The following is a 115343-nucleotide window of genomic DNA, read 5'->3' as shown; positions in this document are numbered from 1 at the left end:
GCGCATACCGTGGCGCCCGCCACCCGTAGGGCGTTGTGAGGGGCTGCTGGCGCCAGCAGGTGCTGTGGAATTTGCGGACTGGCTGTGCCAGTACCAGGCGGCGGCAAGTGCCACCACAATGATGCCGACGGCGATTGCCCAGCGGGATTTGTTACTGCCTGTCATCGTTATACGTTCTCATCCTGAAACTCTTTCGGGGAATGATACTAGTTTAGTCAGGTAACACAGCGGAAAAATGGAGGAAATATGGAAGACTGTCGGGAATTGTCTGAGTGTGGCGCCGCGGTTTTCACCCTCCCCCCGTGGGAGAGGGCACCAGACCGCACCCACGCTAGCTAAACACCACCTGCGCCCAGCGGGCCAGACCTGCCGTAACGGATCCAAAGTCATCGCCGCCGGCAATCGGGATCCCCGGCAGCTGTTCCGCCAGCGCTTTCTTGAGAAGCGGTGAACGGGCGCTACCGCCGGTCAGGTAAATCACGTCCGGTCTCTCTTTGCCGTTCGCCAGCGCCAGCTGTACCTGCTCCAGAATGCGCTGTAGCGGCTGGGCCAGCGCAACTTCCAGCCCCTCCTGCGTGATAGCCGTAGTCAGACAGTCACTGATAAATGGCAGCGAAACCGCATGCTCAGGACGATCGGAAAGGGCAATTTTACTCTCTTCGGCGGTGCGCACGACCCGGTAGCTCAGGCGCTGACGCCACACCTTATACAGTAGCGCGACCTTCTCTGCATCCTGCGCATCGCGCACCAGATCGTTGAGGAAACGGCCATTCGCGGTGCTGTAAAAATCACTCTGTGCCGGGACGTCGTTGATGGCAATCGCGTTCCACCACGGCAGGATCGGCAGGGCGATGCCTTTCTCGGTCTGTCCGCCCATGCCGAGCAGCGGCATCAGGCTCTTGAAGGCCAGGGCAATATCCAGATCGTTACCACCTACGCGGCAGCCGCTGTGCCCCAGCAGACTGTTTTCACGATCGCGACGGTGATGCCACTGCGGACCCATCAGCAGCAAAGAACAGTCCGTCGTACCGCCGCCGATGTCCACCACCAGCACCCGTTTCTCTTCCGTCAGCGTGGCTTCAAAATCCAGCCCCGCCGCAACCGGCTCGTACTGAAACACTACGTCACGGAAGCCTGCGCGGTGCGCTGCACGTTCGAGGATCCCCTGCGCCTGCTGGTTGGCTTCGTCGCCGCCCAGCCCCTGGAAGTTGATCGGACGGCCAATCACCGCCTGGGTGATGGCATCCGGCACCTGGGACTGCGCCTGATTGCGGATGTGCAGCATCATCGCGCAGACCAGGTCTTCAAACATTGCCACCTGCTGCGGCTTCAGGCCGCTGGCGCCGAGGAAGGATTTCGGCGATTTAACAAAGTAGACCTCTTCCGGGTCTTCAATGTACTGCCCGAGGGAAGAGAGGCCGAACTGCACGCTGGACGGGGTAACGTCGATATCTTCCTCGCGGTTAAAGCTGACCGCACGGCGCAGCAGCGCCTGGGTCTCCGCCGCGGTGGCCGGAACCTGATGGTGGCGGAACAGCCACTCGCTCACCGCTTCACGCGTGGGCGCACAGAGCATTGACGGCAGCAGCGTACTGCCGTTTTCCATTTCAAGGAGCTGCGGTTGTCCATGTTGCATTATCGCAACCGAGCAGTTTGCGGTGCCGTAGTCGAATCCAATAAACACAATAAATCCCCATGCCGGTGAGAAGGGGCGAGACTTTAGCGAAATGTCTGCCAGGCGACAACAGGAATATGAAAGCAAGGCGCAACGCAATCTTTCGGTTTATGCTGAGGTAAATACAAAAGGAGAGACGATGTATACCCTGAACTGGCAACCGCCCTACGACTGGACGTGGATGTTTGGCTTTCTTGCCGCGCGTGCGGTCACGGGGGTTGAGACCGTTACGGAGGATTACTACGAGCGCAGTTTTGCCTGTGCCGGGCATCGGGGCATTTTTCGCATCACACCAAACAGCGCAACCCATACGCTGGCGGTGTCGCTCAGCCCTGGCCTGATCCCCGTGGCGGATATCTGCCTGGACCGCATCGCCCGCCTGTTTGACCTTGATTGCGATCCGCTGCACATTGCGCAGACTTTGGGCGAGCTCGCCGCGGCGCGGCCGGGGTTACGTTTGCCAGGCGCGATGGATACGTACGAACAGGGCGTACGCGCCATTCTCGGACAGCTGGTAAGCGTGGCGATGGCGGCTAAACTGGCGTCACGGGTGGTGGCGCTGTGCGGTGAACCCATCCAGGACGCGCCGGGCTACCTCTGCTTTCCTCCGCCAGAGGTACTGGCCGCGGCGGATCCGCTGGCGTTGAAAGCCCTCGGGATGCCGCTCAAGCGTGCGGAGTCGTTGATTCACCTGGCGCAGTCGGTAGTGGATGGTGAATTCCCGCTGTTCCCGCCTGCGAACGTTGAGGCCGGAATGAAGGCGCTACAGCAGCGCCCCGGCATAGGGCGCTGGACCGCCAATTACCTGGCCCTGCGCGGCTGGCAGGCGAAGGATGTTTTTCTGCCGGATGATTATCTGATTAAGCAGCGCTTTGCCGGTATGACGCCCGCGCAAATCCGTCGCTATGCGGAGCGCTGGCAGCCGTGGCGCTCCTATGCGTTATTGCATATCTGGTACACCGACGGCTGGTCGCCGTCAGTTGATGGCGAAATAGCTGGTATTGAGCAGTAGATCCAGCGGCTGCGCTTCCCCAATGGTATCGCCGTAAATAAAGTCAACGCCGATGCCCGACAGCGTATCCATCATGATCGACTGATGGCATGGGCCGGCAATGGTTTTAATACCCAGACGCTGGGCGTGGCCCTGAATGATGGTCACCATCATCTCGTCCATCAAATTGCCGTGGACGTTGGTCACCACGTCTGCATCCAGCAGCAGATAATCAGCTGTGTTGGCGCTGAGCTGGCTGAAGACGTTCATATCGCGTCCGACGCGGGTCAACACCACGCGACAGCCGGCATGACGAAGCTTTTGCAGACCCTGCTGCACGTTTTCATCGTTATTACTCAACACATCGACGGCGATCGCCAGATGCAGCAGACGTGCCGGCAGTGGACCTTTGGTAATGAGATCGAGCAGTTCATCCACCAGCGTGACGCTGGCTAAACCCGCTTCTGAGAGCGGCAGCGCGACGCCCATCCCTTTCGCCGCCACCTGTCTGGCATAGGAGCGGAAAAACTCGCTGAAAATACGCCGGTCAAGGGCGTGCAGCAGCTCCGCTTCCGCCAGCCCGGCGCGGAAGGCATGCTCTTCCAGCACTTCCCCCTGGCTGGTCCACAGCCGCAGAGAAATCAGCCAGAAGCTACTGCTCTCGGGGATCCGCGGTGAGGCGACGCTGCGGGCAATCATCAGCAGATGATTATCTTTAATCATGTGCCACTGTTCATCCAGTGACATCATGCTGCGCGTGCTGTGGATCCGCTCCTGCTGGGGTTCATAGACGGTTACCACGCCGCGCCCGCTGTTTTTCGAAGCGTAACAGGCGATATCGGCCTGAGACATCACTTCCGCAGCCTGATAATTGGTGTCGTCAATCAGCGTGATACCTGCGCTGGCGCCAATGCGGTGCAGGCGTCCTTCCCAGGAAAAATGATAGTTATTGATGGCGTCGATCAGCCTGCCCGCAATATAGCGTGCGCTTTCGACGTTGCAGTCCGGCAGCAGCAGGCCAAACTCGTCGCCACCCAGACGCGCCAGCACGTCGCTGGAGCGCAGCATGGTCAGCATTAAAGAAGAAAGCTCGCGCAGGAGAGCATCACCCGCCGCGTGGCCTGCCGTATCGTTGACCGCCTTAAAACGATCAAGATCGATAAAGACCAGCGCGTGACGCTGATGGGTCTCCTGTACCGTCTGCAACAGACGCTTCAGATGATTTTCAAAGCTGACGCGGTTCGCCAGATGAGTTAGGGCGTCATGGGAGGCGCTGTAGCTTAGCTGGCGCAGCATTTTGCGCGATTCGGTCACGTCCTGTATTACCAGCACCGAGCCGATGGTGTGCCCTTCCAGGGTACTGAGCGAGGTAATGCTGTAATGAATGTCGAAACTGCCGCCATTCCGGCAGTTGAGCACCACATCCTGTTCAATATCGGTACGGGACATATCGCCGCTGTGGATGTTTTCCATTAACGGACCGTTCTCGCCGAAGGTAATGTGCAGCACCTTCAGGACGGGCTGACCCAGCGCTTCGCTTTGCGACCAGCCGCTCATCTTCTCGGCGACCGGATTCATAAAGGTGATGTTCATGTCGATATCGGTACACAACACCGCTTCGCCGATGGAGTCGAGGGTGATATGCAGACGCTCTTTTTCCTGGAACAGCGCCTCGTTCAGCTGCTTCACCTCGGTCATGTCCATGTTGATCCCTAACAGCCGTTCCACTTCGCCCTGTTTGTTCAGCACCCGGTTCGCTAACGAACGAATGTGGCGAATGCCATCCTTGACGCGAATGCGAAATTCCAGCTTGAAAGGCACCCTGGCCTGGAGTGACTCTTGCAGCACCTGTTCGGCATGCGTGCGATCTTCAGGCACGATGGCGTCATGCCAGAGTTGCCAGGTGGGTTTAATGTGCGGGGGGATCTCGTACAGTTCAAACATCCGTTTATCCCAGCTGATTACGTTCGGCTCGAGATCCCACTCCCAAATCCCAATGCCGCCGGCTTCGTTTGCGAGGGTGATACGTTCCATCAGGCGCTTATTGACCCACTCGGTATGTTTCAGATCGTTGATGTCTTCAATCTGCGCAATAAAGTAGAGCGGTGTACCGTCGGCATGACGGACCACGGAGACGGCCAGCAGCGCCCAGACCACCTCGCCGCTGCGGGTGTAGTAGCGTTTTTCGAGGCTGTAGTTGTTGATCTCCCCATGCATGAGCTGTTCCATCTGTTCCAGGTCGGTATTTAAATCCTCCGGCCAGGTTAACTGCTGGAACGTGAGTGACTGAAGCTCGGACTGGCTGTAACCGAGGAAATTGCACAGCGCCTTGTTGGCCTGAAGCCACTGGCCCTCAGTGCCCACCAGCGCCATACCTATCGCGGAATATTCCATCGCATTACGAAAACGTTCTTCGCTTTCCGTGATGTGTTTACGCTCGGCCCGGAAGGCATACATCACCATCGTCATAATGTTGGCGGGTAACAGCATCATCAGGAAGGGGAGCCACGGCGCGTTAAAGGTGACGATCATGCTGGAGGGCGTCATGGAGGCCGGGTTTCGCGCCATCATCAGGGACACCATCATGATGGTGGATAAAAATACCAGGAACGCCTCCATACGCGGCAGGCGTACCGCGCTCCACATCAGCAGAACGATGATGCAGGTGAATGGCCACGGCAGCCAGGCGATTGCCGTCCAGCTCAGGACCAGCGTAATAACTAGCGTCACCAGCGATTCCAGCAACAGTTTTGGGTTGCGGTGTCGCAGCAGGTAGTGCGGTTTAAACAACAGGCCTAACGGCACCAGCGCCAGTGCGCCAATGGATTCTGAAAGTACCCAAAAAATAAAATTACGCAGCGGCTCTGCGCTCGGCACCAGAAAATGAACCAGAACGCCCCCCACCAGCGGCGGCACCAGGGCACTCCCGATGGCAAGCCGGATCCAGTCGTTGAGGTTTTGCAGCGGGTTATACCAGGGAAGCAACTTGCGCAACAACACAGCCCCAATACCGGCCTCAATAATATTGATTGTGGTGTAGGTCAGGCTGATCGCGTCCCATGAGAAAAGCAGCCACGAGGCAAAAATATTGCCAAAGGAGCAGGCAAGCGCAATGCCGGGCCACATTTTTCCCGCGTGGCGGTAAAACGCCACCATCATTATTGAGGTTGGGAACCACAGTGGCGCGAGCAGCGTACCGAAGCGAGTCAGCTCAAGGGAAAATAGGGTGAAGATGAACGTGACCAGACCCAGACAGACAAGCCGCAGTAAAGGATGTGGGGTAGTAACCAAAACCCGCTGGTATTGTTTATTCATTACCGCTCTATCCAGGAACGCCATGTTGTCAGGAACCAGGTCCGGACGCGTAAATTCATAATTTGGTTTATGCTAGTACAAACATTTTACAATTCATATGCTGAGTGCTCAGATTTTGACTTCATAGACTTATAAAATAGTTACTCTGCGAAGAAAGGCGATGAAATGGCGAAAAACCGCGCGTAAAAATTTCGCTAAAGGCGTGAAACGGCGCTTTTCAGCCCGCCTCGCATAACCTGCGCATTCGACTGGTATCACGTCTCCGAAATCCCTATAATTGCCGCGTTTGACGCTCCGGCGTCGTCCTTCCTTACATCCAGGTTAATCAGGTCGCTAAATTTATGACTGATAAGTCTCATCAGTGCGTCATCATAGGCATTGCCGGCGCATCGGCTTCAGGTAAAAGTCTTATTGCCAGTACGCTTTATCGCGAACTGCGTGAACAAGTGGGTGATGAGCATATCGGTGTTATTCCCGAAGATAGCTATTACAAAGATCAATCCCATCTTTCGATGGAAGAGCGCGTAAAAACCAACTACGACCACCCCAGTGCGATGGATCACAGCCTGCTGTTCCAGCATCTGGAAGCGCTGAAGCGCGGCGAGGCGATTGAACTGCCCGTCTACAGCTATGTGGAACATACCCGCACCCAGGAAACGATCCGCATCGAGCCTAAGAAGGTGATCATCCTTGAAGGGATTTTGCTGCTCACCGACGCTCGTCTGCGCGAATCAATGAACTTCTCGATTTTCGTCGATACCCCGCTGGATATCTGCCTGATGCGTCGTATCAAACGCGACGTTAACGAACGCGGCCGCTCCATGGATTCCGTGATGGCGCAATATCAGAAAACCGTGCGTCCGATGTTCCTGCAATTTATTGAACCTTCAAAACAATACGCCGATATTATCGTGCCGCGCGGCGGTAAAAACCGTATTGCCATTGATATCTTAAAAGCGAAAATCAGTCAGTTTTTTGAATAAGCCGTGTGAATTGTGTACCGTTCAGAGATAACCTGGTTTTGCCCTGACGCTGTAAGGCTTCAGGGCGCGATGCACGAAAGGAGAAAGTGCCATGCGTCTTTGTGACCGCGATATAGAAGCCTGGCTGGATGAAGGCCGCCTGTCTATCACCCCGCGTCCACCGGTTGAGCGTATTAACGGCGTGACCGTCGATGTGCGTCTGGGGAACAAATTCCGCACCTTCAGCGGCCACACGGCACCGTTTATCGACCTCAGCGGACCGAAAGACGAAGTCAGCGCAGCGCTGGATCGCGTCATGAGCGACGAAATCGTCATCGAAGAAGGAGAGGCGTTTTATCTCCATCCTGGCGAACTGGCGCTGGCGGTGACCTTTGAATCCGTCACGCTGCCTGCGGATCTGGTCGGCTGGCTTGACGGACGCTCTTCCCTGGCGCGTCTGGGTCTTATGGTGCACGTCACCGCGCACCGTATCGATCCGGGCTGGTCTGGCCGTATTGTGCTGGAGTTCTTCAACGCCGGTAAACTGCCGCTGGCGCTTCGACCGGGAATGATGATTGGTGCGTTGAGCTTCGAGCCGCTGACCGGCCCGGCAGACCGTCCTTATAACCGCCGTCAGGACGCAAAATATCGCGACCAGCAGGGTGCGGTTGCCAGTCGTATCGATAAAGACTGATCTGTGAGTTCACTGAGGAAGCCATGAGAAGAGTTCTGACAACGCTGATGATTTTGCTGGTGGTGCTGGTGGCTGGCCTTTCAGCGTTGGTGCTGCTGGTTAACCCGAATGACTTCCGGGCCTATATGGTGCGGCAGGTGGAAGCGCGCAGCGGGTATGAACTCAAGCTGGACGGGCCGCTGCGCTGGCACGTCTGGCCTCAGCTTAGCATTCTCTCCGGACGTATGTCGCTCACCGCGCCGGGCGCCGTGCAGCCGCTGGTCACGGCGGATAACATGCGTCTTGATGTCGCGCTCATCCCGCTGTTATCCCATCAACTTCAGGTAGAACAGGTGATGCTGAAAGGGGCGGTGATTCAGCTTACCCCCCAAACCGAAGCCGTTCGTCAGGCGGATGCTCCGGTCGCACCGCGTGAAAACACCTTGCCTGACGTCCCCTCTGATACCGGCTGGTCGTTCGACATCGGTAATCTGAAAGTTGCTGACAGCGTGCTGGTTTTCCAGCATGAGGACGACGAACAGATCACCGTACGCAATATCAACCTCAGGATGGAGCAGGACGCCAACCATCACGCCACCATGGAGTTCTCGGGGCGGATCAACCGCAATCAGCGCGATCTCAACCTGTCGATGAATGCGAACGTGAATGCGTCGGATTACCCGCACCAGCTGACGGCGGACGTTCAGCAACTCAACTGGCAGCTGACCGGCGCGGATTTACCCACAAAAGGAATAGCCGGGCAGGGGACCATGCAGGCGGTGTGGCATGAAGAGCGCAAACAGCTCGAACTGAACGCGCTCAACCTCCAGGCCAACGACAGTTCCCTGAAGGGACAGGCAAGCGTCACGCTCGATGAGAAACCCAAGTGGGTGCTGGATCTGCAATTCGACAAGCTGAACCTCGAGAACCTGCTGCCGCCCCAACCGGTGAACGCGACCGATGAGGGAGCCACGCAGGTGGGGCAAAGCCAGGTCACGCAGTCGCGTCCGGTGATCTCCTCAAATCTCGATCAGCCTGACTACAACGGCCTGCGCGGATTTACCGCCGACATTCTGCTGAAAGCGAACAGCGTGCGCTGGCGTGGAATTGATTTTACTGACGTCAGCAGCCAGATGTTCAACCACAATGGCCTGCTGGTCATCTCCGAACTCAGCGGAAAAATGGGAGCAGGGAACCTCTCCCTGCCGGGCACGCTGGATGTACGTAAAGACGTTGCCAGCGCCGCGTTCCAGCCGCGTCTGGAAAACGTTGAGATTGGTACCATCCTGAAAGCCTTTAATTACCCTATTGCCCTCACGGGGCAGCTGTCGCTGGCCGGGGATTTTTCCGGCAAGAAGATTGATGCGGACGCTTTCCGCCGTAGCTGGCAGGGGCAGGCGCACGTTGAGCTCAAAGATTCGCGCATGGAAGGGCTGAACTTCCAGCAGCTGGTACAGCAGGCGGTAGAGCGCAGCAGCAGCGTGAAAGCGAATGAAAACTACGACAGCGCAACCCGTCTGGACAGCTTTACCAGCGAGCTTGCCCTCGACAACGGTCAGCTCTCGCTTGACGATATGCAGGGAACTTCATCTCTGCTGGCGCTGACGGGAAACGGCGCGCTGGATCTGGTGAAAGAGACGGCTGATACCCGCTTCAACGTCCGGGTGAAGGCCGGCTGGGAAGGCGAAGGCCAGCTTGTGGAGTTCCTGAAAGAGACGCCGATACCGCTGCGCGTCTACGGAAAATGGCAGGCGCTGAATTACAGTTTGCAGGTCGATCAGATCCTGCGTAAGCATCTTCAGGATGAAGCGAAACGTCGGCTGAATGACTGGGCGGACCGCAATAAAGAGTCTCAGTCAGGTAAGGATGTGAAAAAGCTGCTCGATAAGCTGTGATGCCTGTTGTGCCGGGTGGCACGTGCGGCCTGATGCCCTCTCCCACGGGGAGAGGGAGCAAACACTAAAAACGGCAACGAGGTTGCCGTTTTGCTTTTACCTAAACCTCAAAGTCCATCTCATCTTCACCGCGCAGCGGGATCAGCTGCACCTTCTGCACGCGATGGCTCTCAACCTGCAAGGTTTTGATCAGGTAATCCCCCACCTGAACCTCTTCGCCCGGCTGCGGAATGCGTTGCAGATATTCCATCAGCAAACCGGCGATGGTGTGGTATTCGCGCTTCTCGTCCAGCGGCAGCGGAACGAACTGTACCAGATCTTCCAGCGGCATATGGCCGTTAGCGGTCCAGCTGCCGTCGGCGTTTTTCTGAATATCGTGACGCGCATCGATCTCATCCACCTCATTAGGCAGATTGCCGGCGATGGTTTCCATGACGTCGCTAAGCGTCACCAGCCCTTCCACAGAACCAAACTCATCAACGACAAACGCGAAGTGGGTACGCGCGTTGCGGAACTGCTCCAGGGCGGAGAGCAGCGGCAGCGCTTCCGGGAAGACCAGCGGCTGGCGTACCAGCGCGCGCAGGTTGAGCGGCTCGCCGTGAAGCTGCTGTTGCAGCAGGTCAATCACGTGTACCACGCCCAGCAGCTCTTCTTCCTCTTCACCGCCGGTGACGACCACACGGGTGTGCTGGTTTTTATCCAGCAGGGCACGGATCTGCTCTTCCGGCGCCGTCAGGTCAATATGCTCAATGTCGTGGCGGGAGGTCATGATGCTGCTTACTGAACGCTGATTGAGGTTAAGCACGCGTTCTATCATCCGGCGTTCCTGCGGGTTGAAGATCTGCCCGTCGCTGTGGTCGGCAAGCATCGCAGCGGACTCGGCATCCAGCTCGGCATCCTCTTTTTTGCCGCTCAGCAGGCGCATCACGGTATCTGCGGTGCGTTGGCGCAATGTCTGGTTCGCGGAGAGAAACCGGCGACGGTTGAAAATGGCCAGCTGGTTGAGGAACTCAATAAGCACCGAGAAACCAATGGCGGCGTACAAATAGCCTTTCGGGATATGGAAGCCGAAACCATCCGCCACCAGGCTAAAGCCAATCATTAGCAGGAAGCTCAGACAGAGGATGACAATAGTCGGATGACTGTTCACGAAGCGCGTCAGGGCTTTACTGGCGAGCACCATCAGGGTGATGGCGATGATCACGGCGGCCATCATCACCGCCAGATGGTCAACCATCCCGACGGCAGTAATTACGGAGTCGAGAGAAAAGACGGCATCCAGCACCACTATCTGCGCGACCACCGGCCAGAATTTTGCACCGCGTCGCTGGGTGGGGTTTTCACTGTCTTTTCCCTCCAGTCGCTCATTAAGCTCAACCGTCGCTTTGAACAGCAGGAACAATCCGCCGAAAAGCATGATCAGGTCGCGAGCGCTAAAGCTCAGCCCCTGGATGCTGAATATGGGTTTGGTCAGCGTAACCAGCCACGAAATCGAGGCCAGTAACAACAGACGCATCACCATGGCGAGCAGAAGACCCGTCACGCGGGCGCGGTCGCGTTGCGAAGGGGGTAATTTATCGGCAAGGATGGCGATAAACACCAGGTTATCAATGCCGAGTACTAATTCGATGACGACCAGCGTCACCAGCCCGGCCCAGATTGATGGATCGGCAATCCATTCCATAGTAAATGCAATACCTTCTGTTATATGACTAATGTCACACTTCGATCATGGATAAAGCCGACAAAAATTGCAATGCCGGAGTGAGATTTCTCTTAATGCTACACTCACCAAAAAAAACCTTTTCCGGGCGGTGTAAATAAGTTAATTGCGAAGTTTTAATTACATAAAACGATATTTAGGATATATCGCAATAAGTGCTGTGGCGATCTATTTTGTCAATATAAAGAAAATCCGAAAACATTAAAACTTTGCTCTTAATATTAATCTTAAAAACGAATATTAGGACGGTTGTCTCCTTGCCTGCTATTAGGTTAGCTGCAACAATTCTTCCAGCAACAAATGTTAAATCTCCATGTTGCTATTTTTGTTTCGGTCTTAGGCGAAGGCTATACATTATCAGTCCGCTTTTTGAGGTGATTGATATATTTCGTTAAAGGCCTTATCAAAGAGGGTGTCTAACCATAAGGTATTGTTTAGTCAGTGGATTGGTAACTGAAAGCCAAGGGCGGTAGCGTGCCTGAAAGCGTGTGAATCAGCCTCAATTATTCTGTCAATAGCCAATGGATGAATAAGCTTTTTTTAGGACTGATGCCAGTTATATTGCTAAATGATTAACTGCATTCTGATTGTCACCACGACCCGCGCTTATTTTAATTGCACAGGATAATTACTCTGCCAAAGTGATAAATAATCAATGATGAAATCCAAAATGAAATTGATGCCATTATTGGTGTCTGTGACCTTGATGAGTGGTTGCACGGTCTTTCCCGGCAGCAATATGTCAACAATGGGCAAGGATGTGATTAAACAGCAGGATGCTGATTTTGATCTCGACAAAATGGTGAATGTTTATCCATTAACCCCACGTCTGGTAGAACAATTACGCCCACGTCCAAATGTTGCACAGCCAAATATGTCTCTGGACCAGGAAATTGCTTCTTACCAGTATCGCGTGGGTCCGGGTGACGTCATTAACGTGACCGTCTGGGATCACCCGGAGCTGACCACACCTGCGGGCCAGTACCGCAGCTCAAGCGACACCGGTAACTGGGTACAGTCCGATGGCACCATGTTCTATCCCTACATTGGCAAAGTGCACGTCGCGGGTAAAACCCTTGCTGAGATCCGTAGTGATATTACCGGCCGCCTGGCGCAGTACATTGCTGACCCGCAGGTTGACGTTAATATCGCCGCGTTCCGATCCCAGAAAGCCTATATCTCTGGCCAGGTCAATAAATCCGGCCAGCAGGCGATCACTAACGTCCCGCTCACCGTTCTCGATGCGATCAATGCCGCAGGCGGCTTAACCGACGGCGCTGACTGGCGCAACGTGGTGCTGACCCACAACGGCAAAGAGCAGCGCATTTCGCTTCAGGCGCTGATGCAAAACGGTGACCTGACCCAGAACCGCCTCCTCTATCCGGGAGACATTCTGTACGTGCCGCGCAACGACGATCTGAAAGTGTTCGTGATGGGTGAAGTGAAGAAACAGAGCACCCTCAAGATGGACTTCAGCGGTATGACCCTGACCGAAGCGCTGGGCAATGCGGAAGGCATCGATCTGACCGCCTCCAACGCCAGCGGCATCTTCGTGATCCGTCCTATCAAAGGCGAGAACGCGAAGGGCAAGATTGCCAATATCTACCAGCTGGATATGTCCGATGCGACATCGCTGGTCATGGCAACGTCGTTCCGTCTCCAGCCGTACGATGTGGTCTATGTCACCACCGCGCCGGTTGCCCGCTGGAACCGTCTGATCAACCAGTTGCTGCCTACCATCAGTGGCGTTCGCTACATGACGGATACGGCGAGCGACGTTCATAACTGGTAAGCCGCGATGTTTAACAAAATTCTGGTGGTGTGCGTGGGGAACATTTGCCGTTCCCCCACGGCTGAAAGGCTGTTGAAAAATTACCAGCCTGCGTTAACGGTCGACTCCGCAGGGCTGGGCGCGCTGGTCGGAAAGGGTGCCGACGAACGTGCCGCAAGCGTTGCCCTTGAGCATAACCTCTCACTCGACGGGCACGTTGCCCGTCAGGTCTCTGGCCGGATGTGCCGGGAATACGACCTGATCCTCGCGATGGAAAAACGCCACATTCACGCGCTGTGCGATATCGCACCGGAGATGCGCGGCAAGGTGATGCTGTTTGGTCACTGGGATGGCGAGCGCGAAATTCCCGATCCGTATCGCAAGAGCCGCGAGGCCTTTGAGGCGGTTTACACCTTACTAGACCAGTCTGCCCGTCAGTGGGCGCAGGCACTGAAAGCTCAGCAGGGATAACAATGACAGAAAAAACAAGGCCTTCTGCTGCCCCGACGTCGGGCAGTGATGAAATCGATATCGGTCGCCTGGTCGGGACCGTTATTGAAGCGAAATGGTGGGTGCTGGGTATTACCGCCATTTTTGCCGTGGCGGCGATCGTCTATACGCTGTTCGCAACGCCTATTTACAGCGCCGACGCGCTGGTGCAAATCGAACAAAATACCGGTAACTCGCTGGTTCAGGATATCGGCTCGGCGCTGGCCAACAAGCCGCCGGCATCGGAAGCCGAAATTCAGCTGATCCAGTCGCGCCTGGTACTGGGCAAAACGGTTCACGATCTGGGGCTGGATATTGCGGTCACCAAAAATACCTTCCCGGTGTTTGGCGCAGGCTGGGATCGCCTGATGGGGCGCAGTAACGATACGGTAAAAGTGACCGACTTCGTGATCCCAAAAGGGGCAGGGGACCAAACCTTTACCCTGACCGTGCTGGGGCCAAAACAGTATCAGCTGACCAGCGACGCGGGCTTCAGCGCGCGCGGCGAAGTAGGGCAGATGCTGACCAAAGAGGGCGTCAGCATCAAGGTCAGCGCAATTCAGGCGCATGAGGGCGGGGAGTTTACGGTCACCAAATTCTCGACGCTCGGGATGATCAACAACCTGCAAAACAACCTGACCGTCACCGAAAACGGCAAGGATACCGGCGTTCTGAGCATGACTTTCACCGGTGAAGACAAGGATCAAATCCGCGACATCCTTAATAGCATCACCCGCAACTATCTGGAGCAGAACGTTGAGCGTAAGTCAGCGGAAGCCGCAAAAAGTCTGGCGTTTCTCAGTAAACAGCTGCCGGAGGTGCGCGCCCGTCTGGATGATGCAGAGAATAAGCTGAACGCGTACCGTCAGGACAAGGATTCCGTCGATCTGCCGCTGGAGGCGAAATCGGTTCTCGACTCCATGGTCAATATTGATGCGCAGCTGAACGAGCTGACCTTCAAAGAGGCGGAGATTTCCAAGCTCTATACCAAACGTCATCCGGCGTACCGCACGCTGCTGGAAAAACGTCGTACCCTGGAAGAAGAGAAGGCGAAGCTGAACGATCGCGTGACCGCAATGCCGAAGACGCAGCAGGAAATTGTACGCCTGACGCGTGATGTGGAATCCGGCCAGCAGGTTTACATGCAGCTGCTGAACAAACAGCAGGAGCTGAAAATCACCGAAGCCAGCACCGTCGGCGACGTGCGTATCGTTGACCCGGCGATTACCCAGCCTGGCGTGCTGAAGCCGAAGAAAGCGCTGATTATCCTCGGCAGCATTATTCTCGGCCTGATGCTCTCTATCGTCGGCGTGCTGCTGCGCTCGCTGTTCAACCGCGGTATCGAAAGCCCGCAGGTGCTGGAAGAGAACGGGATCAGCGTGTACGCAAGCATCCCGCTCTCCGAGTGGCAGAAGTCCCGTGACAGCGTCAAAACCGTTAAGGGCGTCAAGCGTTACAAGCAGAGCCAGCTGCTGGCCGTGGGTAACCCGACTGACCTGGCGATTGAAGCGGTGCGCAGCCTGCGTACCAGCCTCCACTTCGCCATGATGCAGGCCAAAAACAACGTCCTGATGATGACCGGCGTTAGCCCGTCAATCGGTAAAACCTTCGTCTGCGCCAACCTGGCGGCGGTGGTGAGCCAGACTAACAAGCGCGTGCTGCTGATCGACTGCGATATGCGTAAGGGCTATACCCACGAGCTGCTGGGCACCAATAACGTTAACGGCCTGTCGGAAATTCTGCTCGGTAAAGGAGAAATCAGCGAGAGCGCCAAGCCGACCTCGATTCCGAAGTTTGACCTGATCCCGCGTGGTCAGGTGCCGCCGAACCCGTCTGAACTGCTGATGAGCGAGCGTTTCACGCAGCTGATTGAGTGGGCAAGCAAAAACTACGACCTGGTGCTGATAGATACCCCGCCAATCCTGGCAGTCACCGACGCCGCCGTGGTAGGGCGTCACGCGGGCACCACGCTGATGGTCGCACGCTATGCGGTGAACACCCTGAAGGAAGTGGAGACCAGCCTGAGCCGCTTTGAGCAGAACGGTATTGAGGTGAAGGGAGTGATCCTGAACTCCATCTTCCGCCGCGCAACCGGGTATCAGGATTACGGCTACTACGAGTACGAATACAAGTCTGACAGTAAATAATAATCCCCCTCATCCTAACCCTCTCCCCAGAGGGGAGAGAGGGCTGCATGGTGCAGCTTTTCTCCCTCTCCCTCCGGGAGAGGGTCGGAGTGAGGGATAAGGGGAAGACCATGAGCACACAACGCCCTTTGATTTCTATCTATATGCCGACATGGAATCGTCAGCAGCTGGCGATCCGCGCGATTAAATCGGTCCTGCGTCAGGATTACGATAACTGGGAACTGATTATCGTGGATGACTGTTCCTCCTCTTATGAACAACTGCAAAAGTTTGTCGAAGACCTGAACGATCCGCGCGTGGTGTACACGCATAACGCCATCAATTCCGGGGCGTGTGCGGTGCGCAACCAGGCGATTATGCAGGCGAAAGGACAGTATCTGACTGGTATCGACGACGATGATGAATGGACGCCAAACCGCCTGTCGATCTTCCTGTCGCACAAGGCGCAGCTGGTGACCCACGCGTTTCTCTATGCCAACGACTACGTCTGTCAGGGCGAGGTTTACTCGCAGCCCGCGAGCCTGCCGCTGTATCCGAAATCACCCTATTCCCGCCGCCTGTTCTACAAGCGCAACATCATCGGTAATCAGGTGTTTACCTGGGCCTGGCGCTTTAAGGAGTGCCTGTTCGATACCGAACTGAAAGCCGCGCAGGATTACGACATCTTTCTGCGGATGGTGGTGGAGTATGGCGAGCCGTGGAAAGTGGAAGAGGCCACGCAGATCCTGCACATCAACCACGGGGAGATGCAAATCACCTCCTCGCCGAAGAAGTTTTCGGGCTACTTCCATTTTTACCGCAAGCACAAGGACAAGTTTGACCGTGCCAGCCGGAAGTATCAGCTCTTTACCCTCTATCAGATCCGCAATAAGCGCATGAACTGGCGCACGCTGCTGACGCTGCTGTCGGTGCGTAACGGCAAGCGTCTGGCTGACGGGCTTCGGGGGAAATAATGTTTCTGGAAGATTGCCGCGCTAACAGCTGGAGCCTGCGCCCGTGCTGCATGGTTCTGGCCTACCGCATTGCGCATTTTTGCTCCGTATGGCGCAAAAAAAATGTGCTGAACAATATCTGGGCCGCGCCGGTGCTGGTGCTGTATCGCATCATCACCGAATGCTTTTTTGGCTATGAAATTCAGGCCGCTGCCACCATCGGCCGCCGCTTTACCATTCATCACGGCTATGCGGTGGTCATCAACAAGTTCGTGGTCGCGGGTGATGATTTCACCATTCGCCACGGGGTGACGATCGGCAACCGCGGGCCGGACAGCCTGGCCTGCCCGGTGATTGGCAATAACGTCGAACTCGGCGCCAACGTGGTGATGATCGGAGAGATTACCGTGGGCAATAACGTGACGATTGGCGCAGGCAGCGTGGTGCTGGACAGCATTCCGGACAACGCGCTGGTGGTGGGTGAGAAAGCCCGCGTGAAGGTGATTAAATGAACATTCTGCAATTTAACGTGCGTCTCGCAGAGGGCGGGGCGGCAGGCGTAGCGCTGGATCTGCATCAGCGCGCGCTGCAAAAAGGATTACAGTCGCGCTTTGTTTACGGTTACGGTAAAGGCGGCAAGAAAAGCGTCAGCCATGATAACTATCCGCAGGTGCTGAAGCAGACGCCACGTCTGACCTCCATCGCCAATATTGCGCTGTTCCGCCTGTTTAACCGCGATCTGTTCGGCAACCTGAATAATCTCTACCGCACCGTTACCCGCACCAGCGGCCCGGTTGTGCTGCACTTCCACGTGCTGCACAGCTACTGGCTGAATCTGGAAGAGGTGGTGGCGTTTTGTGGCAAGGTGAAGGCGCACAAGCCGGACACCCGCTTCGTCTGGACGCTCCACGACCACTGGAGCGTGACCGGACGCTGCGCCTTTACCGACGGCTGCGAAGGCTGGAAAGATAGCTGCCAGAAATGCCCGACGTTAAGCAACTACCCGCCGGTGAAGGTCGATCGCGCGCATCAGCTGGTTGAGGGTAAGCGTCAGCTGTTCCGCGATATGCTCTCGCTCGGCTGCACCTTTATCTCTCCAAGCCAGCACGTGGCGGACGCCTTCAATAGCCTGTATGGAGCAGGACGCTGCAAAATCATTAATAACGGTATCGATGTGGCGACGGAAGCGATCCTGGCTGAACTGACGCCCGAAGCCGTTACCGCCGGCAAGCCGAAAATTGCGGTTGTTGCCCATGACCTGCGCTACGACGGCAAAACTAACCAACAGCTGGTGCGCGCCATGATGGCGCTCGGCGACAGGATTGAACTGCATACTTTCGGCAAATTCTCGCCGTTCGACGGTACTAACGTGGTGAACCACGGGTTTGAAACCGACAAGCGCAAACTGATGAGCGCGCTTAACGGTATGGACGCGCTGGTGTTCAGCTCCCGCGTGGACAACTACCCGCTGATCCTGTGCGAAGCGCTCTCCATCGGCGTGCCGGTGATTGCCACCCACAGCGACGCCGCGCGTGAGGTGCTGGAGAAATCGGGCGGTAAAACCTTCAGTGAAAACGAGGTACTGCCGCTGGTGCAGTTGTCGAAGGCCGATATCGCGCAGGCTGTTTTTGGCACGGACCTGGAATCGTTCCGCAACCGCAGCCGCAGGGCGTACAGTGGACAACAGATGCTGGAGGAGTATGTCTCGTTCTATCAGAATCTGTAGTTATCTGCTGCTGCCGCTGATCTACCTGCTGGTCAACGTCAAGATTGCCCAGCTCGGTGAAAGCTTCCCGATCACTATCGTCACCTTCCTGCCGGTTCTGCTGTTGCTTTACGTGGACAAGCTTAACCTCAAAAAGCTGATGATTGCGCTGGGCGTCGGGTTTGGTCTGACGGCGTTTAACTACATCTTTGGTCAGTCGCTGGATGCCAGCAAATATGTCACCTCCACCATGCTGTTTGTGTATATTGTTATCATTATTGGCATGGTGTGGAGTATTCGCTTTAAAACGATTTCACCGCACAATTATCGGAAAATCCTCAGGTTCTTTTATATTGTCGTCGGGCTAATTGTTATGCTTGCGGCAATGGAGATGGCGCAAATTATTCTCACAGGCGGCAGTAGTCTGATGGAAATAATTTCGAAATATCTTATATACAGTAACAGCTATGTTCTGAACTTTATTAAGTTTGGTGGCAAACGTACCACCGCGCTCTATTTTGAACCGGCGTTTTTTGCTCTGGCATTAATCTCAATTTGGCTCAGCATCAAACAGTTCGGTATCAAAACCCCCAAGACCGATGCTATGATTCTTGCAGGAATCGTTCTGTCAGGGTCATTCTCCGGGGTCATGACGTTTATTCTTTTTTACCTGCTGGAGTGGGCGTTCCAGTACCTGAACAAAGAGGCGATTAAGAAAAAACTGCCGCTGGCGATAATTTCTCTGACGGTATTTTTAGTGGGCGTAATATTTGCGTTTCCGTACATCTCAGAACGTCTGGGTGATTTGGGAACGGAAGGCTCGTCGTCCTATTATCGCATCATTGGTCCACTGGTGATGGTGGGGTATTCCTTAACCCATATTGATGGTGTAGTAAGATTCGGCTCACTTTACGAATATGTTGCATCATTCGGAATCTTTAACGGTGCGGATGTCGGTAAAACCATAGACAATGGTCTGTATCTGTTAATTATTTATTTTTCCTGGTTCGCCGTACTGTTGACGCTGTGGTATCTGTTTAAAGTTTTCAAAATGATGATTAACGCGTTTGGTGATAACCAGAACTTTCGCGTGCAGCTTTATCTGTTTACACCGGTGTCGCTGTTTTTTACCGGGTCAATATTTAGCCCGGAATATGCATTCTTAATTGTTTGTCCGTTTATTTTGCGTAAAGCGCTTAATATTACGAATTCATGACGAGGTGGTCTTATGTTTCTTAGCGTCATTACTGTCGCTTTTCGTAACTACGAAGGGGTGGTAAAAACCTGGCGCTCGCTGCGCAACCTGGCGCGCGATCCGAGCCTCACCTTTGAGTGGATCGTGGTCGATGGCGGCTCGAACGACGGCACGGCGGAGTTCCTGGAAAAACTCAACGGTGAGTTCAACTTACGTTACATCAGCGAGAAAGATAACGGCATTTACGATGCCATGAATAAAGGCATCACCCTGGCGCAGGGGCGTTACGCCATCTTCCTCAACTCCGGCGACGTGTTTCATGAAGATGTGGCGCTGTTTGCCCGCCAGCTGGCGCGGCAGAAAGAAGATGCCATGTTTATTGGTGATGCGCTGCTTGATTTCGGCGAGGGGAAAAAAGTGCTGCGCGGCGCGAAACCTGGCTGGTATATCTACCACAGCCTGCCGGCCAGCCATCAGGCTATTTTCTTCCCAATGAGCGGCCTGAAAAAACAGCCTTACGATTTACGCTATAAAGTGTCATCAGATTATGCCCTGGCCGCCAGCCTGTACAAATCTGGCTACCCGTTCCGTCGAATTAAAGGACTGGTATCTGAATTTTCAATGGGTGGCGTGTCAACCTCGAATAATCTGGAACTGTGCCAGGATGCCAAAAACGTGCAGCGTAAAATATTACGCGTGCCGGGGTTCTGGGCGGAATTATCTTATTTCTTACGTCTGAAAACGACGGGTAAAGCGAAAGCCTTATATAACAAAGCCTGAGATATAAGGAAACGTAATGCAGGAATTAAATGGATTCTCCGTGCCGAAAGGTTTTCGGGGCGGGAACGGTATTAAAGTTCAACTGTGGTGGGCTGTACAGGCAACGTTATTTGCCTGGTCGCCGCAAATACTGTACCGCTGGCGCGCATTTTTACTGCGTCTGTTTGGCGCAAAAATAGGAAAAAACGTAGTCATTCGTCCTTCGGTAAAAATTACTTATCCCTGGAAATTAACGCTTGGGGATTACGCCTGGGTTGGGGATGACGCAGTGTTATATACCCTTGGCGAGATTACGATTGGCGCAAATTCGGTGGTTTCACAGAAGTGTTATTTGTGCACCGGCAGCCACGATTTTATGAGTCAGCATTTTGATATTACCGCTACGCCTGTTGTGATCGGCGAAAAATGCTGGCTGGCAACAGACGTCTTTGTTGCACCTGGTGTTTCTGTTGGCGATGGCACGGTAGTCGGTGCCCGCAGCAGCGTTTTTAAATCGCTACCGGCAAATACAGTTTGCCGTGGCAACCCCGCAGTGGTGATACGCGAACGCGTTGAAACTGAAAAACTTTGATAAGTACAGAGGAATATAAACATGTCTAAAGTCGCTCTCATCACCGGCGTTACCGGACAAGATGGTTCTTACCTGGCAGAATTGCTGCTGGAAAAAGGGTATGAAGTTCACGGTATTAAGCGTCGTGCCTCTTCATTCAATACCGAGCGTGTCGATCACATTTATCAGGATCCGCATGCGGCAAACCCGAAATTCCATCTGCATTACGGCGACCTGACCGATACCTCCAACCTGACCCGCATTCTGCAAGAAGTGCAGCCGGATGAAGTGTACAACCTGGGGGCGATGAGCCACGTTGCGGTTTCTTTCGAGTCACCTGAATACACCGCTGATGTGGATGCGATGGGTACGCTGCGTCTGCTGGAAGCGATTCGCTTCCTTGGTCTTGAGAAGAAAACCCGCTTCTACCAGGCATCTACCTCTGAGCTGTACGGTCTGGTGCAGGAAATTCCGCAGAAAGAGACCACGCCGTTCTACCCGCGTTCTCCGTACGCGGTAGCGAAACTGTACGCTTACTGGATCACCGTGAACTACCGTGAATCCTACGGCATGTACGCCTGTAACGGCATTCTGTTTAACCACGAATCCCCGCGTCGCGGCGAAACCTTCGTGACCCGCAAAATCACCCGCGCGATCGCCAACATCGCTCAGGGCCTGGAGTCTTGCCTGCACCTCGGCAACATGGATTCCCTGCGTGACTGGGGCCATGCGAAAGACTACGTGAAAATGCAGTGGATGATGTTGCAGCAGGAGCAGCCAGAAGACTTCGTGATTGCGACCGGCGTGCAGTACTCCGTACGTCAGTTCGTTGAGATGGCTGCGGCACAGCTGGGCATCAAGCTGCGCTTCGAAGGCACCGGCGTGGAAGAGAAGGGTATCGTTGTTTCCGTGACCGGCCACGACGCACCGGGCGTGAAGCCAGGCGACGTGATTGTCCAGGTTGATCCGCGTTACTTCCGCCCTGCTGAAGTGGAAACCCTGCTGGGCGACCCAACCAAAGCGCACGAGAAACTGGGCTGGAAACCAGAAACCACCCTGCAAGAAATGGTATCCGAGATGGTGGCCAAGGATCTTGAAGCAGCGAAAAAACACTCCCTGCTCAAGTCCCATGGCTACGAGGTTGCCATCGCGCTGGAGTCCTGAGAATGACAAAACAACGTATTTTTGTCGCCGGTCATCGCGGAATGGTGGGTTCCGCGATTGTTCGCCAGCTTGAGCAGCGCGGCGACGTAGAAGTGATTGTTCGCACCCGCGACGAGCTGAACCTGCTTGACAGCAAAGCGGTGCAGGACTTCTTTGCCAGCGAACGTATCGACCAGGTGTATCTGGCGGCGGCGAAGGTGGGCGGCATTGTCGCGAACAACACCTACCCGGCGGATTTCATCTACGAGAACATGATGATTGAGAGCAACATCATTCACGCGGCGCACCTGCACAACGTGAACAAGCTGCTGTTCCTCGGTTCATCCTGTATCTACCCAAAAATGGCGAAGCAGCCGATCGCCGAGAGCGAACTGTTGCAGGGCACGCTTGAAGCCACTAATGAGCCTTATGCGATTGCCAAAATTGCCGGGATCAAGCTGTGTGAATCCTACAACCGTCAGTATAACCGTGACTATCGCTCGGTCATGCCGACCAACCTGTACGGACCGCACGACAACTTCCACCCGAGCAATTCGCACGTGATCCCGGCGCTGCTGCGTCGTTTCCATGAGGCGACTGCCGAAAACGCCCCGGACGTGGTGGTGTGGGGCAGCGGGACGCCAATGCGCGAGTTCCTGCACGTGGACGACATGGCGGCTGCCAGCATTCACGTCATGGAGCTGGATCGCGAGGTGTGGCAGGAAAACACCGAGCCGATGCTGTCGCACATTAACGTCGGGACCGGCGTGGACTGCACCATCCGCGAACTGGCGCAGACCATCGCGCAGGTGGTGGGCTACAAAGGACGCGTGGTGTTTGACGCCACCAAGCCGGACGGCACGCCGCGCAAGCTGCTGGACGTGACCCGTCTGCATCAGCTGGGCTGGTATCACGAGGTCTCACTGGAGCAGGGGCTGGCCAGCACCTACCAGTGGTTCCTGGAAAACCAGCACCGCTTCCGGGGGTAATGATGTTTTTAAGTCAGGAAGATTTTGCCACGGTGGTGCGTTCCACTCCGCTCATCTCAATTGATTTGATCGTGGAGAACGAACGCGGCGAGTTCTTGCTGGGGAAACGAACCAACCGTCCTGCACAGGGCTTCTGGTTCGTGCCCGGCGGGCGCGTGCAGAAGGATGAGACGCTGACCGATGCGTTTGAGCGTCTCACTCTGGCGGAACTGGGCCTGCAACTGCCGATGGCAGCGGGCCAGTTTTACGGGGTCTGGCAGCACTTCTATGACGATAACTTTTCGGGCACCGGGTTCACCACGCACTACATCGTGCTGGGGTTCCGCCTGAAGGTGAGTGAGGCAGACCTGCGTCTGCCTGATGCTCAGCATGACGATTACCGCTGGTTAACGCCAGAGGCGCTGCTGGCAAGCGACAACGTCCATGACAACAGTCGGGCGTACTTCCTTGCGGAACGTCAGGCCGAGGTGCCAGGCCTATGAAAATCCTCGTCTACGGAATTAACTACTCGCCGGAGCTTACCGGAATCGGGAAATATACCGGCGAGATGGTCGAGTGGATGGCGAGCCAGGGACACGACGTGCGGGTGATTACCGCCCCGCCGTATTACCCGGAGTGGAAGGTAGGCGAACGCTATTCCAGCTGGCGCTACCGCCGCGAAGAGGGCGCCGCGACCGTCTGGCGTTGTCCGCTCTACGTGCCGAAACAGCCTTCGACGCTGAAACGTTTAATTCATCTGGGCAGCTTTGCTCTGAGCAGTTTTTTCCCGCTGATGGCGCAGCGTCGCTGGAAGCCGGATCGCATCATCGGCGTGGTGCCGACCCTGTTCTGTACGCCGGGCATGCGCCTGCTGGGAAAACTCTCAGGCGCGCGCACCCTGCTGCACATTCAGGATTATGAAGTGGACGCCATGCTTGGGCTGGGGATGGCCGGGAAAGGCAAAGGCGGCAAAGTAGCGAAGCTCGCCAGCGCCTTTGAGCGCAGCGGCCTGCACAACGTGGATTACGTCTCGACCATCTCGCGCTCGATGATGAACAAGGCTCAGGAGAAGGGCGTCCCGGCGGAGAAGGTGATCTTCTTTCCGAACTGGTCTGAAGTGGCGCGTTTCCGCGAAGTGACAGAACACGATGCGCAGGCGTTACGCGCGCAGCTCGGTTTGCCTGCTGATCAAAAAATCATTCTTTACTCAGGCAACATCGGCGAAAAACAGGGGCTGGAGAGCGTGATAGACGCCGCGCTTCAGCTGAGCGAACACCCGTGGATGTTCGTGATTGTCGGGCAGGGCGGCGGTAAAGCGCGGCTGGAGAAAATGGCCAGCGAGCGCGGACTGACCAACATCCGCTTCTTCCCGCTTCAGTCTTATGACGCGCTGCCCGCGCTGCTGAAAATGGCGGATTGTCATCTGGTGGTGCAAAAACGCGGCGCGGCGGATGCGGTGCTGCCGTCCAAGCTGACCAACATTCTTGCAGTGGGCGGAAACGCGGTGATTACGGCAGAAGCCACAACAGAATTAGGCCAGCTGTGCAACAGCTATCCGGGCATTGCCGTTTGCGTAGAGCCAGAATCGGTTCCTGCGCTGGTAACCGGAATTGAGCAGGCACTCGCCATGCCAAAAGAGAACACGGTGGCACGTGAATATGCCGAACGCACGCTCGAGAAAGAGAACGTGCTGAGCCAATTTATTGCAGATATACGGGGATAAATCATGAGTCAAACCACTTTGTATCCGGTCGTAATGGCGGGTGGATCCGGGAGCCGGTTGTGGCCACTGTCCCGCGTGCTTTATCCAAAACAATTTCTGTGCCTGAAAGGCGACCTCACCATGCTGCAAACGACGGTTAACCGTCTGCACGGCGTAGAGTGCGAAAGCCCGGTGGTGATCTGTAACGAACAGCACCGCTTTATCGTTGCCGAACAGCTGCGCCAGCTAAACAAGCTGACCGAAAATATCATTCTGGAGCCTGCCGGACGCAACACCGCGCCTGCAATCGCCCTGGCGGCACTGGCGGCAAAGCGCAGCAGCCCGGACTGCGATCCGCTGATGCTGGTGCTGGCGGCTGACCACGTTATCCAGCAGGAAGAGGCCTTCCGCGACGCGGTTCGCGCCGCGATTCCTTACGCTGAGAGCGGCAAGCTGGTGACCTTCGGCATCGTGCCGGATCTCCCTGAAACCGGCTATGGCTACATCCGCCGCGGTAGCGTCACGCCTGGTGACGGCGACAGCGTGGCCTTTGACGTGGCGCAGTTTGTCGAAAAACCGAATCTGGAAACCGCGCAGGCCTACGTGGCCAGTGGGGAATACTACTGGAACAGCGGTATGTTCCTGTTCCGCGCCGGTCGCTACCTGGAAGAGCTGGAAAAATACCGTCCGGATATCTTAAGCGCCTGCGAAAAAGCGATGGCGGTGGTCGATCCGGATCTCGATTTTATCCGCGTGGATGAAGAGGCCTTCCTCGCCTGTCCGGAAGAGTCTATTGACTATGCGGTAATGGAGCGTACGGCAGATGCGGTAGTGGTACCGATGGATGCGGGCTGGAGCGACGTCGGCTCCTGGTCGTCACTGTGGGAGATCAGCGCGCATACCCCGGAGGGTAACGTCCATCACGGTGATGTCATCAGCCACAAAACGGAAAACAGCTACGTCTACGCCGAATCGGGCCTCGTCACCACGGTAGGGGTGAAAGATCTGGTGGTCGTGCAGACCAAAGACGCGGTGCTGATTGCCGACCGTAACGCCGTGCAGGACGTTAAAAAAGTGGTTGAGCAGATCAAGGCCGATGGCCGCCACGAACACCATATTCACCGTGAAGTCTACCGCCCGTGGGGCAAATATGACTCCATCGACGCCGGCGAGCGTTACCAGGTGAAACGCATCACCGTGAAGCCTGGAGAAGGGCTGTCTGTGCAGATGCACCATCACCGCGCCGAACACTGGGTGGTGGTGGCGGGAACCGCAAAAGTGACCATCGACGGCGACGTGAAGCTGCTCGGTGAAAATGAGTCCATTTATATTCCGCTGGGCGCCACGCACTGTCTGGAAAACCCGGGGAAAATTCCGCTCGACTTAATTGAGGTGCGTTCCGGCTCCTATCTGGAAGAGGACGACATCATCCGCTTCCAGGATCGCTACGGGCGCGTGTAGCACTCCGCATCCTGCCCGGTGGCGCTGCGCTTACCGGGCCTACGAATGACAAAAATAAATTTGGCCATTACATGGTCAGGGCCAACTGTTGCCTGAAAAAGGGGTCATCATGGAAAAATTAACCTGTTTTAAAGCCTACGATATTCGCGGCAAGCTGGGCGAAGAGCTGAACGAAGACATTGCGTGGCGCATCGGCCGCGCGTACGGCGAATACCTGAAACCACAAACTATCGTGCTGGGCGGCGACGTGCGTCTGACAAGCGAATCCCTGAAGCTGGCGCTGGCGAAAGGGCTACAGGACGCGGGCGTCGACGTCCTGGACATTGGCCTTTCCGGTACCGAAGAGATCTATTTTGCCACCTTCCACCTGGGCGTGGACGGCGGTATCGAAGTGACGGCCAGCCATAACCCGATGGACTACAACGGCATGAAGCTGGTGCGCAAGGGTGCGCGTCCTATCAGCGGCGATACCGGCCTGCGCGACGTGCAGCGTCTGGCCGAGGCCAACGACTTCCCGCCGGTGAATGAAGCCAGACGCGGCAGCTATAAGCAGATTAACCTGCAAAAAGAGTACATCGACCACCTGCTGGGCTACATCAACGTGGCAAACCTCAAACCGCTGAAGCTGGTGATCAACTCCGGCAACGGCGCGGCAGGCCCGGTTGTCGATGCACTTGAAGCCCGCTTTAAGGCGCTGAACGTGCCGGTGACCTTCGTCAAAGTGCACAACACGCCTGACGGCAACTTCCCGAACGGTATCCCTAACCCGCTGCTGCCGGAGTGCCGCGACGACACCCGCAACGCGGTGATTGAGCACGGTGCCGATATGGGTATCGCCTTTGACGGCGATTTTGACCGCTGCTTCCTGTTCGACGAGAAGGGGCAGTTTATCGAAGGCTACTACATCGTTGGCCTGCTGGCGGAAGCGTTCCTCGAGAAAAACCCGGGGGCGAAAATCATTCACGATCCGCGTCTTTCCTGGAACACCGTTGACGTGGTGAAGGCCGCGGGCGGCGAGCCGGTGATGTCCAAAACCGGCCACGCGTTTATCAAAGAGCGTATGCGCGAGGAAGACGCCATCTACGGCGGCGAGATGAGCGCCCACCACTATTTCCGTGATTTTGCCTACTGCGACAGCGGGATGATCCCGTGGCTGCTGGTGACCGAGCTGCTGTGCCTGAAAGGGCAGAGCCTGGGCGAACTGGTGCGTGACCGCATGTCGGCGTTCCCGGCGAGCGGCGAGATCAACAGCAAACTGGCGCAGCCTGCCGATGCTATCGCCCGCGTCGAACAGCACTTTGCCATTCACGCGCTGGAGATTGACCGTACGGACGGTATCAGCATGGCGTTCCCGCAGTGGCGCTTCAACCTGCGCTCCTCCAACACCGAGCCGGTGGTGCGCCTGAACGTGGAGTCCCGCGCCGATACCGCGCTGATGGAAGCCCGAACGAAGGATATTCTGGCGCTGTTGAATCAGTAAAAACTGCCCCTCACCCCAGCCCTCTCCCCAAAGGGGAGAGGGTGTTCAAGTTCCCTCTCCCCTTTGGGGAGAGGGGTAGGGTGAGGGGGAAAGGTTTAGAACTAAAGGAACAACGATGACAAATCTAAAAAAGCGCGAACGAGCGAGAACGAATGCATCGTTAATCTCAATGGTGCAGCGTTTTTCTGATATCACCCTCATGGTCGGCGGGCTGTGGGCGGTGTGTTGGGTCAGCGGGCAGTCGTTCTTATACATGCACTTGCTGATGGCGTTGATTGCGCTGGTGGTGTTTCAGATGATCGGGGGCATGACGGATTTCTATCGTTCATGGCGCGGCGTCAAAATGACCACCGAACTGATGCTGCTGCTCCAGAACTGGACCTTAAGCCTGATTTTCAGCGCAGGCCTGGTGGCGTTCAGCCATGATTTTGATAACCGTCTTGTGACCTATCTCTGCTGGTATCTGTTGACCAGCATTGGCATGGTGATCTGCCGCTCGCTGATCCGCTTTGGCGCGGGCTGGCTGCGTAACCGCGGGTATAACCGTCGCTTCGTTGCCGTGGCGGGCGATCTGCCGGTGGGACAGGTGTTGCTCGACAGCTTCCGCAAAGAGCCGTGGTTAGGTTTTGAAGTGGTCGGGATTTATCACGACGCGAAGCCCGGCGGCGTGCCGTCCGACTGGGCAGGTAACTACGAACAGCTTATTGACGATGCGAAAGCCGGCAAAATTCATAACGTCTATATCGCCATGCAGATGAAAGATGAATCCCGCATCAAGAAACTGATGCGCGAGCTGGCGGATACCACCTGCTCGGTGATCCTCATCCCGGATGTCTTCACCTTCAATATTCTCCACTCCCGTATTGAAGAGGTGAACGGGGTACCGGTTGTGCCGCTGTACGACACGCCGCTGTCGGGGATTAACCGCGTGCTGAAGCGCGTGGAAGATATCGTGCTTTCGTCTCTGATCCTGCTGCTCATCTCCCCGGTGCTGTGCTGCATTGCGCTGGCGGTGAAGCTCAGCTCTCCGGGTCCGATCATCTTCCGTCAGACCCGCTACGGCATGGACGGTAAGCCGATCATGGTGTGGAAATTCCGCTCCATGAAGGTGATGGAGAACGACAAGGTGGTGACCCAGGCGACGCAGAACGATCCGCGCGTTACCCGCGTGGGCAACTTCCTGCGCAGAACCTCGCTCGATGAGCTGCCGCAGTTCATCAACGTGTTCACCGGGGGGATGTCCATTGTCGGGCCTCGCCCTCACGCCGTGGCCCATAACGAGCAGTACCGTACCCTGATTGAAGGCTACATGCTGCGCCATAAGGTGAAGCCAGGCATCACAGGCTGGGCGCAGATCAACGGCTGGCGCGGCGAGACCGACACGCTGGAAAAAATGGAAAAACGTATCGAGTTCGATCTGGAGTACATCCGCGAGTGGAGCCTCTGGTTCGATATTAAGATTGTTTTTCTGACCATTTTCAAAGGCTTCGTGAACAAAGCGGCGTACTAAGATGAGCTTACGAGAAAAAACCATCAGCGGCGCGAAATGGTCAGCCATGGCCACCATCGTCATCATTGGCCTCGGCCTGGTGCAGATGACGGTGCTGGCGCGCATTATCGATAATCACCAGTTTGGTCTGCTGACCGTCTCGCTGGTGATCATCGCCCTCGCCGATACGCTGTCTGACTTTGGTATCGCCAACTCCATTATCCAGCGCAAAGAGATCGGCCATCTGGAGTTGACCACGCTCTACTGGCTGAACGTCGGGCTGGGTATCTTCGTCTTTGTGCTGGTGTTCATGCTGAGCGATGTGATTGCCGGCGTGCTGCATAACCCGGACCTGGCGCCGCTGATGCGCACCCTGTCGTTCGCTTTCGTGGTGATCCCGCACGGGCAGCAGTTCCGCGCGCTGATGCAAAAAGAGCTGGAGTTCAACAAGATCGGCATGATTGAAACCAGCGCCGTGCTGGCGGGTTTTACCTTCACCGTGGTCAGCGCCCATTTCTGGCCGCTGGCGATGACCGCCATCCTCGGCTACCTCGTTAACTCTGCCGTGCGCACGCTGCTGTTTGGCTTCTTTGGCCGCAAGATTTATCGCCCGGGTCTGCATTTCTCGCTGGCGTCTGTTTCATCCAACCTGCGCTTCGGCGCGTGGCTGACGGCAGACAGCATTATCAACTACGTGAATACTAACCTCTCCACGCTGGTGCTGGCGCGCATTCTGGGCGCGAGCGTCGCGGGCGGTTATAACCTGGCGTACAACGTCGCGGTTGTCCCGCCGATGAAGCTCAACCCAATCATTACCCGCGTGCTGTTTCCGGCGTTTGCCAAGATTCAGGACGATACCGAAAAGCTGCGCGTCAACTTCTATAAGCTGCTGTCCGTGGTGGGGATTATCAACTTCCCGGTGCTGCTGGGGCTGATGGTGGTCGCCAGCAACTTCGTGCCGCTGGTGTTTGGCGAGAAATGGAACAGCATCATCCCGATCCTGCAACTGCTGTGCGTCGTGGGGCTGCTGCGCTCGGTGGGGAACCCGATTGGTTCTCTGCTGATGGCGAAGGCGCTCGTGGATATCAGCTTCAAGTTCAACGTGTTTAAAACCTTCCTGTTTATTCCGGCAATTATTGTGGGCGGCCACACGGCGGGCGCCATTGGCGTGACGCTCGGCTTCCTGCTGGTGCAGATTGTCAATACCGTGCTGAGCTACTTCGTGATGATCAAACCGGTGCTGGGCTCCAGCTACCGTCAGTACATCCTCAGCCTGTGGCTACCGTTCTATCTCTCCTTACCGACGCTTGCGGTGAGCTACGGCCTGGGCGTGGTGCTCAACGGGCATCTGCCGCTGGCGGCGCTGCTTGCGGTGCAGGTCGCGGCAGGCGCGCTGGCGTTCGGGGTGATGATTGTGCTGTCACGCAATGCGCTGGTGGTCGAGATGAAGCGCCAGTTTTGCCGTAACGAAAAAATGAAAACGCTGCTTCGCGCAGGCTAATTTTACGAGGCCATTATGAAATTACTTATTCTTGGCAACCATACCTGCGGCAACCGTGGCGACAGCGCCATCCTGCGCGGTTTACTGGATGCAATTAACACCCTTAAGCCTGAGACTGAAGTGGATGTGATGAGCCGTTATCCGGTCAGCTCATCCTGGTTACTGAACCGCCCGGTGATGGGCGATCCGCTCTACAGCCAGATGAAACAGCACAACAACGCAGCGGGCGTGATGGGGCGCGTGAAGAAAGTGCTGCGTCGCCGCTACCAGCATCAGGTGCTGCTTTCTCGCGTGACCGACACCGGCAAGCTGCGCAACATCGCCATCGCGCAGGGCTTTACCGATTTTGTGCGTCTGCTGTCCGGCTATGACGCGATTATCCAGGTGGGCGGTTCGTTCTTCGTCGATCTCTACGGCGTGCCGCAGTTTGAGCATGCACTCTGCACCTTCATGGCGAAAAAACCGCTGTTTATGATTGGCCACAGCGTCGGGCCATTCCAGGATCCGCAGTTTAACCAGCTGGCGAACTATGTCTTCGGCCACTGCGACGCGCTGATCCTGCGTGAATCGGTCAGCCTCGACATGATGAAGCGCAGTGAAATCGACACCACCAAAGTGGAGCACGGTGTGGACACCGCCTGGCTGGTGGATCATCAGGATGACAGTTTCCAGGCCAGCTACGCGGTACAGCACTGGCTGGACGTGGCGGCAAAACAGAAAACCGTCGCCATTACCCTGCGTGAACTTGCGCCGTTCGATAAACGCCTCGGCACGACCCAGGCGGCGTACGAGAAAGCCTTTGCCGACGTGGTGAACCGCGTGCTGGACAGCGGTTACCAGGTGCTGGCGCTTTCCACCTGTACCGGTATCGACAGCTATAACAAAGATGACCGTATGGTGGCGCTCAACCTGCGTAACCTGGTCAACGACCCGTCCCGTTACCACGTGGTGATGGACGAGCTAAACGACCTGGAGATGGGCAAGCTGCTCTCCGCCTGCGACCTGACCGTGGGCACGCGTTTGCACTCGGCCATTATCTCGATGAACTTCGGCACGCCGGCCATTGCCATCAACTACGAACACAAATCCGCGGGCATTATGCAGCAGCTCGGTATGCCGGAAATGGCCGTCGATATTCGTCATCTGCTGGACGGATCGCTCGGTGCGATGGTGGGCGACACGCTCGGCCAGCTGCCTGCGATCAACGAACGTCTGGCGGTGGCGGTTAAAGCCGAACGCGAAAAAGGTATTGGCATGGTGAAATCCGTCCTCGACCGCGTCCGGGAGGGGAAATGAAGGTTGGTTTCTTCTTACTGAAATTTCCGCTGTCGTCTGAAACCTTTGTGCTGAACCAAATCACCGCGTTTATCGATATGGGGTATGACGTGGAGATTATCGCCCTGCAAAAGGGCGATACGCAAAACACCCATGCGGCGTATACCCAGTATGGACTGGAGGCAAAAACCCGCTGGTTGCAGGACGAACCCGCCGGACGGATGAACAAACTGCGCTATCGCGCCGGACAGACGCTGCGCGGCCTGCATCGCGCCTCGACGTGGCGGGCGCTGAATATGTCGCGCTATGGGGCGGAGGCCCGCAACCTGATCCTTTCCGCCATTTGCGGGCAAACGGCCCAGCCGTACCGGGCCGATGTCTTTATCGCCCACTTTGGCCCGGCGGGCGTCACTGCGGCAAAACTGCGCGAGCTGGGAGTGATTGACGGCAAAATCGCAACCATTTTCCATGGAATCGACATCTCCAGCCGGGAAGTGCTGAACCACTACACGCCGGAATATCAGCAGCTGTTTCGCCGCGGCGACATGATGCTGCCGATAAGCGACCTGTGGGCCGGGCGCCTGAAAACCATGGGGTGCCCGAGCGAGAAAATCACCGTTTCACGCATGGGCGTGGACATGGAACGCTTCACCCAGCGACCGGTCAAGGTGCCGGGCAAGCCGCTGCAAATTATCTCTGTTGCCCGTCTGACCGAAAAGAAAGGGCTGCACGTGGCCATCGAAGCCTGTCGCCAGCTGAAGGCGCGCGGCGTGGACTTCCACTACCGCATCCTGGGTATCGGGCCGTGGGAGCGTCGCCTGCGCACGCTGATTGAACAGTATCAGCTGGAAGACGAGGTCGAGATGCCGGGCTTCAAGCCGAGCCACGAAGTAAAAGCCATGCTCGATGACGCGGATGTGTTCCTGCTGCCTTCCGTAACCGGCGCCGACGGCGATATGGAAGGCATTCCCGTGGCGCTGATGGAGGCGATGGCGGTCGGCATTCCGGTGGTTTCGACCCTGCACAGCGGGATCCCGGAGCTGATCACCTCTGAGCATTCCGGCTGGCTGGTCCCTGAAAACAATGCGCTGGCGCTGGCGGACCGTCTGGCCGCGTTCAGCGATATCGATCGGCAGACGCTGATCCCTGTGCTGCAAAATGCGCGGCAAAAAGTCGAAGCAGAATTCAATCAGCAGGTGATTAATCGCCGGTTAGCGAGCCTGCTGCAAACGCTGTAACGCTGAGGTTGTATGCTGAAAAAGATTACCCGACGCCGATTTGTCTCTTCTTTATCCGTTCTGGCTGCCATGCCGCTGCTGTCGCCCCGCGCTGCGCGGGCGGCAACCGGGAAGACGGTTTCTGTCGATCGCTACAACAATAACGACTGGATCGCCGCCTTTAAGCAGGCGTTTACCGAGGGCGATACCGTGGTCGTTCCCGCCGGGTTCACCTGTGAAAACATCAATACCGGCATTTTCATTCCTGATGGCAAAACCCTGCTGATCCGCGGTGCGCTGAAGGGCAACGGGCGTGGACGATTTGTACTCCAGGAGGGTTGTAAGGTCATTGGGGAAGGTGAGGGGCGCACGCATAACATTACGCTGGACGTGCGAGGCTCCGACTGTGTCATTAAAGGGCTGGCGATGAGCGGCTTCGGCCCCGTTACTCAGATCTACATCGGCGGCAAGAAGCCGAGGGTAATGCGCAATCTGCTCATTGATAACATCAATGTGTCACAGGCCAACTATGCGATTCTGCGTCAGGGGTTTCATAATCAGGTGGACGGCGCGCGCATTACCAACAGTCAATTCAGCCACTTGCAGGGTGACGCGATTGAGTGGAACGTGGCGATTAACGACCGCAATATCCTGATCTCTGACCATGTAATCGACAACATCAACTGCACCAATGGCAAGATTAACTGGGGCATAGGCATTGGGCTGGCCGGCAGTACGTACGACAATGATTACCCGGAACAGCAGACCGTTAAAAACTTCGTCGTGGCAAATATCACCGGCAGCAACTGTCGACAGTTGGTTCATGTCGAAAACGGTAAACACTTTGTGATTCGTAATATCAAGGCCAGCAATATTACCCCTGACTTCAGTAAAAAAGCCGGAATTGATAACGCGACGGTAGCTATTTATGGCTGTGATAATTTCGTCATTGATAATGTCGATATGGTGAACAGCGCCGGAATGCTAATCGGGTATGGGGTGATTAAGGGCGATTATCTGTCGATACCGCAGAACTTCAAACTTAATGATATTCGCCTGGATAACCGACAGCTTGCCTATAAGCTGCGCGGGATCCAGATTTCCTCCGGCAATGCCACGTCGTTCGTCGCCATTACCAACGTCAACATGCAGCAGGCAACGCTGGAGCTACACAACAAGCCGCAGCATCTTTTCTTGCGGAATATCAAGGTGATGCAAGAGTCTACAACGGGGCCCGCCCTGAAGATGAACTTTGACTTGCGCAAGGACGTGCGCGGGAAGTTTATGGCTAAAAACGAGACGCTGCTGTCGCTGGCGAACATTCATGCGGTAAATGAAAAGGGACAGAGTTCGGTGGATATTGATCGGGTCGATCAACACGTGGTGAATACGGAACGATTGAATTTTGCGCTGCCGCACAGGTAATCATACAGCCTATTTTGCGACTATTCCTGGAACAAAATCGCGATCTATTCAGATTACAACTACTGTAATTTGTGGTGGGGTGACCTAGGATTACTTCATATTTACGGCAAAACATGCTGGCGAAAACAGGTTTAAAAGCTATAATTCGTCAACCATTTTAAGGTGGAAGAAATAATGATTAATTTGAAAGCAGTCATACCGGTAGCGGGTTTGGGCATGCACATGTTGCCCGCCACAAAGGCCATTCCTAAAGAGATGCTGCCGATCGTTGACAAGCCGATGATTCAGTACATCGTCGACGAGATTGTTGCTGCGGGGATCAAAGAAATCGTTCTGGTGACGCACTCTTCGAAGAATGCCGTTGAGAACCACTTCGACACCTCTTATGAACTCGAAGCGTTGCTTGAGCAGCGCGTCAAGCGTCAGCTTCTGGCAGAAGTTCAGTCTATCTGTCCTCCTGGCGTGACCATCATGAACGTGCGTCAGGCGCAGCCGCTGGGCCTGGGCCACTCTATTCTGTGCGCGCGCCCGGTGGTGGGAGATAACCCGTTCATCGTCGTTCTGCCCGATATCATTATCGATACTGCTTCCGCCGATCCGCTGCGTTACAACCTGGCGGCAATGGTCGCGCGCTTCAACGAGACGGGGCGCAGCCAGGTGCTGGCGAAACGTATGAAGGGCGATCTTTCTGAGTACTCCGTTATCCAGACTAAAGAGCCACTGGAGACGGAAGGGCAGGTGAGCCGTATCGTTGAGTTTATCGAAAAACCCGATCAGCCGCAGACCCTGGACTCCGACCTGATGGCGGTAGGCCGCTATGTGCTGAATGCGGATATCTGGGCTGAACTGGAAAAAACCGAGCCGGGTGCCTGGGACCGTATCCAGCTGACCGATGCGATTGCTGAGCTGGCGAAGAAGCAATCGGTTGATGCGATGCTGATGACCGGCGACAGCTATGACTGCGGTAAGAAAATGGGGTATATGCAGGCGTTTGTGAACTATGGCCTGCGTAACCTGAAGGAAGGGGCGAAGTTCAGAAGCCGGATTGAGAAGTTGCTGGCTGAAGACAGTTAGTCCTTCCTTAGCCAGACAGACTTCATGCGCGGCAGCCATTATTTAAGTTATGTTTTTACATAACAAAAATAATGGCTGCCGCTTTTTATTATCAATTCCTATGATAACAAAGAGTTATCTGCTTCAAATCTGGGCTGATTTGTAACGATTTGTACTTGTTTCCGAGTCCATTTAGGACGACAATTAACGCCAGTTTTTGTCTGAAATCAGACAGTCAATCTTATATTCAACACTCGCTCAGTGCACTGGTAGCTGTCAAGCCAGGGGCGGTAGCGTGCAAAATTTCTGAACCCTGAATTAATACCTGGGTTCAGAACGCCAATATCTCGACATATCTACAAAACGGAATAGATAACGTGAAAATTCTTGTGACGGGTGGAGCCGGCTTTATCGGCTCAGCGGTTGTACGACATATTATTAAAAATACCCAGGACGAAGTCGTCAACGTGGATAAACTGACGTATGCCGGTAACCTGGAGTCCCTTAACGATGTCAGCGCTAGCGAACGTTATGTGTTTGAGCATGCAGATATTTGTGATAAAGGGGCTATGGACCGTATTTTTGCTGAGCATAAACCGGATGCGGTAATGCACCTGGCGGCTGAAAGTCACGTTGACCGTTCCATTACCGGCCCGGCCGCATTTATTGAAACCAACATTGTTGGGACCTATGTGCTTCTGGAAGCTGCCCGTGCTTACTGGTCAACCCTTGATGACGCAGCGAAAAAAGCGTTTCGCTTCCATCATATCTCCACCGATGAAGTGTACGGGGATCTGCCGCACCCGGATGAACATCCGGCATCCTCAGAGCTTCCGCTGTTCACTGAAACCACAGCCTACGCGCCAAGCAGCCCATACTCTGCCTCCAAAGCGTCCAGCGACCATCTGGTTCGCGCCTGGCTGCGCACCTACGGTTTCCCGACGATTGTCACCAATTGTTCAAACAACTACGGTCCGTATCATTTCCCGGAAAAGCTGATCCCGCTGGTGATCCTGAACGCGCTGGACGGAAAAGCGCTGCCGATTTACGGCAAAGGCGACCAGATCCGCGACTGGCTCTATGTTGAAGATCATGCCCGTGCGCTTTACACCGTTGTGACTCAGGGTAAACCGGGGGAAACTTACAACATCGGTGGTCATAACGAAAAGCAAAACCTGGACGTTGTGCACACTATTTGCGATCTGCTGGATGAGATCGTGCCTAAAGAAGGCTCTTACCGCGATCAGATAACGTATGTTGCCGATCGTCCAGGACATGACCGCCGCTATGCGATTGATGCGCATAAAATTGGGATTGAGCTGGGCTGGAAGCCTGAGGAGACATTCGAAAGTGGAATTCGTAAAACCGTGGAATGGTATCTGAGCAACCAGGACTGGGTTAATAACGTTAAAAGCGGTGCCTATAAAACCTGGATCGAACAGAACTACGGGGAACGTCAATAATGAACATTCTTCTGTTCGGTAAAACAGGGCAGGTGGGCTGGGAGCTTCAGCGCGCGCTGGCTCCACTTGGCAATCTGATTGCGCTTGATGTGCATTCTACAGATTACTGTGGCGATTTCAGCAACCCGGAAGGGATTGCTGAGACGGTGCGTAATATTAAACCTGATGTGATCGTCAACGCAGCCGCACATACCGCAGTGGATAAAGCAGAATCGGAACCAGAGTTTGCGAAGTTGCTGAATGCGACAAGCGTTGAGTCTATCGCGAAAGAAGCTGCAAAGATCGGCGCCTGGGTTGTTCACTACTCTACGGATTACGTCTTCCCGGGTGATGGCGAAACCCCCTGGAGTGAGACAGATGTAACGGCACCGCTGAATGTTTATGGTCAGACGAAACTGGATGGCGAAAAAGCATTGCAGGATAACTGCCCTCATCACCTGATTTTCCGCACAAGCTGGGTATATGCAGGCAAAGGCAACAATTTTGCAAAGACCATGCTGCGTCTGGCTAAAGAACGCAAAGAGCTTTCGGTCATTAACGATCAGGTGGGTGCCCCAACAGGCGCTGAGCTGTTAGCCGATTGTACTGCCCACGCCATACGCGTCGCGATGGTGAAACCAGATGTTGCCGGGCTTTACCATCTGGTTGCCTCTGAAACGACAACCTGGTACGACTATGCGGCATTAGTGTTTGAGGAAGCCAAAAAGGCAGGCATTGAGCTGGCAATTGAAAAGCTGAATGCTGTACCAACCACGGCCTATCCGACGCCTGCGCGTCGCCCACACAATTCACGCTTAAATACCATGAAGTTTCAGCAGAACTTCAATCTGGTCTTGCCTGCATGGCATGTTGGTGTGAAACGTATGCTTGCTGAGCTTTTCACGGCACAATCCATTTAATCCATTGAAAAAATGCCCGTTTACGGGCATTTCGTGTTTATAGAGAAATTATAATGGCTACACGTAAAGGTATTATCCTTGCCGGCGGATCCGGCACTCGTCTCTACCCGGTGACCATGGCGGTAAGCAAGCAACTGCTGCCAATTTACGACAAACCCATGATTTACTATCCGCTGTCTACGCTCATGCTGGCAGGGATTAAAGATATTCTGATAATCAGTACGCCGCAGGACACTCCACGCTTTGAGCAGTTGCTCGGTGACGGTAGCCAGTGGGGGTTAAACCTTCAGTATAAAGTCCAGCCAAGCCCGGACGGACTGGCACAGGCCTTTATCATTGGCGAAGAGTTTATTGGTGACGATAGCTGTGCGCTGGTGCTGGGCGATAATATTTTCTATGGCCATGACTTGCCGAAACAGCTGGAAGCCGCAGTAAAAAAAGGTAACGGTGCAACCGTATTCGCCTACCACGTCAATGACCCTGAACGTTATGGCGTGGTGGAGTTTGATAAGGATGGTACGGCAATCAGTCTGGAAGAGAAACCGCTTGAACCGAAAAGTAACTATGCCGTTACGGGACTCTATTTCTACGATAACGATGTAGTGGAAATGGCGAAGAACCTGAAGCCTTCCGCGCGCGGCGAGCTGGAAATTACCGACATCAACCGTATTTACCTGGAGCAGGGCCGTCTATCCGTTGCAATGATGGGGCGTGGCTATGCCTGGCTGGATACCGGTACACATCAGAGCCTGATCGAGGCGAGCAATTTTATTGCGACGATTGAAGAGCGTCAGGGGCTGAAAGTGTCCTGCCCGGAAGAGATTGCATATCGCAAAGGGTTTATTGATGCTGAGCAGGTGAAGAAACTGGCTGAACCATTGAAGAAAAATGCCTATGGCCAATACTTGCTGAAGATGATTAAAGGTTACTAAGACATGAACGTAATTAAAACTGATATTCCTGATGTGCTGATTTTTGAACCAAAAGTATTTGGTGACGATCGTGGTTTTTTCTTTGAAAGTTTCAGCCAGAAAGTATTTGAAGAGGCGGTAGGACGTAAAGTTGATTTTGTGCAGGACAATCATTCAAAATCCAGCAAAGGTGTTCTGCGTGGTCTGCATTATCAACTGGAACCGTATGCACAGGGCAAACTAGTGCGTTGTATCGCGGGTGAAGTTTTTGATGTTGCGGTTGATATTCGAAAATCTTCGCCAACGTTTGGGAAATGGGTTGGTGTGAATTTGTCTGCTGAAAATAAACGACAACTTTGGATCCCTGAAGGGTTTGCTCATGGGTTTTTAGTCTTGAGTGATGTTGCTGAGTTTGTTTATAAGACGACAAATTATTATCACCCTGAAAGTGACAGAGGGTTGATTTGGAATGATTTAGACATCCAAATTGACTGGCCTCTCGAGGATGCACCTTTGCTTTCTGCGAAAGATTTGCAACAGCCAACCTTCAAATCCCTCTGAACAAAGCAGAAACCCTACAGCTTTAATTTTTGTAGGGTTTAGCATTTTTATAAGCTCATGAGAAAATTTATCAGAGACGTCCCCCTTAAATCTATTTTTCATCTTTTTTTAGTTAGAGGTAGTATTTATCTCTTTCCATTTATCACATTGCCAGTAATAACACGCAGCCTTGGTGTGACGCAGTTCGGGATATTATCAATGTTTCTGGCTGCTCAACAATATTTAATAATGTTAGTGGAATATGGTTTCACATTGACAGGTGCAAGGGATATTTCCAGAGCTTTACATAAATTTGACGAAAACAAAATATTAAGCGAGATTATAAAGTGCCGCTTTTTAATCTTTCTGGTTTGCACTATCTTGGTGGCTTCTACGTATTTTATACTCCCTGAGTATGGATATTCATTTTGTTACCTCATATTATTAATGACAGTTTTAAGCTCTGTATGTAATCAAACTCACTTTTTTATTGGTAAGGAGAGGACAGGATTTATAGTTATCTCAACTTGCATAGCAAGAATTCTATCAATCTTAATTGTAGTGCTATTTGTAAGAAATAAAGATGATATATATATTGCTATGATCGCATATTCATTAAACATAGCTTTACCGAATATTCTATCTATTTTTTATTTGCAATCCGTATTGAAATATAATTCATTCTATAAAACCTCTTGGAAAGGATTATTATTTAGATTCAAAAGCGGTTTTGATATTTTCATATCAAATGTATTCACTAATGTGTACAGTTCATTAACGCTGATTTATCTGGGTTCTGTTCGCGGACCAACAGAAACAGGTTATTATTCTAGTGCCGAAAAATTAAAAGCCGCAGCGCAAGGGGTCCTTTCACCAATTGCGCAAGCATTTTTTCCAAGAATATCTAAAAAAGAAGGCCATGAGTTTTACCTGCTGTGGCGTAAGTCAACAATAATACTCGTTGGCTTTTCTATGTTGATTGTTACAGGATTGATATTATTTAGTCAGTTAATATACCGAATGTTTTTAGGACAGCAATATTTCGCAGGTTTACCTATTTATTATATTTTGTCATTTAGTATAATTTCTATATCTTTCGGAATAGCATATGCACAGAACTTATATTTGACTCAAGGTAAAACTAAACTCCTAAGAATGATATACTTTGTGGTTTCGATCCTCCACATAATACATATGCCATTATTTGTTCATTTCTTTGGAGCAATTGGCGCAGCACTCTCGGTGTTAATCACTGAAACCCTTGCTTCGTTGCTTATGTTTATTTTCAGAAAAAAATGCTTCTTATGGAGTCAAAATTGAAGATTTTCGCATTAATTGTGACCTATAATCCAGACTTAAATTCCTTTAGCAAAAACCTTGATGCTATTAATAATCAAGTAGAAAAGGTAATTATTGTCGATAATAGCAATGATGCTACATGCCAGGATAACCTTAAAGCCTATCTTAAAGAAAAAAATGACACTATACTCATTCAACCAAAAGAAAATCTAGGTATCGCTTATGCACAAAACATTGGTTTTGTGCAAGCTATTAAAAATAATGCTGACTATATTATAACATTTGATCAGGATTCATCTGTAGAGGATGGTTTGATTGCAGAACTTTATAGCGAGTACAAAAAAGTCGAGGCATTAAACGGTATTAAAATCGCTTGCATAGGCCCATCTGTTATCAATGAAAGAAATCATAAACGGTATGAAAAATATTTCCGAAATAGTACTAAGATAAATGATTCCATATATAGTGTTAAATCTATTATTTCTTCAGGTACACTGTATAATGTAAATGTATTTTCTGCAATAGGCTTAAATAAAGCAGAATGGTTTATTGATTCTATCGATATTGAATGGTGTTATAGAGCAAGATATCTGGGTTATCATGTGTTAATGACAACTAAGGTTGCTATGAAACATAATCTTGGCGCTAAAGATATGCATCTTCCATTAGGTAAATCTATTAACATAGGCTCTCCATTTAGATTGTATTATGTGTATCGCAATTGGGTTTTTTCACTTCGAGAGCCTCAATTTGAACTAGCCTATAAAATTAAATTATTGATCTTCATGCCTATAAAATTCATTATTTTCGCTAACGTTTCACCACGCAAATCAAGAATGATATATATGCTGCGTGGTTTAAAAGATGGCGTAATGAAAAAACATTCTTTTTTTAAATAAGTTTAATAAATGAAAATTTCGATTACTGCAAACACCAGTTGGTATATTTATAATTTTCGCAGAAATACTATTTTGGCACTAATAAATAGTGGGCACGAAATAATTGCGGTATCTTCTGATCTGGATTATAAAGAAAAATTAGAATCATTGGGCTGTAAATATGTTCAAATCAAAATGCAGAGATGGGGGAAAAACCCGTTCTTCGATTTGAAAACTATCTATGACTTCTATAAAGTCTTCAAAAAACAAAAGGTAGAATTAACATTAAATTTCACGCCGAAAAATAATATATATGCAAGTTATGCGGCAAGTTTTCTTAATATTAAGATAATTAATAACATAGCTGGTCTGGGTGTAGCGTTTATTGAAAATAATCTCTTTTCTCGGCTTGTTTCATTTTTATATAAAACAAGCCAAAAAAAAGCAGACTATATCTTCTTTCAAAATAATGACGATAAAAAGCTTTTTATCGATTTAGGTATCGTGCGCCCCGAAAATTGCGATCGGTTGCCTGGTTCAGGTGTTGATCTATCGCGCTTCGAATATTCTGCTATTAGTACATCTGATAAAATTAGATTTTTACTAGTAGCACGGTTAATTGCGGAAAAAGGTGTGCGTCTATATGCTGAAGCAGCAAAAGAATTAAAAAAACGTTATTCTAATCTGGAATTTTGTTTATTAGGGCCATTAGATACATGTAGTGCTTCCGCAATTAAATTTGATGAAATTGAAGCATGGCAAAATCAAGAGATAATTAATTATTTGGGTTTCACAGATCATGTTGAGAATGAATTAAAACGTTCTGATTGCATAGTACTTCCTTCATATTACAGAGAAGGTGTGCCTAAGTCTCTTTTAGAAGCAGCCGCGATTGGTAGGCCAATAATTACTACAGACAATGTTGGATGTAAAGAGGTCGTTGATGATGGCGTGAATGGTTTCCTGTGTGAACCAAAATCTATGACTAGCCTAATGTATGGTCTTGAAAAATTTATTTTATTATCGCCTAATGAAAAAGAAAAGATGAGCGAGAAAAGTAGAGAAAAAGTACAGAAAGAATTTGATGAAAAAATTGTTATTAATAAGTATTTGGATGTAATAAATAAATTATTGAAACAGCCTTAGTAAGATGAGTGTTGAGATAAGAATTGTTAGGTCGTCCTTGTGAACAAATTTGGATAATTATAAATACAATTAATTAAGATAGAGTGATTTTTTATGTTCTAAAAAACCTACGGTATCACTTATATTTGTTGTTGGGGCTGTATTATTAATACTGCAAAAAACTGATTTTTTAATGCAACAGTAATAAATTTCGATACTTTTCAGTCGTATTTTATAGGTCATTCATTCTCGCTGAGTTTGACGTAAGTGTTATATTTTTTTATTCTATAAATTATACAATGACTCTGGCTAATGCGAACTATTAATAACATTAAATACTCCTTGATGAGAGACGACGTATAGAATCTAAAACGTACGAATGTTTATGCTATAACCAACATAAAGTTACTCATCAGTTATTTATCTTATAGGTATATGGGCTTACCAAAACAGCATGGAGTCGAAAATATGCCCTGGATTTTTTTAATTACATTTAGTTTATTCTGTGTGGTTGTATGCGCGATTAATCAAAGTTATTCGAAAGTGATGTCTTTTGCTGTAACTTCAATGTTCACTGTTTTCTTTACTATCTATTACTTTAATGGTGTAGATTGGTTAAATTATTATTATGTTTTCGATTATTTCAAGAGCGCGTTTGATATTCGATATGATTTGCTTTTCAATATTTATTTATTTATCGCTGCAAATTCCATCGGTGTGTTTCAGATAGTAATATTTGTTTTCTATTCCTTTTGTTTCTTTTTGCTTTATAAATTGACAAAGAATAGCTGCGTTGCCATCAATGGACCTGCGTTTATTACTTGCGTTATCTTTTTAGGGGGGATGGCTTTAGTAGTAGACCAGATACGGCAATTTGTGGCGATTTGTATTTCTTTCTTTGCATTCAATTATCTACTTCAGGGTAATTCGAAAAAATTTTATAAATATATATTAATTGCTGCTCTGTTCCATTATTCAGCATTGTTTATTTTGTTGTTTAGATTGTTAGTTAACTTAAAGAAAAAAACAATCATTATTGCTGGCATGGTTGTTGTGGTCTTCTTTGTTTTTCTTGGGGGTATAATAATCTTCAATTTAGGATTTGTCTCTAATATTCCAATAATTGGTTTAGAACTTTATAGGAAAGTTGCTATATATGTTCGTGAGTTAGATACCTTTAAAGCAGAAATAGGGTTTGGTGTATGTGCTGATATTATTATTATTTTTTACTATTTAATACGTAGGGAAAGGTACAATGAGTTAGATAAACTTTGGGCCTTGGCATTTATGTCAGCGTGTTTTCATATAGCATTCTATTTTATGCCTGCGTTTTCACGATTTAACTATTTTTCAATCCTACCGTTATCTTACATATTCAGTCATGCGCTTACAAGCAGAAGAAATAAAATGGGAATCACACAGTTTGGGGCGATTGTAGGGGCTGTTTCGTTGACTATACTAATAGTGACGGTGAAAACCTTTACTGATCCAAAGAGGCCGTCATGGGATGAGTATTCAACAAGTGCGATTCTTTACAATTCACAGGAATTAGATCATCTGAGAAGCATTCGATGCGCAGCATTAAAAAATGAAATTGAGGATTTTTGCGCAACTTATTAAGAATGATTTCTCATTACAGATAATGAAAGCTAAAGCAATGCAAATTCACTGTTTTGTGCTATCCATGAGTTAGCTTCCTGGGTTAATATTTAAAATACATTTCAAGCCGCGCAACAGTCGCGGCGACCACACCTGACAGGAGTATGTAATGTCCAAGCAACAGATCGGCGTTGTCGGTATGGCAGTGATGGGGCGCAACCTGGCGCTCAACATCGAAAGCCGTGGTTATACCGTCTCCGTTTTCAACCGCTCCCGTGATAAGACCGAAGAAGTCATCGCTGAGAATCCAGGCAAGAAACTGGTTCCTTTCTATACGGTTAAAGAGTTCGTTGAGTCTCTGGAAACACCTCGTCGTATCCTGTTAATGGTGAAAGCGGGCGCAGGTACCGATGCAGCTATCGATTCACTGAAACCGTATCTGGATAAGGGTGACATCATTATCGATGGCGGCAACACCTTCTTCCAGGACACCATTCGTCGTAACCGTGAACTGTCTGCTGAAGGCTTCAACTTCATTGGTACCGGCGTATCCGGCGGTGAAGAGGGCGCCCTGAAAGGCCCATCCATCATGCCTGGTGGACAGAAAGAAGCGTACGAACTGGTCGCGCCTATCCTGACTAAAATCGCAGCCGTCGCTGAAGACGGTGAGCCATGCGTGACCTATATCGGTCCTGATGGCGCTGGTCATTACGTGAAAATGGTTCACAACGGCATTGAGTATGGCGACATGCAGCTGATTGCTGAAGCCTACTCTCTGCTGAAGGGCGGCCTGAACCTCTCCAACGAGGAGCTCGCAGAGACTTTTACCGAGTGGAATAAAGGCGAGCTGAACAGCTACCTGATCGACATCACCAAAGATATCTTCACCAAGAAAGATGAAGAGGGAAAATACCTGGTTGATGTGATTCTGGATGAAGCCGCGAACAAAGGCACCGGTAAATGGACCAGCCAGAGCTCTCTGGACCTGGGTGAGCCACTGTCCCTGATCACCGAATCTGTTTTTGCACGTTATATCTCTTCTCTGAAAGAGCAGCGTGTGGCGGCATCTAAAGTGTTGTCTGGTCCTCAGGCCAAACCCGCTGGTGATAAAGCCGAGTTCGTTGAGAAAGTCCGTCGCGCGCTGTATCTGGGTAAAATCGTCTCTTACGCGCAAGGCTTCTCCCAGCTGCGCGCGGCATCTGACGAGAACAACTGGGATCTGAACTACGGTGAGATCGCGAAGATCTTCCGTGCCGGCTGTATCATTCGCGCTCAGTTCCTGCAAAAAATCACCGATGCCTATGCTGAAAACGCGGGTATCGCAAACCTTCTGCTGGCACCTTACTTCAAACAAATTGCTGACGAATATCAGCAGGCGCTGCGTGATGTGGTTGCGTACGCAGTGCAGAATGGTATCCCGGTTCCGACCTTCTCCGCTGCGGTGGCATACTACGACAGCTATCGTGCTGCCGTTCTGCCAGCGAACCTGATTCAGGCACAGCGTGACTACTTCGGTGCGCATACCTATAAGCGTACGGATAAAGAAGGTGTGTTCCACACTGAATGGCTGGATTAATCTGATTTAACTCAGTCTGATAGCATGGCCCGGTGTGTCTCACCGGGCTTTTTTTATCGCTTTCAGGCCCATGTTGACTTAGTTTTTCCAGCCTGCCACTTTCATTGCCGCGTAAACCACTACCTTTATCCCTTTCTGAAGCAAGGCATTCGCCTTGACAGTCCCTCAACTTAAGAGGTAAAAACCTCAACAGTTGTTTATTGCGGTGGTGTGCTTACGCCTCCAGAAACTCAAATTTGAAGAAGTCAAACAAATGAAAATAACCATCTCCGGAACAGGCTATGTTGGTCTCTCAAACGGTATTCTGATTGCACAAAACCATGAAGTGGTTGCGCTGGATATCGTGCAGGCAAAAGTGGACATGCTTAACCAGAAGAAGTCTCCTATTGTCGATAAAGAGATTGAAGAATACCTCGCGACTAAACCGCTGAACTTCCGCGCTACCACGGACAAAGAAGACGCTTACCGCGATGCGGATTTCGTCATCATCGCCACGCCGACCGACTACGATCCTAAAACCAACTATTTTAATACCTCAACCGTTGAAGCGGTGATCAAAGACGTTACGGCAATTAACCCTAACGCAGTGATGATCATCAAGTCGACGATTCCAGTGGGCTTTACCAAATCGATTAAAGAAGAGTTGGGTATTGATAATGTCTTCTTCTCGCCGGAATTTCTCCGCGAGGGCAGGGCGTTATACGATAACCTGCACCCATCCCGTATCGTGATTGGCGAGCGTTCCGAGCGTGCGGAGCGTTTTGCTGCATTACTTCAGGAAGGCGCCATTAAAAAAGATGTTCCGGTACTGTTCACCGATTCCACAGAAGCTGAGGCCATTAAGCTTTTCGCTAACACCTATCTGGCGATGCGTGTGGCTTACTTCAACGAACTTGACAGCTATGCCGAGAGCTTAGGTCTGAACACCCGTCAGATCATCGAAGGCGTGTGTCTTGACCCGCGTATCGGTAACCATTACAACAACCCGTCCTTCGGTTACGGTGGCTACTGCCTGCCTAAAGATACCAAGCAGCTGCTGGCAAACTATCAGGCGGTGCCGAACAACCTGATTTCCGCCATTGTGGATGCCAACCGCACGCGTAAAGACTTCATCTCGGATTCCATTCTCGCGCGTCAGCCGAAAGTGGTGGGTGTGTATCGCCTGATCATGAAGAGCGGTTCCGATAACTTCCGCGCTTCTTCCATTCAGGGGATTATGAAGCGTATTAAGGCGAAAGGCGTGCAGGTGATCATTTATGAACCGGCCATGCAGGAAGACGAGTTCTTCCATTCACGTGTGATCCGCGATCTGGATGCGTTTAAGAAAGAAGCGGACGTGATTATCTCCAACCGCATGGCGGAAGAGCTGGCGGACGTGAAAGATAAAGTTTATACCCGCGATTTGTTCGGCAGCGACTGATTTAAATCGTGATATAAAAAAACCCGGCACTCTGCCGGGTTTTTTGTTTTTAAACGTTATAGAAGTTGCGGTACCAGTCGACGAAGTTTTTTACGCCCTCTTTGACTGAGGTCTGTGGTTTAAAACCAATGACGTCGTACAGCGCTTTGGTGTCCGCACTGGTCTCCAGCACATCCCCCGGCTGGATCGGCATCATATTTTTGACTGCTTCTTTGCCCAGCGCCTCTTCAAGCGCGGTAATGTAATCCATCAGTTCGACAGGTGAACTGTTGCCGATGTTATATACGCGATACGGGGCAGAGCTGGTTGCTGGCGAACCGGTTTCGACGGTCCAGTCGGCATCGGCCTGAGGAATGACGTCCTGTAGGCGAATAATCGCCTCCGCAATATCATCGATATAGGTGAAGTCGCGCTTCATCTTACCGTAGTTGTAGACGTCGATACTGTTGCCTTCAATCATAGCTTTGGTGAATTTAAACAGCGCCATGTCCGGGCGCCCCCACGGGCCATACACGGTAAAGAAGCGCAGACCAGTGGTCGGCAGGTTGTACAGATGCGAATAGGTATGCGACATCAGCTCGTTAGCTTTTTTGGTGGCGGCATACAGGGAGACCGGATGGTCCACGGAGTCGTCAGTAGAAAACGGCATTTTTCGGTTGAGGCCGTAAACGGAACTGGATGACGCATACAGAAGATGCTGAACCTTGTTGTGGCGACAGCCTTCCAGCACGTTCAGGTGACCTACCAGGTTAGCATCCGCGTAGGCATGGGGGTTTTCCAGCGAGTAGCGCACGCCCGCCTGGGCGGCAAGATGGATCACGCGGTCAAATTTCTCATTGGCGAAGAGCGCAGCCATGCCCTCGCGGTCCGCTAAGTCCAGCTTGTGGAAAGTAAAACTCTGGGATTTGAGCAGTTCGAGGCGGGCGAGCTTGAGGTTGGGGTCGTAGTAATCATTCAGATTATCAATCCCAACGACGTCATGCCCTGCGCCAAGCAGACGCTTGCTGACGTGAGAACCGATAAAGCCTGCCGCGCCCGTTACCAAAAATTTCATAATATCCCTCATCAACACTATGTACCTGTTATGCCCTTAGGCAGCAAAATACGGCTATGATAGCGCGTTGAGAGAGAGTTACCTAACCCATCTTTCCGATATAACTCATCGGATTCTTATAGAAAAATCGCCAACAAGAGATACACTATGTAAACATGATTATTTTGCCCTTTTTCATTTGTTAGGGATTGTATGACGCAAAACAACAATAACCCGGTCATTAGTAGCAATGACCAGGAACAAATTGATTTTCTCGATTTATTGCTGCAATTATGGAGTGGTAAGTGGGTAATAGGGGCGTTCACCGCTATATTTATCGTTCTTGCTACTGTGTACATTACCGTTGTTCAAGAAAAATGGACATCGTCTGCTATCATATCCCAACCTGATGCAGCACAAATTGCAACTTATTCTAATGCATTAGACATACTTTATCGCGGCTCAGGCCCCTCAATGACCGACATTCAGAATCGTGCCATTGGTCGTTTCAATTCATCCTTTTCTGCCCTGGCCCAAGCCCTGGAAAATCAGGAAGAACCCGAAAAACTCACTATCGAACCTACTGTTAAAGGGCAGACGTTGCCATTAACCGTAAGCTATCAAGGTGAATCGGCTGAAGCAGCGCAAAAGCAGTTGGCACAGTATATTCAGCAGGTCGATGAGCAGACGGCAAAAGAGCTGACGCTTGATTTGAGTGATAACCTCAAACAGCAGATAACAACCTTAAACGACTCTCTTCAAAACCAGGAGAAAGTTGCGCAGGAGCAAAAAGATCTGCGTATTAAGCAGATTACTGAGGCATTAAAAAACGCAGAAGCTGCGAAAATCAAAGGTCCGCAGATTCAACAAACACAGGATGTGACCCAAGAAACCATGTTCCTGCTGGGTAGTGAAGCCCTAAAATCGATGATTGAAAACGAAGCGTCTCGTCCGCTGGTTTTTACTAGTCTCTATTATCAGACCAAACAAAATTTACTGGATATTCAGAACCTTAACGTTAATCCAGACACGTTACACGTGTACCGTTACATCATGAAACCTAATCTGCCTATACGTCGTGACAGTCCCAAAAAGGCCATTACTCTCATCCTTGCCGTTCTCCTCGGCGGGATCATCGGTTCTGCTGTCGTTCTTGGCCGTAACGCGCTGAGAAACTACAAACCAAAAGCCTGATTTACATACAAAAAAAGACCGGGTCTCCCCGGTCTTTTTTTATTTATGCCGTTTGCGCAAATTCTCAATCACCGTCGTTAAATCCAGCTCCTGATCCTGAAGCAGCACCAGCAGGTGATACATCAAATCCGACGCTTCGTTCGTCAGTTCTTCCCGGTCATGTACGGTGGCCGCCAGCGCTGTTTCAACGCCTTCTTCACCCACTTTCTGCGCTATACGTTTGGTGCCGCTGGCGTAAAGCTTCGCCGTGTATGAGCTCTCGGGATCCGCTGATTTACGCTCTGCCAGCAGCTGTTCCAGCTGATAGAGGAACAGCCACTGGTGGCTCGCCTCGCCGAAGCAGCTGCTGGTGCCTTTGTGGCAGGTCGGTCCAATCGGGTTGACCAGCATCAGCAGGGTGTCGTTATCGCAGTCTGGCGTAATGCTGACCACATTCAGGAAGTGGCCCGAGGTTTCCCCTTTCGTCCACAGGCGCTGTTTGGTGCGCGAGAAAAACGTCACCTTGCCGCTGTCGAGCGTTTTTGCCAGTGCCTCCTGGTTCATGTACCCCAGCATCAGCACTTCGCCTGAAACGGCATGCTGTACAACCACCGGCAGTAATCCGTCAGTTTTTTCCCAGTCCAGCTGCGCCTGTTGTTGCTCTGTTAACATACCCTGATCTCCACGCCCTGGTCGGCCAGGTACGTTTTTAACTCACCAATATTGATAATCTGTTTGTGGAACACGGAAGCGGCCAGCGCGCCGTCAACGTTCGCATCGCGGAAGGCTTCAAGGAAGTGTTCCACGGTGCCCGCGCCGCCGGAGGCAATCAGCGGAACGTGACAGACCGCGCGCACTTTTTTCAGTTGCTCCAGGTCGTAACCGTTGCGTACGCCGTCCTGGTTCATCATGTTCAGCACGATTTCACCCGCGCCGCGTTTTTGCACTTCCTGTACCCAGTCCAGCGTCTCCCACTGGGTGACGCGCGTGCGGCTTTCATCGCCGGTGTACTGATTAACGTGATATTTGCCCGTCGCGGTATCAAACCAGGTGTCGATCCCCACGACAATGCACTGCACGCCAAAGCGATCCGCCAGACGTGTAATCAGCTCTGGATCGGCGAGCGCAGGGGAGTTAATCGAAATTTTGTCCGCACCGAAAGAGAGAATTTTCGCCGCATCGTCAGCAGATTTAATCCCGCCCGCCACGCAGAAGGGAATATCAATCACCTCAGCCACGCGCGCCACCCAGCTTTTGTCCACTACGCGGCCATCGCTGGAGGCGGTGATGTCGTAAAATACCAGTTCGTCTGCGCCTTCTTCGGCATAGCGCTTAGCCAGGGGAACGATGTCGCCAATGATCTCGTGGTTGCGGAACTGCACGCCTTTTACAACCTGACCATCACGCACGTCCAGGCAGGGAATTATCCGTTTTGCCAGCATTGAATCGCCTCCTTCACCGTAAATTTGCCTTCCAGCAGCGCGCGACCCACGATCACGCCGCGCACGCCGGTGCCGCGCAGAGCGGCAATATCCGCCAGGTCGCCGATACCGCCAGAGGACTGAAACGCCACCTGCGGATAACGCGCGCAAACCTCTTCATACAGCGAGACGTTAGATCCTGCGAGCGTACCATCGCGTGAAATATCCGTGCACAGCACATGCTTCAGCCCTACCGGGAGATACATCCCGACCAGCTCTTCCAGCGTTACGCCGGAGTTTTCCTGCCAGCCGCTGACCGCGACCTGCTTGTTACCCTGCTCGTCAATGCGCACATCCAGCGCCAGCACCAGCGCATCCGCACCGAAGCGGCGGAACCAGCCCTTGACACTCTCAGGATCTTTCACAGCGGTCGAACCGACTACCACGCGCGCCACGCCCGCGTCCAGTAAGGCGGCAACATCGGCTTCCGTACGCACGCCGCCGCCCACCTGCACGGGGACGTCCACGCCAGCCACCAGTGTTTTAAGCAGCGGGATCTGGCGCTTCGCCGGATCTTTCGCGCCGGTCAGATCGACCAGATGCAACACCTCAGCGCCCTCGGCGGCGTAAGCCTGTAACCGCGGCAGCGGGTCGTTGCCGTAGTCGCGCTGCTGCCCGTAATCGCCCTGGTGGAGACGAACAACCGTGCCGTCAATCAAATCTAAAGCGGGAATTATCATCACATCTCCAGGAAATTTTTCAGCAGCTGCGCGCCGGCGGCGCCGGAGCGTTCCGGGTGAAACTGCACGCCGTAAAAGTTATCTTTCTGCACGGCGGCGGTGAACGCCTCGCCGTAATTGCACTGGGCGATGGTGTAGGTATTCACGGGCATGGCGTAGCTGTGGACGAAATAGAAGTACGCGCCGTCTTCGATACCCTGGAACAACCTGTTGCCCGCCTTCGGATAAACGCGGTTCCAGCCCATGTGCGGCAGCGGCAGGCCGTGGTCGGTCATTTTCGGCACGTCTTCTTCAATAATGCCCAGCAGATCAACGCCGTTGCTCTCTTCGCTGCGGCGACCAAGCAGCTGCATGCCGAGGCAAATGCCCAGCACCGGTTGAGTACAGGCTTTGATGAGATCCACCAGCTCGCGCTCATGGATCTGATCCATCGCCGCCTGCGCGGTGCCAACGCCCGGCAGAAAGAGTTTATCCGCGCGCAGCACCACGTCCGGATCGCGGCTCACCACCGGCTCGTAGCCGTGGCGCATAATCGCCGACTGTACGGAGTTCAGGTTGGCGCATCCGGTGTCCAGAATCACCACGTTCATCACAACACTCCTTTCGACGAGGGCAGAGCGTCACCTTCCACGCGGATCGCCTGGCGCAGGGTACGGCCAAAGGCTTTGAACAGGCTCTCGACGCGATGGTGATCGTTTTTGCCTTTGGTTTTCAAATGCAGCGTCAGGCCCATGGTGTAAGAAAGCGAGCGGAAGAAGTGCTCTACCATCTCGGTGCTGAGATCCCCCACGCGCTGGTAGGTGAAGTCGGCTTTATATTCCAGGTGCGGACGCCCGGAGATATCCATCGCGCAGCGCGCCAGGCATTCGTCCATCGGCAGAACAAAGCCGAAGCGGTTGATGCCGCGCTTGTCGCCGAGCGCCAGCTTCAGGGCTTCGCCCAGCGCCAGGCCGGTATCTTCCACGGTGTGGTGATCGTCGATATACAGGTCGCCCTTAACGGTGATCTCCATGCGGAAGCCGCCATGGGTGGCGATTTGATCCAGCATGTGGTCGAAGAAACCGACGCCGGTGTGGATCTTGCTGCCGCCTTCGCGGTCGAGCCAGACCTTCACGTCGATCTGCGTCTCTTTGGTGTTACGTTCCACATGTGAGTAGCGGTCGCGTCTGGTGAGCTGCTCACCAATCATCGCCCAGTTTAGCGTGTCGCGGCTATAGCGCAGACCCGCAATGCCCATGTTATCCGCCAGCGTGATATCCGTGACGCGATCGCCAATGACGTAGCTGTTGGCTTTATCCATCGCCTCTTCCGCCAGATAACGTTCAACAAGCTTCACTTTTGGCTTGCGGCAGTCGCACTCGTCGGCAGGCATGTGCGGACAGATCAGCACCTCGTCAAAAGCGATGCCCTGCGAGGTCAGCACCTGCATCATCAGATTGTGCGGGCCGTCAAAGTCCGCCTGCGGGAAGCTGTCGGTGCCCAGACCGTCCTGGTTGGTGATCATCACCAGCGTATAGCCTGCTTTCTGAAGTTTCAGCAGCACCGGGATCACGTCGGGCTCAAACGCCAGCTTGTCGAAACGATCGACCTGAAAATCGCTGGGTGGCTCCGAGATGATGGTGCCGTCACGATCGATAAAGAGATACTTCTGACTCATACTTTCTCCGCTTTCAGGGCGTCAATCACGCGCTGGCTTTCTGCACGGGTGCCGACGGTAATCCGCAGGCAGCCGCTCAGGGTAGGTTGTTTATTCTGGTCTCGTAAGATAATGCCCTGATCCCACAACGATTTGAATATCGCACTTGAGGCGGTGAAGCGAACCAGGATGTAGTTGGTTTCCGAGTCGAACACCTGCTCGACGCACGGAATCGTTTTCAAGGCATCGACAAGATACTGACGCTCTTCCAGGATCTGCGCCACACGCTCGTGCATCGCGCTGATGCCCTGCGGGGCCAGCGCCTGTGCCGCAATATCGGCAACCGGGGTTGAGAGCGGATACGGGGCGATGACTTTCAGCAGCAGGTCGATAACCGCTTTGTTTGCCAGCGTAAACCCGCAGCGAAGGCCGGCGAGGGCGAAGGCTTTGGAAAGGGTACGCAGCACAACGAGATGCGGATACTCTTCAAGCCAGCCTGCCAGCGTCGCCTGGGGGCAGAACTCAATATAGGCTTCGTCGGCCACGACCAGCGCCTTGCCGCGCGTCATCTCCAGCAGGGCACGGATATCCTGCGGATTGATAATCTGCCCCGTGGGGTTATTCGGGCTACAGACAAACACCACCTTCACGCCGTCGAGGTTATCGGCGATGCCCTGCAAATCCAGCTGCCAGTTGTCGAGCGCCTGCACGTTGCGGCAGGCCACGCCGAAGGTTTCGGCGCTGACGCTGTACATCCCGTAGGTCGGCTGGCAGTACATTACCGCGTCTTTACCCGGCTCACAGAACGCGCGGATCAGCAGCTCGATCCCTTCATCCGCCCCACGGCTGACCAGCACCTGCTCAGGCTTCACGCCTGCATACTGCGCATAGTTCTCTATCACCGCTTTCGGCTGACACTCCGGGTAGCGGTTCAGCGTCTGCTGCGAGAGCTCAAAGGCCACCGCCGTGGGATATTCGTTGGCATTCAGCCAGACGTCGCCGTTCCCGCCCAGACGACGCGCAGACTGATAGGGCGTCAGGCGACGGACGTTTTCGCGGGCTAATTCTTCGATGTTCATGCTTGCTCCTTCAGGGCGGCAACGCGCAGCGTCACGGCATTTTTGTGGGCAGTCAGGCGCTCGGCGGCGGCCAGCGTCTCAATTGTCGACGCCAGCGAGGCAAATCCCTCGCGGGAGAGTTCCTGCACGGTCATGCGCTTCTGGAAATCCGCCAGCCCGAGGCTGGAGCAGGTTGAGGTATAGCCATACGTTGGCAGCACGTGGTTGGTGCCGGAGGCGTAATCCCCGGCGGATTCCGGTGACCAGTCGCCGAGGAATACCGAGCCTGCGCTGGTTATGCTGTCGACCAGATCGCGCGCGGTGCGGGTCTGAATGATCAGGTGCTCCGGCCCGTACTGATTCGAGATGGCGATGCACTGGTCAAGATCGCGGGCCACAATCAGGCGGCTGGCAGACAACGCCTGGCGCGCCGTTTCCGCACGCGGCAGATCAGCCAGCTGACGCTCAACGGCGTCGCCCACGCGTTTTGCCATGTCGGCATCCGGCGTCAGTAAAATCACCTGCGAGTCAGGGCCGTGCTCAGCCTGCGAGAGCAGGTCAGAGGCCACGAAATCCGGTGTTGCGCCGCTGTCAGCAATCACCAGCACTTCAGACGGACCGGCTGGCATATCAATCGCCGCACCGTCCAGACGCTGGCTGACCTGGCGCTTCGCTTCGGTCACGTACGCATTGCCCGGACCAAAGATTTTGTCGACCTTCGGAATGGATTCCGTGCCGAACGCCAGGGCTGAAATCGCCTGCGCACCGCCTACTTTATAGATCGCCTGCACGCCGCACAGCTTCGCCGCATACAGGATCTCATCGGCGATCGGTGGCGGAGAGCAGAGCACCACCTTTTGACAACCGGCAATCCGCGCCGGGGTGGCCAGCATCAGAACGGTCGAAAACAGCGGGGCAGAGCCGCCGGGAATATAGAGGCCGACGGACGCCACCGGGCGCGTCACCTGCTGGCAGCGTACGCCGGGCAGGGTTTCCACATCCACCGGCTGCAACTTCTGTGCGGTGTGGAAGGTATCTATATTTTTCACCGCGACGGCCATCGCCTGTTTGATCTCATCCCCAAGGCGGCTTTCCGCCCCGGCGATCTCCTGCGCGGTGACCTGTAACGCGTCGACCTCAGTTTTATCAAACTTCGCGCTGTACTCGCGCAGCGCGTCGTCTCCGCGGGCTTTGACGTTATCAAGGATCTCCGCCACGGTGCGGGTGATGCTCTCCGAGGCGGAAATTGCCGGGCGCATCAGCAGCTCGCGCCGTTGCGCGTCGCTACAGGTATTCCAGTCGATGATTGTGTTAAAGCTCATGGTCGTTACTCCATCATCTTCTCAATAGGCAGCACCAGAATCGAGCTTGCGCCCAGCGCCTTGAGTTTTTCCATCGTTTCCCAGAACAGGGTTTCGCTGCTGACCATGTGCATCGCCACGCGCTGCTGGTCGCCCGCCAGCGGCAGAATGGTTGGGCGCTCAGCGCCCGGCAGCAGGGCAATCACTTCCTCCAGACGCTCGGTTGGCGCATGCATCATGATGTATTTGGATTCACGCGCCTGAATCACGCCCTGAATGCGGGTCAGCAGTTTGTCGATGAGCTGCTGTTTGGCGTCGGCCATCTCACCGTCGCGCTGGATAAGACACGCTTTGGAGCGGTAGATCACCTCCACTTCGCGCAGGCCGTTCGCTTCCAGCGTGGCGCCGGTGGAGACGAGGTCACAGATGGCATCAGCCAGGCCCGCACGCGGCGCAACTTCAACGGAGCCGTTCAGCAGACAGGATTTAAACTGCACGCCTTTTTGATCGAGGTAACGCTTCAGCAGGTGAGGGTAAGAGGTGGCGATACGTTTGCCGTTCAGCGCGGCCGGGCCGTCCCAGGCTTCATCGACCGGCGTGGCCAGCGACAGGCGGCAGCCCCCGAAGTCCAGACGACGCAGGGTAAAGTAGCGCGGATCTTCGCCCTGCGCGCGGCGGGTTAATAACTCTTCTTCCAGGACGTTTTCGCCGATGATGCCGAGGTCAACGACGCCATCCATCACCAGGCCCGGGATATCGTCATCACGTACGCGCAAAATGTCGATCGGCATATTTTCTGCCAGGGCAATCAGGCGCTGGGTGTGCAGGTTGATTTTAATCCCGCAGCGGGCGAGCAGTTCGCGTGAGTCGTCGCTTAAACGGCCTGATTTTTGAATAGCTATGCGTAAACGTGAGTTATCTAACATTCTGTCTTCCTCGTTAACCTGTTTTAACCTGTCTGAATGCGGTCCAAAAAAAAGCCCCCGGAAGAGGATCTTCCGGGGGCTTTTTCATGCGTTCATGCACCACTGGAAGATCCAAACGTCTTCCAGCACACATCGCCTGAAAGACTAGTCAGGATGATGGTGATGATGGTGGTTGTTAAAAGGAACGCGTGTCATATAAATTCTCGTTGAATGCTTATGCATTTGATGTCTTTTAACCTAAACCAGTTGTACGCCATAAAGCAAGGGCTTTTTTTGATCATTAATTCATTTCATATTGATGGTATGAATTGTGCGTTCCACCAGGCTGGCGTAGCCTTATAACAGGCATCGTTAAGCGGAGAATGTACATGAAAAAGGTCGCGATTGTCGGGTTAGGGTGGTTAGGAATGCCACTGGCAATGTCATTAGCCGCGAAAGGCTGGCAGGTGACAGGGAGTAAGACCACCCGTGATGGGGTTGAAGCGGCTCGCATGTGCGGCATCGATAGCGTTGAGCTGCGTCTCGAACCCGAGCTTATCTGCGATACTGACGAGCTGGATGAACTGATGAATGTGGACGCGCTGGTCATTACCTTACCGGCGCGGCGCAGCGGCCCGGGTGAGTCTTTTTACTTGCAGGCGGTGCAGGAGATTGTCGACAGCGCCCTGGCGCACCACATTCCGCGTATCATTTTCACCAGCTCCACCTCCGTCTATGGCGAGATCGACGGTACGGCGAAAGAAAACACCGAGCGCCGTCCGTTGACCGCCAGCGGCCGGGTGCTGAAAGAGCTGGAAGACTGGCTGCACAATTTGCCTGGCACGCAGGTGGATATCTTACGCCTGGCCGGGCTGGTGGGGCCGGGGCGTCATCCGGGGCGCTTCTTTGCCGGTAAATCCGCGCCGGATGGCCAGCACGGGGTTAATCTTGTGCATCTTGAGGATGTTATCGGCGCAATAGAACTGCTTTTGCAGGCTCCGAAAGGGGGGCACATCTATAATATATGTGCGCCTTCGCATCCGCCGCGCAGTACCTTTTATCCGCTGATGGCGCGCCAGCTGGGGCTGGCGCCGCCGGTGTTCAGTGAGGCGCAGGGGGAGCGCAAAGGCAAAATTATTGATGGCAATCGTATTTGCCATGAACTGGGATTTGAATATCAATATCCCGATCCGCTGGTTATGCCCATGGAATAATTGCGCCGGCGGAGACAATCGCACACCGTAAGGGGGCGAAGATGAAACCGCTGCTGGATGTTCTTGTTATTCTGGATGCGCTGGAAAAAGAGGGGAGCTTTGCCGCCGCCTCGCCGAAGCTCTATAAAACCCCTTCGGCTCTGAGCTACACCGTACAAAAGCTCGAGAGCGATCTTAATATCCAAATCCTCGATCGCACCGGGCATCGCGCGCGTTTCACCCGTACAGGGCAGATGCTGCTGGAAAAAGGGCGTGACGTGCTGCATACGGTTCGCGAGCTGGAAAAACAGGCCGTCAAACTTCACCAGGGCTGGGAAAATGAGCTTGTGATTGGGGTTGATGACACTTTCCCTTTTTCCCTGCTTACTCCGCTTATTGAGGCGTTCTATCAGCGCCATAGCGTCACGCGGCTGGTTTTTATCAATGGCGTGCTGGGCGGTTCATGGGAGGCCCTGACGCAGGGCAGGGCGGATATCATCGTTGGGGCGCTGCATGAGCCTCCCCAGTTGAGTGAATTTGGTTTTGCGCGGCTGGGCGTACTGGAGCAGATTTTTGCCGTCGCACCTCACCACCCGCTGGCGAATGAATCGGAGCCTGTTACCCGACGCGTCATTAAAAACTATCGCGCCATTGTGGTTGGAGACAGCTCTCGCCCCGAATGCGGCATTTCATCGCAGCTGCTGGATGAGCAGGAGGCCATCACCGTTTTTGATTTTAAAACCAAGCTGGAGCTGCAAATAAGCGGCCTGGGGTGCGGTTACCTTCCCCGTTATTTAGCGCAGCGGTTTATTGACAGCGGAGCGTTGGTAGAAAAACAGGTTTTGGCGCAGAGCAGTAACGAATCGGTGTGGGTGGGCTGGAATGAACAGACCGCCGGGCTTGCCAGCGCCTGGTGGCGAGACGAAATTTTAGCAAATAGTGCTATCGCCACAGTTTACACTCAGGCAGATGATGGGAAATCAACCAGTTAGTAAAATTAATTTATGGGCAGGTTTCTCAATGTATTGCCTTTTGTATCTGGAATAGGGCAAAATGCCGCCGCTGCAAACAAATGAATAATCGACGATATAAAAGGCGTCGGTTATTTTTTTTTGCATGTACGAAACGAAACTAAAAACCAAGAGGCCGGGCTTCGTACCGGATAGATATTTACTAAAATCCGACAGTTGTTGTCGCTGAGGAAGAAAGAAATGGGGCAATTTTTCGCTTACGTGGCGGTTATTACCGTAAAGGAGAATAACTATGTCGCATAACGCAACTCCAAACACCTCTCGCGTGGAATTACGTAAAACGCTTACGTTGATTCCGGTTGTCATGATGGGCCTTGCCTATATGCAACCGATGACGCTGTTCGATACATTCGGTATCGTATCAGGCCTTACGGACGGTCACGTTGCAACGGCGTACGCCTTTGCGCTGGTCGCCATTCTCTTTACAGCGCTGAGCTACGGTAAACTGGTTCGCCGTTTCCCGTCCGCCGGCTCTGCGTACACCTATGCTCAGAAATCCATTAGCCCGGCGGTTGGCTTTATGGTGGGCTGGTCATCACTGCTGGACTACCTGTTCATGCCGATGATCAACATTCTGCTGGCAAAAATTTACTTCGAAGCGCTGGTGCCGTCCGTGCCGTCGTGGATCTTCGTTGTGGCGCTGGTGGCCTTTATGACCATCTCTAACCTGCGCAGCATCAAGACCGTGGCTAACTTCAATACCCTGATTGTTATCCTTCAGATGGGGATTGTTGCGGTTATCGTTGGGCTGATTATCTACGGCGTTTCCCATGGGGAAGGCGCAGGTACGCTGACCAGCACCCGTCCGTTCTGGTCTGAAGGGGCGCACGTTGTGCCGATGATCACCGGTGCGACTATCCTGTGCTTCTCGTTCCTGGGCTTCGACGGTATCTCTTCTCTGTCTGAAGAGACCAAAGACGCTGAGCGCGTGATCCCGAAAGCGATTTTCCTGACCGCGCTAATTGGTGGCCTGATCTTCATCGGCGCGTCATACTTCTTACAGCTGTATTTCCCGGATATCTCTCGCTTTAAAGATCCGGATGCATCACAGCCTGAAATTATGCTGTACGTGGCGGGTAAAACCTTCCAGTGGGGCGTGCTGATCTTCTCCAGCGTCACCGTACTGGCTTCCGGTATGGCAGCGCACGCGGGCGTTTCTCGTCTGATGTACGTGATGGGCCGTGACGGTGTGTTCCCAACCCGCTTCTTCGGTTACGTGCATCCTAAATGGCGTACTCCGGCGTGGAACGTGCTGCTGGTGGGTGCGATTGCCCTGCTGGCGATTAAATTCGACCTGGTAACGGCCACTGCGCTGATTAACTTTGGTGCGCTGGTGGCGTTCACCTTCGTTAACCTCTCCGTGATTTCGCAGTTCTGGATCCGTGAGAAGCGCAACAAGACGCTGAAGGACCACATCAACTATCTGGTGCTGCCAGTGTGTGGTGCCCTGACGGTGGGCGCCCTGTGGATCAACCTGGAAGAGAGCTCAATGGTTCTGGGTCTGATCTGGGGTGCAATCGGCCTGATTTACCTGGCCTGCGTGACCAGAAGCTTCCGTAACCCGGTTCCTCAGTACGAAGACGTCGCGTAAGACCGTGTCGGGTGGCGGCTACGCCTTACCCGACCTACGGACTTCTACACCGTAGGCCCGCGTAAGCGAATCGCCGCCCGGCAAAAAAAAGCCGGAGACATTGTCTCCGGCTTTTTTGTACCCGTTACTCACACAATTTCTTGCGCGTACTGGAACAGGGCTTTCAGCAGCGCCTGCTTCTCAGTATTCCCTTCATACTGACCGTAAAGCATCTCCAGCTCTTGTGCGTAGCTATTAAGAAACTCCGGTGTAAACACGTTGCGCCGATGCTGTAGCCAGCGCTCCTGCTCTGCTTCATCCAGCGTGCCGGGATAGTTACGCGCGCGATAATTAAACATCAGCTTCTCGATACGCTTATCCGCGAAGGTGATATCCAGCGCGGGCAGGTTACGCGGGTCGGTTTGCAGTACGATGTTCATCGCCGCGCGATCGGCATCGCTGAAGAAGCCGTTATAAAGCTGCGCATCCACATTCTCAGACGGCACGAACGGCTCTGCTTCGGCAAAAATGGCGACGACTTTCTCGCGCACCTGCGGGTTGTCGCGCAGCACTTTCAGATTATCGAGGCAGTGCTGACGGTTAATCCCCAGCCGGTCGGCGTCTTCCGGGCGCAGCGTGTTGGCCTGCGCCAGCACCGGGCACTTATTGATGTGCACCAGTTTTACCGGTACGGCTGGCAGGTCACCGAGCGCCTCTTTCGGCGTATAGAGCCGTTCACGTAAGGTGTCGCTGTCGAGCGCAAGCAGCGGCGAGATATCCCCGGCGAGATCGACCATGATGACGGCGTTACGGTTATCCGGATGCCAGGCAAGCGGCGCCACCCAGCTCGTGTTCCCGCGCCACGCACCGAACATCCCGGAAATATGCACCAGCGGTTTCATCTGCGGGACATCAATCAGCGTCATCAGCTTTTGCTTGCTGCGATGGCTCAACAGATACTCAAACAGGCGCGGCTGCGCGGTTTTTACAAGTTTCGCCATTGCGATGGTCGCGTAAACGTCTGCCATCGCGTCGTGGGCGTTGCTGTGCTCGATGCCGTTGGCCCGCGTCAGGTGCTCGAGCCTGAAGCTCGGCAGCCCGTCGTCGTTCTCCGGCCAGTTAATCCCCTCCGGGCGCAGCGCATAGCAGGCGCGCATGATGTCCAGCAAATCCCAGCGTGAATTACGGTTCTGCCAGCTCCAGGCATACGGATCGTAGAAGTTGCGGTAGAAGATATTACGCGTCACTTCATCGTCAAAACGGATGTTGTTGTAACCCACCACGCAGGTATTGGGCACCGTGAACAGGTCGTGGATGCGACGGGCAAATTCTGCTTCGCTAACGCCTTTATCCCGCGCTTCCTGAGGCGTGATGCCCGTCACCATCACCGCGCCCGGCTGCGGCAGGTAGTCATCGGCGGGCTTGCAGTAAAACACCTCGGGTTCGCCAATGACGTTAAATTCATCATCGGTTCGGATTGCCGCAAACTGCGCCGGTCGGTCCAGCGCCGGATGGGTGCCAAAGGTTTCGTAATCGTGGAACAAAAAAGTCGGGCGCGCGGCAGAGTCAGACACCAGTAATCTCATCCTGTTAAAAATTGACGTCTCTATGGTAAACGATTGGGGTGAGCAGTCCGAATAAAAAGCACCGTCAGGCAAGAAATTTGCGAGATTTGTTCCGAAAAAATCTGCGTGCTGTCACATTTTTTTGCAATTAAGGCAGGTAACGACATCAGAACTCCCGTAAAAAGGTCATCGATTTTTACTGACCTGAGGATATACCGTTGAAACGCCGTCTGTTTATTGCTGTTTCTTTACTCGCTTCGAGTATTTCATCCGCGCTGGCGGCCGAGCCGCTGGATTTTTCACCTCAGCCGCCTGCTATCCAGGCAGGCTCCTGGGTATTGATGGATTACACCACGGGTCAAATCTTAACGGCGGGCAACGAACATCAGCAGCGCAATCCGGCGAGCCTGACCAAGCTGATGACGGGGTACGTTGTCGATCGCGCCATCGATAGCCACCGCATCAGCCCCGATGACATTGTGACGGTCGGACGTGACGCCTGGGCAAAAGGCAATCCGGTCTTTGACGGTTCGTCGCTGATGTTTCTGAAAGAGGGCGATCGGGTTTCCGTGCGCGATCTCAGCCGCGGCCTGATTGTTGATTCCGGCAATGACGCCTGCGTGGCGCTGGCGGATCACGTGGCGGGCGGCCAGCCGCAGTTTGTCAGAATGATGAATGACTATGTTGAAAAGCTTAACCTGCGCGATACCCACTTCGAAACCGTACACGGGCTGGATGCACCGGGTCAGCACAGCTCCGCTTACGATCTCGCCGTGCTTTCCCGGGCCATCATCCACGGTGAGCCTGAGTTCTATCATATGTATAGCGAGAAAAGCCTGACCTGGAACGGCATCACCCAGCAGAACCGCAACGGCCTGCTGTGGGATAAGACCATGAACGTGGATGGCCTGAAAACGGGACACACCTCGGGCGCGGGCTTTAACCTGATTGCCTCCGCGGTGGACGGCCAGCGTCGACTGATTGCGGTGGTGATGGGGGCAGACAGCCCGAAAGGACGTGAAGATCAGGCGCGCAAGCTGCTTCACTGGGGACAGCAAAATTTCGATACGGTGCAAATCCTGCATAACGGTAAAAAAGTGGGCACCGAGCGCATCTGGTATGGCGATAAAGAGCAGATCGCGCTGGGCACGGATCGGGACTTCTGGCTGGCATTACCCAAAACGGAAGTGCCGAACATCAAGGCGAAATACGTGATGGATAAAAAAGAGCTGGAAGCGCCGATCGCCGCGCATCAGCGGGTAGGGGAGATCCAGCTGTACGATCGTGACAAGGTGGTGGCGCACTGGCCATTGGTTACTCTGGAAGGCGTTGAAAAGGGCGGTCTTTTCTCACGTCTCGGCGATTATCTGCATCATAAACTCTAACCTTTTCGGGCAGACTGGCAGTGTTGCGAGTCTGCTCACATAATAAAGTCTCCTGGTTTGCCGATACTCTCGATTCTGCTTTATAGTGTATATATATACAGTAATAAACGGAGGCAGCATGGACTACAGCATCAGGCAGCAGCAGAAACGTACAATCGCTGGTTTTCATCTCGTTGGACCCTGGGAAAAGACGGTCAAGCAGGGTTTTGAACAGCTGGTCATGTGGGTAGATGGGCGTCATATTCAGCCGCAGGAGTGGGTGGCCGTTTATTATGATAATCCGGATGACGTGCCGGCAGAAAAACTCCGCTGTGATACCGCCGTAACGGTGTCGGACGATTTCACTATCCCTGAGAACAGCGAAGGGGTGATGATGACCGAAATTGCTTCCGGAGAGTACGCTATTGCTGCCGCACGTGTGGAAAATCATGATTTTGCGACGCCCTGGAACCAGTTCTTCAACTCTCTTCTCCAGGACAATACCTATGAGATTGCGCCAAAACCCTGCTTCGAACGCTATCTGAACGATGGCAATGCTGACGGCTACTGGGATATTGAGATGTTTGTACCGGTAGAGCATAAAGTGGGATAATCCTGCGAAATGCAGGGTTTTTCAGCCGGGCGCGTTTCCCCCGGCTGAAAACACAGTACAATTGTGGTTTGCCGTAGAGCTGGAGACGGGTGTGCGCCCCGACAAGTCATTAACCCCTTTTGAAATTCGGTTATACAAACATTATCGCGTGGTGCATGGTTGCCGCATTGCGCTGGCGTTTGTGTTGACCTTCGTACTGGTTCGTTTGCTGGATATCCCGGAAGGGACGTGGCCGCTGATCACGCTGGTGGTGGTGATGGGGCCGATCTCATTCTGGGGGAACGTGGTCCCTCGCGCTTTCGAACGCATAGGCGGCACCGTTTTAGGCTCGGCGCTTGGGCTTATCGCGCTTAAGCTGGAGCTGATTTCATTCCCGATCATGTTGCTGTGGTGCGCGGTGGCGATGTTTCTTTGCGGCTGGCTGGCCCTTGGCAAGAAGCCGTATCAGGCGCTGCTGATTGGCATTACGCTCGCGGTTGTGGTCGGCGCACCGGCGGGCGATATGACCACCGCATTGTGGCGAAGCGGAGACGTGATCTTCGGCTCGTTGCTCGCCATGCTGTTCACCGGCATTTGGCCGCAGCGCGCCTTCCTGCACTGGCGCATTCAGATGGCAAACTACGTCACGGCATTTAACCGGGTCTACCAGGCCGGGTTTTCGCCGAATCTGATCGAACGTCCGCGGCTGGAAAAGCATCTGCAAAAAATCCTCAACGATGTGGTCAAAATGCGCGGATTGATTACCCCGGCAAGCAAAGAGACGCATATCCAGAAAGCCATTTTTGAAGCTATACAGACGGTCAGCCGGAATCTGGTCTGTATGCTTGAGCTGCAAATCAATGCCCACTGGGCCTCACGCCCCAGCCATCTTCTGATGCTCAACGCGCATACGCTGAAAGAGACGCAGCAGATGACGCAACAAACCCTGCTGACTATCGCCCATGCGCTCTATGAAGGCAACCCACAGCCGATACGGGCGAACAGCGAGCGGCTGAACGATATCGTCGCCGAGCTCAAGCAGCTGATAAATGAGCGTCAGGGCGACAACGTGGCGGAAACACCTATCCATGGTTATGTCTGGCTGAGTATGGAGCTGGCGCGACAGCTGGAGTTGTTATCGCAGCTGATTTGTCGGGCACTGCGCAAATAAAAAGCGTATGTGAAGCCTGCTGCTTCGATTCAGCAACAATTAGGGTTATGATGGTTTTAAACGATATACTCATTGTCATTCGCAGCCGCTGTCTGTTAAAACGGTTGCTTTAACGAATCCGAATCTCACATTATCAGGGGTGTAAAAATGGAAACTACCAAGCCTTCGTTCCAGGATGTTCTGGAGTTCGTCCGCCTGTTCCGCCGCAAAAACAAGCTACAGCGCGAAATCCAGGACGTAGAGAAGAAGATCCGTGACAACCAGAAACGTGTCCTGCTGCTGGACAACCTGAGCGACTACATAAAGCCAGGTATGAGCGTCGAGGCTATTCAGGGCATCATCGCCAGCATGAAGAGCGATTATGAAGATCGCGTTGATGATTACATCATCAAAAACGCTGAGCTGTCTAAAGAGCGTCGCGACATCTCCAAAAAGCTGAAAGTGATGGGCGAAATTAAAAACGTCGACGCTAAAGGCGAGTAATCGCAGCGAATTGTGAAAAAGGCTCTCTGGCGACAGAGAGCCTTTTTTATTTTACGGAGTGCGGTTTGATGCCCTCACCCCGGGCCTCCCCCGCGGGAGAGGGAGCGAACAGTAAAAACGGCAGCTACGTTGCCGTTTTACATTTATCTTGCGAAAAAAAGCAAAAAGCCTGCTTAAAAGCAGGCTTTTTAAATTTGGCTCCTCTGACTGGACTCGAACCAGTGACATACGGATTAACAGTCCGCCGTTCTACCGACTGAACTACAGAGGAATCGTTGTGGAGGCTTATCTTAGCGGCGAAAAAACTTTTGTCAAACCTGATCTTAGGCAAAAGTGATCGTTTGATGATTCTGTCGTCGTTTTGTTGTAAATTCAAACATAATTTTATGGAAAATACTTTGCAGGATACGCATTTCTGCCCCATCATTTGAAATGGAGTTTCAACTTTCTCGCTAAGGTCCATTTTGAACGTCACCGCACCCCTACGCCAGGCGATTATGCGCACGCCCTGGTATGCCAAACGTAAGAGTTATCGAGTTCTGTTCTGGCGTGAAATCACCCCCCTTGCTGTGCCTATTTTCCTGGAGAATACCTGCGTCCTGTTGATGGGCGTGCTGAGCACCTTTCTGGTTAGCTGGCTCGGTAAAGAAGCCATGGCCGGGGTAGGGCTGGCGGACAGTTTCAATATGGTTGTGATGTCGTTCTTTGCCGCTATCGATCTCGGTACGACGGTGGTGGTGGCGTTTAGCCTGGGCAAGCTTGATCCGAAGCGTGCCCGCGAAGCGGCCAGACAGTCGCTGATGATCATGACCCTCTTTTCGATCATCCTCGCGGCGGTTATCCATTATTACGGCAAAGAAATTATCGATTTTGTCGCGGGAGAAGCGACCAGCGAGGTGAAGGATCTGGCTCTCACCTACCTGGAAATGACGGTGTTGAGCTATCCTGCGGCTGCCATCGCGTTGATTGGTAGCGGTGCGCTTCGTGGAGCAGGGAATACCAAAATTCCGCTGCTGATCAACGGCGGCATGAACATCCTGAATATCATTATCAGCAGCGTTTTGATTTATGGCATCTTTTCCTGGGACGGTCTGGGCTTTGTCGGCGCGGGTTTAGGGCTGACTATTTCCCGCTATATTGGTGCGGCAGCGATAATCGGCGTACTGATGGCGGGAATTACGCCATCGCTGCGCCTGACGCTGAAAAGCTATTTCCGTCCGCTTAACTTCGCCATTATCTGGGAAGTGATGGGGATCGGGATTCCGGCCAGCATCGAATCCGTGTTGTTTAACGGTGGGAAACTGCTGACGCAGATGTTTGTCGCCGGGATGGGAACAGACGTCATCGCCGGCAACTTTATTGCCTTCTCCATCGCCTCGCTCATAAACCTGCCCGGAAACGCGCTGGGATCGGCGTCGACGATCATCACCGGCAGACGCCTCGGAAAGGGACAGATAGGGCAGGCGGAACGACAGCTTCGGCACGTCTTCTGGCTTTCAACCATTGGTCTGACGGCGATTGCGTGGGGAACTGCGCCTTTTGCCGGGCTGATGGCCTCGTTCTATACGCATGAAAATGACGTGAAAGAGGTCGTGAAGGTGCTGATTTGGCTCAACGCGGCGTTTATGCCCATTTGGGCCGCGTCCTGGGTACTTCCTGCCGGGCTGAAAGGGGCGCGCGATGCCCGGTTTGCGATGTGGGTCTCCATGCTCGGCATGTGGGGCTGTCGCGTCGTGGCGGGTTATACGCTGGGGGTAATGTTAGGTATGGGCGTTGTCGGCGTTTGGCTGGGGATGTTCCTTGACTGGGCCGTGCGCGGCGCGCTGTTCTACTGGCGTATGGTGAGCGGGCGCTGGCTGTGGAAATATCCGCGAAAAAAACCGGAGCAGAAGGTTTCGGAAACGGCAAATGCCTGACAAGTGTGCGAAGTGGAGAATAAATCGGCAAACGATTGAAAATCTGCATTCACCCTTTGACATCCACAGGGCGCATCGATAATATGCGCCCCGTTCACACGATTCCTCTGTAGTTCAGTCGGTAGAACGGCGGACTGTTAATCCGTATGTCACTGGTTCGAGTCCAGTCAGAGGAGCCAAATTTGAAAAGCCTGCTTTTAAAGCAGGCTTTTTGCTTTTCTGCGCCCGGTAAAATTGTTGGAAAGCGGCTTCGCCTTACCCCAGAGGCGGGAAGGCGAAGCCCTGCGATCAGCGGAACGGCGGCTCGTTGAAGGTGCGCAGCTTGCGGGAATGCAGCCTGTCTCCTTCCGCGCGCAGCAAATCGATGGCGCGAATACCGATTTGCAAATGTTCAGAAATTGCCCCTTCGTAAAAACGGTTCGCCTGGCCCGGCAGTTTGATCTCGCCGTGCAGCGGTTTGTCGGATACACACAGCAGCGTGCCGTAAGGGACGCGGAAGCGGTAGCCCTGCGCGGCAATCGTGGCGCTTTCCATATCGATTGCGACCGCACGGCTGAGATTGAAACGCAGGGCGGAGGCCGAATAGCGCAGCTCCCAGTTACGATCGTCGGTGGTGACGACCGTACCGGTACGCAGGCGCTGCTTCACCTCTTCACCCGGCATGCCGCTCACCTCTTTGGTGGCGTCGTACAGGGCGCGCTGCACTTCCGCGATACTCGGGATAGGGATATCCGGCGGCAGAACCGCGTCAAGGACATGGTCGTCGCGCAGATAAGCGTGGGCGAGGACGTAATCGCCAATCAACTGGCTTTCACGCAGGCCGCCGCAGTGGCCGATCATCAGCCAGACGTCCGGGCGGAGTACCGCCAGGTGGTCGCAGATGGTTTTCGCATTCGACGGGCCAACGCCGATGTTAATCAGCGTAATGCCCTGACCGTCGGCGGTGATCAGGTGCCAGGCCGGCATCTGGTGCTTTTTCCACGCCAGGTCGGAGATGGCCTCTTCCGGCGCTTCGGTTTCGGCGGTGATCCAAATCCCGCCCGCGCAGGAGAGGGCGATGTAAGGGCTGTCCGGGTCGAGGATTTGGCTACAGCCCCAGCGGACAAATTCGTCCACATAGCGGGTGTAATTGGTAAACAACACGAACGGCTGGAAATGTTCGGCAGGGGTGCCGGTGTAGTGACGCAGGCGTGCCAGCGAGAAATCGACACGGCGAGCATCAAAGTGCGACAGCGGTGAAAACTCTGCCGGGTGATAGATCCCGTCCGCCGTCTCATCGCCAATCTGCGACAGCTCGGTGGTCGGGAAGTGGCGGGTCAGCCCCGCGCTCATGGAGCGATCCAGCGTCAGCGCCGAGCCGTCTATCACGTACGGGTAAGGGATCTCGTGCAGGGACGGCTCAACGCTGATATGCGCGCCGTAATCCTGATACAGCAGGGTAAGCTGCTCTTCCAGATAGGGGCGGAAAAGCGCAGGTCGCGTGATGGTCGTGCTGTAACAGCCGGAGTGGGTGAAACGCGCATAGGCGCGGGTTTTCGGATTGCTGCTGGCGCTGCCGTCCCAGGTGACAGAGAGCGATGGATAAACAAAAAGGCCTTGGGTTCTGGCCTTTTCATCGGGGAGTTTCCCTGTTTCGATATAGTCACTGATGGCGCTGCGCAGCGCATTGACGGACTGTTCATACAGCGCGTCGAGTTTTTCCAGCGCCTGAGCCGGGGTCAGGCTGGAGCCCTTATTATTCATGTGTGTCTCCTTGTTCCACAGGTGTGCGGCTATACCCGATAGTATGTCACACGCCTGTGAAACAAAAGTGAGGAGATCAGCTGTGCGCGGTTTCCTTCATCATCAAGGCGGTGGCGGCAGAAAGCAGGCAGCCCGCCAGCAGATAAATCGCCACGCTGTGCCAGTTACCGCCGGAGAACGTCACCAGCGCGGCGGCGATAAACGGCGTAAACCCGCCGCCGACCACGCTCGCCACCTGATATCCCACGCCCGCGCCGCTGTAGCGGTAGCGTGCGCCAAACAGCTCGGTAAACATCGGCTGCTGCACGCAGACCACCATATCGTGAGCGATGTTCGCAAGCATGATCGCGAAGAAGACAATCCAGAAGACCGACTGTGCCTCCAGCGCCATAAAGAACGGCCAGGCGCTGAGCGTGCCGATGAGCGCCCCGGTGATATATACCCTACGACGGCCAAAGCGATCCGCCAGCCAGGCGAAGCAGGGGATGGTCAGGCAGCTGATCCCGCCCACCACCAGGCCAATATTCAGGAACAATTCCCGCGGCAGGCCGAGATTTTGCGTGGAGTAGTTCAGGGCAAAGGCGGTGACGATATACATCGTCAGCAGTTCGCACAGGCGCAGGGCGATGATTTTCAGAAAAGCGCCAGGGTGCTGCACCAGCGCTTCCATCACCGGCAGCCGTTTCTTTGCGACCGGTTTTTCGCGCTGCTGCTGCTCAAATTCAGCCGACTCTTCCATGCCGTTACGGATCCACAGGGCGACCACGACCAGCACAATGCTGAAGATAAACGGAATACGCCAGCCCCAGCTCAGGAATTGCTCGTTTGTGGTGAGCTGGCTTATTAGCGACACCAGGCCCGTGGAGAGCAGCAGACCCACGCCATAACCCACCTGCACGCCGCTGCTGTAAAACGCTTTCTTGTTCTTCGGCGCGCTTTCCACGGACAGCAATGCCGCGCCGCCCCATTCACCGCCGACGGCAAAGCCCTGAATGGCGCGTAGCGTCACCAGCAACACCGGGGCCCACCAGCCAATCGACTCAAAAGAGGGCAAAATGCCGATAAGCGCGGTGGCAATGCCCATCATCCAGACGGTAAGCATCAGCATACGTTTACGGCCAAGGCGGTCACCGAAGTGGCCGAAAATTATCCCGCCCAGCGGACGAAACAGAAAACCGACGCCGAAGGTAGCAAACGCAGCAAGCGTACCCATGGCGGGGCTGATCTGGGGAAAGAATTCACGGTTAAATACCAGCGCAGCGGTAATACCGTAGAGCAGAAAGTCATACCAGTCGACGACGGCGCCTGCAAAGCTACCCAAAGCAGCGCGGCGGGCGCGGTTAAGCGAAGGTGTCTCCTCGTTGCGGCGAGTGGAGATAAGGGTGGAGTCCATAGTTGTCCTGTCTGTACTGATTTTTAATTATTGGTATAAGAAAAGGTCACTCACATCGCGGCCGTCATATTGACGGAATGTATGAGACTACCGCGACAGGCGGGCTGAGAAAACGTTTTTATCTTTCCTGAAAGCGCAGAATAAATAAATTTCATCTTATCGTGCGACAACATAAATCAGCCTGTTTGGCTCCGGTTAGGGCTGAATGGTTTACAGTAATAACGATCGCTGCGTGACGTAAGCTGAGGGAATAACGATGCAACGCCTTTTTCCTGCACTGTGGGTAGTCCTGTTTTTAGTCGTCTCTCCGCTGCATGCGGAGCCGAAAGTCTATGGCGAACAGCGTATTCACCGCTGGTGGGATGCGGTAACGGACGATATTGCGCAAACCTGGGAACAGCCGGATCGTCACGATCTCTACCTGCCTTTTCTGAGCTGGCACGCCCGCTTTATGTATGACAAAGAGAAAACGGACAACTACAACGAAATGCCGTGGGGCGGGGGACTGGGCGTGTCTCGCTACAACGACGAGGGCAACTGGAGCGCGCTCTTCGCCATGATGTTTAAAGATTCCCACAACGAGTGGCAGCCCGCGATGGGCTACGGCTGGGAGAAGGGCTGGTATCTGGATAACGCGAAAGATTTCCGTCTGGGGCTGGGCGCCGCTGCGGGGATCACCGCGCGCGACGACTTTGCCAACTATGTCCCGCTGCCGTTTATCTTCCCGCTTTTCTCTGCCGGATATAAGCGCGTCACCGTCCAGTTCACCTATATCCCCGGAACCTACAACAACGGCAACGTGCTGTTTGCCTGGCTGCGCCTGGGCTTTTAGAGGGTGATCACTTTTTTGGCCACTGCGTTGGAGAGGATCAGCAGTGAAAACAGGACCGACGTAACAAAGGTAAGCACAATCAGAGCAAGTTTGGTGCTCAGGGACGTCACGGGAATAAGCGCGGTCAGCAGGTGAAACACCGAGTAGTGCATAATATAGACCCCGGTCATGGCCTTGCTAATGGCGGCCAGCACGGACTCTTTAAACTCCGCATTGCGGCGAAACCGTACGCCGTTTGCCGCAATGACCAGGGCAATAATCAGAATGTAGATTTGCGATCCGGTGAGAATAAAGGCGTTTCTGTCTGCTTTAAACAGGGTAAAAAAGAAGTGCCGCTCGTAAAACCACGTGAACAGATAGATAAACGGGATGGCAATCACCGCTGCCCTGACTACGTTTTTGCGGCCGATCCACGCCGCGATGTGCGGATCGCAAAAGAGCTGCCCCGTCAGATAAAACAGCAGCCACGTCCACAGGCGATACTGCGGCGACAATGAAAGAATGTGGGCATCAGGATAGAGGGCTGACAGCAAGTCGTACCCGTAGGAGAAAAGCAGCAGGGTGGCAATCACCCCGCAAAATAGCGTTCGCCGCTGGCTGAGCCACTCCACCACCGGATGAAAGGTGTAAATCACGATAAACGCGAACACGAACCACGGCTGGATCAGATATCCGCGCTGATAGGGCTCCCACAGGTAGTAAATGGTTACCCAGAACAGAAAGACGATCGCCAGGCTTTTGATCTTATCCAGCTGCCAGCGGGTGCCGTGGCGGGATTGCCCATCCAGATAGCCCGCCACCACAAAAAACAGCGGCGTGGCGATGGTCGAGATAAACGTTAAAAAGCCGAGGATCCAGTGATAGTCATAATCATACCGATCCCAGGTATTGTAGATGGTGAAAAAGGTGACCGCCGTCATACAGCCCAGCGTCTTAATGATGTTCAGCCCTGTCGCATTCATTGTTGTTCAGCTTTGTCCTTACGATGGAAACACGCATAAATTACGGGGAGTACCAGCAGCGTCAGGATTGTAGCAAACCCAAGTCCAAACATAATCACAACGGCCATGCTCTGGAAGAACACATCCAGCAGCAGGGGGGCGAGGCCGAGGACGGTCGTAAAGGCGGTGAGCAGGATGGGCCGCAGGCGCGACGTGGCGGCGTAAACGATCGCACTGTGCTGATCCTGCTGTTTTTTCTGCTGTTCTATCTCTTCAACCAGCACAATGCCGTTGCGGATCAGCATCCCGCTCAGGCTCAGCAGGCCAATCAACGCCATAAAGCCAAAGGGTATCCCGGTAATTAAAAAACCCGGCGTCACGCCGATCAGCGCCAGCGGCACGGTCAGCCAGATAGCGACGGCGTTTTTCACCGAACTGAACATCAGCACCGTGATCACAAACATCACCAGATACCCGAGCGGCAGCGTGGTAAACAGTCCCTGCTGCGCTTCGCTGGAGTTCTCCGCGTCTCCGCCCCACTCAATGCTGTAGCCGTGAGGCAGGGGCAGGGCATCTATTTGCGGCTTCACGCGGGCGAGAATATCGCCGGACGTTTGCTGGCTCAACGGGTCAGGGTCGGTCTGCACGGTCAGCACGCGCGAGCGGTCGCGACGCAGGATCAGCGGATCTTCCCACTCCAGCGCGAAGCCGCTGACGACGTTGCTCAGCGGGATATACTGCTGTCGGGTCTGGCTCCAGACCAGGACGTTATTCAGGTGATTGGCGTCCAGCCGCTCGCTTTCCGGCGGGCGCACCACCACGGGCAGCAGATCGCTGCCTTCACGGTACAGCCCCGCCCGGCTGCCGGAGAAATTCATCTCCAGTGCGTTATCCACGTCCTGCTTATCCACGCCAAGCTCGCGCCCCAGCGCGGTAACGTACTGCGGGCGAATCGCTTTACTGCGGTTTTGCCAGTCGTTCCTCACGCTGTCCGTTGCCGGATCGCGCGTAAGAATGTTGTCTACCTGGCTGGCGATCAGGCGCAGCCTGTCGGGATCGGGCCCTTTAATTCGTATTTCAATGGCGCTGTCGCCGGAGGGGCCAAACATTACCCGCTTCGTACTGGCGTTAACCTGCGGATAGTTCCGTGCGATGTACTCATCAACGTGGCGGGTCAGGGCGGGGATGTTACGCTGGTCGTCCATTCTCACCATGATTTGCGCATAGTTGCTGTACTGGCGCTGTCCGCTGTAGGTCAAAATAAATCGCATACTTCCCTGACCAATCGTCGAGACCGTCGTTTTCACGCCAGGCTGGCCGTTAATGGTTTTCTCGATATCACCGGTCATCTTCTCGGTCCATTTTATGTCGGTACCGTAAGGGAGCCAGAGGTCGACGAAGAAAATCGGCGTGCTGGAGGAGGGGAAGAAGTTCTGCCGCACCGAGCCAAAGCCCCAGATGGCGGCTACCAGCAGTGCGGCCATCACTACCAGCGTTGGCGCTTTACGCCGTAACAGCGCATTGAGCACACCCTGATAGATCCGATAGATGCGTTTGTTATAGGGATCCGTTTCGTCAGCCTTTGACGGTGCAGCGTCTCGTTTAAACAGCCACCACTTAATCAGCACGGGCGTAATGGTGAGGGCTGAGAACCAGCTCAGCATGAGCGAAATCAGCAGGACCTGAAACAGCGACTTACAGTATTCGCCGGTGGAATCCTGTGACAGCCCGACGGGCGCAAAGGCCAGGATAGCGATGACCGTCGCACCCAGCAGAGGCAGCGCAGAACGGCGAATAATGTCGCTAATGGCGTTCATCAGGGACGAGCCCTGCTGCCGGGCTATCATTACCCCTTCGACAATAACAATGGCATTGTCGACCAGCATGCTGAGAGCGATGATCAGCGCGCCCAGTGAAATGCGCTGTAGTTCAATACCCCAGAGATACATGATCAGCAGCGTGCCCAGCACGTTGAGCGCGAGGGAAAAGGCGATAATGATCCCGCTGCGTAAGCCCATAAAGATCAACAACACACCGATGACTATCGCCAGCGCCATCAGGAAGTTAATGATAAATCCGTTAACGGAATGCCCGACCTCCGCCGCCTGATCGTAAAACAGGTCGATATGGATGCCTGCCGGTTTCTCGGCTGACATCTGCTCAAGCTTCGCCTCCAGGGCATGTCCCACGTCGATCACGTTAACGCCGGGGATAAAGGAGACGCCCATGGTGACGGCTTTTCTGCCGTTGGCATGGTAGATGCTGGCAGGGGAGGCATCCAGCCCGCGTGACAGGGTGGCAATATCCCGTAAGCGGGTAGCCGCCCCAGCGCCGGGCGGGGTCACGATGAGATCGGCCAGATCGTCAATACTCGCGAATTCCCCGGTAGGATGCAGACGAATCGACTCGGTCCCGGAGGGGATCTCTCCCGCGCTGGAGACCACGTTCAGCCTGCTGAGCTGGGCAGAAAGCTGGTTCAGCGTTATCCCGCGCGCCGCCATTTTGCTCAGAGAAATGTCCACGTTAATCTGCTGGGTGAGGGCGCCGCCGATGGCAACTTTGCCCACGCCCGGCACGAGAACCAACTCCCGGCGCAGCTGCTCGGCATACCGCACCAGTTCCGGATTGCTGAATTCATCTCCGGAAATGGCAAAGAAAAAGCCGAACACATCGCCAAAATCGTCATTCACAAACGGGGTCACTACGCCGGGTGGAAACTGTCTGGCGGCATCTCCCACCCGGCGACGCAGTTCATCCCAGATTTGCGGCAGCGCATTTGAGTGGTAGCGCGAGGCTATATTGACGGTGATCTGCGACAGGCCGTTGGAGGAGATGGAGCTGACGTTATCCAGGTAAGGTAATTGCTGAAGCGCGTTTTCCAGCGGCAGGGTGACCTCTTCCTCAACCTGCTGCGCCGACGCGCCCGGATAATGGGCGATCACCACCGCGGTTTTGATGGTAAACGCCGGATCTTCAAGTCTGCCGATGTTCAACAGGGCAATAATGCCGCCTACTCCCAGCAGCAGAATAGTCAGCCAGACGCGAACCGGGTTGCTGATAAACTGACGAGAGATATCCATTACAGCCCCCGTTCACGCGTCCAGATACGTACCGGCTGGTTGGGTTGTAACTCCCCAACGCCTGCGGCCACCACGCGTTCACCGGCCTTAAGCCCGTCGACGATGATGACGCCCTCGGCGCTGACTTGCCCCACGCTGACCTTACGATCTTCAAGGTGAAACGTATCGCCTTTGCCCGTCACCACCCAGACGTGTGGCTCATTGCGCGGGCGGTTATCCGGGTTAAAGACCGCTTCAACCGGCACCACCAGCGCCTCACTGCCCACGCCAGCCGGAAGGTTGGTTAAATTGATGGTGACCGTTCCGCTGACGCCGCCCACGACGGGAAAATCATCCGGGCGGGGCATGGTTAAAATCACCTGCCAGGTCAATGTGTTGCTGTCGCTACTGCCTGAGTGCTCTTTGTACACAGCGGTAAACTCGCGACCGGGCAGGGCGTTGATCCTCACTACCGGTTTGTACTGCGCATTGCGAATATCGAAGGTGCTAAACAGGTTCTCTGGAAGGCTGAACACCACGTCCAGCAGATCGGTACGGGTCAATGTGACGACGGGCTGGCCGGCTGAGACGACCTGATGATTTCGCACATGTACGCTGGCCGCTTTCCCGCTAAAGGGGGCGACGAGCGTCATCTGGCTTAATTCTTCGCGCGCAATCTGTAGCGCGGCGTTTGCAGAATCGCGGTTTGCGCGCTGGACATCCATCTCGGCTTTTGACACGGCCTGACGTCCCGCCAGGGTCTGGAAGCGGTCGAATTGCCTTTGCGCCAGGGTCGCCGCCGTTTGCCTGTCGTTCAGGCGCTGCCGGGCTTCACGGGCGTTAAGGCTGGCGAGCTGTTGGCCCTGTTTGACAGCAGCGCCCTGGCGAATATCAAGGGTCTCAATTTGCCCGGCTCGTTTGAACGCGAGATCCGTAGCATCGCCGGATTCGATACGAGCGGGAAATACGCGCTGCTGTGCGTTGCCGGCCTTGACCACCTCTGCGACTTTGACCATTTTCGGCAGGGGCGCGGCGCGGTCGGGTTTCGGATCGCACGCCGTCAGCAGCAATAAAACAGCAGGCAGTAGAGAGAGGTAGCGCTTCACAGTATTCCCCTGATAATAATTGTTTTAGTTATTTCGTCATCAATGCTGGGGTGGCGCTATTCTGCCAGGGCCGAGACGACCACATAGGTAAATAAACCGATTGCCGTGCTGGCGATAATGGCGAGCGCAATAAATAAACCAAGACGAATCAGGCTTAAACCGTACATGCATTCCTCCATGAGGTTGAAGGTGACGCGGGCTAAAGAGAATAAACGTGTTGCATGCCTGACTATGAGCATAGTCGGTGAATAAATAAATGTTAAATAACCATTATTAGTGGCCTGACATACTCAGGCGAAACAAGCGTTAAGACAGCGTATCCCCTTTGAATAACATCCTGATATTCCTGTGCTACGTTTAATAACATCCATTCCTTTTTTCCGTAAAAGGCATTCACGCCCGTCCCCATGGGGTTGATGCGATCTCTCCTGATTCACTCACTGTTGCGTTGGTTATAAAAAGGATGCTTGATATGTATAAAACGATTCTGGTGCCGGTGGATGTATACGAAACAGCGTTGTCTGATAAAGCGCTACAGCATGCCCAATTCCTGGCGCAAAGCGCATCGGGTGATGTCCATCTGCTGTACGTTATGCCAAAGTTCTCGGCTGAACTGACCCGCGGTTTTATTGCAGACGCGAGAAAGATGGATGAATATATGATTAATAATGCTCAAGAAAAACTGGCTGCGCTGGTAAAAAAAATCAACCTGCCGGAAGCAAATGTCCATCTGCATGTTCGCAGCGGGAATATACGTGATGAGGTAATCAAACTGGCGGATGAACTTAACGTCGGTGCGATTATTGTGGGTTCGCGTAATCCCAATATTCAAACCCATTTATTAGGGTCAGAGGCGGCGAGTATCGTTCGTTATGCGCATGTTCCTGTTTTCGTTATTCGTTAATCACATGAAAGCAAGGTGATTTCTAAAAAGAACCTGAGGAAGGAACGATGATAACAGAAAAGCCTCACCGTCCGTATTATCAACAGACCGTTGATGAAACCCTGACAAATATCCAATCCAGCCTCGACGGACTCAGCAGTACAGAAGCGACCGCCAGGCTGGAAAAATACGGCGAAAACGCCTTACCGCAAAAACCGGGTAAACCCGGCTGGCTGCGCTTTCTGGCCCATTTCAACGATGTCCTTATTTACGTTCTTCTGGCGGCCGCGCTGCTGAAGCTGATAATGGGACACTGGGTGGATATGTTTGTCATTCTTGGGGTAGCTATCATTAACGCCCTGATTGGCCATATTCAGGAGAGCAATGCGGAGAAATCGCTGCAAAGCATTCGTAATATGCTCTCCAGCGAGGCTGTGGTCATCCGGCAGGGCAACCATGAAACTATCCCGACGACAGCGCTGGTGCCGGGAGATATCGTGGTGATACGCGCCGGGGATCGCATTCCTGCCGATCTTCGCGTGATAGAGGCGCACAACCTGCGGGTGGAAGAAGCTATTCTCACCGGCGAATCCACGGTAGTGGAGAAAAGCAGCGATGTGCTCAGCGGCGAACTGCCGTTAGGCGACCGTTACAACCTGCTTTATTCTGGCACCACCGTCAGCTCCGGCGGGGGAAAAGGGCTGGTGGTGGCGACCGGTGGGGAGACCGAGCTCGGCCATATCAACCAGATGATGTCAGACATTGAAAAACACCGTACCCCGTTGATGGTGCAAATGGACAAGCTCGGCAAGACCATTTTTATTACCATTCTGGTGATGATGCTGGCGCTGTTCGTTTTCAGTCTTATCTTCCGCGATATGCCCGTATCAGAGCTGGTGCTGTCGCTGATTAGCCTTGCGGTGGCGGCGGTGCCGGAAGGATTACCGGCCATTATCTCGATCATCCTCTCGCTGGGCGTACAGGCGATGGCGCGTCGCAAGGCGATTATCCGCAAGCTGCCTACCGTGGAAACGCTGGGGGCGATGACGGTTATCTGCTCGGATAAAACCGGCACCCTGACCATGAATGAGATGACGGTAAAAGCGGTGATTACCGCGGACGCCACCTACCGCGTGGAGGGTGACAGCTACGAGCCGGTGGGTACTATTCACCCCGTTGACGATCCGACACCGGTAGCCGTGACCCAGGGATCTGTGCTGGAGCGTTATCTGCGCACCGTCGATCTCTGTAATGACAGCCAGCTGATCAAAGATGAGCAGGGGTTGTGGAAAATCACCGGCGGGCCTACCGAAGGCGCGCTGAAGGTACTGGCGGCCAAAATCCCGCTTCCGGAAACTGACGCCGAATTGCGCAGTAAAATCCCATTTGATTCGCAATATAAATACATGTCCACCCTTTATCGCCTGGGCGACGAAGAGGTGATGTTAATTACCGGTGCGCCGGACGTCCTTTTCCGTCTTTGCCAGCACCAGCAGACCCAAAACGGGCTGGCGCCGTTCAACCTGCACTATTGGGAAGAGAAGATTGAAGAGTATGCGCGCGAAGGATTGCGCATGGTGGCTGCGGCCTGGAAACCGGCCGCCAGCGGGCAGCGCGAGCTAACCCATGCCGACCTGCAAGAGGGCGTTATTCTGCTCGGCATTGCGGGCATGATGGATCCCCCGCGCCCGGAAGCCATTTCGGCCATAGCCGACTGCTCGCAGGCGGGCATTCGGGTAAAAATGATTACCGGGGATCATCCACAAACGGCGATGAGTATTGGACAGATGCTGGGTATTGGCAACGCGGCGAGCGCCATTACCGGGCGCGAACTGGAGGCGATGGACGACCACCAGCTGAGCGAGGCGGCGCAAAAATACGATATCTTTGCCCGAACCAGCCCGGAAGATAAATTCCGCCTGGTGCAGGCGCTGCAAAGTAAGCAGGAAGTGGTCGGGATGACCGGGGACGGCGTGAACGACGCGCCCGCGCTGAAGCGGGCGGATGTCGGCATCGCAATGGGGATCAAAGGTACTGAAGTCACCAAAGAAGCCGCCGATATGGTGTTAACGGATGATAACTTTGCCACGATTGCGCGGGCGGTCCATGAAGGGCGTCGGGTCTACGACAACCTGAAAAAGACCATTTTGTTCGTTATCCCAAGCAACATCGCCCAGGCCTTGCTCATCATTATTGCTCTGCTGGCGGGGAACCTGATCCCATTAACACCGGTACTGATTCTGTGGATGAACATGGCAACCTCGGCAACGCTGTCGTTTGGCCTGGCGTTTGAAGCGGGTGAAAAGGACATCATGAACCGGCCGCCGCGTAAGTCTAACCTGCATGTGATGGATGGATATGCCATCTGGCGAGTGGTGTTTGTCGGCCTGATGATTGCCATCAGCGCCTTTGTGCTGGAGGCCTGGCTGCAACCACGCGGCTACTCGCCGGAGTTTATTCGCACTGTGTTGCTGCAAACGCTGGTCACTGCCCAGTGGTTTTACATGCTTAACTGCCGCGTCACCGACGGCTTCTCCCTGAGTAAAGGTCTGCTGGCTAACAAGGGGATATGGATCGTGAGCGGCGTACTTCTGGCACTTCAGCTTCTGATCGTCTATGCACCGTTCATGCAAATGCTGTTCGGTACCGAAGCGCTACCGTTCCGCTACTGGATCATTACCTTCCTGATTGGGTTTGCGATGTTCATGATTGTTGAAGCAGAAAAAGTCCTTACCCGGAGATGGCGCACGACGAAAAGATGACTGTTTGAGTAGGCTAAGCCTGCCCGCTGGCAGGCTTTCTCTTTGACTGAGTAAAGAACACTATGATTCGATTTGCCTCGTTCGTTTTTATGCTTGGTAGTCTGGTTCCCGCGGCATCTGCTGTAACCTACCCACTCCCTCCCGAAGGCAGCCGCCTGGTGGGAGCGCCGATAACCATCACCGTGCCTGAGGGTAATACCTTGCCGCTCGACGCGTTTGCAGCCCAGTACGGACAGGGGTTGAGCAATATGCTGGAAGCCAACCCGGGGGTAGATCCTTTTTTACCGCGAGCCGGCACGCAGCTGGTCGTGCCGCAGCAGCTTATTCTGCCGCCAACGGTGCGCGAGGGAATTGTGGTGAATGTCGCGGAAATGCGACTTTACTATTATCCACCCGGCAGCAACACGGTTGAGGTGCTGCCTGTTGGCATCGGTCAGGCCGGGCGCGAAACGCCGCGAAACTGGGTAACCGCCGTTGAGCGCAAGCAGGAAGGCCCAACCTGGTCACCCACGCCGAACACGCGACGCGCTTATGCGAAAGAGGGGAAAACGTTGCCCGCGTTCGTTCCCGCCGGGCCGGATAACCCGATGGGGCTGTATGCCCTCTATATCGGCAGGCTGTACGCGATCCACGGTACCAACTCGAATTTCGGCATTGGTCTGCGCGTCAGCCAGGGCTGCATTCGCCTGCGTAATAACGATATCAAATACCTGTTCGATAACGTTTCGGTGGGGACGCGGGTACAGCTTATCGATCTGCCTGTTAAGATGACTACCGAGCCGGACGGCAGCCGCTGGGTAGAAGTTCACGAGCCGCTTTCACGTAATCGCGCTGAATTTGAATCAACGGACCCGGTGCCGCTGCCCATTTCGGCCGTGGAAAGGACGACGCTGATAAGTGAAGGGGCGGGCGCTGAGCTTGAACGTCGGTCGGGGATGCCGGTGAAGCTTGCTATGTACGGTGGTGCGCCTGGAGCACCGTAGGCCGGGCAGGACGCAGCCGCTACCCGGCGAATTTACCGAACCCACAAAAGCAAAAAGCCTGCTTTAAAAGCAGGCTTTTCAAATTTGGCTCCTCTGACTGGACTCGAACCAGTGACATACGGATTAACAGTCCGCCGTTCTACCGACTGAACTACAGAGGAATCGTGTGAACGGGGCGCATATTATCGACCTGCGTACGGCTTGTCAAAGGATGGATCGCCGAATTTTGTCTGTTTGCTGACAAAACCAGCAAAGTGACGTTTTTGCCAACGGGATGCACCATGAATGTGCAAATCTACCCCGAATGGGGCAGATCCGAATCCATTGTCCCTGTCTCAAAACAGGTATCATTGATTGGCTTTCCTTATTTTCAGCCGCTTAGCAGAGTTTTCACCCATTGCAAAAAACTGGCATCCATATTGCACAACCTGTTTAACAACACAGCCGTTACCGGCACGCTATTTTCGAACAGGGGGCAACATGAACTTAAGACGACTGAAATACTTTGTAAAAATCGTCGATATCGGCAGCCTGACCCAGGCGGCTGAAGTGCTGCATATCGCGCAGCCTGCGCTGAGCCAGCAGGTTGCGACTCTGGAAGGCGAAATGGACCAGCAACTGTTGATCCGCACCAAGCGCGGCGTAACGCCTACCGAAGCGGGAAAAATCTTATATACCCATGCCCGTACGATCCTGCGTCAGTGCGAACAGGCACAGTTGGCCGTTCATAATGTAGGTCAGACCCTTAGCGGGCATGTCTCCATCGGGCTGGCGCCGGGGACGGCCGCATCGTCTGTCACCATGCCGTTGCTTCAGGCGGTGCGCGCGGAGCTACCGGAAGTGCTGGTTTATCTGCATGAGAACAGCGGTTCCGTGCTCAATGACAAACTGCTCAGCGGTCAGCTGGATATGGCGGTGCTGTACGATCGCTCCCCGGTTGCAGGGATCACCAGCCAGCCGTTGCTGAAGGAAGATCTTTATCTGGTCGGGACCCGTGATTGCCCGGGCCAGAGCATTGATTTAACCGCTGTGGCAGAGATGAACCTGTTTCTGCCGCGTGACTACAGTGCCGTGCGCGTGCGCGTTGACGAAGCGTTCTCGCTGCGCCGTCTGACGGCGAAAATTATCGGAGAGATTGATTCCATCTCCACGCTGACCGCCGCCATTGCCAGCGGCATGGGGGTCACGGTGCTCCCCGAGTCTGCCGCACGTTCACTGTGCAGCGCGGCGAACGGCTGGATGGCCCGCATCACCACGCCATCCATGAGCTTACCGCTGTCATTAAATATGTCTGCGCGCGGCTCACTGACACCGCAGGCGCAGGCGGTGAAAGAGATCCTGATGTCTCTGGTCAGTAAGCCATCGCTGGAAAACCGCGAACTGCAACTGGTCAGCTGATATTCCAAATAAGCATAAGATGCTGGTTTTTATTATTTGTTCTACAGCCCGGCTGACTCTAACAATAGCTCTGTGTCAGATACGCCGGAGTGAATCGTGAATTTCCAGCAACTTAAAATTATTCGTGAGGCGGCCAGGCGGGATTACAACCTGACCGAAGTCGCCAACATGCTTTACACTTCTCAGTCGGGCGTCAGCCGACATATCCGTGAGCTGGAGGAGGAGTTAGGCATTGAGATTTTTATCCGTCGCGGCAAGCGCCTGCTGGGTATGACCGAGCCAGGCAAGGCCTTGCTGACCATCGCTGAGCGCATTCTCAACGAGGCCAGCAACGTTCGCCGGCTGGCGGATCTCTTTACCAACGACGCTTCGGGTGTGCTGACTATCGCCACCACTCATACACAGGCGCGTTACAGCCTTCCGCCCGTTATCAAAGCATTTCGTGAGATCTTCCCTGATGTGCGCCTCGAACTGATCCAGGGCACGCCGCAGGAAATCGAAGTGCTGCTGCATAACGGTGGGGCTGATATCGGTATCGCCAGTGAACGGCTGAGCAACGACCCGCTGCTGGTCGCATTCCCATGGTTCCGCTGGCACCACAGCCTGCTGTTACCCGCCGGGCACCCGCTGAATCAGGTTTCGCCATTGACGCTGGAAGAGATCGTCAAATGGCCGCTAATCACCTACCGGCAGGGAATTACCGGACGCTCGCGCATTGATGAAGCGTTCAAGCGCAAAGGGCTCACGCCGGACGTGGTGCTGAGCGCGCAAGATTCCGATGTGATCAAAACCTACGTTGAGTTAGGTCTGGGGATTGGTCTGGTGGCCGAACAGTCTGGCGGAGAATATGAAGCCGGTAATCTGCTGCGCCTGGATACGCGTCACCTGTTCGACGCGAATACCGTCTGGCTGGGGCTTAAGCGTGGGCAGCTTCAGCGTAACTATGTGTGGCGCTTTATCGAGCTATGCAATGCCGGGCTATCCGTAGATGAGATCAAACGCAAGGTGATGGAGCCGGAAGAAGTGGCGATTGATTATCAGATTTAGTACATGAAGGTTGAATCACTATCCGGCTTTTTAACAATGATGCCATCCATCAATGAATGGCATCATTGTTTTATGACAGTCTGGTTTTTACTCCCCATTTCAGTAATTTGTGCAGGAGCGCTTTTGTGTCCTGTCTTCCAGAAGGGGAATGTTAATCAAACCCAAAACGTAATATTCCTTCAACGAGAGTCTACAGAAACGTGAATGTTATTAACAATACAGCCTTGCATAACATAACTTCTTATTTAATCTATCTGGCCGCACTCACATCAGTCACCCGCAGTTCAAGATTGGGTGTTAAGGGGCTATGACTCTTCACATAATCAATAATTGACTCAGCAGAGGATGTGCTATTAATCGTCTTTATATTTTTGCCTTTCAGGAACGCTTCAAAACCATCTCCACCCGTCGCACAAAATGAATGTGTAGCAACCCGGTAAATTTTGGCTGGATCGATGGGTTGATTGTTAACAGTGAATTTAATAATCCGTTTGTCTAATGGTTTTTTACTGTCATATTCAACCCGTACGTTTTTTGATACCTGCAAAATACCATTGGTGAGGTTAGTTGCATGAATCATTAAGTCGGTGAGATCTTTTCCGGTAAGATCCATTTCAACCAGATCGTTGTTGAAGGGGAAGGTGGTAATGACATCACCGTATTTTAAATTTCCTTGAGGAAAATCAGCACGTATCCCACCGCTGTTTTGTAATCTCAGGACGGCATCAGGCGTTTTAGCCATCATGGCATCGATTATTAGATTGCCGACAGGTGATGATTCACCATAAGAGCGCGTGAAGGGGGCGGTCGTCGACCCAATCACCTGGTCAGTAATTGTTTTCAGCTTAGCATTCCACTCATCAATTCTGGCCTGGACTTTTGGATCCGGTTTATATTGATCTGCAAATACAGTGATTAATTCACCATTGTAACGCTCAATTTTCTTCGTCTGAGGATTAAAATCCAATACTAATTTACCAATGTCAGTGCCATAGGCATCTGTTGAAACAATGAGTGTATCATTAACTTTAATTGGCTCAGGCGTCCCTACATGCGCATGGCCTGTAATTAATACATCAATACCCTTAAATTTCTTTGCGGTATCGATATCGGCTTGCAGCATTCTGGCTACGTCTTTATTCCCGTAACTGGATTGCCGCGCAGGCGTACCTTCGTGGATAAGCAACACGATGATATCAACTTTCCCTTTTAACGCGTCAAGCCCTTTTTGAATATAAGGCACTTCATCGCGAGCCTCTGAGCCAGCGTACGCCTTCGCTGCAATCGTGTCATAAAATGCAAATTTTTGATGCACCCCGATTACGCCAATTTTGATGCCATCTTTTTCGACAATTGTCCAGGGTTTATTCCAGACCGGTTTCTCACTGTTGCTATAAAAAACATTACCTAATAAAATAGGGAAGTTTGCTTTTGATAACTGTTTAACCATGTTATCAACGCCATGGTCAAATTCGTGGTTCCCCACTGATACCGCATCAAAAGGCATAGTGTTCATAATATCAATGATTGCCTCACCTTTGGTCAGGGTGCTTATATAAGGTCCGGTAAAATAATCCCCCGCATCAAAAAAAAAGACATCTTTACTTTTTTTCTTGGCATCATTGACGATGGTTGCGATATTAGCAAAACCGCCTACCAGGCGTTCTTTATCAACGGTGGCTAGTTTCCCTGGAGAGACATGCGCATGCAGATCGTTGGTATAATAAATGGTCACATCTTTCGCACTAACTGGTGCGGTTAGCGTTGCGGACAAGCACAACGTAATCAGACTAAGCTTTATATTTTTCATCATAATCAATACCCTTGAATAAAGACGATAGTTTAAACAAGGGTTCATGCTGACGTATGAACCCTTAAACTGTTATTTCATGACATTCATTTCAACGCATTCATCACCAATGCGACGCAAAAAGAATGTACGGTAAGGGCATTTATTTTTTCACGTCAGCAACGCGCATCCCGTTGATTTGCTCATCCGTAATGGTATTGCCCGCCTTGAAGTAATCGATCACAGCGTTAGAAACATAGTAGCCGCCTGTGGTATTACGTGCTTTACCCTCGGTAAATGTCGTAAAACCATCACCGCCATCAGCAAGGAAACTCTGGGTGGCAATGTGGTAGACTGTTGCATCCTCAATTGGCTTGCCATTTAATGTAAATACCACGACCCGCTGACCGACCGGTTTACTGCTGTCATACTTCATCTCCACGCCTTTAGATACCTGCAAAACGCCATTACTTAAACCTGCGGCATGTTCCATCAAAGTGCGTAATTGTTTACCCGTGAGATCCATCGTGGCCAGCTCGTTAGGGAATGGGAACGTACTAATGACGCCACCCATCGTAATTGGGCCGGAGGGGATCTCATTGCGAATCCCCCCCGAGTTGGTCAAGGCTAACTGGGTATCTTTACCCGCAGCCGCCAGTAAAGCATCGGCAGCCAGATTTCCCAGCGAGGCTGATTCACCATACGCACGCGTCAGTTCAACCGGCGACTGTGCCACCGTTTGTTGAACCACTTTATCAAGTTTCTTATTCCAGCCGTCTATGACCTGTTTCGTTTGTGGATCGGGCTTCCACTCATCTGCGTAAAGGGTTTTAAGCTCGAAATTTTTCACCGTAAACTGATGCGGCTTCGTGTAGTCCAGTACCAGTTTTCCGACATCAATGCCGCCGCTGTCGGTCGAGAGGATCAGCGTATTGCCTACTTTAATTGGTTCAGGTGTACCGACATGAGCATGTCCCGTTATCAGAATATCCAGACCTTTTACCTGGCTTGCGGTTTGAATATCTTTATCCAGCGCACGTCGTACGTCTGTTCCCCCCATGCTTGACTGGCGCGCTGGCGTTCCTTCATGAACCAGTAATACGGTTAGGTCAACTTTTCCTTTTAGCTCATCGAGATAGCTTTGCAGCCACTTAATTTCATCTCGCGCTTCAATTCCTACGCGTGTTGCCGCAGAAACAGTATCATTGAAGGCAAACACGCCGTGCAATCCAATGACGCCAATTTTCACACCCTCTTTTTCGATGATGGTATAAGGCTTATCCCAGAATAATTTGCTGCTGTTCTGATAAAATATGTTGCCCTGTACAACTGGAAATTTCGCCTGACTTAACTGCAACAATGTATTATCCCAGCCGTGATCAAATTCATGATTACCTATCGTGACGGCATCAAAAGGCATTGTATTCATAATGTCAATAATAGCTTTACCCTTGGTTAAGCTACTGATGTAAGGACCCGTAAAATAGTCGCCTGCATCGAAAAACCATGTTGCTTTACTTTTTTGCTTTTCCGCTTTTACCAGAGTGGTGATATTCGCCCAACCACCGACATCGCGTTTGCCATCAGCAATCCATGGGACTTTATAAGGTTCCACATGAGCGTGGAGGTCGTTGGTATAAATAAGCGTGACATCCTTGGCGCAGGCCCAAAATGGTAATGCCAACAGAATACCCGCGGTAACCGCTTTAATATTCATAATCCGTTCCTTTCAGTTATATAAAGATTGGCTACTTTACATTCTGAAAACGTTTTTTATGCGAGTCTGCTCACACAATCAACCTGTAGTTATCAGGCAAAATCGCCGACCTTTTAAAATCGTTGGTGATTCATATTGGCTACATTTATTATTAATACCTGTAAATCGTTTGGTTGCCGAAATTTAGGGCTACCAATATCTTCCTCTGCGGATTACAGTTGGCCAGATTATAGGTTGGGATATCCTGCACTGCACTGTCGGGCATGCGGGAGTTATCCTCCTCTGTTTGACGAACAACAATTTAATGAATGGCTTTCTGCTCACTTAAGCGCATATGCTATTGAAAATGGTTATTTTTGCCCTGAATGTTATAGCCAGGAAAATATTTGTTATGGTTATAATCCACAGAGAACACAGCGCGTACAGTGCCGAGCCTGCAAAAAAGTCTGGACACCCAAACAGCAAACAAAAAGAAAAATCGTCCCCCCAGAGCGAATTGAAACTATTTCACTGGTTGTACCGTTCCAGGGGAGCAGTGCAAAACAGAAACTGTATGTTCTTCTCAGTTTCGACGCCGATCGCGGTAGTGTTCTTCATATCTCCACAAATTTTACTCCGCATGTCAGCGGTGAAACGTTACGGTATCACTGGCGCGGGAATAGTGAGCCTGATTTGCTCCATCGTGATATCGTAAATCGCGTAGATATGCGCGAGACCCAATTTCTTCGTCGGAGCCAGTTTGATGAGATTCAGTATGGAAGTGCGGCTCTCAAACGTAACGCCAGAGGGGCGATCCTGCGTCCCGTTATTGCGGCTCACGGGCATTTCCGGGTTCTGAACATTCTTTTCCCTCAGGTAAAAACACACGTTATTTCCCACGAATGCTTTCTTCGGGGGGCCGTTATCACCGCCTGGGCAGATCTTTTTCGCCAGCGGAAAGGTGAGCTTTGGTATATAGAAGAGGAAATCAATGAAGAGGAAAGTGATATACCCTGGATTTTTCTGAGGACAACGCAGCACGGCTGGTGGCAAACTCAGTGGCAACTTTGGGGGCAGGGGAATAATCGCAGGATGGCATGTCCGTTAACGGGGGGGGACAAGCGTAACGCTAAAATGCTCACATTAAGGGCCAGCAGGCGCTTTAGCCACTGGCTATACAAACACGCTGAATTTTCGGACAGTGCGAAACTATCCGCTGGCCGCGTAATGCAAATTTTCATTTCCCTGGCGCACGAGTATAACGATAAACTGACACAAACGTTATCGGGGACGCGTGTCGGCTAAATTTATTCGGTGAAAAATATGCCCTACGTCCCGGGTATAAAACGAAAGGGTTCATGCAGCTACATGAACCCTTTTAACATCCGCAGTGAGATCAAGGGGGTGTTATAACCTGCCGATCAGCTGCTTATGTTTTTATTACATCAATTTATTAATTTGCATGAATGGATGCCGCAGTGATTACGTCAGTAAGCTCCGTTTCGTTAAACAATCTTGCACGGTAACCCTCCCCAGGGAATTGAGGTGCACCATCAGGTAAAGAAATCACATCGTAGATAGAGGCAATCATATTACCGTCCACATCACTGATAAAGAATGACCGCGCGTGACAGGTGAAAATAGTGAAGTAATCGCCATGGTCAAACACGCTTCCCATAAAGTCAGTCCATTGGATGACAGGCGTCGTTGGGAGTTCAATCGGTGCGTGAATCTCAACGGCGGTACCGGCTGCTAAATCTACCGCATAGAACAGAATGCGGGCGGGATCGGTTTGATAGGGATCCGTTGTTGCTTCATCATTCATCGGACGAATAACAGGGTTTCCAGTCTCATCTACGCAAGATCTATTATCAAATACGGATAAGACAAATTTCCCTACAGTTGGATCGATATTTTCGGAAAACGCACTGTTATTAGTGATACACACGGTGTGAGCACCATTTTCAAAGTGAGTAATACCAGCGTTATCAATATGTGTAGTCGCTTGTTTTGCCGGGAACTGAGGGTTGAAATTACCTGTATCGATTGCCCACAAGATGCTGCCATCAACGATAGAGATACCAAACGTTGTACTCGTTGTACGAGAATGCACAATAACGGCTTCTTCGTTGTTTGGACTCTCTGCAATCCATGTGAGTGAGTTAAAATGAACATCATTAGGGGTATTGTTATTCAATATTTGAGAGCCACTATATTCACTGGTATAGTTTTTCGCCCATATCATTTTCCCTGTCCGATCGTTGAATTTAAGAACCACAGCATCTTGCGCCATCGTATTGGAGAGTCGGTTAGGGCTGTCGGTGCCAAACATATAAATGTCACCCGCCGAATCCCAGACTACATCGTGAGTATTCGCATAATGATTGCCATCAGAATCACGCATGTCGAATTCAAGGACGACATTGCCCATAATGTCAATTTTGAAAAAACGACGACCGTACCACGACATATCTTCATCAGTACCGGTATACAGATAGCCATTATGGATCCTCAACGGCTGGAGATGGTAAACCGTTAAGAAGTTAAAGCGCAGGTCACCATTTTGGTCGTAACCGCGACCTGTGGATTCCATTAACCAGCTGTTTCCCCATACAGAAGTAAAGCGTGCAGGATCGGTTTGTTCAATATCGAGATGGAAAATGACGGATGTATCGTATACCTGATCTTCGGTGCTAATAGTATATGCTTGATTGAAAACTTCAGCTCCAGTTTCATCCTTAAACACGACCTGCACGCTGTTTGCATATTGCGCATAAAGACCAATAACGGGAATTTTTATGGTTTGAGAAACGCCATAAATCAGATCCGAAGTATAGGTGAAATCTACGCTAGTTGGGCTGGTTGTCCGTTTTGATACGGTGTAAGAATAACTTACTGGCGTATCAGACGTAAAATAAATATATGCAGCGAGCTGGTTATCCGCTGGTGCAAGTTCAGTTTTTACATAAGTAATAGTCATGATTGTATTCCTTTTTGTTTCATTTAATAAAAGATATATTTTTTGTCAGCGCAATAAAATATCGCCAAATATATAGCGAGAAAATAAATGTCTGACGGATAAATTCGTGCTGTGGTAATCAATAACGGTTTTGTATAGTCATTCTCCTTTTGTAAAATAATCAAATAAACAGGTATGGTGAATCATCCGGTGATTGCCGGTTTGGCGTATTCTCTGTGAGACAGACCTGCACAATATGTTGACCCTATTCAGGGTACATCTTTCGTGAGAGCTGAAAATGAACGCCATCTTTTATTTCCGTCCAGTTTCCGCCCCACTCAACGTCAACAGATAAATCTTTGGCAGCCTGAAACACAGCTGCTGCAATTGTCTGGTAATATTTAAATTCCCATGATGCTGTGCCATTTATGACGGCGAATACATCAACGGCATGCCCCGTTAAATGCCTGCTCCTGGATGTTAATGATTTTCCTGATGCTAATAGCTCAAGCTGTCGTTTTTGATTTCTTACCCCTTCTGAGATACCGAAATCAACAGGTGATAATTTCAGTGCTTTTCTCATCACCTCAATAAGGTCTTTATGTACACCTTTAAGATTATTTTCAGTCGTCTTACTAAATTCATGATTTATCATTACTATCTCCTGAGATTTTTTTCCAGTAATAATTAAGAGCAACAACGCCCATTGCACCTGAGATACCGCTGACGGCCAGCGAAGTATGAAATACCGAACCCAGGCTTTGTGACATCAGCCCAGCAAGTACACCGGTAAATCCTGACACTATTATTTGTGCTATTGCCGAAAAGAAACTTCTTCCCGCCTGGCCTGACTTAACGTCAAGGAGATATCTAACAACACCTCCCCACGCGCCAAATAATATTATGTAAATCCAGCTAAAAAATGCATTTGATGATGGGTCTTTCCATGGCAAAACAATTACCTCCTTAAGCTAAATAAGTAAAAAATTTACCTCGTGATGAGATTATTTTTTCTGACCGAACGTTTGCTTTTGCTATGGGGTAAATAATAAACATTGAGCAACCCCGTTTTGTGATGAATATCACACGGAATGTAATTAATAGTTTTTATCGATCGATATTTGCGGAATGATAGTTACGAATTATTGATGCTAATGATTCTATTTAGTAGTGGAATAGATAACAGGAACAAGCGGGGGAAGGGAGAAATACGTAATACGGCAACCCGGTGCCGTCTTGCATTTATCAGTGTGCAGAAAAGCAAAAAGCCTGCTTCAAAAGCAGGCTTTTCAAATTTGGCTCCTCTGACTGGACTCGAACCAGTGACATACGGATTAACAGTCCGCCGTTCTACCGACTGAACTACAGAGGAATCGTGTGAACGAGGCGCATATTATCGACCTGAGTGCGCCTTGTCAAAGGGGAAAATACCGTTTTTGTTCGTTTGCTGACAATTTCAGCAAACCGATGATTTAATAGCAAATTTGCTTTCAAATTGCACAGCAAATCGCGCCGCCCGCTGGCAGGCGGCGCGCAGGATCAGAACAGCACGGAATAGTTCAGACCAAACGTACGTCCACGGCCTTTATAAGTATAAAGACCCGGTGCGCCGTAGGTTGGGCTATACAGACCCGGTGCGCGCTGGCCCCAGGCGGTGGTGTAGTCTTTGTCCAGCACGTTTTCCACGCTGAAGCTGACTTTCCCGACCGGCAGAGCATAGCTGCCCAGGAAATCAACGGTGTTATAGCCATCGATCTTCTTACCGTCGGCGTCAGACACGTCGAAGGTCTGTGTGCTCTGCACGCGCAGGGCCCAGTCGCCCGGCGCCCAGTTGACCCATGCGCTGGCTTTCGACGGGCTGGCGCTGTCGACCGTCAGCTTTTCCCATTTCCCATTTTCACGCGTTTCGGACTTGATGGCGTTAAAGTTCGCCCCGGTGCTCCAGTCGCTGTCGGTGAAGAAATAGTCCACCTGGCCTTCAACCCCGTAGATACGACGTTTGTCGTCCTCCAGGTTGATGGTCATGTCGCTCTTGTTGATGGTGATGGTTTTATCCGAGAGCGAGTAGTAGGCCGCCACCTGGGTACGCAGGTTATCGCCGGTGAAGCGCCAGCCCAGCTCGTAAGCATTGACCTTAATCCCGTCCAGCGTTGAGTCGTTCACGTTGACGCTGTTTTGCAGGCGATAGTGACCATCGACCAGCTGATAGGTGCCGGAGCCGTAGTACTTCGCCAGATCCGGGATCTCGAAGCCCTGGGAGAAGTTAAACCACAGCTGCTGCTGTTCGGTCAGACGTCCAAGGATCCCGGCGTTAAACAGGAAGTTGTTGTAGTCGGTTTTCCCGCCCGGCACCGCGTCTGCTGAGGTGGCTTTGCCCGTGGCGATGGCCTGCTGCTGGGCGTAACCGACAAAATCGTCCACCTTGTTTTCGGTGTACTGATAACGCACGCCGCCGCTCAAGGTGATGGCGTCAATGTCATAGCTGGCTTGCAGGAACGGCGCGAGGTTAGTAATGCTGTAACCCGGATAACGTCCCACGTTGTAGGCATTGTCCAGCTCCATGCCGCCGCTCGCCGCCGCTTTGCTTAAGTCGAAGAACTGCTGGTTGGCATCGAACGTTTCGTGGTCGGCATCCACACCCCAGGTGAGGGTCAGGTCGTCCATCGGCTTGCTGTTCAGCGTCAGCTTGCCGCCGTAAAAATCGGTTTTCTGCTGGGACGCGCCAATGCTGGTCACCGCACCTTTGCTTAGCGTCGGGAACGGGTAGTAGGTCAGGCTCTCGTCACGGTAGTAAATCTGTGCAACCAGATCCTGGCCCCAGAAATCGGTGTTCGAGTATTGCAGGTTGATCAGGTGACGCTCTGTGCCCGGGATACGGTCAGAGTCCAGGTTGTCTTTGTTATAGGCTTTTGCATCGCCCGTGACCGCAGCGAAATTCTCCCCGAGGTACAGGCCATGTTTCCCGTCGGATTCGCTCTTGTAGTACTGCGTGGTTAACTGGAGCTGCTGATGATCGTCGATATTGAGGGTGCCTGTGCCCATCACGTCGATACGGTCGGAATACTGCAAGCCGGTCTGGGTGTTATCGATAATCACCTCGTCGCCGTTGCCGTCATACCAGCCGCCGTAGCGCTGATAGGAGACCGACAGACGACCAGAGGCGTTGTCATTGCCGCCGCTCACGGCTGCGGAGACGTTCTCATCATGGTCGTTATGGCTGTTAAACCCGCTTTTTGCCCCGGTCTGGAACTCCACTTCGGTTTCCGGCTGGCCTTTTTTGGTGACGATATTCACCAGCCCGCCGGTACTGCCGCCGCCGTACAGCGAGGTGGCGCCGGAGATCACTTCGATGCGGTCAATGTTGAACGGATCGATAGAGTCGAGCTGGCGGCTGTCGCTGCGGGACGAGTTCAGACGTACGCCGTCGACCATCACCATCATGGAGCGTCCGCGCAGGTTCATACCGTAGTTGGTACGTCCCTGGCTGCTAACGTCCATGCCGGGGATCAGCTGCGCCAGTACGTCTTTAATCTCTTTCCCGCCCTGAACCTGCTGCTCAATTTCCGCCCGCTCAATAACCCAGGTGGTTTGCGCCATCTCTGCCACGCTGCGATGTGCCCGGCTGGCAGAGACCACAATATCTTCTTCCTTTTGTTCTTCCGCCCACGCAGAGGTAGAAAGCATGGCAAGCAAGCACGGATTTAAAACCCAAAGATGAGAACGTTTCATTGTTATGTTGATCCTGAATGTGTGTGTCAGTACTCGGTGGTCTTTATTAATGATTTAAAAACCTGGCTGCTCTCCGGGCTGGCGGTGCTCCGCCAGTGGATCACGCCGGGGGTGGTGGCCAGCTCAAACGGCTCGTCAACGTGGGCGCGATTCAGAATTCGCGCCGCGCGCCAGGCCATCAGGCTGAGCTGGGGTTCGGCAATACCGAGACGGTGCATCCCGGCATTGACGGCAAACAGGCGGTTGCTCTGCGGGCCGTCCCATTCAAGGGTGAAATCATTGTTGATGCAGAAGGCTTCATCCTCATCCAGATGAAGGCGATGAGACAGCGGCGCGAGGAACGCAGGCTGTACGGCGCGGTATCCGGTGGCGAAAATCACTACGTCGCTCTCCAGCTGTTCTCGCCCGCCGTCCAGGTGATGCTGGATGCTGAGGCGATGTCCGGTTTCCTGGCGCGTCAGCGCCGTCACCGAGCGGGACGGCATGAGGTGCGCCCAGGGTTTTTCGCGCAGCACTTCGAAGCGGTGGTACATGGCGCGGTATATCGACAGCAGCGACTCGGTGGTGATCCCGTCGGAGGTCATCTTCTGCTCGTGCAGCATCTGCCGACGGGCATCGTCACCGAGGGTGGAGAAGCTGTCCACATACTCCGGCGTGAAGTACTCGTTAGCAAATGCGGCTTCATCCAGCGCGTTGTAATTGTTGCGGCGCGACACCCAGTTGAGGCTCAGCGGCTGGCCCCACTCCCCACGGAAGATATTTAAAAACAGATCCGCACCGCTCTGGCCGCCGCCGACAACGGTGACGCGCTTGCCCGCTAAATCCGGCGTGCGCAGCATCATCTCGCTGGCGTGGAAGCAGGTATCATCCTGCGCGGTGACGCACTCGGGCAGATTGATCTGCTTCCCAATCCCCACGCAGACGTGGCGTGCCAGGAAGCGATCCCGCTGGGTCACCACCTCAAACAGGCCGTTTTGCTCATCAAAGCTGACCTGCTGCACCTGCTGGCTGAAGGCAAGATTAGTCAGATTATCCGCCGCCCAGCACAGGTAGTCGGCAAACTCCTCGCGCGAGACGGTGCGCTGCTCGGTGGTGAGGAAACGGTAGAACTTTTTGCGCTGAACGAGGTAGTTCAGGAAACTGTGGCGGTTGGTGGGCTCCACGGCGCTGACCAGATCCTTCAGGAAGCTGGTCTGCATATGGCAGTCCGGCACCATCATCCCCGGGTGCCAGGAGAAGTGCGGCTTGCGTTCAAGAAACAGCGAGCTAAAACCGTCCAGCCCCTCTGCCAGCGCGGCGATGCTGAGGTTGAACGGACCGATACCGATGCCGATGAAATCATACGTTTTCATTGCGCTGACTCCTGGGAGACCAGAAAAAGTGGGTTATCAAGATCGCAGACGTAGTTCGGCAGCATGCGGCTGCCGCCGTCGTGTTCAGAGAAGGTCAGTTTGACCGGGTTGAGGATCACGCGAATAATCTGCGGCTTAAACAGGTCGAACTTCGCGTAACGCGCCGCAAGATCCGGATGGGCGGCCATATAGCGGTGCAGCACCTGCGCCAGGATCTGATAAAAACGCGTTTCGCTCACGCCGCATTGCAGGGTGAGGCGGGATATAAAGCGCAGCACCGTGACAAAGTTGCCGGTTTGCAGGTCGTGGATGATGTACTCCGCGCTGAGGCGTGCCGTCACCGCTTTTACCTGCTGCGGCAGGCTCTGCGTCTGCGGGAAATCTTCATCCACCAGGCGCATGTCGCCCTGGAAATCCTTCAGCAAAATGCGCTGCGGAACATAATCTTTCATCACCAGCGTGACGTTCTGGCCGTGGGCGATGAGGGCCACCCCGTAGCGACAGAGCAGGTGATAGAAGGGGATCACCGTCGCCTCAAACAGCTTTTCCAGCCATGCGTCAGCGGTTAACCCCGAGCGTTTGATCCACGCGTCAATCAGCGGGCGCCCCTGATTATCGGTTTCCATCAGCGCCGCCATCAGCACCGCCTGTTCGCCATCCTGTAAATAGCGGGATGGGTTCTCGCGCCAGATCACCCCCAGCATCTCCTGATAGCGGTACGGCGCCTCAGGCAATGCGGCATACCCCGGATGCGACAGATATCCGGCAGCGGGTTCGCCAAGCACCTGCGCCCCGGAGTGAATCAGCGTGGCATCGCTGGCGAACTGCTGCTGTAGCCAGCGCGAGGCCAGCGGACCGGCAGCGATATACTTGCCCGGAATACCGCGATAGCATGAGGTGTTGTAGATGGTCAGCGGCAGCTTGATGTCATACGGCGCGCGACGGCTGGCGTTGGTCAGCGTGCGCAGGGACTGCTGCGCCAGATACTCATCGCCAAACTCGCCAAGCTCTACCATCTCACCGCGTGCGAGCTGCGCCAGGAAATGAATGGCGATTTTTTGCTGCCACTGCCACGGGTGCAGCGGCACCGGCAGCCAGCTATCGTCCAGATCCCGTTCCTGCCAGCGGGCGTCGAACCGCTCGCGTTCGGCACCGTCCATGGCGCTGGAGAGCAGGGCGTTAAGATCGCAATCGGCGTCGCTGCTCCAGACCAGGCGATCGCGCTGCACGGCGACCCAGTGCAGGCGGAAACGCCCGCGATATTCAGGCGCATACTGGCGGAGTGCATCCAGTCCCCAGCCGCGGCGCCCCTTGTTGAAAATAAACTTCGGGTGACCGCGCATCAGGCACTGTAATTCGTCAGGGTCGAGGTGGATCAGCGCATCGGCATCCAGGGTTTCACGCGCCTGCAACAGCTGCAAGTCGCCCCGCAGGGTGGCGTAGAGATCTTCCATGTGCTCCGCCGTTTGCGCGTCGCTCATCTCCAGCACGGCGGCCAGTTGCAGCAGCGCGCTTTCCGCTTCCACGGCGCCGCCGTTGGCGGTAGTCAGGGTATCAGGATCGATATGCAGCCAGCCCCAGATCCCACGCGCGGCGCGAAACTGCCAGGTCGCGTTGCCCATACTGATGCGCCAGTAGTCCGCCGAAACCGGCTCGGCGCGCAGGGTACGTTCATATTCCAGTTCGGCGAGGATCTTCGCCACCATCTCGCGGTTCACTTTCTGCCAGAGTGCGTTCACAGTTCCACCTCGTGGAAGAAGCGATGACGCTCGCTCATGATGAGACGGGAGCGTTTGTGCGGAAAGTCGAACTCTTTCACCGTGTCGAAACCGGCGGAGGCCAGATGGCGGAACAGACGCTGATTGTCGAAGCGCGGTTCGGCCACTATGCGCGCCGTGCGCGGTTCATCGAGATACAGGTAGTGGCTCAGACCGCGCAGCCAGCTGCGGATATACTGCGCACCGCGCCAGTTCTCTTCGCCCACCAGCATGTGCAGCCCACGATCGAAGGGCTGCCAGCGATAGTGGCGACCAATGCGGTCTTCTGGTGCCCAGTAGAGTTCAAAATAGCCGAAGGGCTGATTGTCGAAGCAGCCGATCGTCGGGTAGCAATAGGCCGAGTCGAGCTGGCGACGCAGGTAGTTTTCCTGTTCGGCCTGCGGACCGGCCATCTCCCAGAAGGCATTCACGCGCGGGGTATTCATCCAGCGGGTAAAACGCTCGCCGTCCAGCGCCACGTCCGCCACGCGGAAGCTCAGGGTGCGCTTAATCTGCGGATCGTAACGGCGATACACCTCGCCCTGCGGGCGGTGAGGGCGCAGCGGGAAGTACAGCTGACGGCTCTCATCAAACTGCATTCCACCGCTCGCCTGCGGACGTTCGCCATGCAGCCACAGCGGCAGCTGCCAGAAAATTTCGCGCGCCAGATAATCCCCGTGAACGAGGCTAAACAGCGCCTGCGCCTGAGGTTCATCCTGCCAGGCTGCCCACGGCAGGGTAATGCCGGTCAGGGCGGGCGCGGCAACAAACAGCTGGTCGAGGGCCTCCACCAGCCAGCCGTCCGGGAGTCCGGTCAGACGCTCAAGGACCGCACTGCCGTCAAGACCCAGCGTCAGCGGCAGGTTTTGTTCCGTGGATGTGCAGCGAAAGCCGTAGCCGGAATGGACGATATTCGCGTTTGCCATCACGCCTTCTCCTTATAAAACGGGTTGCTAAAGTCGAAATAGATCACCGCCGGATCGACGATGGTGTTTTCGTTGCGATCGTGCAGGTAACAGAAGAAGTTGCCTTTGCAGTTCCAGGTCGGGCTGTCGAGCACGTAGTCAAGGCAGCGGGTCTGCTTCGCCGTCCTGCGCAGAGTGACCAGCGCATCCCGCACGCGGGACATCAGGTTCTCTTCGCTGTCGAAGCCGGCTGCGGCGAGCGCGGCGGTGACGGCAAGGGTGGAATTCAACAGCAAGTAGTACGGGAAGTAGCGCAGCAGCTGGCTGTCGCCAAAGCGGTTTTCCACCTCGGTTTCGCCTGCCTCTTGCAGCCACGCGTCGGCCCCTTCGGTCCAGGCGCTGCCCTGACAGTCGCGGTAGATCAGCCCGACCGGGAAGTCCTGCTGCATCTCCACGAGGATATTTTGCTGGTGTGCCAGCAGAACCAGGCCGTAGTCCGCCTCGGCGCTGAACAGTGGCAGCAATACGCGATCGCAGTAGGCATCCAGCCAGCAGCGCGCGGCCTGGGCGAGCGGGAGATCCAGTCGCTGGCTCAGACGGCGCACTGCGGCGGCGAGCAGGCTGTCGCCGCCGTCCGGCGCGGCCTGGGTCAGGCTCACCAGCACGTTGGTTTGCGTATCAGGGGTATCGAACAGCAGGTTGACGCGCAGGGCCATCAGGCTCTCTTCCTGAACGACGCCGTGTTCATCGCACAGGCCTGCCCAGCCATCTTCCTGCATCACGCGCATGGTCGGGTAGCGCGCCTGGAGTTCCTGCCAGCGTGCCGTTTTCGCCAGTCGTGCCAGGCGCATTCCGCGCTTAACTTCTTTCACCGACAGCGTGCGCACGGAGTTGGTCAGACGCACGCTCAGGGAAAACTTAATCATGTCGCTGTTGGTTTCGTTGTACAGCGAGCGGGAGGAGCTGGTGGGCAGCCATTGCGCGCCCGCTTCGCCCAGATCGTGCAGGGCGCCTTTTTCCGCCAGACGCTGGCACCAGTCCTGCTCCAGCAGATAGTCAGCCTGCCATGGATGCATCGGCAGCAGCCAGCGGGTGTCGGTAAAATGGCCGAGCAGCTCAGGCGCGCTCTGAGCGACGAAGCGCAGCAGACGTTCCCGCAGGGAGACATTCAGGCTGTCGCCGGCGATCAGCTCATGCTCAACCGCAAACCAGCGCAGCGGGAAGCGGGAGGCGAAATCCGGCAGATAGCGGCGCGCCTCGACTTCGTTAAACGGCTCGTGCGACTTCGGGGCAGGGTGAAAAGCATGGCCAACCAGCAGCGCCTGTTCCGCTTCGGCAAACGTCAGCGGCTTATCGCGCAGGTTTGCCCAGCTGTGGCGTAAATCAATGGCCTGCCAGGTGTGCGTATGGCTTTCCAGGACGCGCTGCTTGAACCGAGCCAGTGTATCGGCATCCAGAGCGCCTTTTACCGTCTCTTTTTCGAGAATAAAATCAATCAGTTGATGGAATGTGACCGCGTCACCGCCGTCGCTGTCGGCCTGAATCAGCGTTGCCGGAAAACGATACTGGTGATGCTGCGTGGGGGAGAAATAGCGTACCGGAACCCGAATGGCCTGGGTTGGGGAGAGCGGGATATGAATCTGTGATAACTCATCCGCACGGTTTGCGGGAAGATAGTGCCAGTCCTTCGTTTCGCGCAGCAGCGCGTTTAAAAAACACTGGGCCGCAACATCTGTACCGGCGGAGCGGGGCAGAGTACGCATAGTTGTACCTCATTCCATGACTGATAATAATTCTCGTTATGATATTCATTCTGTTTACAGTGGCAACTATTTTTGCAATATTTGTTTTCATAAACTTCATAATTTCCACACATTTATTGACATTATATTCACAATCTTATGCGCGCTCGTACTGAGAATTTCACTGACGTTGTCGCTTCCAAACCGAACTGGCCCCTGGCACTGGGCGCCGGTTTATTAGGTATTGGGCAAAACGGTTTGCTGGTTATGCTGCCGCAGCTGGTCTCCCTGACCGGACTGTCGCTCTCCGTCTGGGCCGGGCTGCTGATGTTCGGCTCGATGCTCTTTTTACCCGCCTCGCCCTGGTGGGGACGCCAGAGCGAGCGGCACGGCTGTAAGATGGTTATGCTGGCCTCGTTAGGCGGTTATCTGGCAAGCTTCGGCGTGATGGCGCTGGTGGTCTGGGCGATGTCGAACGGTGCGCTGAATGCCTTCTGGGGAATGGCGGGGCTGGTTTTGTCGCGCATGCTGTATGGACTGACGGTATCGGGACTGGTGCCTGCGGCCCAGACGTGGGCCATTCAACGCGCGGGGCTTGACAAAAGGATGGCGGCGCTGGCAACAATCAGTTCTGGCCTTAGCTGCGGGCGACTGCTGGGGCCGCCTCTGGCCGCGGTGATGCTCAGCGTCAGCCCGGTCGCACCGCTCTGGCTGATGGCCCTGGCGCCGTTTATCGCGCTGCTGCTGGTGCTGCGCGAAGCCGCCGATCCCCCGCTGCCGCCGGTGGCGCATCAGTCGACGCGGCTAAATGCCTCTATGTTGCCTTTCCTGGTGCTGGCGCTGCTGCTGGCGGCGCTGGTCAGCCTGATGCAGCTTGGCTTATCACCGCATCTTCGCCCGTTATTCAATGGCGATGCCGTGCAAATCAGTCATCATGTCGCGCTATTGCTGAGTCTGGCCGCCCTGGCGACCCTGGCGGCGCAGTTTCTGGTGGTTCGCCCGCAGCATTTTACCCCGAGAGTTTTACTCTTGATTGCCGCGGTACTGATGGTGGCGGGTCTTGGGCTGATGTCTCTCGCTGGTTTAGCCCTGTTTTACCTGGGAATTGTCATCACTTCGCTGGGTGCCGCCATGGCAACGCCGGGATACCAGCTTTTGCTTAACGATCGCCTGACGACGGGCAAAGGTGCAGGGGTGATCGCCACCAGCCATACGCTGGGCTACGGGGCCAGCGCGCTGCTGGTACCCGTGGTGACGCGTTTTTTCGGTGAGCAGTTTTTAATTACTGCCGCCTGGGGAATGGCGCTGCTGTTTTTCGCGGTAAGCGTATGGGTACGATCGGCCGATCGTACCCCTGCTGAACGTTAGTGGAACGGATGAGAGGATGTGCTGGCAGCGTCCTCGCTTTGCCGCAGACGCTGGAGAGGATCCTGCTGATAAAACTGGCAAAAACGCTGCCACAGCGCCGGGAAACGTGGAGCAAAAAGCTCAGGTGCGCTAAAGAAATACTCGGACAGCACCGCAAAGCACTCGGCGGGATCGGTCGCGGCGTAGGCATCAATGCTGGCCGCGCTTTCGCCCACCAGGTCTATCTCATCCTGAATATTTTCCATCGCCGCGTGCAGGTCGTGCTCCCATCCCGCGACTTCACGCAGCGGGATCAGCGGCACGCCGCTGGCGCGATCGCCGTTGCGGGTATCGAGCTTATGCGCCACTTCGTGAATGATCAGGTTGAAGCCCGAGGCATCAAACGAGTCCTGAATATCCAGCCAGTTGAGAATTATCGGTCCTTGCTGCCAGCTTTGTCCTGACTGGACCATACGCTGGTTATGCACCAGTCCGATATCATCCTCCCACTCATCATCGACGATAAACGGCGCCGGGTAGATCAGCACTTCGTGGAAGCCATCCAGCCACTCGATGCCCAGCTCCAGCACCGGCAAGCAGAAAAGCAGAGCGATGCGCGAATTTTTAAGCGGATCCAGTTCGAAGCCCTGTAGCGGCACCAGCCGTTTTTGCTGTAAAAAACGTTCGGCCAGCTGAATCAGCTTTGATTGCTCTTCAGGCAAGAGATTCGCCAGCACGGGGATCGCCAGAGCCTCATCCCAGGGCAGCGCCATATTTCGACCAGCTTCGTTCGTTTTCCAGGGCCACTTAATCATCGCTTTGCTCGTTACTCGCACGTGAACAAAATGGAAAGGTCAGGGGCTGTTAGCATGCCAACATACTCTGTTAAGCAGTATGACACTCCTCTTCGGGTGCATGCAGAATGGCAGCCTGTTTAAGAGGAATCCAGCCCGCATAAACTATCACTATGTGCCGTCAGGTTGATAGCGCTTTAGGGGTATCCCCTTCATTTTGTGAAGCATGTCGTGCGCGCTATGATAAATCTATTACCCTCTCGTGCTTAAGGATCCCGTCAGTATGCCCGTCAATTTTGACCTCAACGATCTCTACGCCTTCCGCGCGTTGCTGGAATACGGCAATTTCCGTCTTGCGGCGGAGTCTATCTGCCTTTCCCAGTCGGCGTTGAGCCGCAGGATTGAAAAGCTGGAGGCGGCACTGGGGACAAAACTGTTCGACAGAACCACCCGGCGCGTCACGCTGACCCTGTATGGTCAGACCTTTGCCGACCGGTGCGGGCAATTGCTTGCCGATGTGGAGTCCATGCTTTCGGATATCGATAAGGCCAGCGAGGAGCGCACGGGGCTGATCACCGTGGCAACGGTGCCGTCAGCCGCCTGTTACTTTATGCCGGATGTGATCCGCCGCTTTCAGTCCCGTTACCCCCGCGTGCGCATAAAACTGATCGACAGCAGCGCCGGAAATGTTATCGAGGCCGTTGTCCGCGGACAGGCAGATTTTGGTATCTGCTTTGCCCGGAGTTTGCAGCCCGACATCGAGTTTGTCCCGCTGGTGGAGGATGTCTACGTGGCTGCCTGCCGGCGCGACAGCCCGCTTGCAAAAAGAAAAAGCCTGACGTGGCAGGCTTTTTATCAGCAGGATTATATCGGTCTGGATAAAACCTCCGGCAACCGCAATCTTCTCGACCAGCGGGTCGGGCATATTCGGCCTGAGCGCCCCAGCATCTGCGAAACGCGGCACGTGACGACCATGCTGGGGATGGTTGAAGCCGGGATCGGCATTGCGGCCGTTCCCGCCATGTCGATGCCCCGCGCAGAGCATTCGCTGCTGACGTCGGTACCTTTAACCGAGCCTGAAGTCAGGCGAACCGTGGGGCTGATCCGCCGCCGCGGGCGGATCCAGTCCTATATTGCTGCCGAACTCGAAACGCTGATCATCGAGCAGTATCGCGAGGTGCACTGACGGGCGTTAAGCCCGTTGCCGTAATGATGCTGGCGGCCTGTGGCGAGGAGAGAAAGGTCAGCAGCGCTTTTCCCTGCTCGGGATGGTCGGCCTTCTGCGTTACGGCTCCGGCGAAACGGGTAATGTACTGCATGTCGTCAGGTAACTTACCCACGAACGTCACCCCCGGGACCGGCAGAAGCTCGCTCACCTGCTGAAAGCCGAGCTCGTATTTCCCTTTTGCCACTTCAGACGCCACCGGGATGCGCTCAACCCGGTGCGCTTTTTCGTGGACCTGGCCGTCGATGCCCAGCTTATGGAACAGCTGGCTCTCAACATACCGGCCGCTGGCGCTGTCGGAATAGGCCATGGAATGCGCCTTCAGCAGCGTTTGCCGCAGGGCGGGCACCGTACTGATATCCGGCACCGGCCCGCCCGCCCTGACCACCATCCCGACGGGCGAATCCGCCAGCTCCACGCGGGAGCCTGCCGCCGTCCTGCGATCCTGTTCCAGTTTCGTCAGCGCATCGCCCACCATAATCACCACGTCCGCTTTTTCGCCCCGGGCGAGCCGGGCCGGAATGGCCTGCGGCGTTTTGCCCATCGACGGGCCGGAGATCAAAATGATTGTGTCGCCGCTCCTCGCTTCGTACTGCGGCGCCAGCTTCTCCAGCGCCGCTTTGAAGCCGCCAGAAATCATCACCGTCACATCCTGTGCAGGCGCGCCCGCGCTGAGGGTGGCCAAGGTCAGGGCGGCAATCACCGTTCTGAATGTAAACATCATCAATCACTCCTCAACAGCGGTATGCAGGGCTAACGTGCGACGACGATAGAGATAAAGCGTTGCCAGCAGGGCGCAAACGGCGGCAAAGCTCATCCAGTAACCCGGAGAGGCTTTGTCGCCGGTGTACTCAATTAAGGCGGTAGAAATCACCGGCGTGAAACCACCAAAGACGGCTGTGGCCAGGCTGTAAGCCAGCGAGAATCCCGCCACGCGCACCTCTGCTGGCATGATCTCCGTCAGGGCCGGGATCATCGCGCCGTTATACAGGCCGTAGAGGAAAGAGAGCCACAGCAGCACGGTCAGCATCATTGAGAAGCTCGGGGCTGCGGCCAACATCGTCAGCGCCGGATAGCTGGTCGCCAGTGCCAGCAGCGTCATGGCGATCAGCACCGGTTTACGCCCGAAGCGATCCGACAGCGCGCCGCCCACCGGCAGCCAGAAAAAATTCGACACCGCCACCAGCAGCGTGACCAGAAGACTGTCCGACGCGCTGAGCATCAGGACTTTTTTACCGAAGGTCGGCGCGTAAACGGTGATCAGGTAAAACGCGGTGGTGGTCATTGCCACCATCAGCATGCCCGCGACGACTACCGACCAGTTAGCGAGCAGCGTTGTGAAGACCTGACGCATCGCCAGACGGTGGCGACGGGCGCTGAATTCCTCGGTCTCTTCGAGCTTGCGGCGCAGGAAAAAGATGAACGGCACAATCAGACAGCCAAACAGGAAAGGAATACGCCACCCCCATTCGCGAATGGCACTCTCTTCCAGCACCATATTCAGCGCGAAGCCCATCGCCGCCGCGATCATAATGGCGACCTGCTGGCTACCCGACTGCCAGCTGGTGTAGAAACCCTTGCGGCCCGGCGTGGCGATCTCCGCCAGATAAACCGAAACCCCGCCCAGCTCGGCGCCTGCCGAAAAACCCTGCAACAGGCGGCCGGTTAGCACCAGCAGCGGTGCCCACAGGCCAATGCTCTGATAAGAAGGGATCAGCACAATCAGGAACGTTCCGGCGGCCATAATCGACAGGGTGACGATCAGTCCTTTTCGGCGACCCACTTTATCAATGTAAGCCCCCAGGACAATGGCCCCAATGGGACGCATCAGAAAGCCTGCGCCAAAGACGGCAAAGGTCATCATCAGCGACGCAAATTCACTGCTTGCCGGGAAAAAAGTATGGGCGATATAGGTGGCATAAAAGCCGAACAGAAAGAAGTCGAATTGCTCAAGAAAGTTGCCCGACGTGACGCGGAAAATCGAGCCCGCTTTCGCACGAACCGTTGCAGGTGAGGTTGAGGAAACCATGATTATCTCCAGTTTTATAATGACGTTATGCTCGTCTGTTTCTGAAAACTGGATCAGGAAAGGGAAATTAATAAGCGCAAATAGCGCATGGACTGATGCGTGTGGTGCATTAATGACAATGTGTTGACCAGTATTTACATACTCAACAATAACTTAACATTTCGCTGATCTTTTATTTACTCGATTTCGCTAAGTTACTGATATCGCTGTTTTGTGACATCGCGCAGGTGATTAGCCAGGCGAGGCCTGGCTTGGGACGATCAGCGCAGCGCGTTCGCAATCGCGCTAAACATCAGCGACGCTTCCAGCGGCTGGGCGCTGAATGACGGCTCTGCCTGCGGCCAGGTGGACCACTGGACGATAACCAGATTTTCTTTCTGATTAATCATGATCATCTGACCAAAAATGCCCAGCGCCCACAGGGAATCCTTCAGCGAATTGTCGACTTTCGGCTCCACGTTTGTGGCAGTGGCCGGCACTTCGTTGTTCCACCACTGGTAGCCATACAAGCCCTTCGGATGCGCGTCGGACACCGATCCTTTGGCCTGCGTCCAGGCTGAGGACTGCTTCACCCAGCCCTCGGGGAGGATCGACTTCCCGTCCGGCAGCATTCCGTTATGCAGGATAAACTCCCCGAAACGCCCCCAGTCTTCCAGCGTGGCGTTGAACCCATGCGCGCCCACATCGTGCTGGCCTTTGCTGTAGGCATGCCACACGCCGTCGCTCGCCATACCGTACGGCTGCCAGATGCTTTTCTCCAGATACGCCGCGAGCGTCATGCCGGTGGCGCGCTCAAGCACATCGCCTAACAGCCAGGCGCCACCCGAGGAATAGGACCAGTTTTCGCCCGCCGGGTGTTCACGGTGTAACCCCTTCACCAGGGTGCGCACGCAGTCGTAGGTGCCCGGCTTCGCTTCGCATTCGGTAAGCCGGGCGAAGTCAGATTGCGGGTTGGTGTAATCTTCGTTCCACGCCACGCCAGAGGTGTGGGTGATGAGCTGTTTCAGCGTTACGCCCTCCCAGGCGGTGCCTTTTAAATCCGGTTCGTATTCGGTGACAAGGTCCTCCAGGGAGTGGATTTTCCCTTCTTTAATTGCAACACCCACCAGCGCGGAGACCACGGATTTGCCCACGGAGCGCGACGTCCAGAGCGTTGAGTCGGTATTGCCTTCACCCAGGTATTTATAGGCCACTTTGCCATCTTTCAGCACCAGCATGCCGCTGACGTTCTGGCGTTTCAGGTAATCCTGAAGAGTGTAACTCTTACCCTTTACCTGATAGCGGGCATCGGTGAGCGGTTTTTCTGCGGGCAGCAGCGGCGTAGCGTTGCCGTGGCGGAACACATCTCCCGCGTAGTTGCGGTAGTCATTGCGAAAACCCACCACGCGATCGGCCTGGCTCCAGGTGAGCATGGTATGCGCGTCCGGGAGTCTGGCATCGAAAGGCGTCGGACAGGTCGCAAGGTCGGTACCGTTGCAGGCCGCCATGACGGCGGGCGAGAGCAGGCTGCTGACAACCAGCGCCGCGAGCAGCGTGCGGTTTGTTTTGATTTTCATATTTATCTCGTTTGGCTCAGGAAGGACTTCAGTTTAAGAACCTGCGGCCTATAATAAAAAACGCGTTATGGGGGAAAATCCCCCGGAAAAATCGCGTGGAGAATGACGTGGCATCACTGATCTATTCCTTTGCCCAGCTTGAGGCGTTCACCGCCGTCGCTGAGTACGGCAGCCTGATGAAGGCGGCCAGTAAACTCGGCAAAGATCGTACTACCCTGCGGGATCTGATCGATTTCCTTGAGGATGGGCTGGGCTACGCTCTGTTCCTGCGAGAGGGGCGCAGCCTGCGCCTGACGCCGGAGGGTGAGCAGCTTCAGCGGCAGGCGCACCTGCTGATGCGCCAGGTCAAGGCGTTTGAGGCGTTTGCCAGAACGGTACCGGACAGCGCGACGCAGGACATTGCCCTCGCTTACGATCCGTTCACCCCCAGAGCTTTTTTACAGGCGCTGATCGCCACGCTGGCGACGAAAAAGATCCGCCTGAGCCTGACCAGCGCATCCCGCGATGAGGCGGAAGCGATGCTGGCAAACGGTCAGGCCGATCTGGGGATCTGCCAGGCGCGCAACCGCAGCGTGGGCAATGAAATGGAGTGGCGGGCGCTGGGGGCGATCGAAATGGATTTTTACGCCGCAACGGCGCTTTTTGCGGAGGTTGCGTCGCCGGTGTCGCTGCTCGATCTCTCTCTGGTGCCACAGGTGATTATGCATGCCGCGTCAGACGAGCCGGTTGCCCGTCGCCTGCAAATTTCAGGGCACACGCTTTTCACTAACGAACTGGAGATGCTGCGCGGCCTGCTGGAGCAGGGCTGCGGCTGGGGTTTTTTGCCGACTCATCTTCACGCAACGCAGTGGAAAAACGTAAAAAGGCTGCCCACCGAAGTGGGCAGCCAGGGAATAAGCCAGACGATGGTCACCCTCTGGAAGCCGGGCAGCGACAAGCGCGTGTTGATCAACGATACGCTGTCGCTGCTTCCGGCGTTATGGAAACGCTCAGCGCTGTGAGCACCCCTGGCACTGTTTATTCTGGATCTGCTGGAAGAAGTCGTTGCCTTTGTCATCCACCAGGATAAACGCCGGGAAGTTCTCCACTTCAATTTTCCAGATGGCTTCCATTCCCAGTTCCGGATACGCCACGCACTCCAGGCTCTTGATGCTGTTTTGCGCCAGCACCGCCGCCGGGCCGCCGATGCTGCCGAGGTAGAAGCCGCCGTGCTTATGGCAGGCGTCAGTGACCTGCTGGCTGCGGTTGCCTTTGGCCAGCATGATCATGCTCGCACCGTGGGATTGCAGTAAGTCCACGTAGGAGTCCATACGCCCGGCGGTGGTTGGGCCCAGGGATCCAGACGCGTAACCTTCTGGCGTTTTCGCCGGGCCTGCGTAGTAAATCGGATGATCTTTAACGTACTGCGGCAGGGCTTCGCCGTTATCGAGCAGCTCTTTCAGCTTCGCGTGGGCGATATCACGCGCCACGATGATGGTGCCGTTCAGCGACAGGCGGGTGGATACCGGGTGCGCGGAAAGCTGCGCCAGAATGTCGGGCATCGGCTTGTTGAGATCAATGCTTACCACGTCGCCTTCCCCCTGCTGGCGCAGGGATTCAGGAATATACTGGCCCGGATTGTGCTCCAGCTTCTCAATCCAGATCCCCTCGCGGTTAATCTTCGCCTTGATGTTACGGTCAGCGGAGCAGGAGACCCCCATGCCGATCGGGCAGGAGGCGCCGTGACGCGGCAGACGGATCACGCGAATATCGTGGGCGAAGTATTTCCCGCCAAACTGCGCGCCGAGTCCGAGGTTTTGCGCTTCCTGAAGCAGCTCCTGTTCCAGTTGAACGTCGCGGAACGCCTGACCGTGCGCGTTGCCTTCGGTTGGCAGGCCATCGTAGTAGCGCGCAGAGGCGAGCTTGACGGTTTTCAGCGTGGCTTCAGCTGATGTTCCGCCAATCACAAACGCAATGTGATACGGCGGACAGGCCGCAGTACCGAGGGTACGCATCTTCTCAACCAGATAATTTTTCAGCTTCGCCGGGGTAATCAGCGCTTTGGTTTCCTGATACAGATAAGTTTTGTTGGCTGAACCGCCGCCTTTTGCCATGCACAGGAATTTGTACTCTTCACCATCGACGCTGTAGAGGTCAATCTGCGCCGGCAGGTTGGTGCCGGTGTTCACCTCTTTATACATATCCAGCGCCGTATTCTGCGAGTAGCGCAGGTTGTCTTCAGTATAGGTGTTATACACGCCCTGACTCAGCGCCGCTTCGTCGCCGCCACCGGTCCAGACGCGCTGGCCTTTCTTACCCATAATGATTGCCGTACCGGTATCCTGACACGTTGGCAGCACGCCTTTCGCCGCAATCTCGGAGTTGCGCAGAAATTGCAGGGCAACGTACTTATCGTTCTCGCTGGCTTCCGGGTCGTTCAGAATGGCCGCAACCTGCTTCTGGTGAGAAGTGCGCAGCATAAACGCCGCGTCGTGGAAGGCCTGCTGTGCCAGCAGGGTCAGCGCTTCGGGCTCAACCTTCAGCACTTCCTGACCGTCGAACTTAGCAACGGAGACGTGCTCTTTGGTCAGCAGATAGTATTCAGTATCGTCATGCGCGAGAGGGAAAGGGTTCTGGTAGTAAAACGGTTTGTCTGACATAGCGTATTGCTCCATAAAAATAAAACCGCCGGAAGGTTAGCCCGGCGGTCAGAAATCAGAACATCATGGACATCCACGGGTAGCCAATCAGTAACAAGGCCGCCAGGAATATGGCACCGAAGATAGTGCCGAGGCGCCAGTAGTCTTTGGTTGGCAGGTAGCCGCTACCGTAGTAAATCGGGCTTGGACCGGTACCGTATGGGGTGATGATCCCCATTACGCCCAGCGAGGTCACCATCAGCAGGACGAACACTTCCATATTCATGCCCGGAATGGTGGAGGCGATGGTCAGCATCGCGGGCAGCAGCGCCGTGGTGTGCGCGGTGGTGCTGGCGAACAGGTAGTGCAGCAGGTAGAACGCCAGCAGCAGCACGATGGTGGCGACACCCGGAGAGATACCGCTCATCAGCAGGCCGCCTTCTTTACCCAGCCAGCTGATAAAGCCGGTGGAGGAGAGGCCATCCGCCAGCGCTACCAGTGTGGCGAACCAGACGAAGGTGTTCCACGCGGCTTTGTTACCGGTGATATCGTTCCACTCCAGCACGCCGGTCCACAGCATCAGGCCAACGATCAGAAGGGCAGCCATGGCCGGTTCAATCCACGCCGCGGCGAAGATCCACATCAGCAGCGCACAGCAGACAAACACCAGCAGCAGGATCTCATTGCGCGACAGTTTGCCGAGTTTTTCCAGCTCGCGGGTCGCCCACAGCGGTACTTCGTTATTCACTTTCACTTCTGGCGGGTAGAACCAGTAGGCCAGTAGCGGCATGGTCAGAATCAACAGGATGCCCAGCGGCAGGAAGGCGAGGAACCAGGTGCCCCAGGAGATATCAATCCCAACGGTGCTTTTTACCAGCGCCAGCGCCAGCAGGTTAGGTGCCAGTGCGGAAAGGAACATCGAGCTGGTGATACAGGCCGCGGTGATGGCTACCCACATCAGATAGGAACCAATTTTGCGCGCGCTTGGGTCATTGGGTTTTGAGCCGTACAGCGGCGGCAGGTTAGCGATGATCGGGTAGATGGTCCCGCCGCTGCGCGCGGTATTGGACGGGGTGAACGGGGCCAGCAGCAGGTCCGCAAACGTAATGGCGTAACCGAGCGTCAGGCTGCGACGGCCCAGGTACTTCACCAGAATCAGCGCCAGACGGCGGCCGAAGCGGGTTTTGTCGTAGCCTGCGGCGAACATAAAGGCACCGAAAATCAGCCAGACGGTGGAGTTACCAAACCCGCTGACCGCCCATTTAAAGGAGGCGCCCGCCAGCTTGAATTTTGGGTCAGCCAGCTGTTCCGGGCTAAAGAGCACCCACTGGCTGCACAGCGCAATCGCCACGACGCCGGTAAGACCGATCACGGCGCCCGGCAGCGGTTCGAAAATTAACCCGACGATGACGCCGACAAAGATGGCGAAGTAGTGCCACGCATAAGGCGGCAGCCCGTCCGGAACGGGGACAAACAACAGCAGGACGGCAACAATGACGGGCAGGGCCATCATCAGCAGTCGTTTTGCTGTTCCATTTGACGCCAGATTCGCCGCAGGAGGCGTTACAGCAGTTTTTGTATTCATAGTTTCACGTCTTAAGTTGTCAAAAATTCGTCGCCCGGCGAAAACACAGATTCATTTGAAATATCCTTTTTGCTTTTTTTAGTTATTTAAGGTGCAGGTTTGTGTTTTCACTAATAGCGATTTAACGCATTTTTGTTTGCGCTAAATAAAAAATGATGATGTTTTTATATTGCTCTTTTGAATGCCATAACTATTGATCGCGATCAAAAAAACGGAACTGAATGGCTATTTTTATATTTTTTATAATAACCACTCTGAGTAGTGTGGTTATACGCTTGTTTTACGCATTTTATGTATCAAAACTATAACATTTAAATTTCGGTGGTTTTGTTTATTATTGTTTTATAAGGGTTTTAGCTAGCTTTGGTGTATTGGTTTGACCTTTTCTGATTTAACTTTTTTTAAATTATTGTGAACAAGTGAAACAATCCCGCTAACACCAATGTGTTATTAATGTTATCGAAGGGATTAAATAGTTTATTAACTAACGTAATGACTTTGGAAACTAAAAAAAGCTTTATATTACTATCATGACATCGGCAAAAAACACGAAATAAAAAAATCATTCCGATAACGAATTCTTAATTTTTAAAGTTTGGAGTTTCTATTATGAGCACTAACGAACGTATTTTAAGCCCCTTCACATTACCGAATGGTACTGAACTGAAAAACCGTTTGTTAATGGCCCCGATGACAACCTGTACCGGTTATTACGATGGCACCGTGACCAGCGAGCTGGTGGAGTACTACCGCGCCCGCGCGGGCAGCATCGGCACCATCATCGTTGAGTGCTGTTTTGTTGACGATCTCGGCCTGGCGTTCCCGGGCGCAATTGGCATTGATAACGACGAGAAAATCGCCGGGCTGGCAAAAATCGCTGACGCCATCAAGTCAAAAGGCTCCAAAGCCCTGCTGCAAATCTACCACGGCGGCCGCATGGTCGACCCAAAACTGATCGGCGGTCGCACGCCGGTTGGCCCAAGCGCCGTTGCCGCACCGCGTGACGGTGCCGCGACGCCGGTTGCGCTGACCGCCGAAGAAGTGGAAGGCATGGTCGGCAAGTTTGGTGAGGCCGTACGTCGCGCCATCCAGGCCGGTTTCGACGGCGTGGAAATCCACGGGGCGAATACCTATCTGATCCAGCAATTCTTCTCCCCGAACTCCAACCAGCGCGACGACGAGTGGGGCGGCAGCCGCGATAACCGCGCGAAATTCCCGCTGGCGGTGCTGGACATTACCCATAAGATGGTGCGCCAGTACGCCGACGACGCGTTTATCATTGGCTACCGTTTCTCTCCGGAAGAGCTTGAAGTCCCGGGCATTCGCTTCGAAGACACCCTCTATCTTCTGGAAAAACTGGCCGCTCGCGGGGTGGATTATCTCCACTTCTCCCTTGGTGCCGCCCTGCGTCCTTCTATCGTCGATACTCAGGACCCGACGCCACTTATCGAAAAATACTGCGCCATGCGCTCTGACACGCTGGCGCAGGTACCGGTGATGGGCGTTGGCGGCGTAGTGAATGCCGCGGATGTGAATGAAGCGCTGGATCACGGTTACGACCTGATTGCCGTCGGACGCGCCACTATCGCCTACCCGGACTGGACCGATCGCATCGCGGCGGGCGAAAGCCTGGAGCTGTTTATGGACAGTACCAAACGCGAAGAACTGAGCATCCCGGAACCGCTGTGGCGCTTCTCGCTGGTGGAAGCGATGATCCGCGACATGAGCATGGGCGAATCTAAATTCAAACCGGGCACCTTTATTGAAAAAGTGCAGGACGATGCTAATGAACTGGTGATTAACGTCAGCCTCGAAACCGATCGCATTGCCGATATCGAACTGGCCTCCGGCCCGAGTGAAGACGTCGAGTTTGTCACCAGCTTCGAAGAGATCCGCACCCGTATTCTGGATGCCAACACCCCGCACGTGGATGCTATCACCGGCGCGACCAGCCAGAGCGAGGCGGTGAAAAAAGCGGTCTCGAAAGCGATGCTGAAATCCAGCAAAGCGCTGGCGGCAGAAGAGGGCGTGGACCCGAATGAGACTAAAAGCGTGGATGTGGTCGTGGTCGGCAGCGGCGGGGCCGGTCTGGCGGCGGCGATTCAGGCTCATGACGAAGGCGCGAGCGTGCTGATCGTCGAGAAAATGCCAACCATCGGCGGGAACACCATTAAAGCCTCGGCCGGGATGAACGCGGCGGAGACCCGCTTCCAGCGCGTGAAGGGTATTCAGGACAGCAAAGAGCTGTTCTACCAGGAAAGTCTGAAAGGCGGTGGCAACAAAAACAACCCTGAACTGCTGCGTCGCTTTGTCGAGAACGCGCCGCAGGCTATCGAATGGCTGGCCACGCGCGGCATTATGCTGAACGACATTACCACCACCGGCGGGATGAGCATCGACCGTACGCACCGTCCGAAAGACGGTTCCGCAGTGGGCGGGTATCTGATCAGCGGCCTGGTGCGTAACGTCAACAAGCGCAACATCGAGGTGATGCTGGATACCTCCGTGAGCGACATCATTTTCGAAAATGGCGAAGTGACCGGCGTGCGTCTGACTACCGAAGAGAACGAAACCCTCACCGTGGCAACCAAAAGCGTCATTGTCGCGACCGGCGGCTTCAGCGCTAACAGCCAGATGGTAGTGAAATATCGTCCGGACCTGGAAGGATTTGTGACCACCAACCACAAAGGCGCAACCGGCGGCGGCATCGCGCTACTGGAACGTATCGGTGCAGGCACCGTGGATATGGGCGAAATTCAGATCCACCCAACCGTTGAGCAGAAAACGTCGTATCTGATTTCCGAATCCATCCGCGGCGGCGGGGCGATTCTGGTAAACCAGCAGGGCAACCGCTTCTATAACGAAATGTCTACCCGCGACAAAGTCTCGGCGCAGATTATCGCGCTACCGGAGAAATACGCTTACATCGTCTTTGACGAGCATGTTCGCGCCAAAAACAAAGCCGCGGATGAGTACATCGCGAAAGGGTTTGTTACCAGCGCCAGCTCGCCAAAAGCCCTGGCGGAAGCGCTGGGGATGGATCACCATCAGTTCCTGGCAACGCTGGAACGCTACAACGGCTTTGTGGAGAAACAGCACGACGATGATTTCGGCCGCACCACCGCGCTGCGTGCGCCAATCAACGAAGGGCCGTTCTACGCCATTCAGATTGCACCGGGCGTTCACCACACCATGGGCGGCGTAACCATTAACACAGAAACCTGCGTGCTGGACAGCAACCACAACGTATTGCCGGGAGCGTTTGCTGCGGGTGAGGTTGTCGGAGGCATCCACGGCGGTAACCGCATCGGGGGTAACGCGGTGGCAGATATCATTATTTTTGGTACTCTTGCCGGACATCAGGCGGCGATGCGCGCGAAAAAAGCATAAGGCTCCTGTACTGTAGGCCGGATAAACACAGCGTTATCCGGCATTTTCCCCGACGGCGTGGTGCTGCCGGGGCTACATCCGAGGACTCTGCCATGCCTGACGACACTCGCGTTTACAGTTATTCCGCCGTTCTGATGGGCTCGCCCATTCTCCTGAAACTCTTCTCACATAACGAAGCTCTCGCGTCCCGCGTATTTCGCCTGATTAAGCGGTACGAAGATCTGCTCACCGTCAACCGTGCGCATTCGCAGGTGATGGAGGTCAACCATGCGGCCGGCCAGCATCCGGTTGCCGTCAGTCGCCCGGTGTTTGACCTGATCCGCTGCGCGAAAGCAGCCAGCCAGGTTAAGGACAGCGCCTTTAACCTGGCGATTGGTCCGCTGGTGAAGCGCTGGAAAATTGGTTTTAAGGGGGACGCCGTGCCGCCCGCAGATGAGATCGCCGCCTTACTGGGTATCACGCATCCTGCGGACGTGGTGCTGGATGAAGCCAACGGCAGCGTGTTTCTTACACGCCAGGGAATGGAGATCGATCTGGGGGCCATCGCCAAAGGCTATATCGCCGACAGGGTGCGGGATTACCTGCATAAAGAGGGCGCTGAGCTGGGACTGATCAACCTTGGCGGTAACGTTCAGACGTTAGGTTCGCCGGAGGGCGGCTGGCGCGTCGGCCTGAAAAAACCGTTCGCCGGTGATGCGCTGATTGGCGCCTTGACGGTAGAGAATCGATCGGTTGTGACGTCAGGCACCTATGAGCGCTACTTCGAGCAGAACGGCAAACGCTATCATCACATACTTGACCCGCGCACCGGCTACCCGCTGGATAACGAACTGGACAGCGTGACCATTATTTCAAAAGACTCCCTTGACGGCGATATCTGGACCACGCTGATTTACGGCATGGGCGTGGAAAAGGGCTGCGCCGCGCTGCGTTCGCGCCCCGATATTGAAGCCATCTTTGTCACCAAAACAAAAGAAGTGGTGATCTCCTCGATGCACCACTTCCGTTTTACCCTTCTGGACGACAGCTACCGAATTACTGGCAATACTGTTTGAGCAGTCCGACCTGTTCCGGCTGTAAGCGGTAACGATAAACCGGGCGGCCGGTCGCACCGTAGTGAATGCTGGTGAACAGGATATTAATTTGCGCCAGCCAGATCAGGTATTTGCGGCAGGACACGCGGGAAATGTTGACCGCATTAGCCAGATCGTCGGTGGAAAATTCCCTCTCCGGATGGCTGTCGATCCACTGGCAAATGGTGCGCAGCGTCTGCGGCGTTAAGCCTTTCGGTAATTTTTTGCTGTCAGCCAGCTCCGGCGCGCCGCCGTGGATCAGCCTGTCGAC

At 53.9% G+C, this 115343-nt stretch carries 94 protein-coding genes, 4 tRNA genes and 1 other annotated feature (2 of these 99 running past the window's edge); of the genes, 58 read left to right on the top strand and 40 right to left on the bottom strand.

What is annotated here, in order from left to right; translation table 11 throughout:
• A protein-coding gene (locus tag G6Q29_RS04180) for an MdtA/MuxA family multidrug efflux RND transporter periplasmic adaptor subunit (protein WP_165464618.1) crosses the window boundary here: on the bottom strand, positions 1 to 165 show its 5' portion. The gene continues 1038 nt to the left of window position 1, outside the view; 165 of the gene's 1203 nt are visible here — the first part of the coding sequence; the start codon lies at positions 163 to 165; its stop codon lies off the left edge, out of view.
• A gap of 166 nt (positions 166 to 331) precedes the next feature.
• Positions 332 to 1684, bottom strand: coding sequence for a molecular chaperone (gene yegD, locus G6Q29_RS04175; RefSeq protein ID WP_165464617.1), 1353 nt, complete (start codon positions 1682 to 1684; stop codon positions 332 to 334).
• Between the two features lie 130 nt (positions 1685 to 1814).
• Here yegD and alkA point away from each other — a divergent pair, with 130 nt between their 5' ends.
• Complete coding sequence (gene alkA / locus G6Q29_RS04170; protein ID WP_165464616.1) at positions 1815 to 2687, top strand: DNA-3-methyladenine glycosylase 2; 873 nt, start codon at positions 1815 to 1817, stop codon at positions 2685 to 2687.
• Here alkA and G6Q29_RS04165 read toward each other — a convergent pair.
• Positions 2652 to 5981: a diguanylate cyclase gene (locus tag G6Q29_RS04165; protein WP_165464615.1), complete on the bottom strand. Its 3330-nt coding sequence runs from the start codon at positions 5979 to 5981 to the stop codon at positions 2652 to 2654. The two genes, alkA and G6Q29_RS04165, sit on opposite strands and share 36 nt — an antisense overlap.
• A 341-nt stretch (positions 5982 to 6322) precedes the next feature.
• Between G6Q29_RS04165 and udk the strand changes: the two genes are divergently transcribed.
• The 3 genes from udk (at position 6323) to asmA (ending at position 9511) form a co-directional block, all read left to right on the top strand.
• Positions 6323 to 6964, top strand: coding sequence for a uridine kinase (gene udk, locus G6Q29_RS04160; protein WP_000130320.1), 642 nt, complete (start codon positions 6323 to 6325; stop codon positions 6962 to 6964).
• Positions 6965 to 7055: 91 nt separating this feature from the next.
• Positions 7056 to 7637, top strand: a complete 582-nt coding sequence (gene dcd, locus G6Q29_RS04155) for a dCTP deaminase (protein ID WP_006811250.1) — start codon at positions 7056 to 7058, stop codon at positions 7635 to 7637.
• 23 nt (positions 7638 to 7660) lie between these two features.
• The gene (asmA, locus tag G6Q29_RS04150; protein WP_165464614.1) at positions 7661 to 9511 is read left to right on the top strand and encodes an outer membrane assembly protein AsmA; all 1851 of its coding nucleotides are present in this window, start codon (positions 7661 to 7663) and stop codon (positions 9509 to 9511) included.
• A 100-nt stretch (positions 9512 to 9611) separates the two neighbouring features.
• Here asmA and G6Q29_RS04145 read toward each other — a convergent pair whose 3' ends face one another.
• Entirely contained in the window at positions 9612 to 11195 is a 1584-nt protein-coding gene (locus tag G6Q29_RS04145) for a TerC family protein (RefSeq protein ID WP_165464613.1), read from the bottom strand.
• A 694-nt stretch (positions 11196 to 11889) separates the two neighbouring features.
• Here G6Q29_RS04145 and G6Q29_RS04140 point away from each other — a divergent pair.
• The 31 genes from G6Q29_RS04140 (at position 11890) to ugd (ending at position 47227) form a co-directional block, all read left to right on the top strand.
• Positions 11890 to 13026 (top strand): polysaccharide export protein, encoded by a 1137-nt coding sequence (locus G6Q29_RS04140; RefSeq protein WP_003862079.1) that lies wholly within the window; start codon positions 11890 to 11892, stop codon positions 13024 to 13026.
• 6 nt (positions 13027 to 13032) lie between these two features.
• Entirely contained in the window at positions 13033 to 13476 is a 444-nt protein-coding gene (wzb, locus tag G6Q29_RS04135) for a low molecular weight protein-tyrosine-phosphatase Wzb (protein WP_003862078.1), read from the top strand.
• A 2-nt stretch (positions 13477 to 13478) separates the two neighbouring features.
• A complete protein-coding gene (gene wzc, locus G6Q29_RS04130; RefSeq protein WP_015572374.1) occupies positions 13479 to 15641 on the top strand; it encodes a tyrosine-protein kinase Wzc in 2163 nt (720 codons plus the stop codon).
• 110 nt (positions 15642 to 15751) lie between these two features.
• Positions 15752 to 16594 (top strand): colanic acid biosynthesis glycosyltransferase WcaA, encoded by an 843-nt coding sequence (gene wcaA / locus G6Q29_RS04125; RefSeq protein ID WP_006811246.1) that lies wholly within the window; start codon positions 15752 to 15754, stop codon positions 16592 to 16594.
• Positions 16594 to 17085, top strand: a complete 492-nt coding sequence (wcaB, locus tag G6Q29_RS04120) for a colanic acid biosynthesis acetyltransferase WcaB (protein ID WP_006811245.1) — start codon at positions 16594 to 16596, stop codon at positions 17083 to 17085. The genes wcaA and wcaB overlap by 1 nt, the downstream gene beginning before the upstream one ends.
• Positions 17082 to 18299 carry a colanic acid biosynthesis glycosyltransferase WcaC gene (gene wcaC / locus G6Q29_RS04115; protein ID WP_165464612.1) on the top strand — a complete coding sequence of 406 codons (1218 nt, stop codon included), beginning with the start codon at positions 17082 to 17084 and terminating at the stop codon, positions 18297 to 18299. The genes wcaB and wcaC overlap by 4 nt, the downstream gene beginning before the upstream one ends.
• Complete coding sequence (gene wcaD, locus G6Q29_RS04110) at positions 18274 to 19494, top strand: colanic acid polymerase WcaD (RefSeq protein ID WP_165464611.1); 1221 nt, start codon at positions 18274 to 18276, stop codon at positions 19492 to 19494. Before wcaC ends, wcaD begins: the two co-directional genes overlap by 26 nt.
• A 12-nt stretch (positions 19495 to 19506) precedes the next feature.
• Positions 19507 to 20253: a colanic acid biosynthesis glycosyltransferase WcaE gene (gene wcaE, locus G6Q29_RS04105; RefSeq protein ID WP_165464610.1), complete on the top strand. Its 747-nt coding sequence runs from the start codon at positions 19507 to 19509 to the stop codon at positions 20251 to 20253.
• 16 nt (positions 20254 to 20269) lie between these two features.
• Positions 20270 to 20824, top strand: a complete 555-nt coding sequence (wcaF, locus tag G6Q29_RS04100; protein ID WP_165464609.1) for a colanic acid biosynthesis acetyltransferase WcaF — start codon at positions 20270 to 20272, stop codon at positions 20822 to 20824.
• A gap of 21 nt (positions 20825 to 20845) precedes the next feature.
• The gene (gmd, locus tag G6Q29_RS04095) at positions 20846 to 21967 is read left to right on the top strand and encodes a GDP-mannose 4,6-dehydratase (RefSeq protein ID WP_003863514.1); all 1122 of its coding nucleotides are present in this window, start codon (positions 20846 to 20848) and stop codon (positions 21965 to 21967) included.
• 2 nt (positions 21968 to 21969) lie between these two features.
• Positions 21970 to 22935 (top strand): GDP-L-fucose synthase, encoded by a 966-nt coding sequence (gene fcl / locus G6Q29_RS04090; RefSeq protein WP_015572377.1) that lies wholly within the window; start codon positions 21970 to 21972, stop codon positions 22933 to 22935.
• Between the two features lie 2 nt (positions 22936 to 22937).
• Positions 22938 to 23417, top strand: a complete 480-nt coding sequence (locus tag G6Q29_RS04085; protein ID WP_165464654.1) for a GDP-mannose mannosyl hydrolase — start codon at positions 22938 to 22940, stop codon at positions 23415 to 23417.
• The gene (gene wcaI / locus G6Q29_RS04080; RefSeq protein WP_165464608.1) at positions 23414 to 24637 is read left to right on the top strand and encodes a colanic acid biosynthesis fucosyltransferase WcaI; all 1224 of its coding nucleotides are present in this window, start codon (positions 23414 to 23416) and stop codon (positions 24635 to 24637) included. The genes G6Q29_RS04085 and wcaI overlap by 4 nt, the downstream gene beginning before the upstream one ends.
• Positions 24638 to 24640: 3 nt before the next feature.
• Positions 24641 to 26077 (top strand): mannose-1-phosphate guanyltransferase, encoded by a 1437-nt coding sequence (gene cpsB, locus G6Q29_RS04075; protein WP_165464607.1) that lies wholly within the window; start codon positions 24641 to 24643, stop codon positions 26075 to 26077.
• Positions 26078 to 26186: 109 nt separating this feature from the next.
• A complete protein-coding gene (gene cpsG, locus G6Q29_RS04070) occupies positions 26187 to 27557 on the top strand; it encodes a colanic acid biosynthesis phosphomannomutase CpsG (RefSeq protein ID WP_165464606.1) in 1371 nt (456 codons plus the stop codon).
• 115 nt (positions 27558 to 27672) lie between these two features.
• A complete protein-coding gene (gene wcaJ / locus G6Q29_RS04065) occupies positions 27673 to 29067 on the top strand; it encodes an undecaprenyl-phosphate glucose phosphotransferase (protein WP_165464605.1) in 1395 nt (464 codons plus the stop codon).
• Position 29068: 1 nt separating this feature from the next.
• Entirely contained in the window at positions 29069 to 30547 is a 1479-nt protein-coding gene (gene wzxC / locus G6Q29_RS04060) for a colanic acid undecaprenyl disphosphate flippase WzxC (RefSeq protein WP_165464604.1), read from the top strand.
• Between the two features lie 15 nt (positions 30548 to 30562).
• Entirely contained in the window at positions 30563 to 31843 is a 1281-nt protein-coding gene (gene wcaK, locus G6Q29_RS04055) for a colanic acid biosynthesis pyruvyl transferase WcaK (RefSeq protein WP_006811234.1), read from the top strand.
• Positions 31840 to 33060, top strand: coding sequence for a colanic acid biosynthesis glycosyltransferase WcaL (gene wcaL / locus G6Q29_RS04050; RefSeq protein ID WP_165464603.1), 1221 nt, complete (start codon positions 31840 to 31842; stop codon positions 33058 to 33060). Before wcaK ends, wcaL begins: the two co-directional genes overlap by 4 nt.
• A 12-nt stretch (positions 33061 to 33072) precedes the next feature.
• The gene (gene wcaM / locus G6Q29_RS04045) at positions 33073 to 34464 is read left to right on the top strand and encodes a colanic acid biosynthesis protein WcaM (protein WP_165464602.1); all 1392 of its coding nucleotides are present in this window, start codon (positions 33073 to 33075) and stop codon (positions 34462 to 34464) included.
• A gap of 174 nt (positions 34465 to 34638) precedes the next feature.
• Positions 34639 to 35538: a GalU regulator GalF gene (galF, locus tag G6Q29_RS04040; protein WP_165464601.1), complete on the top strand. Its 900-nt coding sequence runs from the start codon at positions 34639 to 34641 to the stop codon at positions 35536 to 35538.
• Between the two features lie 356 nt (positions 35539 to 35894).
• The gene (rfbB, locus tag G6Q29_RS04035) at positions 35895 to 36980 is read left to right on the top strand and encodes a dTDP-glucose 4,6-dehydratase (protein WP_165464600.1); all 1086 of its coding nucleotides are present in this window, start codon (positions 35895 to 35897) and stop codon (positions 36978 to 36980) included.
• Entirely contained in the window at positions 36980 to 37879 is a 900-nt protein-coding gene (rfbD, locus tag G6Q29_RS04030) for a dTDP-4-dehydrorhamnose reductase (protein ID WP_165464599.1), read from the top strand. Before rfbB ends, rfbD begins: the two co-directional genes overlap by 1 nt.
• Before the next feature lie 53 nt (positions 37880 to 37932).
• Positions 37933 to 38811: a glucose-1-phosphate thymidylyltransferase RfbA gene (gene rfbA, locus G6Q29_RS04025; RefSeq protein ID WP_165464598.1), complete on the top strand. Its 879-nt coding sequence runs from the start codon at positions 37933 to 37935 to the stop codon at positions 38809 to 38811.
• Between the two features lie 3 nt (positions 38812 to 38814).
• The gene (rfbC, locus tag G6Q29_RS04020) at positions 38815 to 39351 is read left to right on the top strand and encodes a dTDP-4-dehydrorhamnose 3,5-epimerase (RefSeq protein WP_165464597.1); all 537 of its coding nucleotides are present in this window, start codon (positions 38815 to 38817) and stop codon (positions 39349 to 39351) included.
• A gap of 57 nt (positions 39352 to 39408) precedes the next feature.
• A complete protein-coding gene (locus G6Q29_RS04015) occupies positions 39409 to 40650 on the top strand; it encodes an oligosaccharide flippase family protein (RefSeq protein ID WP_165464596.1) in 1242 nt (413 codons plus the stop codon).
• Positions 40647 to 41528 carry a glycosyltransferase family 2 protein gene (locus G6Q29_RS04010; RefSeq protein ID WP_165464595.1) on the top strand — a complete coding sequence of 294 codons (882 nt, stop codon included), beginning with the start codon at positions 40647 to 40649 and terminating at the stop codon, positions 41526 to 41528. Before G6Q29_RS04015 ends, G6Q29_RS04010 begins: the two co-directional genes overlap by 4 nt.
• Before the next feature lie 9 nt (positions 41529 to 41537).
• The gene (locus tag G6Q29_RS04005; RefSeq protein WP_165464594.1) at positions 41538 to 42653 is read left to right on the top strand and encodes a glycosyltransferase family 4 protein; all 1116 of its coding nucleotides are present in this window, start codon (positions 41538 to 41540) and stop codon (positions 42651 to 42653) included.
• A 447-nt stretch (positions 42654 to 43100) separates the two neighbouring features.
• Complete coding sequence (locus tag G6Q29_RS04000; protein ID WP_165464593.1) at positions 43101 to 44252, top strand: EpsG family protein; 1152 nt, start codon at positions 43101 to 43103, stop codon at positions 44250 to 44252.
• A gap of 148 nt (positions 44253 to 44400) precedes the next feature.
• Positions 44401 to 45807 carry an NADP-dependent phosphogluconate dehydrogenase gene (gene gndA, locus G6Q29_RS03995; RefSeq protein WP_023303973.1) on the top strand — a complete coding sequence of 469 codons (1407 nt, stop codon included), beginning with the start codon at positions 44401 to 44403 and terminating at the stop codon, positions 45805 to 45807.
• 253 nt (positions 45808 to 46060) lie between these two features.
• On the top strand, positions 46061 to 47227 hold the full coding sequence (gene ugd, locus G6Q29_RS03990; RefSeq protein ID WP_032673946.1) for a UDP-glucose 6-dehydrogenase: 1167 nt from the start codon (positions 46061 to 46063) through the stop codon (positions 47225 to 47227).
• A 49-nt stretch (positions 47228 to 47276) separates the two neighbouring features.
• Here the strand turns inward: ugd and G6Q29_RS03985 are convergent, their stop codons facing one another.
• Positions 47277 to 48281, bottom strand: coding sequence for an NAD-dependent epimerase (locus G6Q29_RS03985; RefSeq protein WP_165464592.1), 1005 nt, complete (start codon positions 48279 to 48281; stop codon positions 47277 to 47279).
• Between the two features lie 192 nt (positions 48282 to 48473).
• Between G6Q29_RS03985 and wzzB the strand changes: the two genes are divergently transcribed.
• Positions 48474 to 49454 carry an LPS O-antigen chain length determinant protein WzzB gene (gene wzzB, locus G6Q29_RS03980; RefSeq protein WP_165464591.1) on the top strand — a complete coding sequence of 327 codons (981 nt, stop codon included), beginning with the start codon at positions 48474 to 48476 and terminating at the stop codon, positions 49452 to 49454.
• A 39-nt stretch (positions 49455 to 49493) separates the two neighbouring features.
• On the opposite strand, the gene hisIE is transcribed toward wzzB, so the two are convergent.
• The 9 genes from hisIE to hisL form a co-directional block, all read right to left on the bottom strand.
• Positions 49494 to 50105 (bottom strand): bifunctional phosphoribosyl-AMP cyclohydrolase/phosphoribosyl-ATP diphosphatase HisIE, encoded by a 612-nt coding sequence (gene hisIE / locus G6Q29_RS03975; RefSeq protein WP_063931558.1) that lies wholly within the window; start codon positions 50103 to 50105, stop codon positions 49494 to 49496.
• Positions 50099 to 50875: an imidazole glycerol phosphate synthase subunit HisF gene (gene hisF / locus G6Q29_RS03970; protein ID WP_165464590.1), complete on the bottom strand. Its 777-nt coding sequence runs from the start codon at positions 50873 to 50875 to the stop codon at positions 50099 to 50101. The genes hisIE and hisF overlap by 7 nt, the downstream gene beginning before the upstream one ends.
• Positions 50857 to 51594, bottom strand: coding sequence for a 1-(5-phosphoribosyl)-5-[(5-phosphoribosylamino)methylideneamino]imidazole-4-carboxamide isomerase (hisA, locus tag G6Q29_RS03965; protein WP_023306557.1), 738 nt, complete (start codon positions 51592 to 51594; stop codon positions 50857 to 50859). The genes hisF and hisA overlap by 19 nt, the downstream gene beginning before the upstream one ends.
• Positions 51594 to 52184, bottom strand: coding sequence for an imidazole glycerol phosphate synthase subunit HisH (gene hisH, locus G6Q29_RS03960; RefSeq protein WP_003859485.1), 591 nt, complete (start codon positions 52182 to 52184; stop codon positions 51594 to 51596). The genes hisA and hisH overlap by 1 nt, the downstream gene beginning before the upstream one ends.
• Complete coding sequence (gene hisB, locus G6Q29_RS03955; protein ID WP_165464589.1) at positions 52184 to 53251, bottom strand: bifunctional histidinol-phosphatase/imidazoleglycerol-phosphate dehydratase HisB; 1068 nt, start codon at positions 53249 to 53251, stop codon at positions 52184 to 52186. The genes hisH and hisB overlap by 1 nt, the downstream gene beginning before the upstream one ends.
• Positions 53248 to 54309 carry a histidinol-phosphate transaminase gene (gene hisC / locus G6Q29_RS03950; protein WP_165464588.1) on the bottom strand — a complete coding sequence of 354 codons (1062 nt, stop codon included), beginning with the start codon at positions 54307 to 54309 and terminating at the stop codon, positions 53248 to 53250. Before hisC ends, hisB begins: the two co-directional genes overlap by 4 nt.
• On the bottom strand, positions 54306 to 55610 hold the full coding sequence (gene hisD, locus G6Q29_RS03945) for a histidinol dehydrogenase (RefSeq protein WP_165464587.1): 1305 nt from the start codon (positions 55608 to 55610) through the stop codon (positions 54306 to 54308). The genes hisC and hisD overlap by 4 nt, the downstream gene beginning before the upstream one ends.
• 5 nt (positions 55611 to 55615) lie before the next feature.
• Positions 55616 to 56515 carry an ATP phosphoribosyltransferase gene (gene hisG / locus G6Q29_RS03940; RefSeq protein ID WP_003859492.1) on the bottom strand — a complete coding sequence of 300 codons (900 nt, stop codon included), beginning with the start codon at positions 56513 to 56515 and terminating at the stop codon, positions 55616 to 55618.
• A gap of 45 nt (positions 56516 to 56560) precedes the next feature.
• Positions 56561 to 56684, bottom strand: a sequence feature (His leader region).
• The gene (gene hisL, locus G6Q29_RS03935) at positions 56660 to 56710 is read right to left on the bottom strand and encodes a his operon leader peptide (RefSeq protein ID WP_165464653.1); all 51 of its coding nucleotides are present in this window, start codon (positions 56708 to 56710) and stop codon (positions 56660 to 56662) included. It overlaps the preceding feature by 25 nt.
• A gap of 173 nt (positions 56711 to 56883) precedes the next feature.
• Between hisL and G6Q29_RS03930 the strand changes: the two genes are divergently transcribed.
• From G6Q29_RS03930 to G6Q29_RS03915, 4 genes are all read left to right on the top strand, one after another.
• Complete coding sequence (locus G6Q29_RS03930; protein ID WP_165464586.1) at positions 56884 to 57708, top strand: SDR family oxidoreductase; 825 nt, start codon at positions 56884 to 56886, stop codon at positions 57706 to 57708.
• A gap of 41 nt (positions 57709 to 57749) precedes the next feature.
• Positions 57750 to 58679 carry a LysR substrate-binding domain-containing protein gene (locus G6Q29_RS03925; RefSeq protein WP_165464585.1) on the top strand — a complete coding sequence of 310 codons (930 nt, stop codon included), beginning with the start codon at positions 57750 to 57752 and terminating at the stop codon, positions 58677 to 58679.
• A gap of 219 nt (positions 58680 to 58898) precedes the next feature.
• The gene (gene yoeI, locus G6Q29_RS03920) at positions 58899 to 58961 is read left to right on the top strand and encodes a membrane protein YoeI (protein WP_099458931.1); all 63 of its coding nucleotides are present in this window, start codon (positions 58899 to 58901) and stop codon (positions 58959 to 58961) included.
• Positions 58951 to 60309, top strand: coding sequence for an APC family permease (locus G6Q29_RS03915; protein ID WP_006811203.1), 1359 nt, complete (start codon positions 58951 to 58953; stop codon positions 60307 to 60309). The genes yoeI and G6Q29_RS03915 overlap by 11 nt, the downstream gene beginning before the upstream one ends.
• A 128-nt stretch (positions 60310 to 60437) precedes the next feature.
• Here G6Q29_RS03915 and sbcB read toward each other — a convergent pair whose 3' ends face one another.
• Positions 60438 to 61874 (bottom strand): exodeoxyribonuclease I, encoded by a 1437-nt coding sequence (sbcB, locus tag G6Q29_RS03910; RefSeq protein WP_431732532.1) that lies wholly within the window; start codon positions 61872 to 61874, stop codon positions 60438 to 60440.
• Positions 61875 to 62065: 191 nt separating this feature from the next.
• Here sbcB and dacD point away from each other — a divergent pair, with 191 nt between their 5' ends.
• From dacD to G6Q29_RS03890, 4 genes are all read left to right on the top strand, one after another.
• Positions 62066 to 63238 (top strand): serine-type D-Ala-D-Ala carboxypeptidase DacD, encoded by a 1173-nt coding sequence (dacD, locus tag G6Q29_RS03905; RefSeq protein WP_165464652.1) that lies wholly within the window; start codon positions 62066 to 62068, stop codon positions 63236 to 63238.
• A 118-nt stretch (positions 63239 to 63356) separates the two neighbouring features.
• Entirely contained in the window at positions 63357 to 63830 is a 474-nt protein-coding gene (sbmC, locus tag G6Q29_RS03900; protein ID WP_165464583.1) for a DNA gyrase inhibitor SbmC, read from the top strand.
• Between the two features lie 91 nt (positions 63831 to 63921).
• Positions 63922 to 64980 carry an FUSC family protein gene (locus tag G6Q29_RS03895; RefSeq protein WP_165464582.1) on the top strand — a complete coding sequence of 353 codons (1059 nt, stop codon included), beginning with the start codon at positions 63922 to 63924 and terminating at the stop codon, positions 64978 to 64980.
• Between the two features lie 147 nt (positions 64981 to 65127).
• Complete coding sequence (locus tag G6Q29_RS03890) at positions 65128 to 65463, top strand: DUF496 family protein (protein WP_000450410.1); 336 nt, start codon at positions 65128 to 65130, stop codon at positions 65461 to 65463.
• 195 nt (positions 65464 to 65658) lie between these two features.
• Here the strand turns inward: G6Q29_RS03890 and G6Q29_RS03885 are convergent.
• Positions 65659 to 65734 (bottom strand) — tRNA-Asn (locus tag G6Q29_RS03885).
• Between the two features lie 226 nt (positions 65735 to 65960).
• Here G6Q29_RS03885 and emmdR point away from each other — a divergent pair.
• On the top strand, positions 65961 to 67379 hold the full coding sequence (gene emmdR, locus G6Q29_RS03880) for a multidrug efflux MATE transporter EmmdR (protein WP_242637191.1): 1419 nt from the start codon (positions 65961 to 65963) through the stop codon (positions 67377 to 67379).
• A 103-nt stretch (positions 67380 to 67482) separates the two neighbouring features.
• A tRNA-Asn gene (locus G6Q29_RS03875) sits at positions 67483 to 67558 on the top strand.
• Between the two features lie 109 nt (positions 67559 to 67667).
• Here G6Q29_RS03875 and G6Q29_RS03870 read toward each other — a convergent pair.
• Both G6Q29_RS03870 and shiA read right to left on the bottom strand, forming a co-directional pair.
• Positions 67668 to 69122, bottom strand: coding sequence for an AMP nucleosidase (locus G6Q29_RS03870; RefSeq protein ID WP_148384040.1), 1455 nt, complete (start codon positions 69120 to 69122; stop codon positions 67668 to 67670).
• A 76-nt stretch (positions 69123 to 69198) separates the two neighbouring features.
• Positions 69199 to 70515: a shikimate transporter gene (gene shiA, locus G6Q29_RS03865; protein WP_165464580.1), complete on the bottom strand. Its 1317-nt coding sequence runs from the start codon at positions 70513 to 70515 to the stop codon at positions 69199 to 69201.
• Between the two features lie 256 nt (positions 70516 to 70771).
• Here shiA and pagP point away from each other — a divergent pair, with 256 nt between their 5' ends.
• A complete protein-coding gene (gene pagP, locus G6Q29_RS03860) occupies positions 70772 to 71347 on the top strand; it encodes a lipid IV(A) palmitoyltransferase PagP (RefSeq protein WP_165464579.1) in 576 nt (191 codons plus the stop codon).
• On the opposite strand, the gene G6Q29_RS03855 is transcribed toward pagP, so the two are convergent.
• Genes G6Q29_RS03855 through G6Q29_RS03845 form a run of 3 tightly spaced genes read right to left on the bottom strand, consistent with a single transcriptional unit; the run spans position 71344 to position 76453 of the window.
• Positions 71344 to 72267, bottom strand: coding sequence for an acyltransferase (locus G6Q29_RS03855; protein ID WP_165464651.1), 924 nt, complete (start codon positions 72265 to 72267; stop codon positions 71344 to 71346). The two genes, pagP and G6Q29_RS03855, sit on opposite strands and share 4 nt — an antisense overlap.
• Before the next feature lie 38 nt (positions 72268 to 72305).
• Positions 72306 to 75368, bottom strand: a complete 3063-nt coding sequence (locus G6Q29_RS03850) for an efflux RND transporter permease subunit (RefSeq protein WP_165464578.1) — start codon at positions 75366 to 75368, stop codon at positions 72306 to 72308.
• Positions 75368 to 76453, bottom strand: a complete 1086-nt coding sequence (locus G6Q29_RS03845) for an efflux RND transporter periplasmic adaptor subunit (protein ID WP_165464577.1) — start codon at positions 76451 to 76453, stop codon at positions 75368 to 75370. The genes G6Q29_RS03850 and G6Q29_RS03845 overlap by 1 nt, the downstream gene beginning before the upstream one ends.
• A 472-nt stretch (positions 76454 to 76925) precedes the next feature.
• Here G6Q29_RS03845 and G6Q29_RS03840 point away from each other — a divergent pair, with 472 nt between their 5' ends.
• The 3 genes from G6Q29_RS03840 (at position 76926) to ldtA (ending at position 81081) form a co-directional block, all read left to right on the top strand.
• On the top strand, positions 76926 to 77357 hold the full coding sequence (locus tag G6Q29_RS03840) for a universal stress protein (RefSeq protein WP_165464576.1): 432 nt from the start codon (positions 76926 to 76928) through the stop codon (positions 77355 to 77357).
• A 47-nt stretch (positions 77358 to 77404) separates the two neighbouring features.
• On the top strand, positions 77405 to 80098 hold the full coding sequence (locus tag G6Q29_RS03835; RefSeq protein ID WP_165464575.1) for a cation-transporting P-type ATPase: 2694 nt from the start codon (positions 77405 to 77407) through the stop codon (positions 80096 to 80098).
• A gap of 62 nt (positions 80099 to 80160) precedes the next feature.
• On the top strand, positions 80161 to 81081 hold the full coding sequence (ldtA, locus tag G6Q29_RS03830; protein ID WP_165464574.1) for a L,D-transpeptidase: 921 nt from the start codon (positions 80161 to 80163) through the stop codon (positions 81079 to 81081).
• A gap of 85 nt (positions 81082 to 81166) precedes the next feature.
• Here ldtA and G6Q29_RS03825 read toward each other — a convergent pair.
• Positions 81167 to 81242, bottom strand: a tRNA-Asn gene (locus G6Q29_RS03825).
• 319 nt (positions 81243 to 81561) lie between these two features.
• On the opposite strand from G6Q29_RS03825, the gene nac reads away from it, so the two are divergent.
• Positions 81562 to 82479, top strand: coding sequence for a nitrogen assimilation transcriptional regulator NAC (nac, locus tag G6Q29_RS03820; protein ID WP_165464573.1), 918 nt, complete (start codon positions 81562 to 81564; stop codon positions 82477 to 82479).
• 96 nt (positions 82480 to 82575) lie between these two features.
• Positions 82576 to 83526: an HTH-type transcriptional regulator Cbl gene (cbl, locus tag G6Q29_RS03815; protein ID WP_165464572.1), complete on the top strand. Its 951-nt coding sequence runs from the start codon at positions 82576 to 82578 to the stop codon at positions 83524 to 83526.
• A gap of 250 nt (positions 83527 to 83776) precedes the next feature.
• On the opposite strand, the gene G6Q29_RS03810 is transcribed toward cbl, so the two are convergent.
• Positions 83777 to 85336 carry a bifunctional metallophosphatase/5'-nucleotidase gene (locus tag G6Q29_RS03810; RefSeq protein WP_242637196.1) on the bottom strand — a complete coding sequence of 520 codons (1560 nt, stop codon included), beginning with the start codon at positions 85334 to 85336 and terminating at the stop codon, positions 83777 to 83779.
• Between the two features lie 142 nt (positions 85337 to 85478).
• A complete protein-coding gene (locus G6Q29_RS03805; protein ID WP_165464570.1) occupies positions 85479 to 87032 on the bottom strand; it encodes a bifunctional metallophosphatase/5'-nucleotidase in 1554 nt (517 codons plus the stop codon).
• Between the two features lie 132 nt (positions 87033 to 87164).
• Here G6Q29_RS03805 and G6Q29_RS03800 point away from each other — a divergent pair, with 132 nt between their 5' ends.
• On the top strand, positions 87165 to 88316 hold the full coding sequence (locus tag G6Q29_RS03800; RefSeq protein ID WP_165464650.1) for a cytoplasmic protein: 1152 nt from the start codon (positions 87165 to 87167) through the stop codon (positions 88314 to 88316).
• Positions 88317 to 88464: 148 nt separating this feature from the next.
• On the opposite strand, the gene G6Q29_RS03795 is transcribed toward G6Q29_RS03800, so the two are convergent.
• The 9 genes from G6Q29_RS03795 to G6Q29_RS03755 form a co-directional block, all read right to left on the bottom strand.
• Positions 88465 to 89991, bottom strand: coding sequence for an aryl-sulfate sulfotransferase (locus tag G6Q29_RS03795; protein ID WP_165464569.1), 1527 nt, complete (start codon positions 89989 to 89991; stop codon positions 88465 to 88467).
• Positions 89992 to 90235: 244 nt separating this feature from the next.
• Positions 90236 to 90625, bottom strand: coding sequence for a M15 family metallopeptidase (locus tag G6Q29_RS03790; protein ID WP_165464568.1), 390 nt, complete (start codon positions 90623 to 90625; stop codon positions 90236 to 90238).
• Positions 90612 to 90923 carry a phage holin family protein gene (locus G6Q29_RS03785; RefSeq protein ID WP_242637190.1) on the bottom strand — a complete coding sequence of 104 codons (312 nt, stop codon included), beginning with the start codon at positions 90921 to 90923 and terminating at the stop codon, positions 90612 to 90614. The genes G6Q29_RS03790 and G6Q29_RS03785 overlap by 14 nt, the downstream gene beginning before the upstream one ends.
• A 343-nt stretch (positions 90924 to 91266) precedes the next feature.
• Positions 91267 to 91342, bottom strand: a tRNA-Asn gene (locus tag G6Q29_RS03780).
• 167 nt (positions 91343 to 91509) lie between these two features.
• On the bottom strand, positions 91510 to 93699 hold the full coding sequence (locus tag G6Q29_RS03775) for a TonB-dependent siderophore receptor (protein WP_165464567.1): 2190 nt from the start codon (positions 93697 to 93699) through the stop codon (positions 91510 to 91512).
• 26 nt (positions 93700 to 93725) lie between these two features.
• A complete protein-coding gene (locus G6Q29_RS03770) occupies positions 93726 to 95051 on the bottom strand; it encodes a lysine N(6)-hydroxylase/L-ornithine N(5)-oxygenase family protein (protein ID WP_165464566.1) in 1326 nt (441 codons plus the stop codon).
• The gene (gene iucC / locus G6Q29_RS03765; protein ID WP_278186961.1) at positions 95048 to 96790 is read right to left on the bottom strand and encodes an aerobactin synthase IucC; all 1743 of its coding nucleotides are present in this window, start codon (positions 96788 to 96790) and stop codon (positions 95048 to 95050) included. The genes G6Q29_RS03770 and iucC overlap by 4 nt, the downstream gene beginning before the upstream one ends.
• Entirely contained in the window at positions 96787 to 97734 is a 948-nt protein-coding gene (locus G6Q29_RS03760) for a GNAT family N-acetyltransferase (RefSeq protein ID WP_165464565.1), read from the bottom strand. Before G6Q29_RS03760 ends, iucC begins: the two co-directional genes overlap by 4 nt.
• Entirely contained in the window at positions 97734 to 99476 is a 1743-nt protein-coding gene (locus tag G6Q29_RS03755; RefSeq protein ID WP_165464564.1) for an IucA/IucC family protein, read from the bottom strand. The genes G6Q29_RS03760 and G6Q29_RS03755 overlap by 1 nt, the downstream gene beginning before the upstream one ends.
• Before the next feature lie 138 nt (positions 99477 to 99614).
• Here G6Q29_RS03755 and G6Q29_RS03750 point away from each other — a divergent pair, with 138 nt between their 5' ends.
• Entirely contained in the window at positions 99615 to 100823 is a 1209-nt protein-coding gene (locus tag G6Q29_RS03750; protein WP_165464563.1) for an MFS transporter, read from the top strand.
• Here G6Q29_RS03750 and mtfA read toward each other — a convergent pair.
• Entirely contained in the window at positions 100820 to 101617 is a 798-nt protein-coding gene (gene mtfA / locus G6Q29_RS03745; protein ID WP_022648578.1) for a DgsA anti-repressor MtfA, read from the bottom strand. The two genes, G6Q29_RS03750 and mtfA, sit on opposite strands and share 4 nt — an antisense overlap.
• 262 nt (positions 101618 to 101879) lie before the next feature.
• Between mtfA and G6Q29_RS03740 the strand changes: the two genes are divergently transcribed.
• Positions 101880 to 102782: a LysR family transcriptional regulator gene (locus G6Q29_RS03740; RefSeq protein ID WP_165464562.1), complete on the top strand. Its 903-nt coding sequence runs from the start codon at positions 101880 to 101882 to the stop codon at positions 102780 to 102782.
• Here the strand turns inward: G6Q29_RS03740 and G6Q29_RS03735 are convergent.
• The 3 genes from G6Q29_RS03735 to G6Q29_RS03725 all read right to left on the bottom strand — a co-directional run bounded on the left by G6Q29_RS03735 (position 102754) and on the right by G6Q29_RS03725 (position 106406).
• Complete coding sequence (locus G6Q29_RS03735; RefSeq protein ID WP_165464561.1) at positions 102754 to 103545, bottom strand: substrate-binding domain-containing protein; 792 nt, start codon at positions 103543 to 103545, stop codon at positions 102754 to 102756. The genes G6Q29_RS03740 and G6Q29_RS03735 overlap by 29 nt on opposite strands.
• Before the next feature lie 3 nt (positions 103546 to 103548).
• Positions 103549 to 104850: an MFS transporter gene (locus G6Q29_RS03730; protein WP_165464560.1), complete on the bottom strand. Its 1302-nt coding sequence runs from the start codon at positions 104848 to 104850 to the stop codon at positions 103549 to 103551.
• 260 nt (positions 104851 to 105110) lie between these two features.
• Positions 105111 to 106406, bottom strand: coding sequence for a serine hydrolase domain-containing protein (locus tag G6Q29_RS03725; RefSeq protein WP_165464559.1), 1296 nt, complete (start codon positions 106404 to 106406; stop codon positions 105111 to 105113).
• A gap of 95 nt (positions 106407 to 106501) precedes the next feature.
• Here G6Q29_RS03725 and G6Q29_RS03720 point away from each other — a divergent pair, with 95 nt between their 5' ends.
• Positions 106502 to 107407: a LysR family transcriptional regulator gene (locus G6Q29_RS03720; RefSeq protein WP_165464558.1), complete on the top strand. Its 906-nt coding sequence runs from the start codon at positions 106502 to 106504 to the stop codon at positions 107405 to 107407.
• Here the strand turns inward: G6Q29_RS03720 and fumA are convergent.
• Both fumA and G6Q29_RS03710 read right to left on the bottom strand, forming a co-directional pair.
• Positions 107396 to 109045, bottom strand: a complete 1650-nt coding sequence (gene fumA / locus G6Q29_RS03715) for a class I fumarate hydratase FumA (RefSeq protein ID WP_165464557.1) — start codon at positions 109043 to 109045, stop codon at positions 107396 to 107398. The genes G6Q29_RS03720 and fumA overlap by 12 nt on opposite strands.
• Before the next feature lie 55 nt (positions 109046 to 109100).
• Positions 109101 to 110609, bottom strand: coding sequence for an anion permease (locus G6Q29_RS03710; protein WP_023314425.1), 1509 nt, complete (start codon positions 110607 to 110609; stop codon positions 109101 to 109103).
• A gap of 609 nt (positions 110610 to 111218) precedes the next feature.
• On the opposite strand from G6Q29_RS03710, the gene G6Q29_RS03705 reads away from it, so the two are divergent.
• Positions 111219 to 113999, top strand: coding sequence for a flavocytochrome c (locus G6Q29_RS03705; RefSeq protein WP_165464556.1), 2781 nt, complete (start codon positions 111219 to 111221; stop codon positions 113997 to 113999).
• Positions 114000 to 114091: 92 nt separating this feature from the next.
• A complete protein-coding gene (locus G6Q29_RS03700) occupies positions 114092 to 115054 on the top strand; it encodes an FAD:protein FMN transferase (RefSeq protein WP_165464555.1) in 963 nt (320 codons plus the stop codon).
• On the opposite strand, the gene dcuR is transcribed toward G6Q29_RS03700, so the two are convergent.
• Positions 115035 to 115343 carry the 3' portion of a two-component system response regulator DcuR gene (dcuR, locus tag G6Q29_RS03695; RefSeq protein ID WP_165464554.1) on the bottom strand. It continues 411 nt past the right edge of the window, so 309 of the gene's 720 nt are visible here — the last part of the coding sequence; its start codon lies beyond the right edge, outside the window; the stop codon is at positions 115035 to 115037. The two genes, G6Q29_RS03700 and dcuR, sit on opposite strands and share 20 nt — an antisense overlap.

This window comes from Enterobacter cloacae, assembly GCF_011078175.1.
Lineage (GTDB): Bacteria > Pseudomonadota > Gammaproteobacteria > Enterobacterales > Enterobacteriaceae > Enterobacter > Enterobacter cloacae_Q.
This window is presented reverse-complemented; position numbering and strand designations above follow the sequence as displayed.

Excerpts from the sequence above, each read along its gene's own strand:
- alkA (WP_165464616.1), top strand. The coding sequence starts at position 1,815 with ATGTATACCCTGAACTGGCAACCGCCCTACGACTGGACGTGGATGTTT.
- G6Q29_RS04165 (WP_165464615.1), bottom strand. The coding sequence starts at position 5,981 with ATGAATAAACAATACCAGCGGGTTTTGGTTACTACCCCACATCCTTTA.
- udk (WP_000130320.1), top strand. The coding sequence starts at position 6,323 with ATGACTGATAAGTCTCATCAGTGCGTCATCATAGGCATTGCCGGCGCA.
- dcd (WP_006811250.1), top strand. The coding sequence starts at position 7,056 with ATGCGTCTTTGTGACCGCGATATAGAAGCCTGGCTGGATGAAGGCCGC.
- asmA (WP_165464614.1), top strand. The coding sequence starts at position 7,661 with ATGAGAAGAGTTCTGACAACGCTGATGATTTTGCTGGTGGTGCTGGTG.
- G6Q29_RS04145 (WP_165464613.1), bottom strand. The coding sequence starts at position 11,195 with ATGGAATGGATTGCCGATCCATCAATCTGGGCCGGGCTGGTGACGCTG.
- G6Q29_RS04140 (WP_003862079.1), top strand. The coding sequence starts at position 11,890 with ATGATGAAATCCAAAATGAAATTGATGCCATTATTGGTGTCTGTGACC.
- wzb (WP_003862078.1), top strand. The coding sequence starts at position 13,033 with ATGTTTAACAAAATTCTGGTGGTGTGCGTGGGGAACATTTGCCGTTCC.
- wzc (WP_015572374.1), top strand. The coding sequence starts at position 13,479 with ATGACAGAAAAAACAAGGCCTTCTGCTGCCCCGACGTCGGGCAGTGAT.
- wcaA (WP_006811246.1), top strand. The coding sequence starts at position 15,752 with ATGAGCACACAACGCCCTTTGATTTCTATCTATATGCCGACATGGAAT.
- wcaB (WP_006811245.1), top strand. The coding sequence starts at position 16,594 with ATGTTTCTGGAAGATTGCCGCGCTAACAGCTGGAGCCTGCGCCCGTGC.
- wcaC (WP_165464612.1), top strand. The coding sequence starts at position 17,082 with ATGAACATTCTGCAATTTAACGTGCGTCTCGCAGAGGGCGGGGCGGCA.
- wcaD (WP_165464611.1), top strand. The coding sequence starts at position 18,274 with ATGTCTCGTTCTATCAGAATCTGTAGTTATCTGCTGCTGCCGCTGATC.
- wcaE (WP_165464610.1), top strand. The coding sequence starts at position 19,507 with ATGTTTCTTAGCGTCATTACTGTCGCTTTTCGTAACTACGAAGGGGTG.
- wcaF (WP_165464609.1), top strand. The coding sequence starts at position 20,270 with ATGCAGGAATTAAATGGATTCTCCGTGCCGAAAGGTTTTCGGGGCGGG.
- gmd (WP_003863514.1), top strand. The coding sequence starts at position 20,846 with ATGTCTAAAGTCGCTCTCATCACCGGCGTTACCGGACAAGATGGTTCT.
- fcl (WP_015572377.1), top strand. The coding sequence starts at position 21,970 with ATGACAAAACAACGTATTTTTGTCGCCGGTCATCGCGGAATGGTGGGT.
- G6Q29_RS04085 (WP_165464654.1), top strand. The coding sequence starts at position 22,938 with ATGTTTTTAAGTCAGGAAGATTTTGCCACGGTGGTGCGTTCCACTCCG.
- wcaI (WP_165464608.1), top strand. The coding sequence starts at position 23,414 with ATGAAAATCCTCGTCTACGGAATTAACTACTCGCCGGAGCTTACCGGA.
- cpsB (WP_165464607.1), top strand. The coding sequence starts at position 24,641 with ATGAGTCAAACCACTTTGTATCCGGTCGTAATGGCGGGTGGATCCGGG.
- cpsG (WP_165464606.1), top strand. The coding sequence starts at position 26,187 with ATGGAAAAATTAACCTGTTTTAAAGCCTACGATATTCGCGGCAAGCTG.
- wcaJ (WP_165464605.1), top strand. The coding sequence starts at position 27,673 with ATGACAAATCTAAAAAAGCGCGAACGAGCGAGAACGAATGCATCGTTA.
- wzxC (WP_165464604.1), top strand. The coding sequence starts at position 29,069 with ATGAGCTTACGAGAAAAAACCATCAGCGGCGCGAAATGGTCAGCCATG.
- wcaK (WP_006811234.1), top strand. The coding sequence starts at position 30,563 with ATGAAATTACTTATTCTTGGCAACCATACCTGCGGCAACCGTGGCGAC.
- wcaL (WP_165464603.1), top strand. The coding sequence starts at position 31,840 with ATGAAGGTTGGTTTCTTCTTACTGAAATTTCCGCTGTCGTCTGAAACC.
- wcaM (WP_165464602.1), top strand. The coding sequence starts at position 33,073 with ATGCTGAAAAAGATTACCCGACGCCGATTTGTCTCTTCTTTATCCGTT.
- galF (WP_165464601.1), top strand. The coding sequence starts at position 34,639 with ATGATTAATTTGAAAGCAGTCATACCGGTAGCGGGTTTGGGCATGCAC.
- rfbD (WP_165464599.1), top strand. The coding sequence starts at position 36,980 with ATGAACATTCTTCTGTTCGGTAAAACAGGGCAGGTGGGCTGGGAGCTT.
- rfbA (WP_165464598.1), top strand. The coding sequence starts at position 37,933 with ATGGCTACACGTAAAGGTATTATCCTTGCCGGCGGATCCGGCACTCGT.
- rfbC (WP_165464597.1), top strand. The coding sequence starts at position 38,815 with ATGAACGTAATTAAAACTGATATTCCTGATGTGCTGATTTTTGAACCA.
- G6Q29_RS04015 (WP_165464596.1), top strand. The coding sequence starts at position 39,409 with ATGAGAAAATTTATCAGAGACGTCCCCCTTAAATCTATTTTTCATCTT.
- G6Q29_RS04005 (WP_165464594.1), top strand. The coding sequence starts at position 41,538 with ATGAAAATTTCGATTACTGCAAACACCAGTTGGTATATTTATAATTTT.
- G6Q29_RS04000 (WP_165464593.1), top strand. The coding sequence starts at position 43,101 with ATGCCCTGGATTTTTTTAATTACATTTAGTTTATTCTGTGTGGTTGTA.
- gndA (WP_023303973.1), top strand. The coding sequence starts at position 44,401 with ATGTCCAAGCAACAGATCGGCGTTGTCGGTATGGCAGTGATGGGGCGC.
- ugd (WP_032673946.1), top strand. The coding sequence starts at position 46,061 with ATGAAAATAACCATCTCCGGAACAGGCTATGTTGGTCTCTCAAACGGT.
- G6Q29_RS03985 (WP_165464592.1), bottom strand. The coding sequence starts at position 48,281 with ATGAAATTTTTGGTAACGGGCGCGGCAGGCTTTATCGGTTCTCACGTC.
- wzzB (WP_165464591.1), top strand. The coding sequence starts at position 48,474 with ATGACGCAAAACAACAATAACCCGGTCATTAGTAGCAATGACCAGGAA.
- hisIE (WP_063931558.1), bottom strand. The coding sequence starts at position 50,105 with ATGTTAACAGAGCAACAACAGGCGCAGCTGGACTGGGAAAAAACTGAC.
- hisF (WP_165464590.1), bottom strand. The coding sequence starts at position 50,875 with ATGCTGGCAAAACGGATAATTCCCTGCCTGGACGTGCGTGATGGTCAG.
- hisA (WP_023306557.1), bottom strand. The coding sequence starts at position 51,594 with ATGATAATTCCCGCTTTAGATTTGATTGACGGCACGGTTGTTCGTCTC.
- hisH (WP_003859485.1), bottom strand. The coding sequence starts at position 52,184 with ATGAACGTGGTGATTCTGGACACCGGATGCGCCAACCTGAACTCCGTA.
- hisB (WP_165464589.1), bottom strand. The coding sequence starts at position 53,251 with ATGAGTCAGAAGTATCTCTTTATCGATCGTGACGGCACCATCATCTCG.
- hisC (WP_165464588.1), bottom strand. The coding sequence starts at position 54,309 with ATGAACATCGAAGAATTAGCCCGCGAAAACGTCCGTCGCCTGACGCCC.
- hisD (WP_165464587.1), bottom strand. The coding sequence starts at position 55,610 with ATGAGCTTTAACACAATCATCGACTGGAATACCTGTAGCGACGCGCAA.
- hisG (WP_003859492.1), bottom strand. The coding sequence starts at position 56,515 with ATGTTAGATAACTCACGTTTACGCATAGCTATTCAAAAATCAGGCCGT.
- G6Q29_RS03930 (WP_165464586.1), top strand. The coding sequence starts at position 56,884 with ATGAAAAAGGTCGCGATTGTCGGGTTAGGGTGGTTAGGAATGCCACTG.
- G6Q29_RS03925 (WP_165464585.1), top strand. The coding sequence starts at position 57,750 with ATGAAACCGCTGCTGGATGTTCTTGTTATTCTGGATGCGCTGGAAAAA.
- G6Q29_RS03915 (WP_006811203.1), top strand. The coding sequence starts at position 58,951 with ATGTCGCATAACGCAACTCCAAACACCTCTCGCGTGGAATTACGTAAA.
- sbcB (WP_431732532.1), bottom strand. The coding sequence starts at position 61,874 with ATGAGATTACTGGTGTCTGACTCTGCCGCGCGCCCGACTTTTTTGTTC.
- sbmC (WP_165464583.1), top strand. The coding sequence starts at position 63,357 with ATGGACTACAGCATCAGGCAGCAGCAGAAACGTACAATCGCTGGTTTT.
- G6Q29_RS03890 (WP_000450410.1), top strand. The coding sequence starts at position 65,128 with ATGGAAACTACCAAGCCTTCGTTCCAGGATGTTCTGGAGTTCGTCCGC.
- emmdR (WP_242637191.1), top strand. The coding sequence starts at position 65,961 with ATGCGCACGCCCTGGTATGCCAAACGTAAGAGTTATCGAGTTCTGTTC.
- G6Q29_RS03870 (WP_148384040.1), bottom strand. The coding sequence starts at position 69,122 with ATGAATAATAAGGGCTCCAGCCTGACCCCGGCTCAGGCGCTGGAAAAA.
- shiA (WP_165464580.1), bottom strand. The coding sequence starts at position 70,515 with ATGGACTCCACCCTTATCTCCACTCGCCGCAACGAGGAGACACCTTCG.
- pagP (WP_165464579.1), top strand. The coding sequence starts at position 70,772 with ATGCAACGCCTTTTTCCTGCACTGTGGGTAGTCCTGTTTTTAGTCGTC.
- G6Q29_RS03855 (WP_165464651.1), bottom strand. The coding sequence starts at position 72,267 with ATGACGGCGGTCACCTTTTTCACCATCTACAATACCTGGGATCGGTAT.
- G6Q29_RS03850 (WP_165464578.1), bottom strand. The coding sequence starts at position 75,368 with ATGGATATCTCTCGTCAGTTTATCAGCAACCCGGTTCGCGTCTGGCTG.
- G6Q29_RS03840 (WP_165464576.1), top strand. The coding sequence starts at position 76,926 with ATGTATAAAACGATTCTGGTGCCGGTGGATGTATACGAAACAGCGTTG.
- G6Q29_RS03835 (WP_165464575.1), top strand. The coding sequence starts at position 77,405 with ATGATAACAGAAAAGCCTCACCGTCCGTATTATCAACAGACCGTTGAT.
- ldtA (WP_165464574.1), top strand. The coding sequence starts at position 80,161 with ATGATTCGATTTGCCTCGTTCGTTTTTATGCTTGGTAGTCTGGTTCCC.
- nac (WP_165464573.1), top strand. The coding sequence starts at position 81,562 with ATGAACTTAAGACGACTGAAATACTTTGTAAAAATCGTCGATATCGGC.
- G6Q29_RS03810 (WP_242637196.1), bottom strand. The coding sequence starts at position 85,336 with ATGAAAAATATAAAGCTTAGTCTGATTACGTTGTGCTTGTCCGCAACG.
- G6Q29_RS03805 (WP_165464570.1), bottom strand. The coding sequence starts at position 87,032 with ATGAATATTAAAGCGGTTACCGCGGGTATTCTGTTGGCATTACCATTT.
- G6Q29_RS03795 (WP_165464569.1), bottom strand. The coding sequence starts at position 89,991 with ATGACTATTACTTATGTAAAAACTGAACTTGCACCAGCGGATAACCAG.
- G6Q29_RS03790 (WP_165464568.1), bottom strand. The coding sequence starts at position 90,625 with ATGATAAATCATGAATTTAGTAAGACGACTGAAAATAATCTTAAAGGT.
- G6Q29_RS03775 (WP_165464567.1), bottom strand. The coding sequence starts at position 93,699 with ATGAAACGTTCTCATCTTTGGGTTTTAAATCCGTGCTTGCTTGCCATG.
- G6Q29_RS03770 (WP_165464566.1), bottom strand. The coding sequence starts at position 95,051 with ATGAAAACGTATGATTTCATCGGCATCGGTATCGGTCCGTTCAACCTC.
- G6Q29_RS03760 (WP_165464565.1), bottom strand. The coding sequence starts at position 97,734 with ATGGCAAACGCGAATATCGTCCATTCCGGCTACGGCTTTCGCTGCACA.
- G6Q29_RS03755 (WP_165464564.1), bottom strand. The coding sequence starts at position 99,476 with ATGCGTACTCTGCCCCGCTCCGCCGGTACAGATGTTGCGGCCCAGTGT.
- G6Q29_RS03750 (WP_165464563.1), top strand. The coding sequence starts at position 99,615 with ATGCGCGCTCGTACTGAGAATTTCACTGACGTTGTCGCTTCCAAACCG.
- mtfA (WP_022648578.1), bottom strand. The coding sequence starts at position 101,617 with ATGATTAAGTGGCCCTGGAAAACGAACGAAGCTGGTCGAAATATGGCG.
- G6Q29_RS03740 (WP_165464562.1), top strand. The coding sequence starts at position 101,880 with ATGCCCGTCAATTTTGACCTCAACGATCTCTACGCCTTCCGCGCGTTG.
- G6Q29_RS03735 (WP_165464561.1), bottom strand. The coding sequence starts at position 103,545 with ATGATGTTTACATTCAGAACGGTGATTGCCGCCCTGACCTTGGCCACC.
- G6Q29_RS03730 (WP_165464560.1), bottom strand. The coding sequence starts at position 104,850 with ATGGTTTCCTCAACCTCACCTGCAACGGTTCGTGCGAAAGCGGGCTCG.
- G6Q29_RS03725 (WP_165464559.1), bottom strand. The coding sequence starts at position 106,406 with ATGAAAATCAAAACAAACCGCACGCTGCTCGCGGCGCTGGTTGTCAGC.
- fumA (WP_165464557.1), bottom strand. The coding sequence starts at position 109,045 with ATGTCAGACAAACCGTTTTACTACCAGAACCCTTTCCCTCTCGCGCAT.
- G6Q29_RS03710 (WP_023314425.1), bottom strand. The coding sequence starts at position 110,609 with ATGAATACAAAAACTGCTGTAACGCCTCCTGCGGCGAATCTGGCGTCA.
- G6Q29_RS03705 (WP_165464556.1), top strand. The coding sequence starts at position 111,219 with ATGAGCACTAACGAACGTATTTTAAGCCCCTTCACATTACCGAATGGT.
- G6Q29_RS03700 (WP_165464555.1), top strand. The coding sequence starts at position 114,092 with ATGCCTGACGACACTCGCGTTTACAGTTATTCCGCCGTTCTGATGGGC.